Genomic DNA, 113567 nt, shown 5'->3' with positions numbered 1-113567 from the left:
TGGAATTGCTCTAGTGAGCGCCACCGCCTTCGATATGGCCGGGTTTCTTGAGTAAAAGGCTGGCGATGAGCGCGGCGACGAGCGCGATGCCGAGCAGGTAGAAGGTGTCGCTGTAGGCCATGATATTGGCCTGTTGCCGCAGGCGCAGCGCGACGGCGACGATGGCCTTGTGCTGGGCGGTGGCAACGTCGGAGACGCCATGGTTCATGAAATAGGCGGTCAGTCGTGCGATGCGGGCGCGGGTGGCTTCGTCGAAAACCGTGACCGAGTCCGTCAGGATGTTCGAATGGAACTGTTCACGCTTCTGGGCGAAGGTCTGCAGCATGGCAATGCCGACGGCGCCGCCGAGATTGCGCATCATGTTGAAGAGCGAAGAGGCGGAACCGGCATTTTCCTTTTCGATGCCCGAGGTGGCGATGGCCGACAGCGGCGTGAAGACGAGGGCCTGGCCGATGGCGCGGACGATGTTCGGCCAGAAAAGCTGGTCGCTGGCATAGTCCGCGGTCATGTAGATGTTCATGAAGTTCGAGGTGGCGAAGAGGGCGAAGCCGACGACGATCATGATGCGCAGGTCGATACGCTTCATCAGGCGCGGGACCAGCGGGATCAACAGGAGCTGCGGGATACCGGTCCAGGCGAGAACCATGCCGATCTGCTCGGAATTGTAGCCCTGGATGCGGGTCAGATAGATCGGCAGGATGAAGACCGAGCCATAAAGCGCGATGCCGAGCAGGAAGTTGGCGACGATGCCGAAGCCGAAGTTGCGGCGTACCAGCAGGCGCAGGTTGAGGAGCGGATGGGCGGCGCGCAGTTCGATGATCAGGAAAAGGGTCAGCGAAACTGCGGCGATGACCGACAGGCGGACGATGAAGGGCGAGCCGAACCAATCATCCTTGTTGCCTTCTTCCAACACGGTCTGCAGCGAGGCGAGGCCGATCGCCATGGTGACGATGCCGGGCCAGTCGCCCTTGGCGAGCAGGCCGAGGTTCATCGGTGCACGGTCGAGCGAAGCCCAGAGCATGCCGACCATGATCGCGCCGGGGACGAGGTTGACGTAAAAGATATACTCCCAGCCCCAGTTTTCGGTGAGATAGCCGCCGATGGTCGGGCCGATGGCCGGAGCGAAGGTGGCCGACAGCGCGAAGAGGGCAAGGCCGATCGGCTGCTTGGCCTTGGGCAAAAGGGTGATGATGATGGTGAAGGCCATCGGGATCAGCACGCCGCCGGAGAAGCCCTGAATGGCGCGCAGGATGATCATCTGCTGCAAATTGGCGGCGAAGGCGCAGGCAACTGAAAAGACAAGGAACAGGACGGCGTTGACCAGCAGATAGGTGCGCACCGAGAAGACGCGGGCGAGCCAGCCAGTCAGGGGGATGACGACGATCTCGGCAATCAGGTAGGACGTCGAAATCCAGCCTCCGTCGTCCGTGCCGGCGCCGATCGCTCCCTGGATGTCGGCGAGCGAAGCGTTGACGATCTGGATGTTCAGCACCGCCATGAAGGCGCCGAGCGTGGAGCCGATGACGGCGGTCCACATCTTCAGCGGGCTCATGGTGGCAGCACCGCCTGCTGTGGGGACGGGCTTTGCGGAGGAATTGCTGTTTGTGGCGATCTGAAGCGTAGCCATGACGTTTCTCCTCTGGCTCTTTGAGAGAGACAGTCTCACGGGGAGGTCCGAGTGATAATCGAGGAAGGAAGGGAAGGATCATCCAGTCTGGCTGGATAATCCCTCGCCTCAGTGTCGGCCCTGTACGGCCGCCTTGGTGTCGATGTCGGGTTCGACCGACATGCCGGAGCGCAGCAGGCCGGCAAGGCTTGCATCGTCGAGCGTGATCTTCACGGGAATGCGCTGGACGATCTTGGTGAAGTTGCCGGTCGCGTTGTCCGGAGGCAGCAGCGAGAATTCGAGGCCGCTTGCCGGCGATACGCTGTCTACATGGCCCTTAATGGCGGCATCCGGGAAGCTGTCGACCTTGATTTCGACCGGCTGGCCGGGGCGGACGTAGGTCAGTTGCGTTTCCTTGAAATTGGCGACCACATAGACCGCGTTGAGCGGCACGACCGCCATCAACTGCGTGCCCGCGGTGACGAACTGACCGACACGCAGCGTGCGGGCGCCGACGGTGCCGTCCACGGGAGCGACGATCTCGGTATAGGAAAGATTGAGCTCGGCCTGATGGGCGGCTGCGGCGCTTCGATCGCGCTGGGCGACGGCCTGGTCATGCTGGCTCTGAAGCACCGCAATCTTCTTCTGCTCGGCGACGAGGGCGGCCTGGTCGCGCTGAAGGTTGGCTGCGGCCTGGTCTCGGGCAGACTGGCTCTGCTCGGCGCGCTGGGTCGTACCCGCGCCGTTGCGGATCAGGTTTTGCGAGCGCTGGGCATCGGCTTCGGCGAAGGTCAATGAAGCCTGGGAGGCAACAATGGTAGCCTTGGCCTGGTCGATGACGGATTGCTGCAGGGCGATCTGCGCGTCGAGATTGGTGATGGCGGCCCCGGCGGCCTTGACGTCGGCCTGAGCCTGGGTCAGCGCTGCGCGATAGTCGCGGTTGTCGACGCGCGCCAGCACCTGGCCGGCCTTGACGTGATCGTTGTCGTTGACCAGCACCTCGGCGATATACCCGGAAATCTTCGGAGCGATGGTGGTGTAGTCGGCCTTCACATAGGCGTCGTCGGTCGATTCGATGAAGCGGCCCGTCGTCCAGTAATGATAGCCATAGTCGCCGGTGAAGGCGGCGCCGGCCAGCAATGCGGCGGCGATGATCGTGCGCTTGACGATCTTGCCGCCCGATTTGGACTTCGGAGTTTCAGCGGCGGGAGTTCCAGTAGCCGGCGCCTCGGCGACGGCGGGGGTTTTGACATCTGCTTCCAGGACGGTCTGGAACTGCTCCTTGCGCGGCAACTCAACCATTGTTTCTCTCCATGATCTCGACCTCTGTGCGAAGGCCGGTGTTTCGATGGCTGGAGAATGCGCCCTGACGCGTCGCGTGATAATGTGCTTAAATCGGGAAGGATCATCAACTCAGAGCGGATAATCGAGGGTCGATATGGACAGGCTGACGAGCCTCCAGGTGTTTGGTCGCGTGGTGGAATGCGGTGGGTTTTCGGCAGCCGCGCGGCGCCTTAACATGTCGGTCACCATGGTCGGCAACCATATACAATCATTGGAGGATCGGCTCGGCGTCCGGCTGCTGAACCGCACGACGCGCAAAGTCAGTCTCACCGAAACCGGCAAGCTCTATTACGAGCGGTCGAGCCAGATTCTCGCCGATCTGGAGGAGGCCGACAGTGCCGCGGGTGCCGCAACCTCGACGCCGCGCGGCACGCTGAAACTCTATACCAGCACGCATATTACCCGCTTCCTGTCCCCCGTCATCAGCGAGTATCTGAGCCTGTACCCTTCCGTGACGGTCGACCTGAGCATCGGCGAGCGGATGATCGACCTGATCGAGGAAGGTTACGATCTCGCCATCCGCACGACGATGCCGCCCGATTCGAGCCTGGTGGCGCGGCGATTGACGCCCTGGCGGCATGTGCTGGTCTGCTCGCCGGATTATCCCCGGACGCATCCCGCCCTGACGGAACCCGCCGATCTCGCGAGCCACAATTGCCTGCGTTACTCCTATTATCCCTATGGCGACGACTGGCGTTTTTTCACCGAGACCGAGAAACAGGTTGATGTGAAGGTCGGTGGCAATATCGTGACCACCAGTGCCGAGACCTTGCGCTATATGGCGCTGAACGGACAGGGGGTATTCCTGGCACCCAGCTTTCTCATCATGGACGATCTGGCTTCCGGCGCGCTGGTGCGGATGCTGCCGGACTACAAGCCGGCGGAGTTTTCTATCAACGCGATCTATCCCAACCGCACCTATCTGCCGACAAAAACGCGGATCTTCATCGATCTCGTCGCGGAGCGCTTTGCCGAACACCGGAAATGGATGAGCTGAGGGAGATAAAAATCCTTCAAATAACTGTCACGGACCTCGGATAATAGCCGGCTACTCCAGCGGCACGATGCTATTCTCGTTGCTGTCGGAGCTGACGCCGGAGGTGCGTGAGATCATGTCGACGCTCCAGCAAGTCGCTTTTCGTGCCGGTTGCTCGGTTGCGACCGCCAGCCGGGTGATGAATCGCAACGGCCCGGTCAGCGACGAAATGGTCCGGCGTGTGCGCAGGGCGGCGGCGGAGCTTGGCTATCGCGCCGGCAGCCGCAGCGGCAATGGCCGGCCGGCGATCGGCGTGCTCATTCCCAGCATCACCAATCCCGTCTTTGCGGCATCGCTTTCGAGCATCCAGAACAGGGCGCTGCATGCCGGGCATAGCGTGCTGATCGCGCAATCGAATTATGATCCGGCACAAGAAGCCGATGCCGTCGCCTCGCTTCTCCAGCAGCAGCCGACCGGTCTCATCCTCACGCTCTGCGATCCCGAACGCAGCCTCGTCCTGTCATCTGCCCTGCCGCCGACCGTGCTGCTCGGCAATCCGCCGACCGCCCGCTTTACCGCCGCCGTTGCGACCGATAATTTCGGTGCGGGCCGGGACCTGACCGAGCATCTCCTGCACAAGGGGCACCGCCGCATCCTGTTCATATCAGGCCATTTTTCGGCATCGGATCGGGCGAGGCTGCGCTATCTCGGCTATGTCAGGGCGATGGAGGCGGCGCGGCAGCAGCCCCTGGATGCCCTGGAGATTTCCTTCGTGAACAGCCTGGAACAGCTCGATCTTTCGGATGCGGTTTCGCGGTTTGGCCCGACGGCAATCATCGCGTCGAACGATCTTCTGGCGCTCGGTGTCATGGGTGCACTTCGACGCCAGGGCCTTTCCATCCCGCGCGATGTGTCGGTCGCTGGCTTCGACGGAATTTCCCTCGGCTTTCTAGGAGAGGTTTCCCTGACGACGGTCGAAATTCCGGACGGGACCATGGGAGCCGCAGCAGCCTCTTTGCTGCTCGACATGGCGGAGAATGCCGCGCCGCCGCGCCACCTGACCGTGGCTTATCGGTTACGACCCGGTGGAACGGTCCGCGATCTCAACGCCATTCCGTAGCATGCCGCAAATAAAAACGCCGCCTCTCCGAAGAGAAGCGGCGCGGCTTTTGCGATCAGATCGAATATCAGCTACGCGGCAGCATGCCTTCGACGTCGGAAGCGGCGTCATCAAGCGCTTCCTTCGGCGCAGCCGAGCCGTCGACGATGCGCGACAGGTTGTCGACGATCGTCTGGGTGACCTTGACGCCGTTGGCGCCCGGGAAGGCATACCAGGGGATCATGACCGACATCTGGCTGAGGCCTGCCTGGAACAGCGGGTTCTTCTTGTAGAAGTCGCCAAGGTAATCCGGCGACTTGGCGGCGAGTTCGTTGTTCGGAACATAGCCGGTGCCGGGAACGACGACCGAGGCGCCATAAGGCCCGGCCGCGAACTTGGCGAACTTCCAGGCAGCTTCTTCCTTGACCGGGTCATGGGTCAGGATGACGACGGCGTTGCCGCCGGTCGGCAGGCGGCCGTTGACCGGGTCGATCAGCGGGATCTTGGCGGTGCGCAGGTCGAACTTGGCGCCGACATTCTTGATGGTGTTGACGAGAGCACCGGTCGTCTGGAATTCGAAGCCGACCTTGCCGGCGGCGAAGGCCTGTTCGCCGGCAGGCTTGGTGAAGACCGGCATGCCGCCTTCCTTGACGAAGCGCGCGATCAGATCGACGGCCTTCTGGCCTTCGGGACCGTTGAAGGCGACCTTGGTTTCGTCGTCGCTCAGCATCTTGCCGCCGGCGCCGAAGAGGAGGGCGGAGAACATCCAGTCGTCGCCCTGCCAGCGGAAGTCCATGCCGTCGACGCCGTTGCCGAGCGCCTTGATCTTGCCGGCGAGCGCGATGACTTCATCCCAGGTCTTCGGCGGGTTGTCCGGGTTACCACCGGCAGCCTTCACCAGGTCGGCGTTGTAATACATGATCGGGTTCGACGTTGCGAAGGCGAGGCCGACCTGCTTGCCCTTGACCTGGGCGAGCTTCAGGATCGTGTCCGAGAAGCCCTGCTCGGCCATGTTGCCCTCTTTCTTGACGAGGGGGCCGAGATCTACGGCGACGTTGCGCTCGTCCATCATACGCAGGCGGTTGAGGCCGATGAAGGTGACATCGGGCATCTCGCTCGTGCCGGCCTGGCGCAGGATGGTCTGAATCCCTTCTTCATAGGTGGCCGAAGGAGCAGCGAACTGGATCTTGATGTCGGGGTTTTCCTCCATGAACTTCTTCGAGATCGTGTCCATCACGTTCTTGAAGAAGCCGGGCATGGGGTAATGAACCGTCAAGGTCGTCTCGGCATAGGCCGGGACCGTCACGACCATCGAAATGGCCGCGGCGGCGAGAATCTGGGTGATATGCTTCATCGCTCGTTCTCCTGTTCGAGCATGATGCCGAAAAGTGTAAGCGGTTTTCGGACGACATCATGCTCTACTTCTTTGATTCTAGAGCGGATTCAGATTCTAGATCGATGCGATCTAAAATCATCCGCTCTAGGGAACCGGTCAGCCTTTGAGACCGGTCATGGTGATGCCCTCGACGAAGCGCTTCTGTGCAAGAAGGAATGCGCCGACGAGGGGAAGGGTGATAATCAGGGTTGCCGCCAAGAGTGCGCCGTAGTCGTCGCCGGCTTCGGCGGCGCGGAAATACATGAGGCCGAGCGGCGGGGTGGCGTAGTCCTGCTTGCTGACGACGATCAGCGGCCAGTAGAGGTCGTTCCAGTGCGCGACGACCGAGAAGATCGCGAAGGCGGTGACGGCTGGCCAGGCGTTCGGCACGATGACGCGGGCGACGATGCCGAGTTCCGACATGCCGTCGAGGCGGGCGGCATGGATCAGGTCGTCGGGCATGGCCCGGAAGAACTGCAGGAACATGAAGATCGCGAAGACCGAGATCGAGAAGGGTGCGACGAGAGCGGTATAGCTGTTCAGCAGCGACAGGCTGTTGAAGCCGACATAGAGCGGCAGCGCCGTTGCATGGATCGGGATCAGCAGGCCAAGCATGACCAGTACCATCATCGTGCGTGCGGCCGGAAATTTCAGCTTCGCCATGGCGTAAGCGCAGGGAATGGCGATCAGCACCTGAAAGAAGAAGATCAGGCCACAGACGAGGACGCCGTTGAGCAGCAGCGTGCCCATCGGCACCTTGGCTAACGCATGCGTGATGTTCTCGACATAGAAGAAATGCGTCGGAATGAGCTTCAGGGCGGAGGTGAAGATATCGTCCTGCGCCTTGCCGGCAGTCGAGATCATGAAGATGTAGGGCGCGAGGAAGACGAGCGAGCCGACGATCAGCACGGCGAGGCGCAGGATGCGGCCGGGAGTGAAGCCTGTCGAGGTCATGTGTAATGCACCTGCCGGTCTTGGATGCGATATTGCAGGAAGGTCAGCACCACGAGGATGGCGAGAAAGACCGTGGTCATTGCCGAGGCATAGCCGACCCGGAGATAGACGAAGCCTTCCTGGTAGATGGTGAAGAGCAGCACTTCCGAGGCATGGTTCGGGCCGCCCTCGGTCAGGGTCTTGACGGTATCGAAGACCTTGACGGCGTTGATGATGCTGATCGTAGTGACGAACAGTGTCGTCGGTCCGAGCATCGGCCAGGTGACGAGCCAGAAGCGATCCCACGCCGATTTCGCGCCGTCGACTTCGGCGGCGGCGTAGAGCTCGCGCGGAATGGCGGTGAGGCCGGCGAGGAACAGCACCATGTTGAAACCGACCGACTGCCAGACGCCGATGATCGACAGGCTGTAGAGCGCCGTTGCCGACGAGCCGAGCCAGTTCGGGCCACGCACGCCGATTTCAGCGAGAAGCGCATTGATCGGGCCGATGGTCGGATGGAAGAGATATTGCCAGACGGTTGCCATGGCGACGATCAGCGAGGCGACGGGCAGGAAATAGGCCGTTCGGAAGAAGCTGCGGCCGATGCCTTCGCTTTCGATCAAAAGCGCCACGCCGAGGCCGAGAACGATCGAGAAGGGTGCGACGATCGCCGTATAGACCGCCGTGTTCCATAGGGATTTCTGGAATGTGCGATCCCTGAGAAGATGTGCGAAATTCTCGAAGGCGACGAAGCGGAAGCTTTTGTCGCCAAGCTGGAAATCGGTGAAGCCGAGGAAGACGACGGCGACGATCGGCAGGAGAATGAAAATTACGATCAGGATGATGGCCGGCAGCGCCAGCAGCAGGGCCGTGCGAGCTTCGCCGCGCTCGCGTGCCGCCACCGACTGCATCGGCAGGGACGTGGCGGCGATGCTAGCCATGGGCCTTCTCCCGGCTAGCGTCGACAGTCAACGGTCTCGCGCGCAGACGGCGGCCATCTTCGGCGAAGACCATCGCCTGTTCCGCCGACAGGCTCAGCGCCACCGGCATGCCGGCGGAAAGACCGGCAACTTCGGCCGGGGCAAGCTTGACGACCATGGTTTCGCCGATGGCGTCGAGCTTGGCATAGAGGATCACCTCGGAGCCGAGGAATTCCATGCGCTCAATGTGAGCGGCGAGCGCATCCTGACGGCCCTGGCTGAGGCGCACGAATTCCGGCCGAATGCCGAGCATGACATTGTTGCCGGCAATGCGGCCGTCTTCCAGCGCCAGTCGGATGCCGCCGAAGGCGACGGTGCCGTTTTCGACCCGCGCCGGCAGGAGATTGATACGCGGCTGGCCGACGAAGCGGGCGACCTCGATATGGGCCGGGTCGTCATAGATGGTCTGCGGAGAGGCGAGCTGCAGCAATTGACCGCCGATCATCACGGCGACGCGATCGGCCATGGATAGCGCCTCGGCCTGATCGTGGGTGACATAGACGGTTGGCACGCCGGCGCGGCGATGCAGGTCGACGATTTCGCCGCGGGCATGGACGCGCAGGTTGGCGTCGAGATTGGAGAGCGGCTCGTCCATGAGGAAGACGGCTGGGCGGCGCACCATCGCGCGGGCGAGCGCCACGCGCTGGCGCTGGCCGCCGGACATCTGGCCGGGCTTGCGGTCAAGCAGATGGTCGATCTTCAGCGACGTCGCCATCTCGCGGACATCGCGGATGATGCCGGAGCGGATATTCTTTTGACCGGGGATCAGCGCGCCGATGAAGGGCAGGCGCTGGACGCGCGACAGGCGGCGCATGGCGAGCGGCACGGCGATGTTTTCCGAGGCCGTCAGGTGCGGATAGAGCGCGTAGGACTGAAAGACCATGGCGATGTTGCGATCCGCCGCCGCAACGCCGGAAACGTCGCTGCCGCCAAGGATGATTTCGCCGCTGTCGGCGTGATCGAGCCCCGCAAGAATGCGCAGCAGCGTGCTCTTGCCGCAGCCGGACGGGCCGACGAGGGCGATGAACTCGCCCGGCTCGACCTCAAGGCTGACGCCCTTCAGGATGGCGTTGCCGCCGAAAGATTTGGTGATGCCGGCAAGCGAGAGGGCGCTCATTCGGTCGGCTCCTTCTGTGCCTTGGGTGCCGCCTGCGGATAGACTTCCATGACGACGTCATCGAGGAAGTAGGCGGTCATGCCGGGCACGGCGACGAGCTCGGTGGATACCGTCTCGCCAAGCTGATGGATCGCAGCGCCGATCAGCCGTTCGCCGGGCATTTCGCGTTCCATTTTGTCGAGGATGAAGGCGCCGGGCGGTGCCCAGACGAGATTCGTGTCGTTGAAGCGGCCTTCCCAGCTCCAATGCAGATGGCCGCTGCCGAAGAGGGCGACATCATGGGCCGCGATTAGATCATAAAGCCGGCGGCGCTGCGCCGGGCGCACGCTCCAATAGCCGGTATCACCCTCATCTGGCGCATCGACGAACAGCGGCTTGTGCGCGAAGAGGGCAACGCGGCGGTCGCCACGGCTTTCGAGCATGTCCTGCAACCAGTCGAACTGCTTCTGCTCTTCGGCATCCTCGAAGCCCATAAGCAGGCTGTTGAGGCCGATCAGCCGCCAATTATAGACGTCTTCCGCCCAATAATCCGGGCCGACGAGCCGACGCCAGCGCGCGAGCCGCTCCGGATTGACAGGCTGATAGGAGCCCGGCAGGTGACCGACATCGTGGTTGCCGGGCACGATAAGCATCGGCACGGAGACTTGCCGCATCATGTCCATGGAAAAGATAAGATCTTCATCCTTGTCAGCGCCGTCGACGCTGAGGTCGCCGGTATGGATGATGAGATCGGCGCCGCACGCCTCGATCCATTTCGCCAGCGGCTCCCAATTGCCGTTGAAATGCGGCTTGTTGGGGCTCAAATGCGTGTCGGTGATCTGGATGATCTTCAAGGCGCTTCTCCGAAAATCTTAGAAAGAGAGCGCTTGCCAAGGGAGTTCCTTCAGAACCGGCGCTTCCTGCCGTCCTGTTTAGAAGGCCCTGATGTCAGTTAGGTAACGGGTCTTTTCACCTGTTTTTCAGTTTTGTCACATCACCGTCAAAAGGCGCCTGAGCCTGTCCTATGCCGCATTGAGACTCTATACGCCTGTTATCCGAGTGCTATAGATCGCTGCCGAAGGGGAACAGAAATGTCAGACGAACAAAGCCGCATCACCGCGCTCGAAGAACAGGTGGCCCATCAGGCCAAGACAATCGAGGAACTGTCCGATCAGGTGGCGGAGCAGTGGAAAGTGATCGAGCAGACGCGGCAGAAGCTCGACCGGCTGACTGAGCGCTTCCTGACGCTGGAAGAACAGACGCTGGATGCGCCGGCCATCACCAAGCCGCCGCATTATTGAGCGGTTCCATCGGCAGGCCAATGTCATCCGTCATTTTCAGGCGCTGGAGAAGGCTTGTCGTAACTGATCCTGCATCCAGCGATGCGCCGGTGCACTGGCATGCCGGGAATGATAGAAGACCCGAAGCGTGTACATCGGAAGTTTGAATGGCGCAGGATACAGCGAAAGAGGAACTGCCTTTGCCAGTCCCTCCGCCGCTCGCCTTGGTATCGTGATTAGAAAATCCGACGTGGCTACGATGAATGGAGCAGCCATCACACTCGGAAGCTCGACCGCCACGTCCCGACGATAACCTGCTTTGGATAGCGACCCGCTGACGACGCTTCCCGCGTCGCTCCACGGAAGCACGGCGACATGCCGCTCGCGCAGATACTGGTCCAAGGTAAGAGCGTCGCTGATCCGAGGGTGGTTCTGCCGCGCAGCAACGATATACTCGTCGGAGAAGCAGTTGAACCCCTCGACGCCTTCATAGGTGGCGGCAGAGCCCTCCGTAAAACCGAGGGCGAAGTGCACTTTCCCGGCTGCCAAATCATCGAGCGATTGTTCGTGCCCGGAATGGATGACCTTGATCCGGAGGTGAGGAGCTTCCTTCTCCAAGCGAGAGATCAAGGATGGCAGCACTGCGAACGCGGTGAAATCTGTCGCGGCGAAGGTGAAGGCGAGGCGACTGGTCGCCGGCTGGAAGGGCTGCGCAGCGGCCAGTTGGTCTCCAAGGATTCGAAGCGCCTCTTCAACACCAGCCGAGATCTCCATCGCCTGCGCAGTTGGTTGCATGGCATTGCCGTAGCGAATGAACAACTCGTCGGAAAGAGCATCGCGAAGCCGCGCGATCGCATGGCTGCAGGCCGATGGGCTCATCCCCAGTTCGTTCGATGCGGCGAGGATGCTTCGGTGCCGGTATATGGCATCGAAGACAACAAGCAGGTTGAGATCAAGGCGGCGTAGGATCGAATGCATATTGTGCATTTTAAGCTGAAATCAATGCAGCACAATCATTTCCGGAATGCGCTATATCGGCTTGGAAATACGAACCCTGAAGAGATATCCATGATCATGCAGCCCACCTTCCGCCAACCCGTACCGGGCGATGCAGCTTATTGTTTCAACATCGAGACCTCCGCCTATGAGGGCGATGAAGCAGCGACGTTGGAAAAGATCGCAACGCGCATAGCGGAGTATCCGGAGGGCTTTCTGATCCTTGAGGCGGAGGGCCGGATTGCCGGTTTCATCAACAGCGGATGCGCATTTGACGTCGTGATGTCGGACGAGGAATTCAAGGAACTGATTGGTCACGATCCGGCTGCGGCAAACGTCGTCATTATGTCGGTCGTCGTCGATCCCGCCGAGCAAGGCAAAGGCTATTCCAAGCTCCTGATGACCGAGTTCATCCGCCGGATGACCGAGATGGGCAAGAAGACAATCCATCTTATGTGCAGGGACCACCACGTCGCGCTCTACGAGAAGATGGGATATCGCTACATAAAGCCATCCGCATCCGACCACGGCGGGAAGCCGTGGCACGAGATGATGATGGATCTCTGAGATCGTTCCCGGCTTCCAATTCGTTTGTCTGCCATTCCGGCCGTGACGCGCCATCACGTTTCGGTGTTTCACGCGCCCGTGTGTAACAAAATGCCCTATCCTCCCGTATCCCCTAGCGACGAGAGATTTTATAATCGCTGCCGAGAGGAGATCATCATGAACGGTGCATCGAAAGATATGATCCGCAGGCTTCTGCCGCGTGTTGCCCGTCCGGCCGCCTTTGCCGCCGGTGCGATCTTGCTTGCGGGCGTTGCGTTGCAATTCGTTACCAGCGCCTCGGCCGACGACGCTCGCGTCATTCCGGCGCCGGCCCTGGACGAAAAGCCGGGCTCCGCCGGCACGGAGACCACGGTTCTTGCGGGCGGTTGCTTCTGGGGCGTGCAGGGCGTGTTCCAGCATGTCAACGGCGTCATCAGCGCCACGTCGGGTTATACCGGCGGCAACAAGGACGCGGCTCACTATGAGATGGTGGGCACCGGCGATACCGGACATGCCGAATCCGTGCGCATCGTTTTCGATCCGCACAAGATCAGTTACGGGCATCTGCTGCAAATCTACTTCTCCGTCGCCCATGATCCGACGGAGCTCAACTATCAGGGGCCGGACAGCGGCACGCAATATCGTTCGGCTATTTTCCCGACCAATGCCGAACAGGCCAACGTCGCCAAGGCCTATATCGACCAGCTCAATCACGCCAAGGTTTTCGAAGGGGCCATTGTCACCAAGATCGAGCCGGCACGGCAATTCTATGCCGCCGAGGATTATCATCAGGACTTCCTGACGACCCATCCCAACTATCCCTATATCGTCATCAACGACCTGCCGAAGATTAAGAATCTGCAGCGCATTTTCCCGAAAGACTATCGCGCCGATCCGGTTTTGGTCGAAGCGAATGCGTCGGGGAATTAACCCGGTTCTAGTCCATGCCGGCGGAAAGCAGATGCCGGTGAGCGGGCAGGATGTGGTGTTCCGTGAGGGGTGCCAAAGGGATATCGCCGGGATTGGCTGGAGATATCCACCGTATTTCCTCGATCTCGGCGGCGGGCTGAATGCGATCATCGCCGATATCGAGGCGGAACATCTCGGCAATCACGCGATGATCCGGCTCGTTGGCGGCCTCGGCTTCGAAGCTGCCGAAAGGACTTAACCGTGTCGCGGTAAAGCGCAGGCCGATTTCCTCATTCAGTTCGCGGATAAGTGCGGCCGCGGCGGTTTCGCCGGCTTCGATTTTGCCGCCCGGCTGCATGAAGGCTGATGTTCCCCGCTTGCGGACCAGTAAGGTGTCGCCGTTGCCTCGCAGGATCAAGGCGGCTGCAATGCGGATGCTCTTCATCAAATCGTCCTCTGTCATTTTCGCGCACTGATATATTCAACAATGCCGGCTGCCGCAGCCGCTTGGAAAAAATATTTGTCCGCCCGTGGAATAAGATGGTCTCGGCTTCCGTATATTGGGGTATGGAACGCAAAGGACGCACATTCGATGTTTTGGCGCAGCTCGGTTCGCTGAGACGCTACGCCCGTTCGCTGGTCCGCAATGCGGATGAGGCGGAAGACCTAGTGCATGATGCGCTGGTCAAGGCCTATGAGCGAAAGTCGTCCTTCCGGCGCGGCGCGAACCTGCGCACCTGGCTGCTCTCGATCCTGCACAACGCCCATATCGACCGGCTGCGTCAGACGCGCTCGCTCAATCGCCGGCATGAAGAGGCGGCTGTTGAATTCGACCAGGCACTTCCGGCCTCGCAGGATCATGCCGTGCGCCTGAAACAGGTGCGCAACGCCTTCTTTAACCTGCCGGAAGAGCAGCGCGAAGCGCTGCATCTCGTGGCGATCGAAGATCTTTCCTATCAGGAGGCGGCATCTGCGCTCGGCATTCCCGTCGGCACGCTGATGTCGCGCATCGCCCGCGCCCGCGCCAGCCTGAGGAATTTCGAGAATACACCCGCGGTTTCGCATCTTCGACTTATCGGAGGCGGCAATGAAGACAATTGATCCCGTCATCGACGCTGATCTCGATGCTTATGTCGACGGTGAGCTGACCGTCGCGCGCCGTGTCGAGGTGGAATCCTATCTTTCGGAACATCCCGCGATCGCCGCCAAGGTCATGGCCGATATGAGCATTCGCGGCGAGCTGCGCATGGCGCTCGCGGGCGAAGGACTGGCAGCAAAGGCGGAAACGCGCGAAGCCGCACGGCGGCTGGAGCGCGGGCTGGCTTATGGCCGGGTTCTGAGCTCGTTCCAGCGAGTTGCCGCCGTCGTGATGCTGATGGCGGCCGGCTGGGTCGCGCATACATCCTTCGGCGCTTTCAGCGCGAGCGAAGTCAACGCTTCCGTTCCGGCGCCCGCTTTCGTCGATGGTGCGGTGCAAGCCTACCGGGCGACGGCCCTGCGCGAAGCGATGACGTCGCAGCCGCCGCATGCGGCCTATAATCCGGACGAAATCCGCGCATCGACAGCAATCGTCCTGCCGGAGCTGCCGCAGGGTTGGCGCGTCACCGATGCGCAAATCTATCCCTCCGATTTCGGTCCGAGCGTTGAAATGACAATCAATGCCGGCGAAGGCGGTCAATTGTCGCTGTTTGCCGTCCGTCCCGGCAATTTCGCCGTCCAGAAGGTGAGCCATGTGAAGCGTGACGACGTCCAGGCTGCCTATTGGCAGATCGGCGAGGTCGCTTACGCGCTGATCGGCGGCGGCAAGGCGGCGGAACTCGATGGCGAGGCCGAAAAGCTGGCCCGCAGTCTGTACTAGTTTGAATCAAAGGAGAACGACCATGAACCCGACCAATCCGCGATACGGCTATGGAGCCGCCGCCGGCTCGCAGGCGCTCTTCGACGAAGGTCTGCGCAAGCATATGCTGCGCGTCTACAACTACATGGGTATCGGCCTTGTGGTGACCGGCATCGTCGCGCTGATCGTCGGCACGACGCCGGCGCTCTATGTGCCGATCTTCCAGACGCCGCTGAAGTGGGTCGTCATGCTGGCGCCGCTCGCCTTCGTGCTGTTCTTCTCGTTCCGCATCCAATCGATGTCGGCTAGCACGGCGCAGACGATGTTCTGGGCCTTCTGCGCCGTCATGGGCCTGTCGCTCGCTTCGATCTTCCTGGTGTTCACCGGCACCAGCATTGCGCGGACCTTCTTCATCGCCGCGACCATGTTCGGCGCGACCAGCCTCTATGGCTATACGACCAAGCGTGATCTTTCCAACATCGGCTCGTTCCTGATGATGGGCCTGTTCGGTGTGATCATCGCCAGCGTCGTGAACATCTTCCTGGGTTCGAGCGCGCTGCAGTTCGCGATCTCGGTCATCGGTATCGTCGTCTTCGTCGGCCTGACCGCTTGGGATACGCAGAATATCAAGGAACAATATGCCGAGAACTACGATCAGGAATCGTCGCAGAAGCTCGCCGTCTTCGGTGCGCTGTCGCTCTACCTGAACTTCGTCAACATCTTCCAGCTCCTGCTGAACTTCACCGGCGAGCGGGAGTAATTTCGAACTTTTTGCTCAAGCATGATCTTGTCCGAAAACCGTTTCACACTTTTCAGGATCATGCTTCAGGATTGCGTCTCCCTGGGGGTTTCAAGGGACGCATGACGCGCCTGCGGTATCTGCGCCGATACCGCGGGCGCACTTTTTTTGGGGATCGGGAAGCGGCGCGCTCGTCCAGCTCGCATATTTTCGTTTCCATTGGACGCCCGGTAACCTGTTCGGTTGCCGGGCGTTTTCTCTGTCCGCTGCCCGGTCGAAGCGCAATAATTTAGATCGTTCCAAGTTTCTGTGAGGATGTTCTTGGAGACGAGGCCTCGGCGCGTGATTTATTTTTCTCCCGAAAACGTCCGCGAATTGTGCGTTTTCGCGCAGCCTTCTAAGCATTCTCGTCAAACCTTTCCATTTACCCATTGACAAAATTTGGAACGTTCCAAATAATTATCCCATAACAAAGAGCAAGGGATTTGGTGGAGCTTCATGAGCAAGGCACGTGTCACGGTCATCGATATTGCGCACGCCGCCGGCGTGTCGAAATCGACCGTGTCGCTCGTTCTGCAGGGCAGCCCGCTGGTCAACGAGGCGACGCGGGCCAAGGTGAATGCGGTGATCCGCGAGCTCGGATACGTCTACAATCGCGGTGCCGCCAATCTGCGGCAATCGAAGTCGAAGATCGTCGGCATTGTCGTCAACGACCTCACCAACAGCTTCTTTGCGGAGCTCGCCGTTGGCGTCGATATGGTCGTGCAGTCGGCCGGCTATGTGCAGTTCCTGTCCAATACCGGCGAGAGCATAGACCGGCAGCGGGAGGTCGTCGCTTCGATGCGCGAGCACGGCATTTCCGGCCTGATCGTTTCGCCTGCGCGCGGTACGGAAGCGGCCGACTTCAAATCGTTCACCAATGCCGGCATTCCGGTTGTGATCGTCGTGCGCAATATTCCCGGCGCAAAGGTCTCGTCGCTGGTGTCGGACAATTTTGCCGGCGCATCGGCTGCGGTCGAGCATCTGGCCGGTCTCGGCCACCGCCGCATCGCCTTCATGGGCGGCTTTGCCAACACCGCCGTCTTTGCCGAACGGCTCGACGGCTATCGTGATGCGCTCGCCAAGGCGGAGATCGCATTTGACGACGATCTCGTCGTTGCGACCGCGCCGTCGCGCGCCGGCGGGGTCGAAGCGGTCGGCCGCGCCATGCTGCTGGCTCATAAGCCGACGGCGGCAGTGTGTTTCAACGATGCGGTCGCCTTCGGCGTTTGCGATGGTCTGAGGGCACGGCGGCTGGAGCCAGGCGTCGATTTTGCGGTGGTCGGTTTCGACGATGTGATCGAAGCCGAAAGTGCAGTGCCAGCACTGACGACGGTTTCCGTCGATCCGCAGGGCATGGGCCGGCGCGCCGCACAGTTGCTCTTGAAGCAGATCAATTCCGGCAAGGTGGAGGCGGAGGCGATCGTCAGCGCCGTTCGGCTGGTGGTGCGTCAAAGCTGCGGAACCGGGCTGGACCCAGCGGCAAGGAGGGCCGTGTCATGACCAATGTAAAATGGGGCTTGATCGGTGCAAGCACAATCGCCCGCGAATGGATGATCGGCGCAATACGCGCAACCGGCGGCGACGTCGTCTCGGTGATGAGCAGGGACGCGGAGCGTGGCCGCGCCTATGCGGCTGAGAATGGTATTGCCAAATCGGTGACGGATGTCGCCGATCTCGTCACTGATCCCGATGTCGATGCCGTCTACATCTCGACGACCAACGAATTGCATCGCGACCAGACCCTGGCGGCAGTCAAGGCCGGCAAGCATGTGCTCTGTGAAAAGCCGCTGGCGCTGACGCTGGAAGACGCGCGCCTCATGGTGCAGACCGCGAAGGGCGCAGGCGTGATCATGGGCACCAACCATCATCTGCGCAATGCCGCCAGCCTTCGCGCGATGCGGGATGCAATTGCCGCCGGCAAGATCGGCAAGCCGCTGAGCGCCCGCGTTTTTCACGCCGTCTATCTGCCGCCGCATCTGCAGGGTTGGCGGGTGGACAAGCCGCAGGCGGGCGGCGGCGTCATTCTCGATATCACCGTACACGATGCCGATACGCTGCGCTTCGTGCTGAACGACGATCCGGTGGAAGCGATCGCCCTTGGCCAGAGCGGTGGCATGGGCAAGGCAGGGCTTGAGGATGCCGTCATGGGGGCTCTGCGGTTCAGGTCCGGCGTCATTGCGCAGTTCCACGACGGTTTTACCACAAAATATGCCGAGACCGGCTTCGAGGTGCACGGCACCGACGGCTCGCTGATCGGCCGCAATGTCATGACGCAGCAGCCTGTCGGTCATGTCTACCTGCGCGACCGCGATGGCCAAAACGAGCTGCCGCTCCATCACCACAATCTCTATGAGACGGCGCTTGCCGCCTTTCATGCCGCGATCGAGGGCAGGGGAAAGCCGTCGGCGACCGGCGAGGACGGTGTGTGGTCGCTGGCAACGGGTCTCGCCGTCGTCAAATCGGCTGCCACCCGCGAAGCCGCCAAGATTGATCCAGGACTTTGAGCGTCGCGATGAACAAGCACATCACCCCCGCCGAGGCGGCTGCCCTGATCCCCGATGGCGCCATCGTCTCCGTCTCTTCCTCAAGCGGTCTCGGCTGCCCGGACCTGATGCTGAAGGCGATCGGCGAGCGTTTCGACGCGACCGGCCATCCGCGTGACCTGACGACGCTGCATCCGATCGCCGCCGGTGATATGAGCGGCATCAAGGGCGTCGATCATATTGCCAGGAAAGGTCTGCTGAAGACGATCATCGGCGGCTCCTATCCGTCCGGCCCGTCGAGTTCCGAACCGCCGCTGATCTGGCAGATGATCGGCAACAACGATGTCGCGGCCTATAATATTCCGTCCGGCATCTCTTCGACATGCATCGCGAGGCCGCCGCCAAGCGTCCCGGCGTGTTGACCAAGGTCGGCCTCGATACGTTCGTCGACCCGAACCGCGAGGGCTGCGCCATGAATGCGGCAGCCGGAGCCGAGCCGGTGGTGAAGCGCATCCCGTTCGAGGGGGAAGACTGGCTTTATTTCAAGGCGATCGCGCCGCAGGTGGCAATCATCCGGGCGACGACTGCCGACGAGCGCGGCAATCTCACCTATGAGCATGAGGGCGCCTATCTCGGCGGTCTCGACCAGGCGCTCGCCGCCCGCAACAATGGGGGAATCGTCATTGCCCAGGTCAAGCGCCTTGCCAAGGAAGGCTCGCTGAAACCGCATGATGTGCGCATCCCCGGAGTTCTTGTCGACTATATCATTGTCGATCCGGATCAGAAACAGACTACGCAGACGCTTTACGATCCGGCGATCTCGGGCGAGATCTTTCGGCCGCTCGACAGCTTCCGTGTGCCGGAATTCAATATCCAGAAGGTCATTGCCCGGCGGGTGGCGCAGGAGCTGCAATCCGGCAGCGCCGTCAATCTCGGTTTCGGCATTTCGGCCAATGTGCCGCGTATCCTGATGGAAGAGGGGCTGCATGGCGCGGTCACCTGGGTGATCGAGCAAGGGGCGGTGGGGGGAGTGCCGCTACTCGATTTCGCTTTCGGCTGCGCGTCGAACGCCGACGCCTTCATGCCGTCGCCCTATCAGTTCACCTATTTCCAGGGCGCCGGTTTCGACGCTTCGCTTCTCTCCTTCCTGGAGATCGGCCGCGACGGTTCGGTCAATGTCTCCCGCCTCAGCTTCCGGCCGCATGTGACGGCCGGCGCCGGCGGCTTCGTCGATATCACCGCGCGGGCGAAGAAGATCGTCTTCTCCGGCATGTTCAATGCTGGCGCGAAGCTTGGTGTTGAGGATGGCCGGCTTGTCATTGAGAAGGAAGGCAAGCTGAAGAAGCTGGTGAACGCGGTCGAGCACGTTACCTTCTCTGGCCCCCGCGGCATCGCACAGGGGCAGGATATCACCTATGTCACTGAGCGCTGCGTGATGAAGCTGACGCCGGATGGTTTGTTGCTTACGGAGATCGCGCCCGGCGTCGATTTGGAGGCGCATATTCTCGATCAGTCGGAATTCCCGCTGCTCGTCTCCGACCGGCTGAAGATGATGGATGCGGCTTTGTTTCAAGACGCGCCTATCGGTCTGAGGCTGCCCGCCAAGGCCAAGCGTGTTCTGGAAGGAGCGCGCCATGGGTGAGGTCAAGGTTTCCGTAGAAGGTTCCGTCGCGACGATTACCGTCTCGCGGCCGGAAAAGCTCAACGCCTTCGACATTGACATGCTGAAGGCGCTGGCCGCTGCCTGCGACGATGTGGAGGCGGATAGTTCCGTCCGCGTCGCGATCCTTATCGGCGAAGGCAAGGCCTTTTCGGCCGGCGGCGATATCAAGGCCTGGGGCGGTATGGCGGCCAACGAGTTCGGCCATGCCTGGGTGCGCTTCGGCCATCGTGTTTTCGAGCGGCTGGCGACGCTCCGCATGCCGGTGATCGCCGCATTGAATGGTCATGCGCTCGGCGGCGGGCTGGAACTGGCGGCTGCGGCCGATATCCGCATTGCGGAAAGCCAGATCAGGATCGGCCTGCCGGAAACCAGCCTTGGTATGGTTCCGGGCTGGTCCGGTACGCAGCGGCTTACCAAGCGGTTTGGCGCGCAGATCGTGCGGCGCATGGTGCTGGGCGGAGAGATGTTTTCCGCCGAGGAAGCACGCGCCTACGGTCTTGTGGACGCGGTCGTCGAAACGGGAACGGTGCTTGCCGCCGCCAGGGATTACGCAGCGCGGATTGCCACGCGCGGACCGGCGGCGCTGGAGATTGCAAAGCTGATGATCGCTTCGGCCAATGGCGAGGATAATGGGTCCGCCGTCGAGGCGTTGGGATCGATCCTGGTCGCCAAAACCGGCGACCTCAAGGAGGGCGTTGCGGCCTTTGCCGGCAAACGCGCCGCCGAGTTCAAGGGGGAATGGTGATGACGGTTCTTGTGAAGCCACAGGCGCTTCCCGATGTAAAAGTGCGCGAATTCAAGATGCTGATCGACGGCAAATGGGTCGAAGGCATCGAGACCGGCACGATCGAGCGCGTGGCGCCGAGCCATGGCGTCACCGTCAGCCGCTATAAATCCGCGACTAAGGACGATGCGCATCTGGCTATCGCGGCCGCGCGCAAGGCATTCGACCACGGTCCCTGGCCGCGCATGACGGCGGCGGAACGCTCCAATATCCTGCTGAAGGCTGCCGACATGATCTCGGCGCGAGCCGAGGAGCTCGCCTATCTCGACGCCATCGAGGCCGGCAAGCCGATTACCCAGGTGCGCGGCGAGATTGCCGGTTCCGCCGATATCTGGCGCTATGCAGCCGCCCTTGCACGTGATCTGCACGGCGAGAGCTACAACACGCTTGGTGACGGCACAATGGGCGTCGTGCTGCGTGAAGCGATCGGGGTCGTCTCGATCATCACGCCCTGGAATTTCCCGTTCCTTATCGTAAGTCAAAAGTTACCTTTTGCACTGGCCGCCGGCTGCACGGCGGTGGTCAAACCCTCCGAGCTGACGTCTGGCTCGACTCTGGTGCTCGGCGAAATCCTGATGGAAGCCGGCGTGCCGGCCGGCGTCGTCAATATCCTCGTCGGAACGGGTGCCGATGTCGGTGCGCCGATGACCAGCCATCCGGATGTCGACATGATCTCCTTCACCGGTTCGACCGGCGTTGGGCGACTGACCATGGCGAGTGCGGCGCAGACGCTGAAGAAGGTTTCGCTCGAACTCGGCGGCAAGAACCCGCAGATCGTTTTTCCCGACGCCAATCTCGATGAGTTCGTCGATGCCGCGGTGTTCGGCGCCTATTTCAACGCCGGCGAATGCTGCAATGCCGGCTCGCGACTGATCATCCATCGCGATATTGCCAAGGATGTCACAGCGCGTATCGCCAGCCTGTCGGAAAAGGTGAGGGTCGGCGATCCGCTCGACCCTTCCACGCAAGTGGGCGCGATCATCACGCCGCAACATTTGCAGAAGATCCAGGGCTATGTTTCCGGCGCGGCAAAGAGCGGCGCGACCGTGGCGCATGGCGGCAGCCAGATCGATTTCGGCTTCGGCCAGTACATGGCGCCGACCATTCTCGCAGACGTTAAACCGGAGATGGCGGTGGCAAAGGAGGAGGTATTCGGACCTGTCCTTTCCGTGCTGACGTTCGAGACGACCGAAGATGCGATCCGCATCGCCAATTCCATCGATTACGGCCTTTCCGCCGGCGTCTGGAGCCGCGATTTCGATACCTGCCTGACGATCGGGCGACGGGTGCGGGCCGGCACGATCTGGATGAACACCTTCATGGATGGTGCGGCGGAACTGCCCTTCGGCGGCTATCGCCAATCGGGACTCGGGCGCGAGCTCGGCCGGCATGCGGTGGAAGATTATACCGAGACAAAAACGCTCAACATGCATATCGGCCGGCGCACCGGCTGGTGGATGCCGAGGTGAGATGAATGCCCATGGCTGGGAGGCCATGGTCGATTTGTTCCTCGCGAAGAGCGCGGAACAGGGAGGAAGCAGCGGGAGGAGGTCTTGCTGCGCAACTGTTTAAAACCGGGAGGAAAATATGCGTAAATTGATGACATCTGTGGCTGCGGCTGCCCTTCTTATGACGGGCACCGTGACCGTAGTGCATGCCACCGAAAGTGTGGAAGTCCTGCATTGGTGGACCTCGGGCGGCGAGGCGTCGGCGCTGGAAGTCCTGAAGAAGGATCTGGAATCGAAGGGCATAGGCTGGGTCGACATGCCGGTTGCCGGCGGTGGCGGCAGCGAGGCCATGACCGTTCTGCGCGCCCGCGTCACGGGTGGCAATCCGCCGACCGCCGTGCAGATGCTCGGCTTCGACATTCTCGACTGGGCCAAGGAAGGTTCGCTCGGCAATCTCGATGCGGTCGCCAATAAGGAAGGCTGGGACAAGGTGGTCCCCACCGCCCTGCAGAAATTCTCCAAATATGACGGCCATTGGATCGCCGCTCCCGTAAACGTCCACTCCACCAACTGGGTGTGGATCAACAAGGAAGCGCTGGACAAGGCCGGTGGCAAGGTACCGGCGAACTGGGACGAGCTGATCGCGCTGCTCGACAATTTCAAGAAGCAAGGCATCACGCCGATCGCCCATGGCGGCCAGCCGTGGCAGGATGCGACGATCTTCGACGCCGTCGTGCTCTCGTTTGGCAACGACTTCTACAAGAAGGCCTTCATCGATCTCGATCCCGATACGCTCGGCAGCCCGAAGATGAAGGAAGCCTTCGACCGCATGACGAAGCTGCGCTCCTATGTCGATGACAACTTCTCCGGCCGCGACTGGAATCTTGCCTCCGGCATGGTCATCGAAGGCAAGGCCGGCCTGCAGTTCATGGGCGACTGGGCCAAGGGCGAATTCCTGAAGGCGAAGAAGGTGCCGGGTAAGGATTTCGTCTGCATCCGCTTCCCGGGAACGCAGGGCTCGGTGACCTTCAACTCCGACCAATTCGCGATGTTCAAGGTCTCCGCCGACAAGATCCCGGCGCAGATGCAAATGGCGTCCTCGATCGAAAGCCCGACCTTCCAGTCGGCTTTTAATGTCGTCAAGGGCTCGGTTCCGGCCCGCACCGACGTTCCGGATACCGCCTTCGATGATTGCGGCAAGAAGGCGATCAAGGATCTGGCCGAAGCCAACAAGAACGGCACGCTGATGGGCTCCATGGCCCATGGCCACGCCAATCCGGCGGCGGTCAAGAACGCGATCTACGACGTCGTAACCCGCGAATTCAACGGCGATCTGTCGTCGGATGACGCGGTCAAGGAACTCGTCTCGGCGGTTGCGGCGGCGAAGTAAGGTAGTTCGGAGCAAGGAGTGCCGCCCCTCACCCAGCCTGTCGGCCACCCTCTCCCCGCTCGCGGGAGAGGGTTCGGGTGAGGGCACCACTTGCTCCGTACGCAGATAATCAAACTAGGTGTTCGACCATGAACAGTCGCAGTCGAATGCAGGTGCTATTGCCCAAGCTGGTGCTGGCCCCGAGCTTCGTCGTCATTCTGATCTTCGTATATGGCTTTATCGCCTATACCGGCTATCTGTCGCTGACCGACAGCAAGATGCTGCCATCCTATAATCTTATTGGCTTCACCAACTATGATAGGCTCTGGGCGTTGCCGCACTGGTGGCGCGCAATCACCAATCTCGGCATCTTCGCTTCCCTCTATATCGCCATCTGCTCGGCGCTCGGCCTCGCCCTCGCTATCCTGCTCGACCAGAAAATCCGTGCCGAAGGGCTGCTGAGGCCGATCTATCTCTATCCGATGGCGCTGTCCTTCATCGTCACGGGAACGGCGTGGAAATGGTTTCTCGATCCCGGCATCGGGCTTGAGAACACCATGCATCTCTGGGGCTGGGAGAGTTTTTCCTTCACTTGGATCAAGGATTCGAAGATGGCGATCTATTGCGTCGTCATCGCCGCCGTCTGGCAGTCTTCGGGCTTCGTCATGGCGATGTTCCTTGCCGGCCTTCGCGGCGTCGACAACGAAATCATCAAGGCGGCGCAGATCGACGGCGCGTCGGCGGTTACCACCTATCGCCGCATCATCATTCCCCTGATGCGGCCGGTGTTCCTCTCGGCCTTCGTCGTGCTCGCCCACCTTGCCATCAAGGCCTACGACCTGATCGTGGCGCTGACTGGCGGCGGGCCGGGGCAGGCGACCGAACTGCCGGCTACCTTCATGTATTCCTACACTTTCACCCGCAATCTGATGGGCATTGGCGCCTCGTCGGCGATCATCATGCTTGCGATGATCTTTGCCATCATCATCCCCTATCTCTATTCGGAAATCGGCGGAGGGAAACGCGCATGAGCAACCCCAATCCGCAAAACGCCATCTCGCACGGCAAGCTGACCCGTGGGCTGATCTATGCGGCGCTGATCCTGTTTGCCGTCTATTACCTGCTGCCGCTCTATGTGATGCTGGTCAATTCCTTCAAGCCGCTTGAAGAGATTCGCCAGGGCGGCATGCTGAACCTGCCGAAGACCTGGACGATCGAGCCCTGGATATCGGCCTGGTCGACGGCGCAGATCGGCGTGCAGCCGACGGGGCTCAGGCCCTTTTTTATCAACTCGATCCTGATGGTCGTGCCCGCCGTCGCCATCTCCACCATGGTCGGCGCGCTGAACGGCTATGTGCTGACGAAGTGGCGTTTCCGCGGCGCGGAAATCTTCTTCGGTATGCTGCTGCTCTCCTGCTTCATCCCGTTCCAGATCGTGCTGATCCCGATGGCGCGCATCCTCGGTTTCTTCGGCATCGCCGGGACCATATGGGGGCTGATCCTCGTCCACATCGTCTACGGCCTCGGCTTCACCACGCTTTATTTCCGCAACTATTACGAGGCCTTTCCGACCGAGCTGGTCCGCGCCGCGCAGATCGACGGGGCGAGCTTCTTCCAGATTTTCCGGCGCATCCTGCTGCCGTCTTCGGGGCCGATCATCGTCGTCTCGGTCATCTGGCAGTTCACCAATATCTGGAACGACTTCCTGTTCGGCGCGTCCTTTTCGGGCGTCAGTTCGACGCCGATGACGGTCGCGCTCAACAACCTCGTCAGCTCGTCGACGGGCGTCAAGGAATACAATGTCCACTTCGCCGGCGCGATCCTCGCTGCCCTGCCAACCCTCATCGTCTACATCGTCTCCGGCCGATTTTTCGTCCGCGGCCTGATGTCCGGCGCCGTCAAGGGATAAGACCATGTCCTTCCTGAAAATCACCAATCTGCGCAAGTCCTATGGATCGCTCGAAATCCTGAAGGACATCAATATCGAAATCGAAAAGGGCGGATTTCTCGTGCTCGTCGGCCCGTCCGGCTGCGGCAAGTCCACCCTGCTCAACACAATTGCCGGGCTGGAGCCGATCACCTCGGGCGACATCGCCATTGCCGGCCGCTCGGTCAACGGCCTGGCGCCGTCGCAACGCGATATCGCCATGGTGTTCCAGTCCTATGCGCTCTATCCGAACATGACGGTTGCCGGCAACATCGCCTTCGGCATGGAAATCCGCAAAGTTCCGAAGGAGGAACGCGACAAGGCGATCAAGCAAGTGGCCGACATGCTGCAGATCGGCCATCTGCTCGACCGCAAGCCGAGCCAGCTTTCCGGCGGCCAGCGCCAGCGCGTCGCCATGGGCCGGGCGCTGGTGCGCGATCCGCAGGTCTTCCTGTTCGATGAGCCGCTCTCCAACCTCGATGCCAAGCTGCGCGTCGACATGCGCACCGAGATCAAGCGCCTGCATCAGCGCATGAAGACGACGATCGTCTACGTCACCCATGATCAGATCGAAGCGATGACGCTGGCCACGAAGATCGCCGTCCTGAAGGACGGTGTTTTGCAGCAATTCGGAACGCCGGCGGAAATCTACAATCACCCTGCCAATACCTTCGTTGCGGACTTTATGGGTTCGCCCGCCATGAACCTGCTGACCGCGACGGTGGAGAGCGGGCCGTCCGGATTACAGGTCTCGCTCGACCGACCGAATGGCGCGGCCCCCCTGAAGCTGCCTGTCAACGGCAGCGGCGCGGGTCTCGGCGCCCATGCCGGCAAGGACGTGATCTTCGGCATTCGGCCGGAGGCGCTGACCGACCTTGATGGTGCGGACCGCAATGCCCATTCGCTGGCCGAAGGAGACTGCCTGATCGAGGTGGTCGAGCCGGCCGGTTCGGATACTTTCGCGATCGTCCGCCTCGGCGGTAAATCCGTCGTGGCGCGGCTGCGCGCAGATGCCCGCATTGCCCCCGGGCAGACGACACGGCTTGCCTTCAACCTCGACAAGGCGGTGTTCTTCGATCCGCAGAGCCAGGTTCGGATAGCGTGAGCGGCGGTATGGCAGAACCGGATATCGTCATCATCGGCTCGGGGATCGGCGGTTCGACCGTCGCTTCCGGCCTTGCAGACTCTGGCGCCAATATCCTGATTCTCGAGGCCGGCGAACGGCTGGAGGATCGGCCGGAAAACCGCGACCAGCGGGCGATCTTCCTGCACGGCCATTTCCGCCCGAAGGAGACCTGGTACGAGAAGGACGGCAAGGGGTTCAATCCCGGCAACTACTACAATGTCGGCGGCAATTCGAAGTTCTACGGTGCGGTGCTGATCCGCTACCGACGCGAGGATTTCGAGGAGATGCGGCATCTGGACGGCGTGTCGCCGGCCTGGCCCTTTCCTTATGAGGAGCTGGAGCCTTGGTATAGCGAGGCGGAGCAGCTCTATCAGGTGCGCGGCAGCCTCGGCGACGATCCCTGGGAACCGCCGCATTCGCAACCCTATCCATTTCCACCGGTACCCGACGAGCCGGCAATCGCCAGTGTCCGCAAGCGACTGAAGGACAGTGGCATGCATCCGCATTCGCTGCCGTTGGGCGTCGATATCGACAAGTGGCTTGTCAAGGGCCGTACGCCCTGGGATGCGCATCCGCATAGTGCCGACGGCAAGATGGATGCCGAGACGGTGGCGCTTGCCAAGGCTCTGCAATATCCGAACGTCAAGCTGAAAACCGGCGCGCGCGTCACGCGGCTCCAGGCCGCCGCTGATGGGCGGATGATCGCCGCGGTGCATTATTCCGCCTATGGAGAAGCTCATGTCGTGCGGCCGAAGCTGGTAATCCTTGCGGCCGGGGCGGTGCAGTCGGCGGTGCTGCTGCTGAGATCGGCTGACGAAGCCAATCCGCGCGGGCTTGCCAATCGCTCCGATCAGGTCGGCCGCAACTTCATGAACCATAATTCCTCTGCCGTGCTGGCGATTTCGCCCTGGTATCGGAATGATTCGGTCTATCAGAAGACTTTCGGCTTCAACGACTTCTATCTCTCGGATGGCGAAGGCGGGCCGCCGCTCGGCAATGTTCAGCTTTTGGGACGCGTTTCCGGCACGATCCTCAAGGCGAATATGCCGACTGTGCCGGAATGGCTGCTGAACAGGCTTTCCGCCCATGCCATCGATTTCTATGCCATGAGCGAGGATCTGCCGTCGCCGGAAAGCCGGATCACGGTCGACGGCGACCGCATCGTGCTGCAGTGGGTGCGCACCAATTGGCAGGCGCATCTCGATCTGGTGAAGAAGCTGAAGAGCGTGCTGCGCAGGGCCGGATTCCCGATTGTGCTGTCACGTCCCTTCGACAAGCGCACACCGTCGCATCAATGCGGCACGGTCAAGATCGGCAATGACGGCTCGAGCGCGCCGCTCGATGTCTTCTGCCGCGCCTTCGATCACCCCAATCTTTTCGTGGTCGACGCCAGCTTCCTGCCGACTTCGGCGGCGGTGAATCCGGCGCTGACCGTGGCCGCGCAAGCGTTGCGCGTGGCCGATTATATCATGGGGGAGGAGCTTCGGTCATGAAGGCTAGGCGCCCGATCGCTGTCGTCACCGGCGGCCGCAAGGGGATCGGTTTCGGTATTGCGCGGGCGCTGGCGAGAAGCGGTTTCGATCTGGCGATCACCGGTGTCGAGGTAGAGCCGCCGTTGGCGGAACTTGCGGAATTGAAGGGGAATGGCGGGCGGGCAATCTATCTGCAGTCTGATCTTGCCGCTCTCTCGGGACACATGGGAACCGTCGAGACGATCCGGGCGGCTTTGGGCGAGATCGATTGCCTGGTCAATAATGCCGGCATTGGCCCCGTCGTGCGCGGCGATTTCCTTGATTTGGCGCCAGAAAATTTCGACCGGATCATCGACGTCAATCTGCGCGGCACGGTGTTTTTTACCCAGGCGATCGTTCGTTCGATGCTCGCGGCGAAGATGTCGCCGTCGCGTTCGGTAATCAACATCACCTCGGTCTCGGCAGCGCTGAGTTCGCCTGAGAGGTTGGATTATTGCATCAGCAAGGCCGGTCTCTCGGCCTTCTCGCAGGGGTTGGCGCTGCGACTGGCCGAGACCGGCATTGCCGTCTTCGAGGTGCGGCCCGGCATCATCCGCACCGACATGACGGCGCAAGTTTCGGAGAAATACGACGCATTGATCGATGGCGGCCTGGTGCCGATGAAGCGCTGGGGCGAGACGGGCGATGTCGGCAGCATCGTCGCGGCGTTAGCCAAAGGTGGCTTCGGTTTTGCCACGGGATCGGTGATCCCCGCGGATGGTGGGCTGGGGATCGGGCGGCTGTGAAGGATTTACCCTTGCCCCATCGGGAGGAGGGAAATGCGTTCTCGTGCCGGGAACATGATAAATTTGAGGACTGGAATGAGCTACGACTACATCATCACCGGCGCCGGACCGGCGGGCTGCGTACTCGCCAACCGTCTGAGCGAAGACCCCATGGTGAAAGTCCTGTTGCTGGAGGCTGGCGGCGGTGATTGGAATCCGTTGTTCCATATGCCGGCCGGCTTCGCCAAGATGACCAAGGGGGTGGCGAGCTGGGGCTGGGAGACGGTGCCGCAGAGGCATATGAAGGGCCGCGTGCTGCGCTATACGCAGGCGAAGGTGATCGGCGGCGGCTCCTCGATCAATGCACAGCTTTACACGCGTGGCAACGCTGTCGACTACGATCTCTGGGCACGCGAGGATGGCTGCGAAGGCTGGGACTATCGCAGCGTGCTGCCTTACTTTAAACGCGCCGAGGACAATCAGCGCTTTGCCGATGACTATCATTCCTATGGCGGTCCGCTCGGCGTGTCCATGCCAGTATCGGCGTTGCCGATCTGCGATGCCTATATCCGTGCCGGCCAGGAGCTTGGCATCCCCTATAATCACGATTTCAACGGCAGACAGCAGGCGGGTGTCGGCTTCTATCAGTTGACGCAGCGCAACCGCCGCCGCTCGTCGGCTTCGCTGGCATACCTATCGCCGATCAAGGATCGGAAGAACCTGACCATCCGTACCGGTGCGCGGGTGGCGCGCATTGTTCTCGAAGGCCGCCGAGCTATCGGTGTAGAGGTGGCGACGGACAAAGGCGCCGAGATCATCCGAGCGGAGCGGGAAGTGCTGGTCTCCTCCGGCGCCATCGGTTCGCCGAAGCTGCTCTTGCAATCCGGCATCGGCCCGGCCGATCACCTAACCTCGGTCGGTGTGCCGGTCGCGCACGACCTGCCAGGTGTCGGCGGCAATCTGCAGGACCATCTCGATCTTTTCGTCATCTCGGAATGCACCGGCGACCACACCTACGACAATGTCGCCAAGCTGCATCGTACGCTCTGGGCCGGACTGCAATATCTGCTGTTCCGCTCCGGTCCCGTCGCTTCGTCGCTCTTCGAGACCGGCGGCTTCTGGTATGCCGATCCCGATGCCCGCTCGCCGGATATCCAGTTCCATCTCGGCCTCGGCTCCGGCATCGAAGCCGGCGTTGCGCGGCTGAAGAATGCCGGCGTAACTTTAAATTCCGCCTATCTGCACCCGCGCTCGCGCGGCACGGTGCGGCTCTCTTCATCCGACCCATCCGCCGCGCCGCTGATCGATCCGAACTATTGGAGCGATCCGCACGATATGAAGATGTCGCTCGAAGGCCTACGGATCGCCCGCGACATCATGAGCCAGGATGCGCTGAAGCCCTTTGTGCTGGCTGAGCGGCTGCCGGGTGGCAATCTGACAACGGAGGCGCAATTGTTCGACTATGGCTGCGCCAACGCCAAGACCGACCATCATCCCGTCGGCACCTGCAAGATGGGCACGGACGCCATGGCGGTCGTCGATCTCGAGCTGAAGGTGCGAGGGCTCGAGGGCCTGCGCGTCTGCGACAGCTCCATCATGCCGCGCGTGCCCTCCTGCAACACCAACGGCCCGACGATCATGATCGGCGAGAAAGGCGCGGATATCATCCGCGATCGGGATCCGCTACCGCCGGCGATTTTCTCCTGGGAGCGCAATGACACGCGGCCGCGAGCGCGGGCGGATGTTCGTTAAAGCAATTCCAGGAAAAGTGCGCAGCGGTTTTCCGTCCGGAATGCGTAAAAACAAAGGGATAGAGCGGGATAGCGATTCCGTGAAACGCTGAACCGCTCTGGAAAACAAAACGCCCCGAAGTTCGGGGCGTTTCGTTTATGGGAGGAGAACTCTTACCACTCGGCTACGCTGCCATCTTCATGCCGCCAAACCGGGTTGCGCCAGCGATGGCCTTCCTTGGCGCGCTCGATGACGTAGGCTTCGTCCACTTCGATGCCGAGGCCGGGGCCTTGCGGGATGCTGACGAAGCCGTCGGCATAGTGGAAGACTTCCTTGTTGGAGATGTAGTCGAGGATGTCGTTGCCCTTGTTGTAGTGGATGCCGAGGCTCTGTTCCTGGATGAAGGCATTGTAGCTGACGGCGTCGACCTGCAGGCAGGCGGCAAGCGCGATCGGGCCGAGCGGGCAATGCGGTGCCAGCGCCACGTCATAGGCTTCGGCCATCGCCGCGATCTTGCGGCATTCGGTGATGCCGCCGGCATGGGAAAGGTCAGGCTGCAGGATGTCGACATAGCCGTCCGACAGGACCGACTTGAAGTCCCAGCGCGAATAGAGCCGCTCGCCGAGCGCGATTGGCGTCGAGCAATGATTGGCGATTTCCTTCAGGGCTTCACGATTTTCGGAGAGCACGGGTTCTTCAATGAAGAGCAGTTTGTAGGGCTCGAGTTCCTTGGCGAGAACCTTGGCCATCGGGCGATGGACGCGGCCGTGGAAATCGACGCCGATGCCGATATAGGGGCCGATCGCCTCACGAATGGTGGCGATGGTCTCAACAGCCTTCTCCACCTTGTCGTAGGTGTCGACGATCTGCATTTCCTCGCAGCCGTTGAGCTTGATCGCCTTGAAACCGCGGGCGACGACGTCCTTTGCGTTGTTGGCGACGTCGGAAGGGCGGTCGCCGCCGATCCAGGAATAGACCTTGATCTTGTCGCGCACCTGGCCCCCCAGCAGCGAATGGATCGGCTGGCCAAGCGCCTTGCCCTTGATGTCCCAGAGCGCCTGGTCGATGCCGGCAAGCGCCGACATGTGGATGGCGCCGCCGCGATAGAAGCCGGCGCGGTACATGACGTTCCAGTGATCTTCGATCAGGAAGGGGTCCTTGCCGATCAGATAGTCTTCCAGTTCGTGCACGGCGGCCTGGACGGTCAAAGCCCGGCCTTCGACCACTGGCTCGCCCCAGCCCGTGATGCCCTCGTCTGTTTCGATCTTCAGGAACATCCAGCGCGGCGGCACGATATAGGTGGTCAATTTGGTGATTTTCATGGGAACGCTTCCGTTTCGGCTTTTGGATCATATCAGCGGCGCCAGGCCGCGGATTTCGGGATTTCAGGTCTTGTTTTTCTCCACCCGCCCGATCGCTTTTTCGGCGGCGGCAAGGTCGCGGGTGGCAAGATCGAGCATGCGATGGGCGCAGTCGCGCGCAGAGGTGCGGTTGCGCAGGCGCAGCGCCTCCACCAGATCGCCATGGACGGCGATCGCCTCATCACGGCTGTCCACCGCGACATTCGAAGCATGCAATGCATATTTCAGCCCGGCATGGATGGCGCTCGACAGGCGGCGGAACACCTGGTTGTGGCTGGCGCTCAAAAGCACCGTATGGAACATCACGTCGGCTTCGGTGAAGCGTTCGGGATCATCGCCGGAATCGCGCATCTGCTGCCAGGCTTTTTCGAGATCGGCTATCTCCTGGGCGGTGGCGCGCTCGGCGGCATATTCGGCGGCCACCGGCTCGATGGTACGCCGCGCCTCGAGAATGCAGCCGAGAATATCGAATTCGGCGATATAAGGACCCATCCACTCTAGCACGTCCTGATCAAGGATATTCCAGTCGTCCTTATCGCAGACGGTGGTGCCAATGCGCGGCTTGCCGCGCACGAGCCCTTTCGATTCGAGGATCTTCAGGGATTCACGGATGACGGTGCGGCTGACGCCGTAGAGATCGCAGAGATCGTTTTCGCGCGGCAGGGGCGAGCCGGAAGGATAGCGTTCGGAACAGATGTCCTCGGCGATCGCCGCCGTGACGTTCTTGCGCACGCGCGGACGGCGCTCCGCCGCTCCGTTCAGCCTTTGCTCTTGCTGTTCAAACGAATCCAATTGCCTTCTCCGCAGCCGTTCTCCCGCGCGGCCGAGCCTCTGCTTAGCGGAATTTATTCCGCATGGCGATAAGCGTCGGCGCGTTTGGCGGGCCATCCTTGCCAAAAGTCACACTATTATAATCATCATACATTGGCAATTGACTGGTATGATGATTTATCATAATTCAAGAAGCACTGCCAGGGAGGGCAGTGTGCTTCATTTCGAATTTTGGGAGAGAGTCATGCGCTTTTTCAAAGCAGCTATTCTGGCTGGTACGGTTGCGGTCATCGCAGCCACCTCCGCCTTGGCGGCAGACGTGAAAATCGGCTTCGTGGTCAAGCAACCGGAAGAACCCTGGTTTCAGGACGAATGGAAGTTCGCCGACATCGCCGCCAAGGAGAAGGGCTTCACGCTCGTCAAGATCGGCGCGCAGGATGGCGAAAAGGTTCAGGCTGCGATCGACAATCTCGGCGCCCAGGGTGCGGAGGGCTTCATCATCTGCACGCCCGATGTGAAGCTCGGCCCTGGCATCGTCGCCAAGGCGGCGGCCAACCAGCTCAAGCTGATGACGGTTGACGACCGTCTGGTCGGCGCCGACGGCAAGCCGCTGGAAGACGTGCCGCATATGGGCATTTCCGCCACCAAGATCGGCGAGAGCGTCGGCCAGGCGATTGTCGATGAAATCAAGAAGCGCGGCTGGGACATGAAGAATGTCGGCGCGATCCGCGTTTCCTACGACCAGCTTCCGACCGCTGTCGACCGCGTCGAAGGCGCTATTTCGGTGCTGAAGGGTGCCGGTTTCCCGGCCGCGAACATCTATGACGCGCCACAGGCCAAAACCGACACGGAAGCAGCGCTCAATGCTGCGACCACCGTGCTCAACAAGCATGCCGACGTGAAATACTGGGTGGCCTTCGGCCTCAACGACGAAGCCGTGCTCGGCGCTGTCCGCGCGACGGAATCGGTCGGCATTCCCGCCGCCAACGTCGTCGGTGTTGGCATCGGCGGCGCGGATTCGGCAATCAACGAATTCAAGAAGCCGCAGCCGACGGGCTTCTTCGGCACCGTCATCATATCGCCGAAGCGTCACGGCTACGAAACCGCGATCGATATGTACGACTGGATCGCCAACAGCAAGGAACCGCCGAAGCTGACGCTGACCTCCGGTTCGCTGGCGCTGCGCGGCGATTATCAGAAGGTCCGCAAGGATCTCGGTATCGAATGATCGTCATCTCCGGATGATCGCGGCCCGGTGGCAGTTTTGCCGCCGGGCTCTTTTACCAGTGAGAGAAACATGGCCTTTCTCGAATTCAACGGTATTTCGAAGAGCTATCCCGGCGTTCAGGCGCTGTCGAACATCACCTTTCCGGTCGTCAAAGGCGCCGTGCATGGGCTGATGGGCGAAAACGGCGCCGGAAAGTCGACGTTGATCCGCATCCTTTCCGGCGATCAGGCGGCGGATGCGGGTACGATATCCATCGACGGCCAGGAGCAGCACTATCATTCGGTGCGCGATGCCTTTCACGCCGGCGTCACCGTCATCCATCAGGAATTGCAACTGGTGCCGGAACTGACGGTCGCCGAAAACCTGTGGCTCGGCCGCTTTCCGGCCAAAGCCGGCATCATCAATAGCAAGACGCTCATCGACACCGTGCGTGCCAAGCTCCGGGAGATCGGCATCGATGTCGATCCGGCGGCGAAGGTGTCATCGCTGTCGATCGGCGCGCGGCAGATGGTGGAAATCGCCAAGGCGGTCATGGTCGATGCCCGTGTCATCGCGCTGGACGAGCCGACGTCGTCGCTGTCGTCGCGCGAGAGCGAGATTCTGTTTTCGCTGATCGAGCGACTGAAATCGAACGGCGCCGTGATCCTCTACGTATCGCATCGGCTGGACGAGATCTTCCGGCTCTGCGATGGCCTGACGGTGTTGCGCGACGGCAAGCTCGCAGCACACCATCCCGATATCAGGAAAGTAACGCGCGAGCAGATCATTGCCGAAATGGTCGGCCGCGAGATCAGCAATATCTGGGGCTGGCGCGAGCGGCCGCTCGAGCCTGTCCGGCTGGAGGTCAAAGGGCTCTCAGGGTTGAGACTTCCGACGCCGATCAATTTCTCCGTCCGTAGGGGCGAAATCCTTGGCTTCTTTGGCCTGATCGGCGCCGGCCGCAGCGAGATGGCACGGCTGTTGTTCGGCGCCGATCATCGTCATCAGGGCACGGTCACTATCGATGGCGTTACGGTCGCTCCGAACAATCCCAAGGCAGCGATCCATGCCGGCATGGTGCTCTGCCCGGAGGACCGCAAGCTCGATGGGATCATCCAGGGCCGCTCGATCCAGGAGAATATCGCCATTTCCTCGCGGCGGCACTTCTCGCCGTTGGGCCTATTGAGCCCGCGCAAGGAAGCGGCCCTTGCCGATCAGTTCATCGCTAGGCTGCGCGTGCGCACGCCGTCGCGCAAGCAGGACATCATCAATCTTTCCGGCGGCAATCAGCAGAAGGTTATTCTCGGTCGCTGGCTGTCCGAACAGGGCGTCAAGGTGCTGGTCATCGATGAGCCGACGCGCGGCATCGATGTCGGAGCAAAATCGGAAATCTATGAAATCCTTTATGAATTGGCAGCCGGCGGCATGGCGATCGTCGTCATCTCCAGCGAACTGCCGGAGGTCATGGGCATTTCAGACCGGATCATGGTGATGTGCGGCGGCAAGGTCGCTGCCGATGTGACGCGGGCGAATTTCAACGAGCACCAGATCCTCACCGCCGCATTGCCGGACAAAAACGCCGCAAGCACATTCTGACTAGGGAAATCGTGACGATGTCTTCCTTGAAAAAAATACTCCTCGGCGAACAGGGCCTCGTCGTCATCTTCGCGGTGGCCTTCGTCATCGTGTCGCTGACGGTTCCGAATTTCCTGACCGAGCGCAACATGATCGGCCTGCTGCAATCGGTTGTCACGATCGGCATCGTTGCCTGCACCATGATGTTTTGCCTGGCATCACGCGATTTTGATCTTTCCGTCGGCTCGACCGTCGCCTTCTGCGGCATGATCGCGGTCATGGCCTCGAACGTCACAGGCTCCATCATTCTCGGCCTGCTGGCGGCGCTCGTGTGCGGCGCGATCGTCGGCCTCGTCAACGGTGCGCTCATTGCCAAGCTGCGCATCAATGCGCTGATCGCGACGCTTGCCACCATGCAGATCGTCCGTGGTCTGGCGCTGATCGCCTCGGACGGCCGCGCGGTCGGCATCAACGATCCGAATTTCTATCAATTGGCACTCTCGACCTTTCTCGGCATTCCGACGCCGATCTGGATCATGGTGATCCTGTTCCTCCTGTTCGGCTTCGTGCTGAACCGCACCACCTTTGGCAAGAATACGCTGGCGATCGGCGGCAATCCGGAGGCTTCGCGGCTGGCGGGCGTGAACGTCGCCACGATGCGGATCTGGATCTTCACGCTGCAGGGCTTCATCTGCGCCATCGCCGGCATCCTCCTGTCCTCGCGCATCACCTCCGGGCAGCCGAATGCGGCGATTGGGCTGGAGCTGCTGGTCATCTCGGCCTGCGTGCTCGGCGGCGTATCGCTGGCAGGCGGCCGGGCTTCGATGAGCGGCGTCATCGTCGGCGTGCTGATCATGGGCATTGCCCAGAACGTCATGAATCTCCTCAATATTCCAGCCTTCTATCAATATCTCGTCCTTGGCTCGATCCTGCTGATCGCGGTGACGCTGGACAATATTCGCTCGGCCGCGGCGGGACGGGCGAGGGGATAGCCAAGGGTTGACCAGAGCCCCAGAGGTTAATTGTTACAGCGCTGTCGTCTTCGGCGGATAGAGCATTATATTGTCGATTGAGGCAGCCCAGAGCATCCCGCTTTCAAGCGACTATGCGTTCCAGCGAACGCAGGCCGCTCTGGTGCTGCCTCCTACGGCCATTGCGGGGAGGGCAAGGGCTCTTTCCCGGCGTTCAATCAACGACTAGGAGGACGGCATGCAGATCAATCGTACAGGTTCGGCCCAGTGGTCCGGCGGTCTGAAGGACGGCAAGGGTCAGATCTCGACCCAGAGCGGCGCGCTCAATCACTATCCCTACGGTTTTGCCAGCCGCTTCGAAGGCGTGCCCGGCACTAATCCGGAAGAGCTGATCGGTGCGGCCCATGCCGGCTGCTTCACCATGGCTCTGTCGCTGATCCTCAATGAAGCCGGTTTCACCGCCGAAAGCATGGAAACGACCGCCAAGGTCACGCTTGAAAGCGTCGAAGGCGGCTTTGCCATCACCGCTATCCATCTGACGCTGACCGGCAAAGTCCCCGGCGCCGACGAAGCCACATTCACCGAACTCGCCAACAAGGCCAAGGCCGGTTGCCCGGTTTCCAAGGCGCTTGCTTCCGTTCCGATCTCTCTGGAAGTGCACGCCGCCTGAGCATCCTTTCGATGGAGAGCGCCGTGCTGATGGTGCGGCGCTTTTTACATGCCAGGCGTTAGGGCACGGCATCGGACGGCATGAGCCGATGCGAACCGCAGCGCAACTCGTGCTACGTACTCGCCGTGAGCGCGAGCAGTTTCCAGGTCGCCGATCGACATTTCGCCCTGGGCTGCGTCGGCATCGCTTTGCGCCATCGGCGCGATGTACGATCCCATCCTGTTTGCATCGTCAGGTTTCGTTGCCGCGAGATATTCAGACTTGGCCGCTAACACTTGCCAGTGCCAGCAGCAACAGGAACACGAAAGGTGGCGGGAGCTCTCGATAGTTCCGGATACGGACAATGGCAGCGATCGCGGCGAGCATAATGCAAGCGCCCAACGCCGCCCCGATATATCGGGTGCCGGCTGTTATCAAGAGCACCGCCGTTGCAAGCTCGAAGGCGGCTGTGACCCAGCACCACCAGAAAGGAAATCCAAGTCGCACGAAACCCGCGCGGATTTTCGGATGTCCACTCGCATTGACGATAGCGCCGACGAGAAACGCCCCGGCGGCCAGCCAGACGAGGATTGTATCGAGCGATGTTGCGCCTGTGAAAATGTTCATTGGAACACCCGTTGATCTCTTCTGTGTAGCGACGTCATTTAATCTAGCACTGCTAGTTTGTCAATCAATGTTCCTTTTGATAGTTTTGCATCAGGAAAATCGCGCGCATGAAGATTGAGGCACGGGTGGGTATCAGCGAACGCAAGACTCGAGAACGGGCCGAACGTGAACGGAGGATCGTCGTCGCTGCGAGGACGATCGCGGAACGCGACGGCTGGGCTTCCGTCACGATCCGGCGCCTCGCCGAGGAGATAGAATACAGTCAGCCAGTTCTCTATTCGCATTTTGAAAATCGCGACCAGATCGTCGGAGCGGTTGCGCTCGAAGGCTTCGGCGAATTGGCTGCGATGCTCCGCGCCGCGATCCGGCCATCATCCACATCAAAGGAGCGAGTGGAAGACATCGCAGTCGCCTATCTCGATTTCGCTTTCGCTCGCCCTGCGATGTACGAGGCGATGTTCGTCCTGCCGACTGGCCTCCGCTTCGCCAGATCCGACACGCCAGCTCAACTTCGCGATGGTTTCCGAGCCATGGCGACGGTGATCGCGCCGTTCTCCCAGGATGTGGATACGGCTACCGAAACTTTTTGGGCGGCACTTCATGGTCTGGCGGAGCTTGAACGTCACGGCAGGATAAGACCCGCTTTCCGGGCTCAACGTATCACGCTCATCATGCAGATGGTGACAGGTCAACTCTGAGAGCGGGCCTTGGGATTAATCTGATCCCGCATAAGAGGCTTGGAAAATGCGGGATAGTGCGCTCATATTCCGCCGTAAATGTACAATCCCGCATCCAGGGCCCGGACTATCCTTTTCACGGAAAATGCATTGCGAAAAGGGGATTGCAGAATGTCCGGACTCACGTTGATTCACGTCATTATCAGCCTGATCGCCATCGCTGCCGGCATCGTCGTCGCAGAGGGATTGATTTCCGTGAAGCGCCATGAGCGCTCCACGTTTGTCTACATGGTCACCATTCTGCTCACGAGTTTGACCGGATTCCTCTTTCCTTTCAACGGCATTACGCCCGGCATCGTATTCGGCATCATCACCGTTCTGCTTTTCATTCCGACGGCAATCGCCCGCTACAGGCAGCGGATGGCCGGTATCTGGCGGCTTGTTTTCATCGTCGGCAGCCTGCTGATGCTCTATCTCAATTGTGTTGTGCTGATCGTTCAGTCCTTCCAGAAAATTCCATTGCTCAATACGCTGGCACCCATGGGGAACGAGCCGCCGATCCTCGCCGTACAGACCGTGTTGCTGCTCGCGTTCCTGATCGTCGGCTTCCTCAGCGTCCGCCGTTTCCAGCCGTCGCTTCTGCGTATCTAATTATCGCAATCTGACTCCATCGACAGCGTCTCAACCGCCTCGTTTCGCGGAGCGGCTTCTTGACATTTGAGCCTTGATGATTTACGAGTGACGAAAATTAAAAATCGTCACTCGTAAATCGGAAGCAACCCAATGCTCGATCCTTCTGCGGTTAGCGCCGATCTTGCACGTCAGGAGAACGTAACGCGGATTCTCGATTCCGCCGAAAAACTGTTTCGCCACTACGGCTATAGCAAGACGACGGTTGCCGATATCGCCCGTGATCTCGGTATGTCGACCGCGAATATCTATCGGTTCTTCGCGTCCAAGACGGAAATCCACCAGGCCCTGTGCGGCCGCATGCTCGCGCTGAGCTACAAGATGGCCTACGACATCCGTCACATGCCGATCAGCGCTTCCGAGCGGCTGCGCACTTATGTCCATGCCCAATACAAGTTGACGCTCGAGACGATGCTCGACGAACAGAAGGTGCATGAGATGGTCGTCGTCGCCATCGAGCGCGATTGGCATGTCATCGAAAAACACATCGATCGGATCCACGACCTCATGGCTGAGATCATCGCCGAAGGCATCGCCGCCGGTGAGTTTTTCGAACAGGATCCAGTCGCCGCCTCGAAATGCTTCGGCGCGGCGACAATCATTTTGTGCCACCCGCAAATGGTCGCGCAATGTCTTGCGAAGACGAACCGGGCGGAACCGGACGATCTTATCGAATTTGCTATCAGAGCGCTAAAGAAATAGTAGTACGCGCATTGGATGATCCACGCGCCTTTGCATTGCATTTGACTAAAGCCGTTTGATCAAGGAGAGCGACATGGTTTCGCTGACGACCAACATACGATCCGCTGCCGGCGCTGCCGTCTTTGCTGCCGTTGCGCTCACGCTTTCGGGCTGCAACGAGAAGAAAGAAGAGACTGCGGAGGTGATCCGGCCGGTGAAAGTGGTCGAGATCGCCCAGGCGGATACGACGCGCAAGCTCGACTATTCCGGTGCGGTCAAGGCGCGGACGGATATGAACCTCGGCTTCCGGGTCAACGGCAAGATCGTCGAGCGCAAGGTGGATATCGGCGAGAAGGTCAAGCCCGGCGACGTGCTCGCCCGCATCGACTCCACCGATTACGCTTTAGCCGTGCGCCGCTCCCAGGCCGATCTCGATGCGGCCGAGAAGCAGGTGCAGACCACGGAGCTTGCCCGCAATCGCGCGCAGCAGCTCTTCGACAAGAACGTGTCCCCGAAATCGCAGCTCGAACAGGCCGAGCTTTCCTATGACCAAGCCGTATCGACGCGCGATTCCGCCGTGTCGGCCTTGGCGGAAGCGAAGAACCAGGTCGCCTATACCGATCTGACCTCGGACATGAACGGCATCGTGACGACCATCAATGCCGATGTCGGCCAGGTGGTCGGCTCCGGCACGCCCGTGATCACCGTTGCCGTCGACGGCGAGAAGGAAGCGCAGATCGCTGTCCCGGAAATGGATATTGCGCAATTCAAGGTCGGTAAGGACGTCAAGGCGCGCTTCTGGTCCGACGATGCGCTGGTGCTGGACGGCAAGGTGCGTGAGGTATCCGGAAGCGCCGACGCGCAGTCGCGTACCTTTGCGGTCCGCGTCAGCCTGCCCAACGATCCGCGCGTGCTGCTCGGCATGACCGCGACCATCGAGGCGCTGGCCGACAATACCCGGCCTTTCGTCTCCATTCCGCTCAGCGCGCTTGCGGAGAAGGACGGTCAGCAGATCGTCTGGTTGGTCGACCGCAGTGCCGGTACCGTGCACTCCCGCAGCGTCAAGGTTGCCGACTTTGCCGATGACGGCGTGCGTGTCGCCGATGGCCTGAAGGCCGGCGATGTCGTCGTTGCCGCCGGCACGCAATTCATGAGCGAGAACATGAAGGTCAAGGTGCCGACCGGGCAGCAGGCTTCGGCTGAGACACATGGCAGCGCCGCGGCTGCCGATATCGTGCGCTGAAAGGATCGAGGGGCGGGACAATGATTATCAACAGCACCTCCGACGAAAAGAAGCGCTTCAACCTGTCGCGTTGGGCGATCGGCCATCCGAGCATCGCGCGCTTCCTGTTCGCGCTGATCATCATCGCCGGCGCGCTTGGGCTCACGCACATGGGCCAGAAGGAAGATCCGGATTTCACCTTCCGCGTCATGGTCGTGCAGACCATCTGGCCTGGCGCCTCGCTGCAGGACATGGAAGACCAGGTGGTCAATAAGATCGAGCGCAAGCTGCAGGAAACCCCGCATCTCGATTGGGTTAAATCCTATACCCGCGCCGGCTTTGCCATCACCACCGTCCAGATCAAGGGCAACACTAACACCGAACAGGTGAAGGACGCCTTCTATCAGGTGCGCAAGAAGGTCGGCGATATCGCCAACACGCTGCCCTCCGGCCTGCTCGGCCCCTATTTCAACGATGAGTTCGGCGATACCTTCATCACCCTGCATTCGATCAGCGGTGCCGGCTACAGCTATCCTGAGTTGAAGAAATTCGCGATCCAGGCCCGTGATATGCTGCTCGAGACGCCCGGCGTCGAGAAGGCTGTGATCATCGGCGATCAGCCCGAGCAGATCTATATCGATGTCTCCTCCAAGGTGCTGGCCGAGCGCGGCCTGACGCTGACCGCCCTGCAGAACGCGATCGTCGGCCAGAACAATGTCGATCCGGCCGGCACCGTCGATACCAGCACGCGCTCGGTTCGCATCTCGGTCGAGGGGGACGTCAACAAGATTGAGGATATCAAGAATCTCCGGCTGACCGCCGGCGGCCAGGTGACGCGTCTCGGCGATATAGCGACGGTCAGCGCCGGGCTACAGGATCCTTACACGGCCAAGTTCCTCTATAACGGTCACGAGAGCGTCCAGCTCGGCGTCGTCATGGCCAATGGCAACAAGGTGACCGACGTCGGCAAGGCGGTGGAGGAGACCTACAAGCGTTTCGAGGCATCGCTGCCGGTCGGCGTGCAGGTCGACCAGATCTCCAACCAGCCGGAAGTGGTGACGGACGCCATCAGCGAGTTCATGCATGCGCTCGGCGAAGCGCTGGTGATCGTGCTGATCGTCTCCTTCCTGTCGATCGGCTGGCGCTCCGGCCTGGTGATCGCCATCGCCATTCCGCTGGTGCTGGCGGCGACCTTCGCGCTCATGTACGAGCTCGGCATCGACCTGCAGCGTATCTCGCTCGGCGCCCTCATCATCGCGCTCGGCCTCCTCGTCGACGACGCGATGATCGTGGTCGAATTGATGGAACGCAAGCTGGAGGAGGGGCTGGTCAAGCTCGATGCGGCAAGCTTTGCCTATTCCTCGACCGCCTTTCCGATGCTGACGGGTACGCTGATCACCACGGCGGGCTTCATCCCAGTCGGCTTCGCCGCGTCGACGGCCGGTGAATACGTTCGCACGCTCTTCTATGTCGTCGGTATCGCGCTGGTGATTTCCTGGTTCGTGGCGGTCTACTTCACACCCTGGCTCGGTTATATGATCCTGAAGCAGCGGCATCATGCCGGCGAGCATCACGACGTCTTCGATACGCGCTTCTACCGCCGCCTGCGGTCGTCGGTGAGCTGGGCCGTGCGCCATCGCGTCATCGTGCTGCTTCTGACGCTCGCCGCCTTCGTCGGCAGCTTGTGGTCGTTCCAGTTCATTCCGCAGAACTTCTTCCCGCAGTCTTCGCGTCCGGAAATTCTGGTCGATCTCTGGCTGCCGGAAGGCACCAGCATTAAGGAAGTCGAACGCCAGGCGCAGAGGTTGCAGGCCCGCATGGCCGATGATCCCGACAAGCGGTTCATCGCCACCTATGTCGGCGAAGGTGCCCCGCGCTTCTTCCTGCCGCTCGATCAGCAGCTCACCAACCCGAACTATGCCCAGTTGCTGGTCATGGCCAAGGACGAGCCGGCGCGCGAGCGATTGATCGTCAAGCTGCGCAGCATGCTTGCCGCCGACTTCCCCTCGGTCCGCGCCAAGGTGGACCGCCTGTTCCTCGGTCCGCCGACCGGCTGGCCGGTGCAGTTGCGTGTCATGGGTCCGGACCGGCAGGAGGTTCGCCATATCGCCGACGAGGTGAAGGCGCGCTTCGCGCAGAACCCGCTGCTCGGCGCCATTCATGACGACTGGCTGGAGCCGGTGCCGGCCATGAAGCTGGTGATCGATCAGGACCGCGCCCGTGCACTCGGCGTCACCTCGCAGCGTATCCGCCAGATGCTGCAGGCCTCGATGTCCGGCGTCACCCTCGACAATTATCGTGAGGGCGAGGAGACCGTCGGCATCGTTGCACGGGAGCCGGAGGCCAGCCGCCACCTGCTGACCTCCGTCAATTCCATCTATATCCCGACCGACTCCGGCGGTTTCGTGCCGCTGTCGCAGGTCGCAAAGGTCGTGCCCGTCATGGAGCAGAGCATCGAGTGGCGCCGCGACCGCCTGCCGACGATCACGGTTAGGGCGACGCTTCCCGACAATGTTCAGTCGAACGACGTGACGGCCAAGCTCTACAACGACATGGCCGATCTCAGAAACAGCCTGCCGGCGGGCTACAAGATCGAGATCCAGGGCGGTGCCGAAGACAGCGCCGAAAGCCAGGCCTCGATCGCCGCCAAGGCACCGATCATGCTCGTCATCATCGTCGTGCTGCTGATGGCGCAGCTCCAGCACTTCGGCAAGGCGATGCTGGTGCTCTCCACCGGTCCGCTCGGCATCATCGGTGCAGCCGGTGCCCTGTTGGTCAGCGGCGCGCCCTTCGGCTTCGTGGCGATCCTCGGCGTCATCGCGCTGCTTGGCATCATCATCCGCAATTCGATCATCCTCGTCGACCAGATCGATCAGGACATCGCGGCGGGCATGGACCGGAAGGAAGCGATTATCGGCTCGGCCGTCCGCCGTTTCCGGCCGATCATGCTGACGGCGTTGACGGCGGTGCTGGCGCTGATCCCGATCTCGCGCGGCGTTTTCTGGGGTCCACTTGCCTACGCCATGATGGGCGGCATCCTGGTTGCCACAGTGCTGACCATCTTCGTGCTGCCGGCGGGCTATGCGCTCTTCTTCGGTCGTGAGCCGAAGAAGAAAGGACAGCAGCCGGTCGAAGAGCAGGAGGGCAACGACGCCGTGCATCATCTACCACCGGCTATGGCAGCGGAATAAAAAGCGCGGGCAAAGCGTGAAAGGGGCCCCGGCTTGTGCCGGGGCTTTTTTTTATTTCAGCGGCGTGGCTCGAAGGTCTGTGTGAGGATCGAGCATTCGCCCGCCGCGATCTTGAGCACCGTCAGGCTTCCGCCCATGGCGGCGGCCGTGTCGATGCCAATGCGATGGTTGCCAAAGTCGGGCTGCGCGGTCGGCGTATGGCCATGCACCACCAGCACCGGCAATTGCGGACCTTCGGAGAGGAAGGGGTCGCGGATCCAGATCAGGTCTTCGTCGGTCTGCTGTTCCAGCGGTATGGCAGGCCGGATGCCGGCATGGACGAAGAGGAGGGGGCCGATGATGATGGCGATCGGCAGCGAGCGCAGCAATTCGACATGCGCCGGCGGCATGGCCTGAAGAACGGTTTCGCAGAGTTCTTCGATGCTCCTGCCTTCTTCGAGCAGCAGATATTCCACGTCGACGCCATAGGAGGCGAGTGTCTGTACGGCGCCGAACTCGAGCCAATGGCTGTTGGCGCGCGGATCGTCCAGGAATTTCAGGAAGACATCGTCGTGATTGCCGCAAAGGATATAGCGGTCAAAGCCCACAGGTGGCGGCTCGCACAGATGCTGCAGCACGTCGTTCGATCGCGGACCACGATCGACATAATCGCCGAGGAACATTAGGAGTTTCCGGCCGGGGATCGTGACGGCATCCGCAACGATATGCCTTTCCGCTTCGATCAACGCGTCGTAGCAGCCATGAATGTCGCTCAGCGCATAGATGGCTGTGTAGCCTTCCGCTGTCAGATCAATGCGGGATCGCGGTTCAATGGACTTCGCCGCTCTCCTGCCGAAAAGTTGATCGATTAGTCCGGTCATGGACATCCGCCTACACCAAACACGACGGCATAATCTTTTGAAAATATTTCAAGAATCCCGCCATTTTAGGGCGGTAGCGCAACGCTAGTCCAACGGATGGCCAGGCGCAAGACGCGTCGGAGGGCAGGATTTACGTCAAGGTTAAGAAAAACAAGGCGATACGAGTAGTCATGCCCTGGCGCGACCAACGCGATTCTTGGCGTTGGAGCGTTTTGCGACGGATGAATGTTTGTTCGCCGATGGCGCCATAGGGGTGCCGAACTGCATCCAGTTGCAGGCCATCGAACGCCTGACGGCAGCCGATTTCTCCCGGGCGCAGCCATGGGCGGCGACCGGGAACTCCAAGTTGGAGACTTTGCCGACTAGCCCTCATAGGCCTTCTGCAGGCCGGCAATATCGAGCTTCACCATTTGCATCAGGGCCTGCATGACACGCGCGGCCTTGACGGGATCGGGATCGGACAGAAGCTTGCTGAGCACGCTCGGCACGATCTGCCAGGAGACGCCATAGCGGTCCTTCAGCCAGCCGCATTGCTCGATTTCGCCGCCGTCGGCAAGACCATCCCACAGCCGGTCGACCTCTGCCTGATCCTTGCAATCCACCGCCAGCGAGATCGCATGGGTATATTCGAAGCGTATGCCGCCGTTCAGCGCCATGAAGCGCTGACCCGCCAGCGTAAAGTCGACGACCAGCACGCTATCGGCCTTGCCGGCCGGCGTATCGACAAGGTTCTTCTGCACGTGATCGATGCGTGAATCCGGAAATAGCGAGACATAGAATGTCGCGGCTTCCTCGGCCTCGCGCTCGAACCACAGGCATGGAGCAATCTTGGACAACGGCGTTTCTCCTCTTTCGGGTTGGGTTGACCAGAGGACGGATGGAAAGGGGAAATGCCGACAAGGGAGGAAAGATTTTTATGAGGGACTTTAATTTCCAGCGAGAGACTAGCTGATTGTCATCCCCTCGCCCCGCTTGCGGGGATAGGGCTAGAGTGAGGGGCACAGGCACGACGTTGCGGCATCGGAGAGCGTGCCTGACAATCTCATCGATTGGCTGCCAGCCGTTCCGCAAACTCGATCGCCTCGATCAGGCTGCGCTCATTGGCGATCCCCTTGCCGGCGATGTCGAATGCCGTGCCGTGGTCGACAGAGGTGCGGACGATCGGCAGGCCGAGGGTGATGTTGACGCCGGAGAGGTCCATCCATTTTCCCGTCGCCGGGTCGATCTCGAAGCCCAGCAGCTTGACCGGGATATGCCCCTGATCGTGATACATGGCGACGACGGCGTCATATTGGCCGGCGCGCAGCTTGACGAAGACGGTATCGCCGGGGACCGGGCCGACGATATCCAGCCCATCTTCGACAGCCTTTGCGATCGTCGGCGCGGAAATGTCGATATCCTGCCGGCCGAAGAGGCCGCCTTCGCCGGCATGTGGATTGAGCGCCGCCACGGCAATTTTCGGCTTGGCGATGCCGAGGCGCTTGAGTGCCTTGTCGGTCAGGTCGATGACAAGGCGCAGCCGCTCGGGCGTCAGGCGCTTCGGCACATCCTCCAGCGCGACATGGGTGGTGACGTGGCTGACGCGCATATTGCCATGGGCCAGCATCATCACCGAGCCGCGGGCGCCGGTGAGTTCGGCGAGCAGCTCGGTATGGCCAGCATAATGGAAGCCGGCCTTGTTCAGCGCTTCCTTGTTGAGCGGTGCAGTGACGATGCCGCCGACCTTGCCGGTCATGGCGAGCTGAACGCCCTTCTCGATCGCCTTGAAAGCCATGCGGCCGCCATCGGCAGAAAGCCGGCCCGGCAGAATCGGTTCGCCCTCCATATCGGCCTGAATGAAGCAGAGGTTCGGCCAGTCGTCTTCCATCCGGGCTTCCGGAATTTCTATATCGAGGCCGAGCTGCCGTTCGGCGAGCCGCAGGGCTGGGCCGCTGCCGATTATTGTAAGTTTAAGCTTACTTTCATCGAGCCTGCCTTTCAGCCGGGCTGCGGCCTTGACGATAATTTCCGGGCCGATGCCGGCGGGGTCGCCCATGGTGATTGCCAGGTGCCGCGTCATGGTTCTTCTCCTCCGGCAATCAGCGCGTTTTCACTCAAGAGATCGCGCCATAGGGTGGGGCCTCCGAATGCGCCGGACTTCGAGATCACCGTGGTGCCTTGCCAGGGGCCGCCGACGATCGTGGAGCGGGGCAGGCCGGGTGCGGCCTGGCCGGTGAGGCTGAGGGCGGTGACGTCGAGTGCTGCGCAAAGGTTCCGCAAGGTTTCGCCGCCGGCAACAATCAATGTGGCCGGCGCCGGCAATGCGTTGGCTATGCCGCCGAAGGTCGCCTCGATCCGCATCGTCGCGTTCGAGCCCGGTCGGCAGATCGAGGCTGACCATGGCGACGCCGCTTTGCTGGATTTGTCTGTCGACCGCATCGGCGCTGGCGCCTTCCGCAAGCTTCAGCCAATTGGGGCCGCAGGCCTGGAGTTGCGCCAGCGTGATCGGCTGATCGGAGCCGAACAGGCCGAGCACCGGTCTTTGCAGCCTGCGCGAAACGGGGACAGTGGGCGCGGGCCGCTCTTCGCTCGCGTCCTTTTCGGGAGGAGGGCGGCGATGCGTTGCCAAATCGATATTGCGCGCCAGGGCGCGCGCCAGCCCACCGGTGCCGCTCCAAAGAACCGGTCCCTGTAGCTCAGATGATACCCATGCGATGACGGCGTCGAGGTCGTCATCCGAATGGGCGTCGAAAACATGGATGCCATCCGGAATGGGTTCTCCGGCATCGACCTGGTGGTGACTGAGCGCCGTGTTGAAGGCCGGCAGGCCCTCCGCTCTCAAATGAGCGACGAGATCGCCGCTGATATCGCGCCAGGCGTCCTTCCCGGCAAACAGCACCTGCCGCCCGCCGCGCGTGTGCCGCCCGTGATGCGGAAAGGCCGGCGCCAGAATGCAATGCCGCCAGTGGCCGAGCCGAAAGCAGGCCGCCAGTTCCGCCGCCCAAGGCCCGCGAAACAGGCTGTCCACCTTCTTGAAGGCAAGATCGGCCCCCTCCAGCAGCGGCGCGATGTGGCCGACGATGGCAGCCGCTTCGGTGGCCGTTTTCTCGCGGGTGCCGCTATCGATCGCAAGGCAATCCGGCAGGCTTGCCGGAAACGCATCTTCCCGCTGCACCTCGATCGGTCCATAGACGCCGACGAATTCGACAGCCGTGTCGAGCGCGCCGGTCAGATCGTCAGCGATGAGGCGGAGGGTGGGCATGAGCGATCATTGCCTCCGAAGGGCTCGGGATGCGGTGGAGATAAGCATGGAAATGACGTTCCAGTGTGCCGATTTGGGTGGGTGCAGTCTTTAAATTGTGGGGGAGTTGTCAAGTCGAAAGGGCCCGTAATCCGATTGGATGACCCGGGGGAACCTTGCTCGGAATGGTAGGCGGTCTTATTCTGAACTGTTCGCGAGCCTGCCCCAGCGTGCAGCCGAGGCGGAAGGCCCGGCGACACAGGGAGGTTGTCATGAAAATCGCGTCGATACTTGCAATCGGCTGGATCGGATTTTGCGGAATCGCTTCCTTTGCCTGGGCAGAGCAGGCACACACACTGGTGGTTCCCAATGAAGTCAAGTGGGGCCCAGCCCCCAAAGTGCTTCCTGCTGGAGCACAAGCGGCGGTCTTGTTCGGCGATCCCATGAAGAAAGGCTTATTTGCCCTGCGGCTCAAAGTGCCAGCCGGCTATGCGATCCCACCGCACACGCATCCTGGCGATGAGGTTGTCACGATAATATCGGGGACGATCAATTTTGGAATGGGCAAGACCGCCGATCGGAGCGCCACCAAGCCACTGCCTGCGGGCAGTTTCTTCGCGTTGCCGCCCGGCACGGCGCATTTCGTTTACTTCAACGAGGAGACTGTCCTCCAGATCACTACCAATGGCCCCTGGGGGATCAAATATATCAATCCGGCGGACGATCCTCAAAAGTCGCAATAGCTGGTTGGAAGCTTGAAGGTTGCTGCCCTATCGCGGAGTAGGGCGGATGTCACACCAACGAATCGGTCCGCGCGCCGGTAGCCATTAGGCAATGAACGGCGCAATCTTCGGCCTTCACCGAGGCTTGTCGACGTTCGCTCCATCGCTGTTTGCGGCGCCGCAGATCCGGGCTGCGGCATTCGTCACGTTTACTCTCACGCTGATATGCGGCTATGCTGGCGTCCCGGCGATAGGGCAAGGTGGTCCCTGTCGATCCAAGGAGAGCAGAGTGAGCTACGATTTCCATGTGGGCCAGAAGGTCGTCTGCATCAATGACACGTTCAAGCATGTCAGCATCGACCAGTTGATCCGCAAGGGAACGATCTACACGATCCGCTGGGTCGGCGAATACACGCACTATGTCGACGGCACCTTCATCGGCGTGAAGCTCGAGGAGATCCATCGCGGCAATGACGACGGCCCGGAAGGCTACGGCGCCGCCGACATGCCCTACCGCGCCACCCGCTTCCGCCCGCTGGTGAAGGACAAGATTGCGTCGTTGCGGAAGTTGTTGGCGCCGACGCCGGATGCGCCGGTGGAGAAGGGGAAGAAGGTTAGGAAGACGGAGAAGGTTTGATGGGGTGGCGAGCGACGTTGAAGCCGCTGCTGCCCTCGTTGTCCTTTGTCGCCCAACCTTCCGCTCTGCCCAGCCCGTTGATAGCGAAACTCGGCGCCACATCCTAAGGGAACGAGACTTCAGTAGGTTACATGCGACGGCAGCTATCGCAGAGAATAGCCCAGAAACGAACATAAGGGCAAAGCCTGGGAAGAACAAAGGCCAGCCCACTGCCATTCCCAATGCCACCCGTAGTATGCTCCATAAGCCCCTACAAACGTAGCGGCCATCTTAAGGACGATGGCAGGGGTGGTGCTGGACTTGGTAATCGCTGGTGCCTTGGCCACGTGACGACTCAGTTGAAATCTATCATGATCGAACTTCTCGCAATGATGGAAAACTTTGGACATGAGTTTTGATCTGATCTCCGAGGCCGACTACGAGCGTCTGCCTTCTGACCCTCACCTGAAATTCGTGGCGATAGAGCAGATATGTCGAAGAAACATGCTTGAAGCAATTTCTCACGAAACGCCTGATGATTTCGACTCCTTGGTGCGCACCTCGTACATGACGATAGTAACAGCCGCTGCCGAAGAGTTAGGAGTGGAGGGCGTCCAATATGTTGACCGTTTCGATAGCGTTCAGAAGGATGTTCAGGAATTCACTCGCGTGGTCAGCGGCATAGTCGCGAAGATCAGGCTAAGAAATTCGTCTGGTAAAGACGGGCGCTCGGTTAGGCTGGCAAACAGAACTAAGGGTATCATAGAGAGTGAGCTTTCAAAGCTCCGTGACGCGGTATCAAATAGTCAACTTGAGGACACCAAAAAGCGTAGGCTGTTGGCGAAGATCGAGGAGTTTCGTACTGAACTTCACAAGGAGCGACTGGGATACGGTGCTGCCTTTTCTGCACTTGTATTCCTGGCCGCTGGAGTGGGGGGAACTACTGCATTCCTTGCAGATGCCCCGAACGCTGTGACCACCATTATGCACCTAATTGGCCAAGATAAGGAAAGGGAGGAAGCGGAGGTTTTGCGTCTGGAGGCGGCTCCGAAGCCAAATTTGTTGACGGACCACACACGAGGCCCATCCAGTAAAATGTCGGGGCGTGTGGATGACGACATACCCTTCTAAGATTGATTAGGACTCCTGTTGCGCATCGCTGCAAAGGGGCGTTCGCGCAATATGTAAGCTTTACGTGGCAACGGTCGGTCCCCCTCGGAGTATGTGCGGGGGAGATGAAAATGGATCATCCTAAGGCTTAGGCGATTTTTCGGAGAAAAAACTGGTGCTGCTAGAGAGATTTGAACTCTCGGCCTCTCCCTTACCAAGGGAGTGCTCTACCCCTGAGCTATAGCAGCAAACCGTGGCGCGTCGTGTGCGCCGTATTGGGCGAGGCGGCTATTGCCATAGGTGAGAAGTAAGTGCAAGCCGCAAATTTCAAGTTCGGTGAAAGATCGCTGGAAAAATTATGTCGGTCTTTTGAAGCCGGGGGATTTCGGCTATGGGAAGGCCATGAGTGCGGATAAGACGAAAAGCGGTGATGAGCAGCTCTCGCAAGGCGGTTTGACGGCCGGCGTGGGGAAGGAAGGCGCGGGCGCGAAGCTTAACCTCGAGGCGGAGCGGCGGCGTGAGCGGGCGGCGCAGAAGCTGCGTGAAAATCTTGCCCGCCGCAAGCAGCAGGTCCGGGCGCGCCGTGCAGGCCAGGCGGATGAGACGGATGGGCTTCCCGCCGCAAATTCGTCCGATGCAAAGGATGCCGCCGCAAAAATGGACGAATCGTAATGATTTGATGTTGGTCATCATCAAACAGCATCAAACGAATTGAAGCCTTAAACTATTTCGTCTAAACAGCGCTCTCTCCCCAAACGCGTGGAATTTGGCGCACGGAACTTCAGGAAAGGCGGGCCTCGCCCGTAGTCATATATGGATCGTATCAGGATTGTCGGCGGCAACGAGCTCAACGGTATCATTCCGATCTCCGGCGCCAAGAATGCGGCTCTGCCTCTGATGATCGCCTCGCTGCTGACAAGCGATACGCTGACGCTCGAAAACGTGCCACATCTGGCCGATGTCGAGCTGCTGATGCGCATTCTCGGCAATCACGGCGTCGACGTCGCCGTCAACGGCCGACGCGAGCGCCAGGAAGACGGCTATTCCCGCACCATCCATTTCACCTGCCGCACCATCGCCGACACGACCGCGCCCTATGAGCTGGTCGCCAAGATGCGCGCCAGCTTCTGGGTCATCGGGCCGCTGCTCGCCCGCGAAGGCCAGGCGCGCGTGTCGCTGCCGGGCGGCTGCGCCATCGGCACGCGCCCGGTCGATCTCTTCATCGACGGCCTGACAGCGCTCGGCGCCACCATGGAAATCGACGGCGGTTACATCAACGCCACCGCGCCGAAGGGCGGCCTGATCGGCGCGCGCTATGTCTTCCCGAAGGTTTCGGTCGGCGCCACGCATGTGATGATGATGGCGGCGACGCTTGCCCGCGGCACGACGGTCATCGGCAATGCGGCCCGCGAGCCGGAAGTCGCCGATCTTGCCAATTGCCTCATCGCCATGGGCGCCAAGATTTCCGGTGCCGGCACCAGCACGATCACCATCGAAGGCGTCACCTCGCTCTCCGGCGCGCGCCATCGCGTCCTGCCGGATCGTATCGAGACCGGCACCTATGCCATGGCCGTCGCCATGGCCGGCGGCGATGTCCGCCTGGAAAACACCGACATGGCGCTGCTCGACACCGCGCTGGAAAGCCTGCGCCGCGCCGGCGCCGTTATCTCGGCGACCGAAAGCGGCATCCGCGTTCAGCGCAATGGCGGCGGCATCAAGCCGGTCGATATCGTTACCGATCCCTTCCCGGGTTTCCCGACCGACCTGCAGGCGCAGTTCATGGCGCTGATGACGCGCTCGACGGGCACCTCGCACATCACCGAGACGATCTTTGAAAACCGCTTCATGCATGTGCAGGAGCTCGCGCGCCTCGGCGCGAAGATCTCGCTCTCCGGCCAGACCGCCAAGATCGAAGGCGTCGAGCGTCTGAAGGGCGCGCCGGTCATGGCGACGGACCTGCGCGCCTCCGTCTCCCTCGTCATCGCCGGCCTTGCCGCCGAGGGCGAAACGCTGGTCTCGCGCATCTATCATCTCGATCGCGGCTTCGAGCGGCTGGAAGATAAGCTGACGCGCTGCGGCGCGATCGTCGAGCGCATCAGCGACTAATTCCGGCGGCCCATAGAAAGAGACAGGAGAAGCCTGTTTCTCCGGTTGCGTCTTGCCCGCCCGCATCCTATTTCCATCACTTGAGAAATGCCGGCATCGGCATTTCCATGGCGATCGGGGATATCAGGCGAATGACCAATCTCAAGCTAATGGCGCTCGACAACGAAGATTTGGGCGTGATCTCCGCGCATATGCAGGACAGCGTCTTCAAGGTTTCCGACATGTCCTATGCGCCGCGGCTCGGGCAGTTTTCCGTTGCCGCCAACCGTTTCGTCTGGGAAGTGTCGGATCAGAAGGGCAAGCCGTTCGAGCGTCATCGCTCGGCGCTGGTGTTCAAGCGGGTGCTGGCGGTGCGCTCCAACGGTGTCGACCGGCGCCAGCGCGACGAGGTGCTGTCGCTGCTCGCCATCCGCTTCGATCAAAAGGGCGAAGGGCCGGATGGCACGATCGAGCTGACGCTGGCGGGCAAGGCGACGATCGCGCTCGATGTCGAATGTATCGAAGTTCAGCTTGCAGATATCGGCGGCGCGTGGGAAACGGCTAATAAGCCCAGTCATCCGGACGAGGCCAAGTAAGCGTACGAGTTTTCGCCGCGTGCGGCGGCCCCGAAGGAAGAGGATTATCAGCGTTGGCTATCTGGCTGGATCAGGCATCGGAAGGATTCGAACAGCAGTTCGCCGCTTTTCTGACGACCAAGCGGGAAGTATCCGAGGATGTGAACGCCGTCGTACGCGCCATCATCGATGATGTACGGGCGCGCGGAGATGCGGCTCTCGCCGATTATTCCAGGAAATTCGAGGGCATCGATTTCGCCGTAACGCCGATGCGTGTCAGCGAAGCGGAGATCGATGCGGCGGTTGCCGCCGTCCCGGCCGAAGTGCTGGGCGCGCTCAAGGTCGCCGCCACCCGCATCGAATCGCATCATCGCCGGCAATTGCCCAAGGACGATATTTATGAAGACGCTCTCGGCGTCGGTCTCGGCTCGCGCTGGACGGCGATCGAAGCCGTCGGCCTCTATGTGCCCGGCGGCACGGCGAGCTATCCGAGCTCGGTGTTGATGAATGCCGTGCCGGCCAAGGTCGCCGGCGTCGATCGCGTCGTCATCGCCGTGCCGACCATGAAGGGCGCGGTCAATCCGGCTGTTCTCGCGGCGGCCCGCATGGCCGGCGTCGAGGAGATTTACCGCGTCGGCGGGGCGCAGGCGATTGCGGCACTTGCCTACGGCACGGAAACGATCGCCCCCGTCGCTAAGATCACCGGCCCCGGCAATGCCTATGTTGCCGCCGCCAAGCGGCAGGTTTTCGGCACCGTCGGCATCGACATGATCGCCGGCCCTTCGGAAGTGCTCGTCATCGCCGACAAGCACAATGATCCGGATTGGCTCGCCGCCGATCTCCTGGCGCAGGCCGAGCATGACGAGGGCGCGCAGTCGATCCTGATTACCGATGACGCCGAACTCGGCAAGGCGGTCGAAGACGCCGTTGCGCGGCAGCTCAAGCAGCTCGGCCGGTCGCAGACCGCGACCGCGAGCTGGCGGGATTTCGGCGCCATCATCCTGGTTTCCGATCTGAAGCAGGCCGTTCCGCTCGCCAACCGCATCGCCGCCGAACATGTCGAGCTTGCCGTCGACGATCCGGATACGCTGCTGGCCGGCATTCGCAATGCCGGCGCGGTCTTCGTCGGCCGTCATACGCCGGAAGTGATCGGCGATTATGTCGGCGGCTCCAACCACGTGCTGCCGACGGCCCGCTCCGCGCGCTTCTCGTCCGGGCTTTCGGTGCTTGATTTCGTCAAGCGCACCTCGATCCTGAGGCTCGGTCCCGAGCAGTTGCGCACGCTTGGGCCTGCGGCGATCGCGCTCGCCAATTCCGAAGGGCTCGATGCCCATGCGCGATCCGTTGCGATCCGCCTCAATCTCGAAGGATAAGGCATGGCTGAAGGCGTCTTCCGGCTGAGCGACGTGATCTTGGACGACACGATCGGCCGTTCGACGCCCGATGTCGAGCACGAGCGCGCCGTCGCCATTTTCGATCTGATCGAGGAAAACAGTTTCGAGCCCGTCGGCCATGGCGGCGGGCCTTATCGGCTGAGCCTGTCTCTGGTCGACCAGAAGCTCGTCTTCGATATCCGCACGGAAGAGGGGGGCGTCGTCGCCACTCACATTCTGTCGCTGACGCCGTTCCGCAGGATCGTGAAGGACTACTTCATGATCTGCGAAAGCTATTACGAGGCTATCCGTTCCGCCACCCCCAGCCGCATCGAGGCGATCGACATGGGCCGCCGCGGCATTCACAATGAAGGCTCGCGGACGCTGATGGACCGGCTGAAGGGTAAGATCATCGTGGATTTCGATACGGCCCGGCGGCTTTTCACACTCGTCTGCGTGCTCTACTGGCGCGGGTGACGGCAATGGAACAGCCGAAGGCTATCGAACATAATGGGAAGCCGCCCGGTGCCATTCTGTTCATGTGCGGGCTCAACACCATCCGCTCGCCGATGGCCGAGGCGATCGCGCGCGGAATGCTGCCGCAGGGCACCTATGTCGCCTCGGCGGGCGTGCGCGCAGGCGAACGCAATCCCTTCGTGGATGTCGTCCTTGGCGAAATCGGTCTCTCGCTCGGCCGTCGGCAGCCGCAGACGCTGGAGGAGCTGGAGGATGATTTCTTCGACGTCATCATCACGCTGTCTCCTGAAGCACATCATGCGGCTCTCGAACTGACGCGCGCCAATGCCATCGACGTCATCTATTGGCCAACTATCGATCCATCGGTCGCCGGCGGCACGCGCGAGCAGATTCTCAATGCGTATCGTGAGGTAAGAGACTATCTTCTCGGCCTGATCGAAAGCCGGCTGGTCGAGCATCGCGGCTCTCTTTAGAGTGTCTCGTTAAACAAATGCAGAAAGCCTTATCAACGAGGTTCACAAAACCGCGACGATTGTGTAGTTTCCGCGCAAAATTCCGGCGGCCTTACTTTTTGTCATGGAAGCCGGCATCAACCCCACAGGAAAAGAAGCTTTAATGCCGAAAGAAGAAGTCCTTGAATTTCCCGGTGTCGTCACCGAATTGCTGCCGAACGCGACCTTCCGTGTGAAGCTGGAAAATGAGCATGAGATCATCGCTCACACCGCCGGCCGCATGCGCAAGAACCGCATCCGGGTTCTCGCCGGCGACAAGGTGCTCGTGGAAATGACACCCTACGACCTGACCAAGGGCCGCATCACCTATCGTTTCAAGTAGTCCGCAGCTCGCATCCGAGCCGGCCCTCCGAATGCCGCCTGTCACGGTCGAGGTTTTATGGCGCTGAAACACAAGCTGATACTGGCCTCCGGATCGCCGCGCCGCGTCGACCTCCTGCATCAGGCGGGAATTGAAGCGGCGCGCCTGATGCCCATGGATATCGACGAGGCTCCGAAGAAGTCGGAGCACCCGCGCTCGCTGGCGCGCCGGCTTTCGACGGAAAAAAGCGAGGCGGCGTTTGCGGCGGTAAAGGGCGACGTCGCCTGGCAGGGAAGCTATATCCTCGCCGCCGATACGGTCGTCGCCGTCGGCCGGCGAATCCTGCCAAAAGCGGAATTCGTCGAAGAGGCGTCTTCTGCGCTGCATCTGCTCTCCGGTCGCAGCCATGTCGTCTATACCGGCATCTGCCTGATCACGCCGGACCGCAAGCTGCGCCAGAAGGTGGTCGAGACCAAAGTCCGCTTCAAGCGGCTGTCCGGCAAGGATATCGATATGTATCTCGCCTCCGGCCAATGGCGCGGCAAGGCGGGTGCCTATGGCATACAGGGGCTCGCCGGCTCCTTCGTGCAGAAGCTGATCGGCTCCTACACGAATGTCGTTGGATTGCCACTTTATGAAACCATGCTGCTTCTCGCGGGCGAAGGATTCGACGTCTACGCGGAATGGCAGGAAGGATGATCGTCATGGCGGACGACGACAAGATCAAGGTGGGGGCAAAGATCGAGCCGCTCCGCAAGACACGGGCTTGCGCGGAATGCGGGCGACCCTCGGTGCGCGAGCATTATCCCTTCTGCTCTGATCGCTGCCGCTCACTCGATCTGTCGCGGTGGTTGAACGGCGCCTATGCCATTCCCGTTGCCGAGGACGAAACCAAGGCGTCCGACGAGGAATAGGCGCTTCGCCATTTCCACGAAGCCTTTCATTTCATTCGGAAATCGCCCAAAATTCATTTCCTGTCAAAAAAGAGTCATTTGCGGCTGGACATGGGCGAACAAGATGCTATAACCCCGCTCGCTTCCGGGGCGAACCAACCGCCCAGGGTCTTCCAAGACCTTACGATCGGCGCGAAGCAAGGATGCCCAGGTAGCTCAGTTGGTAGAGCAGCGGATTGAAAATCCGCGTGTCACTGGTTCGATTCCGGTCCTGGGCACCATTCTTATCTTCACAATATCATCGGATCTGCGGCAGCCGTATCGGCTATCAGCAAAGCGGTGCGGCCAATATGCGGCACGGCAATCTCTGGTGTTATCCACGTCCGGTAAGCGGCCGGTGGGGCGGTTTAAATTCCCCGCACTTTTCCGACCCTGAATTTTCCGTTTGTTTCAAGCGGAATATCGCGGCTTCAGGCCATCAGAAAGGGCGAGCCTGGCTCGCGCTTTTGCAGGGGCTGTCAAGCGCGTCTAATGGTGGAGAATCGGACAAACTTCGCAACTTTAGAGGTATTCATTATTAATTCCGGTGAAAGAACCTTTCAAGATATTGATGGCTAATGCAATCAAGCGTACGAATTATTGAAGGGTCACCTATTGATTCGAAGCGACTATTACCGCACCTTAGATACTAGCGGGAAGTGATCCCGTTAAGTCCGGCGTTTATTGCAATAGCAAGCTATCGAGGCGCCATGTTAAACAACGATGTGCTATTCAACACGTTCGCCCGTTCTTTCGAAGCACGGCGCGAAGTCGAGATGTCATTCTCCGAATACCTGGAAGCGAGCCGGGATGATCCGCTCATGTACGCGAATGCGTCGGAGCGCCTGCTGGCCGCGATGGGTGAACCACTGCTGATCGATACGGCCAAGGATACCCGCCTCGGGCGTATCTTCATGAACCGAACCATCCGAACCTATCCGGCTTTCTCCGGCTTCTTCGGTATGGAAGAGACGATCGAACGTATCGTCGCCTTCTTCCGCCATGCGGCGCAGGGGTTGGAGGAGCGCAAGCAGATCCTCTATCTGCTCGGGCCTGTCGGCGGCGGTAAATCCTCGCTCGCCGAGCGGCTGAAGTCGCTGATGGAGGTCCACCCCATCTATGTGCTGAAAGCCGGCAACGAGCTCAGTCCAGTGTTCGAAAGCCCGCTCAGCGTCTTCGATCCCGTGACCATGGGGCCGATGGTCGAGGAGCGCTACGGCATTCCGCGCCGGCGCCTGACCGGGCTGATGAGCCCGTGGTGCCTGAAACGGCTGGAAGAGTTCGAGGGCGACATTTCGCGGTTCCGCGTGGTCAGGATACAGCCGTCGAGGCTGCGACAAATCGCCGTCGCCAAGACCGAACCGGGTGATGAAAACAACCAGGATATTTCCTCGCTGGTCGGCAAGGTCGATATCCGCAAGCTCGAGAGCCTGGCGCAGAACGATCCCGACGCCTACAGCTATTCCGGTGCGCTCAATCGCGCCAACCAGGGCATTCTCGAATTCGTTGAGATGTTCAAAGCGCCGATCAAGATGTTGCATCCGCTGCTGACGGCGACGCAGGAAGGCAATTACATCGGCACCGAGAATATCGGCGCCATTCCCTTCTCGGGCATAATTCTCGCCCACTCGAACGAGTCAGAATGGCAGACCTTCAAGGCCAACAAGAACAATGAGGCGTTTATCGACCGTATCTGCGTCGTGAAGGTGCCTTATTGCTTGCGGGTCACCGAAGAACAGAAGATCTACGAGAAGCTGATCGAGGAATCCGAGCTTAGCGACGCGCCCTGTGCGCCGTCGACGCTGGAAACGCTTGCCCGCTTCACGGTTCTGACGAGGCTTGCCAAGCACGAGAACTCGACGGCCTTCTCCAAGCTTCGGGTCTATGACGGTGAAAGCCTGAAGGAGACCGATCCGAGGGCGCGCAGCGTGCAGGAGTATCGCGATGCGGCCGGTGTCGACGAAGGTATGGACGGGGCTTCGACCCGCTTCGCCTTCAAGGTGCTGGCGGCGACCTTCAACTACGATACGACCGAGATCGGCGCCGATCCGGTGCATCTGATGTATATGTTGGAGCAAGCGATCCGCCGTGAGCAACTGCCGCTCGAAACGGAAAAGCTCTACATCGAATTCATCAAGAGCGAGCTCGGGCCGCGCTACGCGGAATTTATTGGACATGAGATTCAAAAGGCCTATCTGGAATCTTATGCGGATTACGGCCAGAATCTCTTTGACCGTTATGTCGATTACGCCGATGCCTGGATCGAGGATGTGGATTTCAAGGATCCGGATACCGGCCAGCTTTTGGACCGAGAGCTTCTCAACCAGGAACTGACCAAGATCGAAAAGCCGGCGGGTATCGCCAATCCGAAGGACTTCCGCAACGAGATCGTCAAGTTCTGCTTGCGGGCGCGGGCAAGCCACGGCGGAAAGAATCCGTCCTGGACGAGTTACGAGAAGATTCGCGAAGTCATCGAAAAGCGGATGTTCTCCCAGGTCGAGGACCTTCTGCCGGTGATCTCGTTCGGATCCAAGAAGGATGGCGAGACGGAAAAGAAACATGGCGAATTCGTCGAACGCATGATGGCGCGGGGCTATACCGAGCGTCAGGTTCGGCGGCTTGTGGAATGGTACATGCGTGTGAAACAGGCAGGATGAGCCACCAAGGAAGAAGGAATGCACATTGTTGACCGGCGCCTGAATCCAGGCGGCAAAAGTCTAGAAAATCGTCAACGGTTTTTGCGAAGAGCAAAAGCGCTGGTGCAGAGAGCGGTCTATGAATCCTCTCAAAATCGCGACATTCAGGATATTCTGAAGGGCGGTGAGATCAGCATTCCCCTTGATGGAACCGAGGAGCCCCGGTTCCATCGCGGCCCAGAGGGCCTGCATGAGCATATCCTTCCCGGCAACAAGGACTTCCTTGAAGGCGATATCCTTCCGCGGCCAGAGAGCGGTGGCGGAAGGGGCGGGCCGGCGGCGAGGGCAGTGGCGAAGACGCCTTCCGCTTCATCCTGACCCGCGAGGAATTTCTCGACCTTTTCCTCGACGATCTTGAACTTCCCGACCTTGCCAAAAAGCGGCTGACAACGACCGATCAGCCCAATCCGGTACGATCGGGCTATTCGGTAACGGGATCGCCGGCCAATCTTGCCATCAACCGCACCATGCGGCTGGCGATGATGCGGCGCGTGGCGCTGCACCGTCCGAAGCCCGAGACCGTCGCCGAACTCATCGCGGAGGCGGCCGAATGCAAGGATGAAGAACGCCGCGCCGCGCTCGAGGCTGAGATCAAGGTGCTGGAATCGAAAGTCCGGCGTATTCCCTATATCGACCCAATCGATATCCGCTACCGCCGTTTCGAGAACGAGCCGAAGCCGGTGGCACAGGCCGTCATGTTCTGCCTGATGGATGTTTCCGGCTCGATGTCGGAGCACATGAAGGATCTGGCCAAGCGCTTCTACATGCTGCTCTACATCTTCCTGACGCGGCAGTATCGCCGCGTCGAGATCGTCTTCATCCGCCATACGGATGTGGCCGAAGAGGTGGATGAGGAGACCTTCTTCCGCAGTCCGGCGACCGGCGGCACGCAGGTGTCGAGCGCTCTCGAAGCCATGCGGCGGATCGTTCACGATCGTTTCCCGCCATCGGACTGGAACATCTACGCGGCGCAGGCATCGGATGGCGACAACGCCTATTCGGACAATGCGACGGCGGCGGCGCTTCTCACCAGTGCCATCCTGCCGGTTAGCCAGTATTTCGCCTATCTGGAGGTGGGGGAGGCGCGCAGCGTCGCGATCTCTTCCGGCTCGGCGCTTTGGTCGCTCTATGAGCGCATTCAGGTGGGGTGGCCCGTGCTGTCGATGCGCCGCGTTAGCGATCGCAGCCAGATCTACCCCGTCTTCCATGATCTCTTTCAGCGCCGGGCGGCGGAAACCAGGAGCGGATAATGGCAAAGGCATCGATGGAGCGGCTTTTTGACGGTGCGGACTGGGACTTCGCCACCATCCAGCGGATCCACAATGCCTGCGAGCGCATCGCCCTCGACGAGCTCGGCCTCGATGTTTATCCCAACCAGATCGAGATCATCACCGCCGAACAGATGCTCGACGTCTATTCCTCGATCGGCATGCCGCTGTTCTACAAGCATTGGTCCTTCGGCAAGCATTTTGCTCATCACGAGGCTTTTTATCGCAAGGGTCTGCGCGGGCTTGCCTATGAGATCGTCATCAACAGTTCGCCTTGCATCTCCTATCTGATGGAGGAAAATACGGCGACGATGCAGGCGCTGGTGGTCGCCCACGCCGCCTTCGGGCACAATCATTTCTTCAAGAACAATTACCTGTTCAAGCTCTGGACGGATGCGGAGGGTATTCTCGATTACCTCAACTTCGCCAAGGGCTATATTGCCCGCTGCGAGGAGCGCTATGGCCATGCCGCCGTGGAGCGGACGCTGGATGCCGCGCATGCGTTGATGTCGCATGGTGTCCACCGTTATGCCGGCAAGAAGACGCTCGATCTTCGCGATGAGGAAAGGCGCGAGCGCGAGCGGCGCGAATATGACGAACGGATCTTCAACGATCTCTGGCGGACGGTTCCGGTCGTAAAGGGCAAGAAGGCGCCTGACCTCGATTTGGAGCACCGGCGTTCGCTCACCGGCCTGCCGCAGGAAAATATCCTCTATTTCCTGGAGAAGATGGCGCCGCGGATGAAGCCGTGGCAGCGGGAGATCCTGCGCATCGTCCGGCATGTGGCGCAATATTTCTATCCGCAAAGCCAGACCAAGGTCATGAATGAGGGCACGGCGACCTACGTGCATTACCGCATCATGACTCGGCTGCACGAACTCGGCGGCATCGGCGACGGCGATTTCCTCGAATTCCTGAAATCGCATACCAATGTCGTCTTCCAGCCTTCCTTCAACGATCCGCGCTTTTCCGGTTTCAATCCCTATGCGATTGGTTTTGCGATGATGCAGGACATCGAGCGGATCGTGACCAAGCCGAAGGACGAGGACCGGCAATGGTTCCCCGATATCGCCGGGTGCGGGGACACTATGGGAGTACTGCGCGACCTCTGGGCGAATTACCGGGACGAGAGCTTCGTATCGCAGTTCCTCAGCCCGCATCTGATGCGCAAGATGCGCATGTTCCACCTCACGGACGATCCGGAAGAGGAGGAGGGATTGCTGGTGGCGGCTATCCATGACGAACGCGGTTACAAGCGCATCCGGCGCGAACTGGCGCGGCAATATGATGTCGGCTGGATCGATCCGCATATCGAGATTGTCGATGTCGATCTTGCCGGCGACCGGCGGCTCATGCTCAAGCATACGGTGCTGAACGGCGGCCTGCTGGAGGATATTGATGCCAAACGCGTGCTGCAGCACCTTGCCGATCTTTGGAGCTATGATGTGCTGCTGCAGGAAGTCGACCGCTCCGGCTCGGTCCTGCGCGACCACCTCGTCCATCCGCGTCCGTCGGCCATTGCGGCCTGACGGCGCAGATTCACCGGCCATCAAGATTGGCGATATTTGACCACCATCGTTGCGCGGTGAGAACAGCGACCCTTCATCGCGAACGCCATGTAAAATTTTCGCGAGCGGTTTGATATGTGACGGGTGGCGGCGACCGCAGCGTCCATCGCGCCTTGTCGAAGACGATGGCGGTGCGGATCTGTTCCGGCGTTTTCCTCTGGAGGCTTAGCTGAAGATTGAAGCTTCTGTCGTTCCGGAATTCCCGGAAGAAGCTGAGCTTTGTGCCGAAAGCTTCCAGCGTCACGTCCTGCAGCTTGCCGATCGCTTCGAGCGCCGGCTGGAAATCGAGCCAGCGGGTTTCGGTCAGCAGCAGGACGACGGCGTCGATAAATGTCTCGCCGATCGCCCTGCCATCCGCATTGTCGGGCATGATCACCTTGATACGGATATTGTCGAGCTCTCCGGTCGACGCACCACGGACGATGATGAAGAACGACGCAGCATTGCGGTCACCGTTGCCGCCTTTCTGAATCTCGTAGCTGCATTCGAAGGTTCCAGCGTCAAGCGCGCTCTGCCTCCATTCGCCAACGGACAGGCCCGATTTCGAAAGGTCGGCGCAAAGCGTCTCGCCCTTTATTCGCCAGCTTCGCACGAAGGCGCCGCGCAGGGCATCGACGGGCGGGTCGAATAAGTGGGAGCGCCGGGCTGGTTTTGGCGTTGCCGCTTTTTTGACGCGCGTGGCCTGCTTCTGTGCTGGCGCGGTTGTCGTGACCCCGGGATTGGCTGTCGCACTCTTTGTGCCAGGGGTTTCGGCTGGTTTCGGATTGGCGGCGGCGGTTTGTGGGGCGGCGGCTGTTACGACCGGAGGTGAGGCTGGCTGGGCCGACCCGCTGAACAGATCGAGATGATAACGAGCATCGAGCGCCCTTAGATTGCGCATATCGTTAGCAAGCAACGCGGTCGCCAAAATGATCGAGCCGATGACGATCGTCGCAATCCAGAAGACAGCTCTGCTTTTCTTGCGAGGTGGCGCCACCGACATGGTTTAGATCTACAGCTACTCCAGAGGAAACCTGCTTAACTGCAATGGGTTGGCATTCCGCAGCCGATCCATAGCTACAGAATATGCGTTTATGAACGATTGATCACTCTACCGTTTTTTGTCAAATCGCAGCCTTCAGGCGAAATGTGCCTTGAGCGCCAGAACGGTCGCTGCATCGGTGCGGCGCACCGTCGGTGTGGAAAATCCGAAGGCGAGCAGGTGTTCATCCGTTTCCGGGGCAGCAACGGCGCAGGAAGCGTGGATTTCGGTGATCGCAAGGCGCGGCCAGAGCTTGTCGACAGTTCCAATATTGACGCCCGAACCGGGCATGATGGAGATGCGGCCGGCGGCAACGGCGATCGCCTGTTCCAAAGCGGGGAGCCCTTCCGCGGCCGTTTTCGCGCGGCCCGAGGTCAGAATGCGCTCGAAGCCGAGGGAAATGGCGAGCTCCACTGCCTCCTCGATATCGGGAACGAGATCGAAGGCGCGATGCAATGTCTTGCCGAGGCTTCCCACATGATCGGCGAGCGCGCGGAGTGTATCGCTGTCGAGGCGGCCGTCCGGCAGGGAGGCGCCGAGCACGACACCCGGCAGACCGGCGTGGCGGGCGGCGTCTATGTCGCTCTTCATGATGTCTTGTTCATCGGCCGAGTAGACGAAGCTGCCGGCGCGCGGGCGGATCATGGCATAGGCAGGGATCGGCGCACGCGCCGCCGCGGCCATCAGCCCAGCGCTCGGCGTGAGGCCGCCGACGGCAAGGGCGCTGCAAAGCTCGATGCGATCGCCGCCACCGGCGATGGCGGCATTGAGCCCGGCAATATCCTCGACGCAGACCTCAAGCAGCATGGCTGCGCTCTTCGGCAAATTTCAATCCAAGCAAGGCCGCGCCGATCAGGCCGGGCTCGACCTTGCATTCGCTCGGCACGACGAGCGGGCGGTCGAACTTGCGGAGAATGCGGGCGCGCACCGCCGTGTCCAGCCGCGCCAACAGGGGTTCGACATTGGAAAGGCCGCCGCCGACCGGAACGATGGTTGCGCCGGTGATGTTGACGGTCAGCGCCAGGGGCGGGGCGACGAGATCGACCAAGACATCGATCGTCCGCTCGGCCTTGGCATCGCCCTCAAGCCATTGGCCGATGATCTCTTCGCTGGAAAATTCCAACCCATGCAGGGTCTTGTGCAGGCGCTCGACGCCACGAGCGCCGCCTATGGTGTCGACACATCCCTTCTGGCCGCAGCCACAGGGATAGGCGGGGATGACCGCCGGCGGACTGCCGGCAAAGGAAGCGATGATCGGACCGTGCCCCCACTCGCCAGCAAATCCGCCGGCGGCATTGACGAGGCGGCCATCCGCCACCAGGCCGCCGCCGACGCCGGTGCCGAGAATGGCGCCGAAGACGATGCGATGGCCGCGTCCCGCGCCGGACATGGCCTCCGCCATGGCGAAGCAATCGGCATCGTTGGCGATCAGCACGGGATAGCCGAGTTCCGCTTCCAGTTCGGCGGCAAGGCGCCGGCCGTTGATGCAGGGAATGTTGGCACAGGTGAGCGCCTGCGTATCGGGGTCCACAACGCCGGCAATGGAAAAGGAAATGCAATCCGGCGTCTCGCCGGCCTCGGCGATGACAGCGCGCAAAGCTTGGACGAATTCGCCGAAGTCGTACTTCGGCGTCGGGCGGCGGGCGAGCGGCGTGATGTCCATCATGGAATGGGCGACGCCGCCTTTGATGGCGGAGCCCCCGATATCGAAAGAAACGATCATGAATATTGGCCTGCAGGGAACGTCTTGCGCTTGCTCGCACCCTTTGCCGGTCTTTGCAAGACCATTCCGCGCGGTGCTCCGGTCTCGGCGCGATCAGGCTTCGGGCGGGATGATCCTGGCCTCGAAACCGTCCACCTTATCGGTAGCGGGGGAGAAAAGATCGAGGCGGCCGCCGATCTGCTCGACGATGCGCTCGGCGATGGCAAGGCCGAGGCCGGAGCCGGAAGCTTTCGTATTGCCGCGCCAGAAGCGCTTTTTCAGATCGGCCAGTTCCTCCTGCGACAGCACATTGCCGCCATTCAGGATATGGATTGTTCCTGCCTTGCCGATCCTGACGGTCACCTCGTCATCGGTCGGGCCATGAATCAAGGCGTTTTCGATGAGGTTACGGATGGCGATGGCGAAGGCATCGATATCGACGTTGCGGATCAGCTTTCCGGCGGCCTCGTTCTCTAGGAGAATGCGGCCTGCCGTACCTGTATCCCGGTCGTAGTCGCCGATGACGGTTTCGATGATGGCGATCAGATCGGCGGGCTTGTCGCCGGTGCCAATGCCGGCCTGGGCGCGGGAGAGCTGCAGCAGCTTTTCCGCCAGGCGGCCGAGATTGGAGAGCGAGGTCTCGATTCGTCCGGCGCGTTCGGCGAGAGGCCCTTTCGGCAGCTCGGCGATCAGCCGCTGCGTCTGTGCGAGCGCGCCGGCGATCGGCGTGCGCAGTTCATGAGCGCTGTTGGCGGTGAATTCACGTTCGGCCTCGAGAGCCGAGCGCAGGCGGCCGAGGAGCAGATTGACGGAACGGCCTATCGGCTGGAGCTCGCGGGGCAACGGTTCGCTCTCCAACGGGGCCATGTTGCCGCCATCCTTGGTGGCGATTTCCGATCGCAACCGGTCGATCGGCCGAAGCGAGCGGCCGACGATGAACCATATGGCGACGATGCTGCCGGGGATGAGGGCAAGCAGCGGCCAGAGCAGGGCGACGCCGCTCTCCCGCGAGGCTTCCCGGCGATTCTTGAAGGCGTCGGCGACATGCAGGAAGAGCGTGCCGTTCAAAGAGGATTCGGTGTAGATCCGGTATTTCGGCGTGTTGTGGAAACCGATCTTCAACGGCACGTCGTAGGGTATCTTCGGTGCATCATGGGAATGCAGGATAAGCTTGCCCGTCGCGTCGAGCACCTGGTAGGTCAGGTATTCCCGGTTCAGTCCCCTCTCCATATTTTCGAGGGTTTGCGGATCGGCGGAGGGATCGCGATCGGCAAGATCGTCGACCACCAAGGGCATCAGGCGTTGGGCGGTTTCCTGCAATGCGCCATCGAAGGTCTCGGCGAGCTCCTTGTTGACCACATAGACGCCGATGCCGACGGCGATCAGCCAAAAGAGGACGACCGTGCCGGTCAGCGCCGCGATCAGGCGGCGGGTGATGCTGGTGCGGTTGAGACTTTTGCGCTGCGTCATCTTTCACCCAGGCAATAGCCGACGCCGCGGGCCGTGCGGATGCGGTCCTTGCCGATCTTCTTGCGCAGGCGGCTGACATAAACTTCCACCGTGTTGCTTTCGATTTCCGAACCGAAAGCATAAAGCGCTTCTTCTATCTGGTCCTTCGAGACGATGGCGCCCGGTCGCGCAACCAGCAGATCGAGCACAGCCCATTCCCGGCCGGTCAGCACGACATCCTTGCCGGAGAGCGTAATGCGCCGTTGCGGCAGGTCGATTTCGAGATCGGCTAAACGAACGGTGGGCTGCGGACTGCCGCTGTAACGGCGGGCCACTGCCATGATGCGGGCTGTAAGCTCGCCGAGATTGAAAGGCTTGACGAGATAATCGTCGGCACCGCTGTTCAGGCCCTCGATACGGTCGGAAATCTGGTCGCGCGCAGTCAGAATGATGACCGGCGTCTCGTCCGGTTTGCGGCGCAGTTTCTTGAGGAAGTCGATGCCGATGCCGTCGGGAAGCTGCAAATCAAGCAGGATGAGGCCATAGTGCACGGCGCTGGTAACCTCTTGCGCATCGGCGAGGTTTTTCACCCAGTCTATGGCATGCGGGGACGCGGCAATATGGTCGCGAACCGCGCCGCCGATCATATCGTCGTCCTCGACCAGAAGAATTCTCACCTGTCCCTCGCAACAATGCCCGTGCTTCAGTTAATGCCGCCGAACCTATCTGGTCAATAAAGGCCGAAATAAGCCACAATGAGAAGCGCAGTTCTCATCCCTCACGTTCTGCTGATAACGTTCGTGGCGGCTATGGACAGAGATCGGCGCCGCGATTACTTCTTTGCTCCCGATGAAGAGCGCGGCTTCGGAACTGCCGCTGATCGAAGAGCTGAGGAGAGCCGTTCATGCTGAAGGGAATTTCGCCGCTGTTGAATGCGGATGTGCTGCATGCGTTGAAATCGATGGGGCATGGCGACATGCTCGCGATCGTCGACACGAATTTTCCGGCCGATGCGATCGCGCGTCAGACCAGACTGGGGCAGCTTCTGCGAATCGACAATGTATCGGCCGCCGAAGCCGTCGCGGCGGTGCTATCGCTGATGCCGCTCGATACGTTCATCACCGACGCGGCGACGCGCATGGAAGTGGTCGGCGCGGCCGGTGAAGTACCGCAGGTTCAGAAGGAAGTGCAGGCGGCGATCGATCGCGCCGAAGGCAAGCACTGGCCTCTGACGCCGGTCGAGCGTTTCGCCTTCTATGAGCGGACAAAAACTGCTTACTGCGTGATCCAGACCGGCGAGCGCCGGTTCTATGGTTGTTTCACCTTGACCAAGGGCGTCATTCCGCCGGAAACTGAGTAACGTACCGCGCTGCTGCCATATCGGGTAAAGGGTGCTGCTTTCGCAGAGGAATGTGATGGTCAGGAAGTTGGATTCCCAGGGGCGGCTTGACGATGCGGCGCGAGCCGGCTGGCTGTATTACGTTGCCGGGCGGACGCAGGACGAGATCGCCATCGCCATGGGAATCTCCCGGCAATCGGCACAGCGGCTGGTGTCGCTCGCGGTCGCCGAAAGGCTGATCAAGGTGCGGCTGGACCATCCGATTGCCGCCTGCCTCGAATATGCGGTGGCGCTGCGGGAAAAATTCAAGCTCAGGCATGTCGAAGTGGTGCCGAGCGATCCCGACGGGACATCCTCCACGGTCGGTATCGCCGAAGCGGGTGCTGCCGAGATCGAGCGCTGGCTGAAGCGCAGCGATCCGATCGTGCTGGCGATCGGCACCGGCCGCACGCTGAAGGCCGCGGTCGACCAGCTGCCGGTCATGGAATGCCCGCAGCACCGGGTCGTATCGCTGACCGGCAATATCGGTCCGGATGGCTCGGCCGCCTATTACAACGTTATCTTCAGCATGGCCGATGCGATCAAGGCGCGGCACTATCCCATGCCGCTGCCCGTGCTGGTCTCCTCGGCCGAGGAGCGCGAGCTTCTGCATGCGCAGGCGCTGGTGCGCTCGACGCTCGATATCAGCGCGCAGGCCGATGTGACTTTCGTCGGCGTCGGCGAGATGGGCATCGAGGCGCCGCTCTGTCTCGACGGCTTTCTCGAGAAGGACGAGATGCTGGCGCTGATGAAGCGCGGAGCGGCCGGCGAAATCTGCGGCTGGGTATTCGATGGCGACGGCAAGTTGATGTCAGATGCCATCAACGACCGGGTGGCCAGCGCACCGCTTCCGCCGCGCGAAGCCTCTTCCGTCATCGGAATAGCCAAGGGCAAACGGAAGTTTGAAGCCATCAAAGCGGCCGTTACCGGCCATCAGATCAATGGTTTGATCACAGACGAAGCGGTTGCTGAGTTTCTGCTCAAGGCTTGAGCAAAAAATAACAACATAAAATCAAATGGATGAGCTGCTTGTTCGGCAATGCAGCAATGAATTCGCATTGACATTTTGTCGCAACGGGTGAGTAATTGCTCACGAGCAAAGCGAATGCTCAAATTTGATCTTCTGGGAGGAAGATATGAAATTGAAAACTTTCCTGCTGAGCGCATGCTCCGCACTGATGTTTGCTGGAATGGCGTCCGCCGAAACCCTCACGATCGCCACCGTGAACAATGGCGATATGGTTCGTATGCAGAAGCTTACGGACGATTTCAAAGCCAAAAACCCCGACATTGACCTGCAGTGGGTCACGCTCGAAGAAAACGTATTGCGCCAGAAGGTTACGACGGACATCGCTACCAAGGGCGGCCAATACGACGTGCTGACGATCGGCACCTACGAAGTGCCGATCTGGAGCAAGCTCGGCTGGCTCGCGCCGCTCGATAAGCTTGCTGCCGACAAGAACTACGACGTGGATGACCTTCTCCCGGCTATCCGCAGCGGCCTGACGGTAGACGGGAAGCTCTATGCTGCGCCGTTCTACGGTGAAAGCTCGATGGTGATGTACCGCAAGGACCTGTTCGACAAGGCCGGCTTGAAGATGCCGGATGCGCCGACCTGGGATTTCATCGCCGACGCAGCCCGCAAGATTACCGACAAGGACCATGAAGTCTACGGCATCTGCCTTCGCGGCAAGGCCGGCTGGGGCGAAAACATGGCATTCCTGACGGCGATGTCGAACTCGTTCGGCGCTCGCTGGTTCGACGAGAAATGGAAGGCACAGTTCGATCAGCCGGAATGGAAGGACACGCTGGACTTCTACGTCAAGCTGATGAAGGACGCTGGCCCTCCGGGCGCTTCGTCCAACGGCTTTAACGAAAACCTCTCGCTGTTCCAGACCGGCAAGTGCGGTATGTGGATCGATGCGACCGTCGCAGCTTCGTTCGTTGCCGACCCGAAGCAATCGAAGGTTGCCGACAAGGTTGGCTTCGCTCTGGCGCCGGACAAGGGCCTCGGCAAGCGCGGCAACTGGCTCTGGGCATGGAGCTTGGCGGTCCCTGCCTCTTCGAAGAAGACCGAAGCTGCCGAGAAGTTCATCTCCTGGGCAACCAGCAAGGATTACACCAACCTCGTTGCCCAGAAGGAAGGCTGGCTGAATGCACCTCCCGGTACCCGTGCTTCGCTCTATGCGAATGCGGACTATCAGAAGGCAGCACCTTTCGCGAAGATGACGCTGGACTCGATCAATGCGGCTGATCCGGCCCACCCGACCGTCAAGCCGGTCCCGTATGTCGGCGTCCAGTTTGTCGCTATTCCTGAGTTCCAGGGTATCGGCACCGCCGTCGGCCAGCAGTTCTCTGCTGCCCTTGCAGGTCAGATCCCCGTCGATCAGGCGCTCAAGGCCGCACAGCAACTGACCAGCCGTGAAATGACCAAGGCTGGTTATCCGAAATAAGAAACCTCCCAAGGGTATGGAGGGGAGCGGCTCGTAGCGCTCTCCTCCCTTAGGTCGCCGAGTGCCCGAATTGCTCTTCGGCGGCCTCTTTTATTTTAGCCGGTCCGCGGCCACTCTCCCTGCTAAAAGATAGGTCGGTACTTGCCATGGCAACGCTACACACCCGTTCTACCGCACGCGTCATGATGGCGCCCTCGGTTTTGCTTCTCTTCGCGTGGATGATCGTCCCCCTGGTCATGACGATCTATTTCTCGACGCTGAACTACAATCTCATGTCTCCCGGTGCGCATGACTTCATCGGGTTCTTGAATTACGAATATTTCGTCACCGATCCGGCCTTCTGGAATTCGCTGCTGGTAACGATCCTGCTCGTGGTCGGCGCGTTGATCATCACGGTGGTCGGCGGCATCGCTCTCGCGCTCCTTCTCGATCAGCCGATCTTCGGCCAAGGCATCGTACGCATGCTGGTGCTTGCGCCGTTCTTCGTCATGCCGACGGTCGCCGCCCTTATTTGGAAACATATGTTCATGAACCCGGTGAACGGGCTTCTGGCGTATCTTTTCAAGCTCGTCGGGCTCGATCCGTTGACCTGGCTGGAGACGATTCCGCTGTTTTCGATCATCATCATCGTTGCCTGGCAGTGGCTGCCCTTCGCAACGCTCATCCTGCTGACTGCTTTGCAGTCGCTCGACGAAGAGCAGAAGGAAGCCGCCGAAATGGATGGTGCCGGCGCGGTGTCGAAGTTCATCTACATCATCCTGCCGCATCTGGCGCGTGCGATCACGGTCGTCATTCTCATCGAGACGATCTTCCTGCTTTCGGCCTTCGCCGAAATCCTGGTCACCACCAATGGCGGCCCGGGCACGGCAACGACCAACCTCACTTACCTGGTCTATTCGCAGCTCGTTCTGCAGCAAGACGTCGGCGGCGCGTCGGCGGGCGGCATCATTGCCGTCATCCTCGCCAATATCGTCGCGATCTTCCTGATGCGCGCAGTCGGCAAGAATCTGGAGGCTTAAGATGGCTCGTACTGTCTCAACCAAACATAAGGTGGTCGTATCCGTCGCCGCCTGGGTGGTCGCGATCCTGATCTTCTTCCCGATCCTCTGGACGTTCCTGACGAGCTTCAAGACGGAGGGCGACGCCATCGCCTCGCCTCCGCAATTCCTCTTCTTCCATTGGACGCTGGAGAATTATTTCGAGGTGCAATCGCGCTCGAACTATTTCCTCCACTTCGGCAACTCGGTGCTCATCGCCTTCGGTTCGACGATCCTTGGTCTGATCGTCGCCGTTCCGGCGGCCTGGGCCATGGCTTTTTCGCCGACCAAGCGCACCAAGGACGTGCTGATGTGGATGCTGTCCACCAAGATGATGCCGCCGGTCGGCGCCTTCATCCCGATCTACCTGCTGTTCCAGGCATTCGGCCTGCTCAACAATCAGTTCGCCAGCCGCCTCGGCATGGTCGTCGTGCTGATGCTGATCAACCTGCCGATCATCGTGTGGATGCTCTATACCTACTTCAAGGAAATCCCCGGCGAGATCCTTGAAGCGGCCCGCATGGACGGCGCGTCGCTGGCCAAGGAGATCATCTATGTGCTGACGCCGATGGCGATCCCGGGCCTTGCCTCGACGATGCTTCTCAACATCATCCTCGCATGGAACGAGGCCTTCTGGACGCTGAATCTCTCCGCCGTGGACGCGGCGCCGCTCAGCACCTTCATCGCCTCCTATTCCAGCCCGGAAGGCTTGTTCTACGCCAAGCTTTCGGCGGCATCGACCATGGCGATCGCCCCGATCCTGATCCTCGGCTGGTTTTCGCAAAAACAACTCGTTCGCGGCCTCACCTTTGGCGCGGTTAAGTAAGGAAGAGAAACATGGGTAGCATTGTCCTTAAGAAGGTTTCTAAGGTCTTCGGCGAAGCCAAGGTCATCCCTTCCATCGACCTCGAAATCAATAACGGCGAGTTCGTCGTGTTCGTCGGCCCCTCCGGTTGCGGCAAGTCCACTCTGCTGCGTCTGATCGCCGGCCTCGAGGATGTCTCAAGCGGCCAGATTATGATCGACGGCAAGGACGGCACCAATCTGGCGCCGGCCCAGCGCGGCCTCGCCATGGTGTTCCAATCCTACGCGCTCTATCCGCACATGAGCGTTCGCAAGAACATCGCCTTTCCGCTCAAGATGGCGAACCTGCCGCAGGCGGAGATCGACAAAAAAGTGGCGGATGCGGCACGTGTTCTGAACCTGACGGACTATCTGGAACGCAAGCCGCGCCAGCTCTCCGGCGGTCAGCGCCAGCGCGTCGCCATCGGCCGTGCCATCGTACGTCAGCCCGCAGCCTTTCTGTTCGACGAGCCCTTGTCGAACCTCGATGCCGCATTGCGCGTCAACATGCGCCTCGAAATCAGCGAACTGCACAATCAGCTCAAGACGACAATGATCTACGTGACCCACGACCAGGTAGAGGCCATGACCATGGCCGACAAGATCGTCGTCCTGAACCGCGGCAATGTCGAACAGGTCGGTTCGCCGCTCGAGCTCTATCGTAACCCGCAGAACATCTTCGTTGCCGGCTTCATCGGCTCGCCGAAGATGAACTTCGTCACGGGCGCCTATGCCCAGAACCTTGGCGCCCACACGATCGGCGTCCGTCCGGAACACGTGCTGCTGTCGACCACCGAGGGTGACTGGCAGGGCAGGGTGAACGTCGCCGAACATCTCGGCTCCGACACCTTCCTGCATATCGATGCCGATGGCATCGGCACCATCACGGCTCGCGGAACCGGCGATTTCCCGGCACGCGCCGGCGATACCGTCTACGTGACTCCCGACAAATCCCGCATCCACCGGTTCAACGATAGGGGGCAGTCGATCTAAATCGCGCGCCCTCGCCATGTCCGGCCTCACGCGGCATGGCGAATACTATTAGACCTGGGCCACATCAGATGGGCTCAGGCCATCCTAGCCGGATAAGGCATTCCCAATCCATCCGGAGCAGAAGACCTTTCAGAAGGACTTGAGACATGACGTGCAAATTATCGCTCGCAACCCTTCAGGAGGCGGCTGCAACGGCTGCCATCCCGGCCTATGATCCAAAGTCGCTGTCGGCGGGCATCGTTCATTTCGGCGTGGGCAATTTCCATCGCGCCCATCAGGCGGTCTACCTCGACGACCTTTTCAATGTCGGCCAGAACCACGATTGGGCGATCATCGGCGCCGGCGTCCTGCCTTCGGACGCCGCCATGCGCGAGAAGCTCGCGGCTCAGAATTTCCTGACGACGGTGGTCGAACAGGACAATAATCGCACCGCTGCGCGTGTAACCGCGCCGATGATCGACATCCTGCCGGTCGGCGACGCCGCAGTCATCATCGCCAAGCTTGCCGATCCTTCGATCCGCATCGTCTCGATGACGATCACCGAAGGCGGCTATTTCATCGATGCTTCCGGCAAGTTCAATCCCGCCCATCCGGCCATCGTTGCCGACGGTCAGAATGCGGATGCGCCGAAGACGGTGTTCGGCCTGATCGTCGCCGGCCTCAAGGCCCGCCGCGCCGCCGGTCTGCAACCCTTTACCGTCATGTCCTGCGACAACATTCCCCACAATGGCGGTGTCACCAAAGCCGCCGTCGTCGGCACGGCGAAGCTTTCGGATCCCGCTTTTGCCGACTGGATCGCCGCCAACGTCGCCTTCCCGAACGGCATGGTCGACCGCATTACGCCCGCAACCGGCGCACGCGAGATCGATCTGCTCAAGGAATTCTTCGATATCGAGGACAACTGGCCGGTCTATTGCGAAGAGTTCAAGCAGTGGGTGCTGGAGGACAATTTTCCGGCAGGCCGTCCGGCGCTGGAAAAGGTCGGCGTTACTTTCGTGCCGGATGTTACGCCCTACGAGCATATGAAAATCCGCATCCTGAACGGCGGCCATGCGGCAATCGCCTATCCGGCGGCGCTGATGGACGTACATTTCGTGCACGAGGCCATGGAAGAGCCCTTGATCCGCGCTTACCTCGCCAAGCTCGAGAACGAAGAGATCATTCCCGTCATCCCGCCGGTGCCGAACACGGTGCTTGCCGATTATTTCAAGCTGATCGAGCGGCGCTTCTCCAATCCGAAGATTGCCGACACCATTCCGCGCTTGGCACAGGACGGTTCGAACCGGCAGCCGAAGTTCATCCTGCCGTCGACGGCCGATCGTTTGCGCCGCAAAGAGGATGTCGTGGGCCTGGCGCTGGTTTCGGCGCTGTGGTGCCGCTATTTCGCCGGCACCACCGACAGCGGCAAGGACATCGTTTTCAACGATGCCAGCGCCGACCGGCTACATGCCGCCGCGCTGAAGGCCAAGGACGACCCGGGCGCCTTCCTCGTCTTCGATGATATTTTCGGCGACGTCGCCAAATCGGATCTTTTCCGCAAGCGCTTTGCCCATGCATTAAAAACGCTGTGGGAAAAGGGGACCCGCGTTACCCTGCAGCTATACCTCGATAACAAACTCGCGGAATAACTGTCTATCGGCCGGGGCGTCCAAGTCCCGGCCGAATTTTTATGGCCAGGCCTGCGTTTGAAGAGGCGCGGCTCAACAGGGTTCGGGTTGGATCTGCGATGACTGGTGCGGAGAAGGGACTCGTAATCTTCGACTGCGATGGTGTGCTCGTCGACAGTGAACCGCTGTCCGTCAGCGTGCTCCTCCAGGCTATGCGTGATGTCGGCGTCGATATGAGCGAGGAGGACATCTACAGCCGCTTTCTCGGCAAGAGCCTCGCCACGCTCGTCGATACGCTGGAGACGGAGTTCGACGTCTTCATCGATCAGGATTTTCTCGATCGTATCCGCAATGACCTTTATGAACGCTTCCGGAACGAACTGAAGCCCATCGGCGGCATTGCCGAGACGCTGGACGCGCTGACCGTTCCGCGTTGCGTCGCCTCTTCCAGCCAGATAGAGCGCATCCGGTTGTCGCTCGGCGTTACCGGCCTGCTGGAGCGGCTGGAGCCGAATATTTTCAGCGCCAGCATGGTCAAGCGCGGCAAGCCGGCACCCGATCTCTTCCTCTATGCCGCCAAGCAGATGCAGGTCGCGCCGCAGGACTGTATCGTCATCGAAGACAGTCCGGCCGGGATCACGGCAGCGAGGGCGGCCGGCATGACGGTGTTCGCTTTCATCGGCGGCTCGCATGCTCATTCGCCGAGTTACCGGGCAGAACTGGAGCGGCTTTCCCCAGAAGTCGTGTTTGACGCAATGTCGGATTTGATACACCTTGTCCGCAATAAGCCATAAATGGACGGGGCCCATACTGAATGCGTGATCATGTGGTTGCGGTCGATATCGGCACTGGCAGCGCGCGCGCCGGCGTGTTCACATCCCGCGGTGCTCTGCTGGGTAAGGGCGAACATCCGATCATCATGAACCGCCCGCGTGAAAATCACGCCGAGCACGATTCTGAAAACATCTGGGCCGCTGTCTGCACAGCGGTGCGCGCCGCCGTTGCGGCCTCCGGCGTCGATATCTCCGTCATCGGCGCCATCGGCTTCGATGCCACCTGTTCGGTGGTGGTGCGCGACGCGGATGGCCAGCCGCTCACGATCTCGACCGGGGGCGAGGACCGGTTCGACACCATCGTCTGGCTCGATCACCGGGCGCTTGCCGAAGCGGATTTCTGCACGGCGACCAAGCATCAGGTTCTCGAACATACCGGTCACTTCATGTCGCCGGAAATGGAGATGCCGAAGCTGATGTGGCTGAAGCAAAATCTGCCGCAGAGCTGGGCAAAGGCCGGGTATTTCTTCGACCTCGCCGATTTCATGACCTGGAAGGCCACTGGTTCGCTTGCGCGCTCGCGCTGCACGCTGACGGCGAAATGGAATTATCTCGCGCACCGCGAACCCGGCTGGCAGACGGATTTCCTCAATGTGATCGGTCTTGGCGATCTGCGCGAACGCGGCAACCTGCCGGAAGAGACAACTCCGGTTGGGGAAAGCGTCGGCACGCTGACAGCGCAAGCGGCGGAGGCTTTGGGGCTCGACCGAGAATGTCATGTCGGCGCCGGCATGATCGATGCCTATGCGGGCGCGCTCGGCACGCTCGGCGGCCATGCCGGCGACCTCAACGCGCTGGAACACCAATTGGCGCTGATTGCCGGAACGTCGAGTTGCATCGTCTCTTTCTCGCGCGAACGCAAGCGCAGCACCGGCATGTGGGGCCCCTATTACGAAGCCGTGTTTCCGGACACCTGGCTGGTCGAAGCCGGGCAATCGGCGACCGGTGCGCTGCTCGATCATATCGTCGGCATGCATGCGGCCGGCGGCGAACCGACGGCGGCGCTGCACGACCGTATCGTGAGGCGCATCGCGGAGCTTCGCGCCGTCGAGGGCGATGCCTTTGGCGAGCGCATCCATGTGCTTCCGGATTTTCACGGCAACCGCTCGCCGCTTGCCGATCCGCATGCGGTCGGCGTCGTCAGCGGCCTGACGCTGGATGCATCCTTCGACGGCCTCTGCCGCCTCTACTGGCGCACCTGCGTCGGCGTCGCGCTCGGTCTCCGCCATATCCTCGAGAAGATGCATGACTACGGGTACGTGCCGGATACGCTGCATGTCGCCGGCGGCCACGTGAAGAATGCGGTTCTGATGGAACTTTATTCCGACATCACCGGCTGCAAGGTGGTCGTGCCGAAGATGAACGAGGCGGTGCTCTTGGGAACGGCGATCGCCGCTTCCGTCTCCTGCGGTCTTTACGACAGCCTCGCAACGGCCGGCGCGGCCATGTATCCCGGCGGTCACGAGCGCATGCCGGACAAGGGCAAGAAGACGCTTTATGATCGCGATTATCGGCGCTTTCTCGCGATGTATCGCCATCGCGCCGAGCTGGAGTCCATGGAATAAAAAACGCCGGAAGGACTTTCTGGCGTCCAAGCCATCGCTTGTCGACCATTATCGAAGGGGCGCGTGGGCAAACATGCCTTCCAGCTCTTCGATCCTGTGGATGCGGCTCTCCGCCTCTTCGCCGGCCGCATGAATGACGGCAACGGCCAGGAATTCCAACAGCGCCATCATTGCCGACAGGTTTTCGTGGTTGCCGGCGCGCAGCGGCGGCAGTGACAGCGTCATATTGGCGAATTCATGCGCCCATTCGGTATATTGGCTGGTGATCAGCAGCACCTTGTAGCCAGAGCGGCGGGCGGAGCGCGCAAGCAACCGCGAGGCGACGAAGCGAGGCGAATCGACGATCACCACCAATGCGTCGTTCGACTGATGGCCGAGCAGCTCGATATAGCTGCCATTGGAGCCGTCGAGGAACTGCACATGATCGCGTGCGAATGCGAGACGGTCGCAGAGATGGCGCCCGAGACTTGCGAGACTAAGATGCGCGGTGACGAAAACCTCGCTGGACGACAGGATCGTCGCGACCGCATCCAGCCAGTGCGGCTGGCTGGTGAGATTGTAGATATGCTGCAGCATCTCGACCTGCTCGGCGATCTGGCCGGCAATCGGGCGTCCCTCGTTGGCGTCCTTCTGCAACTGTTCCAGAACGTTCGGCAGTTGCAGCGTCACCGGGGTCACATTTTCCCGCAGGTGCACCTTGATGCCATCCAGGCCCTGATAGCCGAGCGACCGCAGAAAACGCCCGACAGTCATCGGGCTCAATTCCAGCCTGTCGGCGACGGAAGAGGCGGTTTCAAAGGGCAACTCGTTCAAGTGTTCGGAGAAATACTTGGCGATTCGACGCTCGGCGGGAGTGCCTGTTTTGATATATTGTCTAAGCTTCTGGCCAAGGTCTTCCAAATGTTGCGCCTCGCTGACGGTCTATCCTAAGCGTGATCGCGCCGAATGCGGAAACAATCGGAGTGCTTGCAGATTTTGGATGACCGCTAATCATGTTAGGTTGTTGTTTTTCATATGAAACCCACAATATATTAGTGCGTACTTGATTACAACAATTCAAATGGGTGAGGGTTATTACGCGGCCGGCGGGAATATATTGATATATCTGCAATTACTACTTACATATCCGGCCGCGACTAACGGGATATCGGACGAATGATCATCCATGCCGCGCGTCTTTCCGTCGCCAATCTCTTTGCAGCCGAGACGCGCAAGGTTTTTTGGAAAGTCCTCGGGCTCACATTGCTGGCGCTTATCGCTCTCTGGTTTGCGCTGCGCAGCAGCTTCATCGCCTTCGTATTGCCGTGGTTACAAAGCGTCATGCCGCCCGTACCGGATTGGACGAGCTGGCTCACCTTTCTTCTCGCCGTTCTGGCGGGCCTTGTTTTGGCGCTAGGCTTGGCGTTGCTGATCTCACCGGTTACGGCACTGATCGCAGGGCTCTTTCTCGACGATGTCGCTGAGGTGGTGGAGAAGAGGGATTATCCGGCCGATGCGCCGGGAAAAGCGCTGCCATTTGTGCCGGCGATGAAGAGTTCGCTGAAATTCCTCGGCATCGTTGTCGTGGGCAACATCATCGCGCTGCTTCTGCTTTTCATTCCCGGCGTCAATCTCGTCGCCTTCTTCCTGGTCAACGGCTATTTGCTTGGCCGGGAGTTCTTCGAATTTGCCGCCATGCGCTTCCGGCCGCCGGAAGAGGCACGACGGTTTCGCAGCAAATATGCCTTCACCGTTTTCCTTGCCGGTCTGGTGATCGCCGCCTTCCTCGCCATTCCCCTGGTCAACCTTTTGACGCCGCTGTTTGCCGCGGGGATGATGGTGCACTTGCACAAGCTTCTTTCTCAGAAGGAAGCGGCTCGTCGCGGCTGAAAATTGCAGATATAGGACGATTGCAGCTCTAATCGGCGGCGCCGACCAATTGCGGCGGTAGCTCGACCAATGGCGCGGGGATATCCCAGGTCTTTTCCGGCGAGCGACAGAGATCGGCGATAACGCAGCGTTCGCATTCCGGCTTGCGCGCCTTGCAGACATAGCGCCCGTGCAGGATCAGCCAGTGATGCGCGTGGTAGAGGTATTTGTCAGGGATTACCTTCATCAGCCGCTGTTCGACCTCGTCCGGCGTCTTGCCAGGCGCAAGCCGCAGGCGATTGGCGATGCGGAAAATATGGGTGTCGACGGCGAGCGTTGCCTGGCCGAAGGCCATGGAGAGCACGACATTGGCGGTCTTGCGGCCGACGCCGGGCAGCGTGATCAGCTCTTCGCGCGTCTGCGGCACCTCGCCGTCGAAATCCCGGATCAATTTCTCCGACAATGCCACGACGTTCTTCGCCTTGTTGCGGTAGAGGCCGATCGTCTTGATGTAGTCGCGGATGCGATCTTCGCCGAGATCGAGCATCTTCTGTGGCGTATCGGCGACGGCAAAGAGAGCGCGGGTTGCCTTGTTGACGCCGACATCGGTTGCCTGCGCCGACAAGGCCACGGCAACCACCAGCGTGAAGGGATTGACATGCTCTAGCTCCCCCTTCGGCTCAGGCCGCTGGATGGAAAAACGACGAAAGATCTCGTCCAGATCCGCCTTGGAATAGGGGCTTTTAAAAGCCGACTTGCGGCTTGCGGCCGTATTTGACTTTTTCACGTTTTGCGCGCTGGATTTGGTCTTGGGGTTTGCCATGAACGACCTATACTCAAGTCCTATGACCGAACGCAACGCCGATACTGACATCGATAGCAACAAGCCGGTCTTCGCCGCCGAACTGTTTCCTCATCGCTCCCTGGGGCGACGGGGATTCAAGGTGATGCTGACGCTGGCGGGAGCGTTCTGCCTGATCTATGGCATCTTGTTCGTCATCCGTGGTGCATGGCCGATCGGCGTCTTCTTCGGGGCGGATTTCACCCTGCTCTATGGCGCCTTCTGGCTGAATTACCGCTCTGGCAGGGTGCGGGAGGAGGTGACGGTGTCGCGCACCGACGTTTCGATCCGCAAATTCTCGCCCTCGGGCCGCATGGTCGAACACCGTTTCAATCCGTTCTGGACACGTTTCCTTGTCCGCCGGCACAGTGAAATCGGTGTTGTCTCGATGCATGTCCGCGATCGAAGCCATCACACCGATGTCGGCTCTTTTCTCAATCCGGAGGACCGGGAGAGCTTTGCGAAGGCTTTCAAACGCGCCCTCGCAACGGTGACGCAGCGGATATAAGCGTCCAGGCAAGAAACGGGTGGTTTTACCCTTCTCTTCGTGGTGTTCTCCTTTTTAAGGAGAAAGATTATGAATGCTATCGCACAGTTGAAGACAGACATCACCCCGGAAGGACCGGACTACGACACCGTCCGCCGGGTGATCGAGTTCATCACCGAGGACTATCGCGATCAGCCGTCATTGGAAACGATCGCCGAACGACTCGGACAATCGCCCACTCAATTGCAGAAGACCTTCACCCGTTGGGCCGGATTGTCGCCCAAGGCCTTCCTGCAGGCCGTAACGCTCGACCATGCCAAGCGGCTGCTGCGCGAGGAAGACCTGCCTTTGCTGGAAACCTCGTTCGAAGTGGGTCTTTCCGGACCAAGCCGGCTGCACGATCTCTTCGTCACGCATGAGGCGATGTCGCCCGGCGAATGGAAGGCGAAGGGCGGCGGGCTTATCATCCGCTATGGGTTCCATATCTCGCCCTTCGGCCTAGCGCTGATCATGGTCACAGACCGCGGTCTTGCCGGCCTTGCCTTTAGCGATTCCGGCGACGAGAAGGCTTGCCTGGAGGATATGACCTGCCGTTGGCCGAATGCGCAATATGCCGAGGACCTGCAGGCGACCATGCCCTATGCGGCGCGGATTTTCGAGCCATCGAAATGGTCGAGCGAACAGCCGCTGCGCGTCGTGCTGATCGGCACGGATTTCCAGGTGCGGGTCTGGGAAAGCCTGTTGAAGATCCCGATGGGCCGGGCAGTTACCTATTCCGATATCGCCAAAGACATCGGCCAGCCGACGGCGATGCGCGCGGTCGGCGCCGCCGTCGGCCGCAACCCCGTTTCTTTCGTCGTTCCCTGTCACCGCGCGCTCGGCAAGAACGGCGATCTGACCGGCTATCATTGGGGCCTGACGCGCAAGCGGGCTATGTTGGGCTGGGAGGCGGGGAAGGCTTGAGGGGGCTCTGCCTTCTCCTCGCCGGGGGTGAAGGCAGGAGTCAAGCTGCCTTTGCCATCGCCATCTGCAACAGTTCCCTTGCGGCGCTTTCGTCCGTGATCAGCGTGTTGCAACCGATGCGCTTGATGGTGGCGCGGATCGCAAGGGCGCGGTGCGCGCCGCCGGAGGACAGAACGATGTGCTTGGCCTTCTTTAGGGTGTCGAGATCGACCGACATGACGCGCTTGTTGATCGGATGATCGACGGAATTGCCCTCGGCATCGAGGAAATTGAACATGGTATCGCAGACGCAGCCCGCCTCGATCAACTGATCCAGCACCTGCTTCGAGATGAAGCCTTCCGACAGCGAGGTGGAACGGGGGCCGATATCGCCGCAACTGACGATGGCGAGATCGAGGCTTTCGGCCAGGCGGTAGATCGCCTCCAGACCGCATTTTTCAATCAGATTGCGCTTGGTCTCAATGGAATCGACCAAAAGCGGTGCCAGGAACATGTAGCATTCCGCGCCGAGTTGGCTCGCCAAACGCCAGGTATAGTCGATGGGATTGGTCTGCTGGACAGCGACGATGCCACCGAGCAGCGAAACCACTTTGCAATTGTCGCGGCGTGGCGGGCGAAAGCTTGCGAGCGAAGCCGTCATCGTCCGGCCCCAGCCGACGCCGATCGTATAATTGTCGGGGATCGCCTCGGTCAGGAACTGGCCGAGCGCCAGGCCAACGCTTTTTGCCTGCGCGTCGACGTCTCCGCCTGCGGGCGAAGGAACGACGATCGCCTCGTCCAGCCCATAGGCACGTTCCAGCTTGATCGCGAGTTCGACGCAATCGTCGATGCCTTCATTGATCCAGATCTGCACTTCGCTGCGACGCATCGCCTCGTCCAGCAGACGGATCACAGTGGTGCGGCTGATGCCGAGCTGCTCGGCAACATCCTTCTGCGTCAGACCCTGATTGTAATAGAGCCAGGCAGCGCGCAGCCTCAGAGACGCCGTCTCGGAATAGGCGGTGTGTGTCCCACGTCTGAGTTTGGCCACAGGTCCTCCGGCAAGATTTCTGCACGCCCTTTTTGTTTTAATGATCGCAAACGACAAAGGTTGCGGCGATCGTGCATGACGGGGCGAGCAAGATCAGCTTCTATTGCCGATATTCTATGGCTTGAAACTTATGTCAATTGAAATGCACAAATGTCCTTGACTTTTCGCTGCGAGATTGATGATAGTCGCCGTGAGGAAGTCGGTCTTTGTCCAGTCGAGGAGGGCAATGTGCGAGTGCTGCGCCGTGGATGCGTCTGGCCAAGCAGGGAGCCATATAGGGCGCTCGGTTTCGGCGGAAAGCCTGTCTTCGGCAATTGCTTCTTCGCGGCTTTGACCGTTCACCGGAAAATGGAACTTTCGCGCTTTTTCTCCCGTTACCGAGGCATAGGAGAAGGAACGGCGCAATCCGCTTGCAGTCTTCGTGTCGTCCATCGAACCGGACGGAATTCGCCGGTCAATATCTCTCAATTCAATGGGCCAATTCAACAAGGATACGTATCATGACATCCAAGCTTGACCAACTTCGCGCTATGACGACGGTCGTGGCCGATACCGGCGATATCGAGGCGGTTGCCCGCCTGAAGCCGGTCGACTGCACGACCAATCCGACCATCGTCCTGAAGGCGCTCGGCACGCCGATGTTTGCCGACGCGATCAAGGAAGCCGTCGCCTGGGGCAAGAAGCAGGGTGGTACGCCGGACGCCGTTGCCGCTGCCGTCGCCGACCGCCTGGCAATCTCCGTTGGCGCCGCTCTCTCCGGCCTCGTTCCCGGCCGCGTCTCGACGGAAGTCGACGCCGATCTCTCCTTCAACACCGAAGGTTCGATCGCCAAGGCCCGCTCCATCATCGCTGCCTACAAGGAACGCGGCATCGGCCATGACCGCATCCTGATCAAACTCGCATCCACCTGGGAAGGCATTCGCGCCGCCGAAGTCCTGCAGAAGGAAGGCATCGACTGCAACCTGACGCTGCTCTTCAGCAAGGCCCAGGCCGTTGCCTGCGCCGACGCCAAGGTTTTCCTGATCTCGCCCTTCGTCGGCCGCATCCTCGACTGGTACAAGAAGTCGACCGGCAAGGAGTTCACGCCAGAAGAAGATCCGGGCGTTATTTCTGTTCGCGAGATCTACAATTACTACAAGGCCAATGACATCAAGACGATCGTCATGGGCGCCTCCTTCCGCAGCGCCGGCGAAATCGAAGCGCTGGCCGGCTGCGATCGCCTGACGATCAGCCCCAACCTGCTTGACGAACTCGCCAAGGATGAAGGCAAGCTGGAGCGCAAGCTCTCGCCGGAAAACAAGACTTCCGTCTCCAAGATCGCCGTCGATGAACGGACCTTCCGCTGGATGATGAACGAAGATGCGATGGCAACCGAAAAGCTCGCCGAAGGCATTCGCGCCTTCGCCAAGGATCTGGTCGCCCTTCGCACCATGGTCGGCAAGGAACTGCAGCTCGCCGCTGCCTAATGCGAGGTTGCTTCTCTTTTTGAAGAGGGCCGTTGTTTAAGAGGGTGCCGCAGAGATGCGGCGCCCTTTTTTTGTTTCGGATGATAGGGCGGAAAAGCCTACCCAATAAATTCCGCCCCGATCTTCTCCGATTGACCACCGATCGTCGGCGCCGCAAAGCTGTTCTTGCTCCTGACACCGTCGACGCGGATCGGGTTTGCCGTTGTGCGAACGGAGGTGCCGTCGTCGCGGGTTACCGTCTGCAGCATGTCGAGCTGGCGGAAGGCAGCGCTTTGCAGCAGTTTCGGCCAGTCCAGCACCTCCGCGGCCCAGATATCGGCGGGCTCCAGGATGGCGAGCCATTCCCTCACCGTCTTCTCGTGCAGGCGGGCAGCGATCAGGCTCTTGATCTCGTCGCGGCGGGAGAAGGCCTCGTCCGGCGTATAATCGGCAAGCGCCGGAAGCTCGAAGAGCGGCGCCAGATTCGCCAATGGCATCATGGCCAGCGCCAGCCAGCCATCGGCGCAATGATAGACGCCGTAAGGAGCCGAGAGATAGGCGTGGGCATTGCGCACGGAGGATTTCTTCGGCAGGCGGCCGCCGTCGTTCAGATGGGTGGTCAGTACCTCGAACTGGAAATCGATCATCGCTTCCAGCAGGCTGGTTTCGACATGGACGCCCTGACCGGTGACGCCGCGCCGCACGAGGCCGGCGAGAATGCCCTGGACGATGAGATTGCCGGCCAGCATGTCGGCGACCGCGAGGCCGAAGGGCACGGGGCCGTCGTCGGCTTCACCGTTCAGCCACATGGCGCCGGAGCGGGCCTGGGCAAGCAGGTCTTGACCGGGGAAATGCCGCCATTCGTTATCGGGCCCGTAGCCGGTGATGCTGCCATAGACGATGCGGGGATTGATCTTCGCGACCGTGACGTAGTCGAGACCCAGGCGGTCGATGACCCCGGGGCGGAAATTCTGGATGATGACGTCGGCCTTTGCGATCAGCACGCGCAGGTCCTGCAGGTCACCTTCGTCCTTCATATTGATGGCAACGCTTTCCTTGCCGCGATTGATCGCGTGGAAGAGCGTCGAGTCGCCGCCAATCTCGGTGTCGCTGAGATAAAGCCGGCGGCAGAGATCGCCTCCATCGGGACGCTCGATCTTGATCACACGCGCGCCGAGATCGCCAAGCCGCAGCGCGGCCATCGGTCCGGCCAGAAATTGGCTCATATCGAGCACCGTGATGCCGTCGAGCAGGCCGCCATTATTGCCTTCGATCATCTCAGCCCTTCAACTCCGGAGCGTCCGCGGGCCGGCCGTCCTTGTAGCGCACCGTCTGGATATGCTCGCAATAGAGCACCAGCTCGCCTTCGCCCTTGAAGACTTCGTAGGAAGAGCGGATCAGGCCGAGATCCTTATATTTCGGCTGCTTATCGAGATTGGTGCGGATGGTGTAGATCGTGTCGCCGATGAAAGTTGGCTTGATGAAGCGCAGCTTGTCGTAGCCATAGGAAAAGGCGTTGATGCAATTGGTAGCGACGAGGCCGAGGCCGGCGGAGAAGACGAAGGCGCCGGCGACGAGGCGCTTGCCGAACAGACCTTCCGTCTCCGCAAAGATCTGGTCGCTGACATAGGGATGCATATCGAGCACGAGGGCGTTAAACTGCTGGGATTCGCCTTCGGAGATCGTCCGCCGCAGCGAGCGGATCTTGTGGCCGATCTCGAAGTCTTCATAGAACCAGTTTTCCGAGTTCCAGACGGGAATATCGGCATGATCCGCCGGCATGGTCTTGGGGTGGGTGCTGGAAATGCCGACGGTGGCGATCATGGCGTTGGCTTTCGGTGGAAACGCGCCGGTCTCAGAGAGACCAGAGGCGCTTGGCGTTAAGATGATAGAGCCGATTGCGTTCGTCGGCGCTTACGCCTTGCATCGAGGCATGGGTGGCGGCGACCCAGGTGGAGAGATTGCCAGCGAGCGTGCAGACCGGCCAATCGCTGCCCCAGATGACGCGATCCCAGCCGAAGCTTGTGATGCAGTGTTCGACGAAGGGACGCAGTGTTTCCGGCGACCAGTTATCGGGATCGGCATAGGCAACGACACCGGAGATCTTCACGGTGACATTCGGCCGTTTGGCAACCTCACTGATCCCAGACGACCAGCTTTCGCTCAATCCATCCTTTACTGCCGGCACGCCGCAATGATCGAGCACGAAGCGGATGTTGGGATTGAGGTCGATTAGCGCGATCGCCTGGGAAATCTGATGCGGGAGCACGCATAGATCGAAGGTGAGCCGTGTATTGTTGAGCCGCCTCAAATTTTCGCGGAAAAGTGCGCCTTCGGAAACGTCGTCAGGTACGACATGCAGCACCCGGCGGAAGCCTTTTACGAAGGGGTCGGCGAGCACGCGTTCGAGATAGGTGGGAAAGCCGGCATCTTCCGGACGGCAGGCGGCGATCGCGCCGCGCAGCAGGCTGCCGGGCTCACGGCTCAGACCTTTGACATAGTCGGTCTCGCGTTCGATATCCTCTTCGGCGACATCAACTTCCATGTGAAGCGTGTCGGTGATGCCGAGGCGCTTGGCTTCGCGCGCATAGTCCTCATAGAGGCTGTCGCGATTGAGCGCACCGGCGCCAGCCAGCCAGGGATAGGCGAGCTTTTTTCGGTCGACGATATGCAAGTGGCTGTCGAAAAGCATGGTGTTCCTCCCATACCTGCTTGCTCAACATATACTCACATAAGAATAGTTTATTCAAATAAAAATTACAATTCGGCCTTGTCGACCGTTCCGGCGACGGTTTCGGAGATATCCTTGGCCGCTTCCCGCACATATGCGACGACCTGTTCGCGTGTCGGTGCCTTCTGGTTCACGGGCTCGATATAGGGGCAGGTCAGCGCTGCCAGCGCATTGCCGTCCATCGCCAGGATTGGTGCGGAAATATTGTGAACACCGCTCGTCTGCAGACTGTTCATGGTTTCGAAGCCCTTCTCGCGGATTGCCGAGAGCTTTTCCTCAAGATCGGCCGGCGGCTCCTCGGCGTCCTGTTCCTGGCGCCTCTGCTCATTGATCATCATCTGGCGCTGTTTTTCATCCTTGAATGCCAGAAGAATGTGGCCGGAGCCGGTATTATACAAATTGATCTGGGCACCGACCCGGATCGAGATGCCCCAATAGGTCGGCGAATCCTGCTGGGCGATGACCACGACCGAGCCGCGGTCGAAAATCGCCAGATGGCAGGCTTGCTCGGCGCGGTTGGAGAATTCGCGCATCAGCGGCGTGGCAAAGGAAACAAGCCGGCGCACCGGCGCGTGGTAGTGCGCCAGGCCGAAGAGCTTGAGGGTCAGATAAAAGCGATCGCCGTCCTGACGCTGTACATAGCCACGCCGGACCAGGCGATCGAGCATACGGTAGAATTCGTTCGGGCTTTTGCCGAGCGCCTTGGCGATTTCGGCCTGCGTCAGGCCGCCGTCGATCCGCGCCAGCAGCTCCAGAATATCGAGGCCTTTGTCCAGCGCCGGCGCGCGGTATCGATCGCTATCGTCTTCTACACTCATAGGGGCCTCACCAGAGAAATATGATTCATCATTCATATATGAATGAAAGCGATTTGCAAGCGCCTGTGATCCCGCTTGACGGTCAGTGAATAAGGTGTTTACATATAAATCATTGATCCATATTTGGATCGTGAGGTGATCGGGCGGAGTGTCCGGTCCTTTAGGGAGGAAATTCAATGAGGAATTTGAAGGCCGGTCTTGCCGCCGGCGTATTGGCATTGCTCGCGAGTTCCGCGGCCTTTGCCGCCGACCTGCCCGGCAAGTTCCCGGGCGTGACGATCGACGCCAAGCTGATCGGCGGCCAGCAATACGAGCCGCTTTATGGGCGCATTTCCGAGTGGGAGAAGGAGACCGGCGCCAAGGTCAACATCCTCTCCAAGAAGAACCACTTCGAGCTCGACAAGGAAATCAAGTCGGACATGGCGTCGGGCGATATTTCCTGGTGCGTCGGCTCGAACCATTCGTCCTTCGCCCCCCAGTATCCCGACCTCTATACTGACCTCGGCAAGCTGCTGCCGAAGGAAGAGATCGCCAAGTTCGTCGATTCGACCATCGAGGCATCGACCATCGACGGCCGGCTAGTCATGCTGCCGCGCGCTCAGTTCGACGTTTCGGCACTCTACTATCAGAAGAGCCTCTACAATGATGAGGCCAAGAAGACGGCGTTCAAGACCAAGTACGGCTACGACCTGGCGCCGCCGAAGACCTGGAAGGAAGTGTCAGACCAGGCAACCTTCTTCGCCAATCCGCCGAACTTCTTCGGCACGCAGTTCCCCGGCAAGGAAGAGGCGATCAACGGCCGCTTCTATGAAATGCTTGTCGCCGAAGGCGGCGAATATCTCGATAAGGACGGCAAGCCGGCCTTCAATTCCGAAGCCGGCGTGCGCGCGCTCGACTGGTTCGTGAACATGTACAAGGCGAAGGCCGTTCCGGCCGGCACGACGAACTACCTGTGGGACGATCTCGGCGCCGGTTTTGCGTCGGGCACCGTTGCGCTCGATCTCGATTGGCCGGGCTGGGCGACCTACTTCAACGATCCGAAGTCCTCGAAGATCGCCGGCAATGTCGGCGTCGTCGTGCAGCCTGTCGGTTCGGCCGGCAAGCACACCGGCTGGTCCGGCCATCACGGCTTCTCCGTGACGGAAGCGTGCAAGAACAAGGATGCCGCCGCCTCGCTCGTCTGGTTCCTGACCAACGACGATTCGCAGAAGCTCGAAGCCGCCAATGGCACGCTCCCGACCCGCAAGGCCGTCTGGGAATGGGACATCCAACAGGCTGCATCCGATCCTTACAAGAAGGAAGTGCTCAGCACTTTCCAGGAATCGATGAAGTATGCCTTCCCGGTTCCGCGCACGCCGCAATGGATCGAGATTTCCAACGTCGTCTATCCTGAGCTTCAGGCCGCCATCCTCGGCGACAAGACCTCCAAGGAAGCGCTCGACACGGCCGCACAAAAGGCAACCGACGTCCTGAAGGACGCCGGCGCGCTCTGATCGCCGCAATCAAACTCCCGCATCCGGCAGAGGGTGCGGGAGTTGTTTGAAAAATAGTATGACCTGCGCCTTTAGGGGCCGGTCTGTCCGGCCGGCTGTGACGCCGGCCTCTCGGCCCCATGCAATCGCATTCCACGCAGTCCGGGCCATGCTGCTGAGGAATGCCGACAGGTGCAAACCATGTATAAGAAAATATCTCCACCGGTCCTGCTGCTTCTTCCGGCGATCATCGTGCTTGTGGCGGTGGTGCTGTTTCCGTTGCTTCTGTCCTTCTATTCCAGCTTCACGCCGTTCCGCCTGACGCGCCCGGCGACGCTCTTCACCTTCATCGGCTTGCGGAATTATACCCGCATTCTCACCGATCCGGTTTTCCTGGCCGCCTTCGTGCGCACCGTGGTGCTGCTGACCATCGCGCTCAATCTGGAAATGCTGCTCGGCCTCTGCCTGGCGCTTCTGGTCAACAAGGCGACTTACGGCAAGCGTGTGCTGCGCACGCTGATGATGTTTCCGATGATGTTTTCGCCAGTGCTCGTCGGCTTCCAGTTCAAATTCATGTTCAACGACAATGTCGGCATCATCAACAATGCCCTGCAATCCCTGGGCATAACCAATAGTGCCATCCCCTGGCTGATCGATGGCAATCTGGCGCTGTTGTCGATCGTCATCGCCGAAATCTGGTCGTCGACATCGGTTTTCGCCATCCTCATCCTCGCTGGTCTGCTCGCCATGCCGCAGGAGCCGGTGGAGGCAGCGAAAGTCGACGGCTGCACGAGCTGGCAGACTTTTCGTTATGTCACCTGGCCGTTCCTGATGCCATTCGCCTTTATCGCCATGACGATCCGCTCGCTCGACGTTGCCCGCGCCTACGACATCGTCAAGATCATGACGGATGGCGGCCCGGCGCGCCGCACCGAGCTGATCTGGACGCTCGTCGGGCGCACGGCCTATGCCGATGCGCAGATGGGACTCGCCAACGCCATGGCCTATGTCTCGATCATCCTGTCGATCGCCTTCACAGTCTATTTCTTCCGTAAGCTGGCGCTTGCCCGCACCCAGATCGGAGCGGAGTGGTAATCATGGATCGCAACGCTGAACAACGCATGCGCCGCCGCATCGGAAAAGTCGCTTATCTCATCGGCCTTTTCATCGCGATGCTCATCATCTGCCTGCCGGGCTTCTGGATCATCCTCAGCTCGCTGCGGCCCACGGTCGAGATCATGGCGAAGCCGCCGGTCTGGATCCCGCAGGAGCTGTCGCTCGACGCCTATCGCGCCATGTTTGGTGGCGCGGGGCAAGGCGGTATTCCCGTCTGGGATTATTTCCGCAATTCGCTGGTGATCTCCGTCACGTCCACTGTCATTGCGTTGATCATCGGCATGTCCGGGGGCTATGCCTTCGCGCGCTTCCGCTTCACCGGCAAATCCGCGGTTTTCCTCGGCCTGATGCTGACGCGCTCCGTGCCCGGCGTGGCGTTGTCGCTGCCGCTGTTCATGGTCTATGCGCGGCTCGGCATCATCGACACGCATTTCGGCCTGATCCTCACCTATGTCGCGCTGAATGTGCCCTTCACCATCTGGCTGATCGACGGCTTCTTCCGGCAGGTGCCGAAGGATCTCGCCGAAGCCGCGCAGATCGACGGCTGCACGCGCTGGCAAGCCTTCTGGCAGGTGGAGTTTCCGCTTGCCGGCCCCGGCATCGCATCCGCCGGCATCTTCGCCTTCCTCACCTGCTGGAACGAATATGCATTGGCCTCGCAGCTCACGCGCTCCGTCGATTCCAAGACACTCCCGGTCGGGCTGCTCGACTATACGGCGGAATTCACCATCGACTGGCGCGGCATGTGCGCTCTCGCGGTGGTGATGATCGTTCCGGCGCTCGCTCTCACCTTCATTATTCAGAAGCATCTGGTGTCGGGTCTGACATTCGGTGCGGTCAAAGGTTGAACTCCATGGCTCAGGTTACGCTCAAAAAACTCGTCAAGCGCTATGGCGCCCTGGAAATCGTCCATGGGATCGATCTCGATATCAGGGACAAGGAATTCATCGCCCTTGTCGGGCCTTCCGGCTGCGGCAAGTCGACGACGCTGCGCATGATCGCCGGCCTTGAGGATATCTCCGATGGCGCCATCATGATCGGAGATATCGTCGTCAACGATCTACCGCCGCGTGATCGCAACATTTCCATGGTGTTCCAGTCCTACGCGCTCTATCCGCATATGACCGTGCGCGAGAACATGGGCTTCTCGCTGAAGATCGCCAAGCAGCCGCAGGCGGAAATCGACCAGCGCGTCAACGAAGCGGCCGCGATCCTAAGCCTGGAAGCGTTGATGGACCGTCGCCCGGCACAGCTTTCCGGCGGCCAGCGCCAGCGCGTTGCCATGGGCCGCGCCATCGTCCGCCAGCCGGAAGTCTTCCTCTTCGACGAGCCGCTGTCGAACCTCGACGCCAAGCTGCGTACGCAGATGCGCACCGAGATCAAGAAGCTGCATGCCAAGGTGCAGTCGACGGTGATCTACGTCACCCATGACCAGGTGGAAGCGATGACGCTTGCCGACCGCATCGTCATCATGCGCGATGGCTACATCGAGCAAGTCGGCACGCCGGATGAAGTGTTCAAGCGGCCGGCCACGCGCTTCGTCGCCGGCTTCATCGGCTCGCCGCCGATGAATATCGAGGAGGCAACGGTTTCGGCCGGCGCGCTGGTGTTCAAGAATGGCGACAAGCTGCCGCTGCCGGGGCAATTTGCGGATCGGGTCAGAGATGGCGAAAAGGTTGCCTTCGGCCTACGCCCGGACGATATTTTCCCGAGCGGCCATGGCCTTCATTCCGGCGCCGAGGCCGCGGTGCATGAGGTGACGTTGCCCGTCGCCATCACCGAGCCTCTCGGCAATGAAACCCTGGTCTTCGTCGAATTCGCCGGCCGCGAATGGGTGTCGCGTATGCTCAATCCGCGCGGATTGAAGAGCGGCGAACAATTGAAAATGAGCTTCGACCTCAGCCAGGCGCATCTCTTCTCCGCCGAGACCGGCAAGAGCCTGGCGATCTGAGCGGGGGAGGCAAGCACATGGCCCGCATCGAGAAAATTGAGCTGCGCATGGTCGACCTGCCGCCGAAGGTCAAGCGGACGGATGCGATCCAGAGCTTTGTCAGCCAGGAGACGCCGATCGTCACTATCACCGATTCCGACGGCGCCGTCGGTACCGGCTACAGTTACACGATCGGCACCGGCGGTTCCTCCGTCATGCGGCTGCTGTCGGACCATCTCGTGCCGCTGCTGATCGGCGAGGATGCCGATTGCATCGAGGCGATCTGGCACAAAATGGAATTCGCGACCCATGCGACGACCATCGGCGCCATTACCGCGCTGGCGCTCGCCGCCATCGACACGGCGCTTTGGGATCTGCGCGCCAAGAAGCAGAAGCTGCCGCTCTGGAAGCTTGCCGGCGGCGCCAAGGATCGGTGCCCGCTCTACACGACCGAGGGAGGCTGGCTGCACATCGAGAAGGAGGCTTTGGTCGAGGATGCCTTGCAGGCGAAAGCCAAGGGTTTTTCTGGCTCGAAGGTGAAAATAGGCAAGCCGCATGGGTCCGAGGATTACGACCGGCTTTCCGCCATGCGTCTGGCGCTTGGGATGGGTTTCGAGATCATGACCGACTGTAACCAGGGCTTTACGGTCGATGAGGTCATCCGCCGTGCTGCAAGGTTGAGGGAGCTCGATCTCGCCTGGATCGAGGAGCCGCTGCCATCAGACGATCTCGATGGCCATATTCGCCTGACGCGCTCGACGCCGACGCCAATCGCCGTCGGCGAATCCATGTATTCGATCCGGCATTTCCGCGAATATATGCAGAAGGGCGCCTGCTCGATCGTCCAAGTCGACGTTGCCCGTATCGGCGGCATCACGCCTTGGCTGAAGGTGGCACATGCGGCGGAAGCCTTCGATATTCCGGTCTGCCCGCATTTCCTGATGGAGCTGCATGTCAGCCTCGTCTGCGCCGTGCCGAACGGGAAATATGTCGAATATATCCCGCAGCTCGACGACCTCACCACCAAGGGCATGGAGATCATCGACGGCAAGGCAATCGCACCCTCCGAGCCCGGTATCGGCATCGCCTGGGATTGGGAAGCGGTGAAGGCACGCTCGATCGGCGAATTCACACGGGAAATCCACGGCTGAAGGAGGAATATGCCATGCAGCGGATGGGGATGGTGATCGGCCTGGAGCCGTCGAAGATCGAGGAATACAAGCGCCTGCATGCGGCCGTCTGGCCCGAGATCCTGGCGCTGATCTCCGAGTGCAACATCACCAACTATTCGATCTTCCTGAAGGAGCCGGAGAATCTGCTCTTCGGCTATTGGGAATATGTCGGGACGGACTTCGCAGCCGATATGGCCAAGATGGCCGCAAGCCCGAAAAACCAGGAATGGTGGTCCGTTTGCATCCCCTGCCAGAAGCCGCTCGAGACCCGCAAGGAGGGCGAGTGGTGGGCCATGATGGAGGAGGTGTTTCATCATGACTGAGATGAGGCTTCTCACCTTCTCCCCAGCGGGGAGAAGGACGCGCGGAGCGCGGGTTGAGGGGACGTTATCGGGTGAATTTCGCCTTTTGCTTTCAGCTCAATGCAGCTCCGAATATGCCGTGGCACCCCCTCATCCGACCCTTCGGGCCACCTTCTGCCCGAGGGGAGAAGGCAAGGTTGCCGCCAACGCCGGAGATATCCAATGACCTTCGATCCCAAATCTCTCCGCCAATGGTGGCCGAAGCCGTCGAATCCCCGCCCGATCGTCATTTTTGGTGCCGGCAGCATCGTCGGCGACGCGCATCTGCCGGCCTACAACAAGGCGGGCTTCCCGGTCGCCGGTCTCTATGATCCGAATGCCGATAAGGCAGCGGAGTTGGCGGCCCAATGGGGCATTTGCGCCTTTGCATCCGAGGCCGAGGCGTTTGCCGTCGAAGGTGCGATCTTCGATCTGGCAACTCCGCCGGCTGCCCATACCGCTATCCTTGCCAAGCTGCCGCGCGGCTCTTTTGCCCTGATCCAGAAGCCGATGGGCACCGATCTGACTGCGGCGACGGAAATTCTCCGGGTATGCCGCGAGCGCGACATCAAGGCGGCTGTCAATTTCCAGCTTCGGTTCGCACCGATGATGCTGGCGCTCTATGATGCTGTCGATAAAGGCTATCTCGGCGAGGTCGTCGATTTCGACGCCTGGCTGGCGCTTGCAACGCCGTGGGGGCTCTGGCCTTTCCTGAAAGGCCTACCGCGGATCGAGATTGCCATGCACTCGATCCACTATCTCGATTTCATTCGCGGCCTGCTCGGCAATCCCAAGGGGGTGCATGCCAAGACGATCGGCCATCCGAACCATGAGGTGGCGCAGACGCGCACGGCGGCGATCCTCGACTATGGCGACAAGGTGCGCTGTGTGCTCTCGGTCAACCACGACCATGAATTCGGCCGCAAGTTCCAGGCCTGCGAGTTCCGCATCTCCGGTACCAAGGGTGCGGCCTATATCAAGCTCGGGGTCAATCTCGACTATCCGCGCGGCGAGCCGGACGAACTGTGGATTCGCCCGACCGGCGGCAGCGAGTGGGTCGAGGTGAAGCTTGAAGGCGCCTGGTTCCCGGATGCCTTCGTCAACCGTATGGCCAATCTGCAGCGTTTTGCTTCGGGCGAGGATCAGACATTGGTCGGCTCCGTCGAGGATGGCTGGCAGACCATGGCGCTGGTTGAGGCCGCCTATCAATCGAGCGCTGAGCCGGCAACGCCGATCGCCGGACTTCCAAAGGTGTAAGCGATGGCCGAACAGACGATCTACTTCGAAGACTATGAGCCCGGCCACGTCCGCATAACGACCGGACGGACGATTACCGAAACTGATTTCGTTGTCCATGCCGGCCACACCGGCGATTTCTTTCCGCATCATATGGACGCGGAATTCGCCAAGACCTTGCCTGGCGGTCAGCGCATTGCCCACGGCACGATGATCTTCTCGATCGGCGTCGGGCTGACGGCCTCACTCATCAATCCCGTCGCCTTTTCCTATGGCTACGACCGGCTGCGGTTCATTCGCCCTGTGCATATCGGCGACACGATCCGTACGCGGGTGACGATATCGGCGAAAGAGGACGATCCGAAGCGCCCGGCGTCCGGCCGCGTTGTCGAGCGTTGCGAGGTGCTGAACCAGCGCGACGAGGTCGTCCTCGCCGCCGACCATATTCTGATCGTCGATCGCAAAGCGGCAAACTGAGAGAGAATGATGGTGACACTCAAGGGAATGACTTGGTCGCATCCGCGCGGCTACGATCCGATGGTGGCATGCTCGGCCATCTGGAAGGAAAAGACCGGCGTCGAGGTCGTCTGGGAGAAGCGCTCGCTGCAGGATTTCGAGACCTTTCCGGTGGAGGAGCTTGCGGCCTCCTATGATCTGATCGTCATCGACCATCCGCATGTCGGCCAGATCACGCGGGAGAATTGTCTGCTGCCGCTCGACGATGCCGACCATGCCGGTGAACTTGCCACAATCGCCGCCGGCACTGTCGGACGCTCCTATCCGAGCTACAACTGGCAGGGTCGGCAGTGGGGATTCCCGATCGATGCGGCAACGCAGGTTCAGGCTTACCGGCCGGATCGGTTGAGTGGGCCGATCACCGATCTTGCCGAGATCGTATCGCTCGCGGCCAAGGGCAGAGCGATCCTGCCGATGCGGCCGCCGCATTCGCTGATGACCTTTTTCACGCTTGCGGCGCATCTCGGCATACCTTGCAGCGTCGAAGGACCCGAGTGCATCGCCAGGGCGGATGGAGAAGCCGTGTTCGACTGGATGGCACGGCTCGTCGCTGGCATGGATGCCAAATGTGACGACATGGACCCGATAGCTGTCTTCGATCTGATGGGTGAGCTGGATTGCCCCTATGACGTCGTTCCCTTCGCCTATGGCTATGTCAGCTATTCCTTTGCCGGATTCCGACCGGCGCGCTTAGCCTTTGCCGACATGCCCGTGATCGATGGCCGCGCGCCCAAAGGCTCAGCGCTCGGCGGCACGGGTATCGCCGTTTCGGCCCGGACGCAGGTGCCGGAGGAGGCCAAGGCCTTTGCACGCTGGATTGCCAGCGGGCCGGTGCAGGCGGGCGCCTACGCCAGCGGCAATGGCCAGCCCGGCCATGCCGACGCCTGGGGCAGCGATAGCGTTAACGGGCCGGCGCTCGATTTTTACCGCAATACGCGCGCGACGTTGGAGGGCGCCTATGTCCGGCCGCGTCATGACGGCTACATGGCTTTCCAGAGCGAGGCTTCCAACATTATTACCAATGGACTGCGCACCGCCGCGCGGCATACAGTCCTCATCGACAAGCTCAACCAGCTCTTCGCGCAATCGTTCGAAAGCTAGGGCAGGCGGCTCTAGCTGTTTGTTTTCGCATGATCTTATCCGCAAGCAACCACGCATTTTCGCTTCGTGGCTTTCGGTCCCGGGATCATGCCCTGGAGGAAAGGATCAGGATTATGGGTCACGGATTGGAAGGCAAGAAGGTCGTCATCACGGCGGCGGGACAGGGGATTGGCCGCGCGACGGCTGAGCGCTTCATCTCGCTCGGGGCGCATGTATATGCCACCGACATCAACGAGCAGACGCTTTCGACGCTGGAAGGCGCCAGCAAGCATGTGCTGAACGTGCTCGACAGCGCCGCGGTCAAGGCATATGCCGACGAACTCGGTCCGATTGACGTGCTCTTCAATTGCGCCGGCTTCGTGCATGCCGGCACCATCCTAGACTGCGAGGAGAAGGATTGGGATTTCTCCTTCAATCTCAATGCCAAGGCGATGTACACGACTTGCCGCACCTTCCTGCCGGGCATGCTCGAAAAGGGCAAAGGCTCGATCGTCAACATGTCCTCGGTCGCCTCCAGTGTGAAGGGCGTACCGAATCGCTTCGCCTACTGCGCCTCCAAGGCAGCGGTGATCGGCCTCACCAAGTCGATCGCCGCCGATTTCGTCGCCAAGGGTATCCGCGTCAATGCCATTTGCCCCGGCACGGTCGACAGCCCCTCGCTGCATGAGCGCCTGCGCGCCACCGGCGATTATGAGAAGGCGATGAAGGACTTCATCGCCCGCCAGCCGATGGGCCGCATCGCGACTGCCGAGGAGATCGCTGCCCTGGTGACCTATCTCGCCGGCGACGAGGCGGGTTTCACCACCGGTCAGATCCATGTCATCGACGGTGGCTGGACGGCTTGAACTAGCGTCTTCTCCAAGCGCGGAGGCCTCGCATTGCGGGGCCTCTTTTTGTTTGCCACCTACGTCAGAGAATCTATATCTGATGGATATTTAGTGAATGGAGAGCGGCATGCGCATGGACGGACAGCAGCATCGTTCCAGGACCGCCATGCTGTTGCACAAGCATCAGGTGATTCTGGTCAGCGTCGCGGCCGGCATCGTATGTTTCCTACTTCTGACCTCGCGCGCATTCAATCCGAGCAACTTGCTCGCTGCCTGGGATGCCACCGCCATCGTCTATATCGTATTCAGCCTGTACCGGATGCTAACATCCGATGTGCATCGCATCCGCAAGCGTTCGGCCGATCTCGATTTTTCGGATGCCGTTCTGCTGTTCCTGTCCATCGCGGCCGCAGTCGCCAGTGTTGGCGGCATCGCTCTGGAACTGCTCGGCGTCAAGGAGGCGCCGCCGCAGGTAGCGCTTTTCCGTGCATTGATGGCGATCGTAACGATCCTGATTTCCTGGGTGTTCCTGCACATGCTTTTTACGGTCCACTATGCGCACCGCTTCTATCGCGGTTCGGGCAAGGGGCAGGGGTTGAAGTTCGCGGAGCCGGTAGAGGAGCCCATCTATTGGGACTTCCTCTATTTCTCCTTCACCATCGGCGTCGCCGCCCAGACAGCCGATATCGGCGTCTCCTCAGTCAGCATGCGCAAGCTGGTACTGCTGCACGCCATCCTGTCTTTCCTGTTCAACACGACGATCCTGGCGCTTGCGATCAATGTCGGGGCGAGCTTGGTGTAGCCCGCCCGCCGAAGCATCGTTGATATCTCGTCGGTTTAGAGCACCGCGTTACCGGCCATCACTGCCATGATCAGGAACACCAGGAAGACGATCAGGAAGAGCGCGAAAAGCACGCGGGCGATCGTCGCCGTTGCGGCCGAGACGCCGGAAAAGCCGAAAAAGCCGGCTATCAACGAAATCACGAAGAATATCAGAGCCCATTTCAGCATTAGAAAATCTCCTCTGCGTTGCGCCTAATGAAGACGCAGAAAAGGGGAAATTGTTCCGATGCCGTTTCGATTGCGGGAGCGGTGGTAGGGCGGCATTCTTGAAACCAATGCCTTTCAGCAGACGTTTCGCAAGTGCTGCACCACCGGCCCTTCGCGTGGCTCAGGGCGTTCGGCGCTGCAATCGACCCGCTGGGTCGATTGCTTCGGTTACACCGAACCGCGCCTCACCCATGATTGATCATGACGTGCCGGACGGCTGTGTAGTCTTCCAGCGCGTAGACAGACATGTCCTTGCCATAGCCGGATTGCTTCAGGCCGCCATGCGGCATTTCGTTGACCAGCATGAAGTGGGTGTTGATCCAGGTGCAGCCATATTGCAGGCGGGCGGCGGTTTGCATGCCGCGGCTGATGTCCTTGGTCCAGACGGAGGAGGCAAGGCCGTAGTCGCTGTCATTAGCCCAGGCGACGGCATCGTCGGTGCTGGTGAAGCGGGTGACGGAGACGACGGGGCCAAACACTTCGCGACGGACGATTTCGTCGTCCTGCGTGGCGCCGGCAACCACGGTGGGGGCATAGAAAAAGCCGCGATCGCCTGAGGTCTTGCCGCCGGTGGTGATTTCCATGTGCCTGTGTTCGGCGGCGCGGGTGACGAAGCTTTCGACGCGGTCGCGCTGGCGCTTGGAGATCAGCGGGCCGATTTCGTTCTCCGTGTCGTCGGCAAGGTTGAACTTGATGCTGGACACGGCAGAGGTCAGGTCGGCGACGAAATTGTCGTAGACCTTGGCATCGGCATAGATGCGGCAAGCGGCGGTGCAGTCCTGGCCGGCATTGTAATAGCCGAAGGTCCGGATACCGGCGACGACGGCGTCGATATCGGCGTCATCGAAGACGATGACCGGGGCTTTGCCGCCGAGTTCGAGATGGGTGCGTTTCACCGTCTTGGCGGCGGCCTGCAGCACTTTCTTGCCGGTGGCGACATCGCCGGTGATCGAGACCATGCCGATTTTCGGATGGTTGATCAGCGCATTGCCGACGCTTTCGCCACGGCCGAGGATGACGTTGACGACGCCTTCGGGCAGGATGTCCGCGAGCAGCTTCGCCATCTTCAGCGCCGTCAGCGGCGTCTGTTCCGAGGGCTTGAAGACGACAGTGTTACCGCCGGCAATGGCGGGCGCCAGCTTCCAGGCCATCATCATCAGCGGATAGTTCCACGGTGCGATGGAGCCGACAATGCCGATCGGATCGCGGCGGATCATTGAGGTGTGGCCGGGCAGATATTCGCCTGCGACCGGGCCGTGCAGATTGCGCACCGCGCCGGCGAAGAAGCGGTAGCAATCGACGATGGCGGGGATTTCGTCGTTGAGGACGGCGTTGATCGGCTTGCCGCAGTTTAGCGCCTCGAGCGTCGCGAAGCCCTCGGCATCCTTCTCGATGGCGTCGGCAATCCTCAGGAGATAGGTGGAGCGCTGGGCGGGCGTCGTCTGCGACCAGCTTGCGAAAGCCTTTTCGGCGGCATTGACGGCGGCATCGATCTGGCCGAGCGAGGCTTCCGGCAGATTGAGCACGGTCTCACCCCGTCTTCGGGTTGAGAATATGCTCTTCCGTCTCCGAACCGGCCTCAAAGCGGGAGCCGATCAGCATTTGGGTGTCCATAATTATCTCCCTTTCATTTGCCGCCGCCGGCGATTTGGTCGCCGTCGCGGGTAAGATAGTAGGCTGCCAGGATCGGCAGGAAGGTGACGAGCACCACGACCATGGCGACGACATTGGTGACGGGACGTTGGCGCGGGCGGATCAGCTCTTCCAGCATCCAGATCGGCAAGGTCATCTGCTGACCGCCGGTAAAGGTAGTGACGATGACTTCATCGAAGGACAGCGCGAAGGCGAGCATGCCGCCGGCAAGCAGCGCCGTGCCGATATTCGGCAGGATCACATGGCGAAAGGTCTGGAAGCCGTCGGCGCCGAGATCCATCGAGGCTTCGATCAGCGAGCCGGAAGTGCGGCGGAAGCGGGCGACGGCGTTGTTATAGACCACGACGACGCAGAAGGTGGCGTGGCCGAGAACGATCGTCCAGACCGAGAAGGGAATATCGAACAGGCTGAAGGCCGAGCGCAGCGCGATACCGGTGATGATGCCGGGGAGCGCGATCGGCAGGATCACCAGCAGCGAGATCGCCTCGCGACCGAAGAATTTCGTCTGGCTGACGGCCGCTGCGCAGAACGTGCCGAGCACGAGAGCGATGGCAGTCGCGACGGTCGCCACCTGCACCGACAGTGCCAAGGACGACCAGACGTCCGGCCTGTTCCAGGCTATGCCGAACCATTGCAGCGTGAGGCCCGGCGGTGGCCACTGATAGCTCTTTTCCTCCGTCGTGAAGGCATAGACGAAGATCAGCAGGATCGGCAGATGCAGGAAGAGCAGGCCGCCGGCGGCGGCGATCTTCAGGGGCAGGGACGCGCGTTGGCCGCGATCAGAGCGCATCGAAGGCCCCCTGTTTCTTGGCGATCCAGAGATAGATGGCCATGATGACAATCGGTACCACCGAGAAGGCGGCGGCGAGCGGCACGTTGCCGGCCGTGCCCTGCTGCGCATAGACGGCCTGACCGATGAAGAGGCGCGACGAGCCGATGATCTGCGGGATGATGTAGTCGCCAAGCGTCAGCGAAAAGGTGAAGATCGAGCCGGCGACCACGCCGGGCAAGGCCAGCGGCAGCAGCACGGTGCGGAAGGTCTGGTTCGGCGTCGCGCCGAGATCGGCGGAGGCTTCGAGGAGGTTGGCCGGCACGCGCTCAAGGGCAGCCTGCGTCGGCAGGATCATATAGGGCAGCCAGATATAGACGAAGACCAGGAAGGTGCCGATATAGCTCACCGACAGCGAATTTCCGCCGACGATCGGGAGACTGAGCACGCCGTCGAGCAGCCAGCCGAGGTAGAGCTTGTCGAAAAGCCAGGTCAAAATGCCTTCCTTGGCGAGGATCAGCTTCCAGGCGTAGACCTTGACCAGATAGCTCGACCAGAGCGGCAGCATGACGCCGAGATAGAACAGCGCCTTCCATTTTCCCTTGGCGTAACGCGCCGCATAATAGGCGATCGGAAAAGCGACGAACGAGGAGGCGATGGTCACTAGCGCCGCCATAACGACCGTGCGGATGATGATGTCGAAATTGGCGGAATTCAAAAGCTGCGCATAGGTCGCGAGCGTGAATTCGTAATTCACCATTCCGGAGAAGTCGTCGATCGAGAAGAAGCTTTGCAGCAGCAGCGCGATCAGCGAGCCGATATAGATGATGCCGAGCCAGAGCAGCGGCGGCGTCAGCATGAGGAAAAGCAGGAGTTTCGGGCGGCGCCAGAAGAGATCCGAGAGGCGGCCGAAGAAACCGCCGCGACGTGGCAGGATCGAGGTGGCTGCCGGTGCAGCCGTTGAGATGGCGGCTGATATCATGCGGCGTCGTCCATGTAATGGATGTCGGCGGGCAGCCAAGCGATGCGCACCGAGGCGCCGGTGTCGGGGATAGGTTGGCCGGCCGGCACGGTGACTTGCATGCGCGTGCCCTGCGCTTCGACCGAAAGCCGGGTGGCGGCGCCGAGGAAGCTGGTCGCCTGCACCGTCGCCGGAACACCGGCCTCCTGCGTCAGCCGTATCGCTTCCGGCCGCAGGCTCGCCCAGCGCCGTTCACCGCCGAGCGATGACATGGTCTCAGGGGCGATCACATTGGAAGAACCGACGAAATCCGCGACGAACCGGGTCTTCGGCCGCTGATAGATGTCATGCGGCGTGCCCTCCTGCACGATCCTGCCATTGTTGAAGACGGCGACGCGGTCGGCCATGGAGAGTGCTTCGCCCTGATCGTGGGTGACAAAGACGAAGGTGATGCCGAGCGCGCGCTGCAGGCTCTTCAGCTCTTCCTGCATCTGCTCGCGCAGCTTGAGGTCAAGCGCACCGAGCGGTTCGTCGAGCAGCAGTACCTTCGGCTTGTTCACGAGAGCGCGGGCCAGCGCCACGCGCTGGCGCTGGCCGCCCGAGAGTTGGCCGGGGCGGCGGTCACCATAACCCGGCAGCTTCACCAATTCGAGCGCCTGTTCGGCGGCCCTCAGCCTTTCGGTCTTGCCGATACCCTTGACCATCAGCCCATAGGCGACATTGTCGAGGATGTTGAGATGCGGGAAGAGGGCATAGTCCTGGAAGACCGTGTTGACGTTGCGCCGGTAGGGCGGCACGCCCTCGGCGGTTTCGCCGAAGATCTCGATATGGCCGCCGGTCGGCTGCTCGAAACCGGCGACGAGCCTGAGGCAAGTGGTCTTGCCAGAGCCGGAAGGGCCGAGCATGGCGAAGAATTCACCGGACTCAATCTCTAGATCGACGCGGTCTACGGCGCGGACCTGGCCGAAATGGCGCGATACCTGCTGGAAACGAACGGCGGTCATGGGATGCTCCCGGAGATGCAGAGATGAAGGGCATGTTGTTCCGTTGCGCCTCTTCGCTTGGAAGAGGGCTCGGTGAGGCGATGAGGGGCTTCAGATATTAGGCCCCTCATCGCCCCGGTGCGATCGCGCTCTTTAGAATGGAGAGGCGGTCGCCATAATCGGCGTGAACTATCTGCCCCCAATCACGCCGATATAGTCTGAAACCCAGCGATGGTACGGCACGCATTCGCTCTCGGTCTTGCACTTGGCGACCGGTGTTTTCCAGAACTTGATCTTGTCGAAATGATCATAGCCGTTGGTCGCGCAGCCGCTGTCGGTCAGGAGCTCGTTGCCCTTGCAAGCAGCCGGAACCGAAGGCACGGCGCCGAACCAGGCCGCAGCGTCGCCCTGGACCTTTGGCTGTAGCGAATGCTCAATCCACATATAGGCGCAGTTCGGATGCTGGCTGTCGACATGCAGCATGGTCGTATCGGCCCATCCGGTCGTGCCTTCGTCCGGGAAGGTCGAGCCGATTTTCTGCTTGTCCGCCTGCAGCAGGTTGACCTGGAACGGCCAGGAGCCCGAGGCGACGACGCCTTCGTTCTTGAAGTCGTCCGTCTGGATCATCGCGTCGTGCCAATAGCGGCTGACGAGCTTACGCTGGCCGCGCAGCAGGTCGAGGGCGGCCTTGTATTGGTCTTCACTGAGTTCGTATGGGTCCTTGATGCCGAGTTCCGGCTTGTGGGCCATCAGGTAGAGCGCGGCATCGGCGATGTAGATCGGCCCGTCATAGGCCTGCACGCGGCCCTTGTTGGACTTGCCGTCCGGCAGGGTCATTTCCTCGAAGACGACATCCCAGCTCTTGGGTGCCTGATCCTTAAAGGCGTCGGTGTTGTACATCAGGACGTTCGGCCCCCAGAGATAGGGCACGCCATAGTGGACGCCGTTGACCGTATGCCACGGCGCATTTTTCAGTCGTTCATCGAGATTTTTCCAGCTCGGGATCAGATCGACGTTGATCGGCTGAACCCGCTTGCCGGCAACAAGGCGGAGCGACGCGTCGCCCGAGGCTGTGACGAGATCGAAGCCGCCTTCGTTCATCAGCGCCACCATTTCATCGGAGGTGGCGGCGGTCTTGACGCTGACCTTGCAGCCCGTGTCCTTCTCGAATTGGGTGACCCAGTCGTAATTCTTGTCGCTCTCACCGCGCTCGATATAGCCGGACCAAGCAACGATGCTGACGGCGCCTTCGCCTTTGCCGAGCGTCTTCAGCGGCGCAGCGGCGACGACCTGCGTGGCGAAACTTAAGCATGCGAGCGCTGCCGTGCATGATTTCAGCAGATGCTTCATCAAACTCTCCCGGTTCTTGAGCCAGTTGGTATCGGAGCCAGTTTCTGGCGTTATGTTCCCAGAGAAAAGGTGACGCTATTTTGCCGTATTCGCAAATTCATTTATCAGAAAGGCGGTATCGGAATTTCCGATATCTCACTTGGCATATATGTGTCGCAAGTAAGCTCGGCACCTACCCGATATGCGTAGGGAAGAATCCGCGAGAAGCGGACAAAGACAAAGCAGCTTCAAATGAAACGATCGATTAGCAATCGGACTCGTTTCTCAAGAACGGGAACAGAAGGATCGTCCCCAATCTGACCGTCTAACGACAGCATGAACACATCAGTGGCCGTCCTATCCGCCACAATTGCCGATATACACTCGAACGCGACTTTGCGATGTAGCGCATCAATTTCCGGGTCTAGCCGTTCACACACTTCATAGAACTCGCCGGCCATAGGTGCCCCAATCATGTCCGCCCAAGGCTCGATCAGCATAATACGGCAGACCTCAAAGAGGCGCTCCTGCTTCGTGCCAGCGCCAGTAACGGCTGCCTTGGCAAGCGGGTGTCGGGATATCAGCCAGTGCCGAAACACGGCAGTAAAGATATCCTCTTTGTTGCTGAACATTTTGTACAGCAGCGTGCGCGAAATGCAGGCGCGTTTAGCGATATCGTCCAGCGACGTTTTGGCGAAGCCAAAATTGAGGAAGCACCATTTTGCGGCATTCAAAATGGTGTTGCGGCGTGAAGCAACTTCTTCTGGGGTTATCCTGGGCGCCATAGCCGCTTGTGACAAATTGAGTGTTTTTTGTCAAGTTATTGCATTTCTCCTCTTGATCTTTGGCTATCGTCAATTCATTTTGACAGAAAGAGTAAATTTTGTCACAATGTACCGCTTTGCGCAAACAAAGTTACAGCGCGCCAGCTTCCACAGACAGAAAGCAATGAAAATGAGCAATGCTTGGACCCCTGCAGAAATCCCCCCGCAAACGGGTAGACGTATAATCGTTACAGGTGGCAACAGCGGAATAGGATGGCATACCGCGCTCGAATTGGCTCGCGCCGGCGCACAGGTTACGATCGGCGCGCGCAGCAAGTCCAAAGGCGAGGACGCGGTAAAGCGCATCCGCGACATTATTCCGACCGCCACTGTACGCTCGGGTGTCTTGGACCTTTCCAATCCTGTGTCCGTTCAAGCATTCGCCGACAGCCAGCTCGAAGACGGCCATCCTATCGATATGCTGATCAATAATGCTGGCGTAATGGGCCTTCCTCGGCGCGAAGTTAGCGTCGACGGCCACGAGCTGCAGTTCGCGACCAATGTCTTCGGGCCTTACCGTTTGACTGGTTTGCTTTTGCCTGCATTGCTGCGCGCGAACCGCCCACGTGTCGTAACAGTCGCGTCCGGCACACATAAGATGTTCAAGCCGGGACGGATAACGGATTTTGAGGCCAAGGACAGCTACGTGCCGATGCGCGTCTACGCCAAGACGAAGCTTGCCAACGTCCTCTTCGCTCGTGAGTTACAGCGTCGCGCGGGCGACCGACTACTATCCACCATCAGCCATCCTGGCGGCGCGCGAACCAATCTCTTTGCCGCAACAACCTTGAGCACCAAGATCGCCGGCATCTTAACGTACCCTTTGCTGCAAAGTTCGGAGAAAGGCGCGTGGCCGAGCCTTATGGCTGCAACTTTGGAGAACGCCCGACCTGGCGGTTATTACGGACCTGGCGGCTTTATGGAGCTACGCGGCAATCCCGTCGAGGCGAAAACGGCTCCCTATGCGGATGATCCCTCCGCTTGGCGCGCTCTGTTCAGTGATCTGGAACGGATTACCGGCGTCACATACGCCATTTGAAATCGGAAGATTACATGAAAAGCTTTTCAGCTCTCTACTATCGCTGACGGCCCGAGCGCATGGCTTCCGCAATGCCGACGAAATCGCGGGCGGCTTGCGGCAGGCTGGACCCCTTGCGCCAGACCATGCCAACCTGGACGACCGGCAGCGAGCCGGAGACGTCGCGGCTTTCGATGCGGTCGCCTTCCAGCGACCAGGGGCGGTAGACGAGATCCGGCAGCAGCGCCACGCCGGCACCCGTGGCAACCAGGCTTCGAACTGCCTCGACGGAGCGGGTGCGGAAGGCGACATGCGGGCGGGCGCCGAGCGCTGTCAGCAGCTTGCCGGTATTCTCCTCGATCTCGTCGATGGTCAGCATGATCAGCGGTTCGCGGGTGATGTCGGCGACGCTGATGATATCGGCGGAGACCAGGGGATGCCCCATGGGCAACCAGAGACGATAGGGGGATGTCTCGAGAATTTCGGCCTGTAGCGCCATGCGGTCACGCAGGTTGGAAATGACCATGACGGCGACGTCGAGTTCGCCACCAACCAGAAGATGCTCGAGATAGCCGCCATTGTCCTCGATGGCGCTGACCTCGACGCCGGGGCAAGCGCGACGGTAGCGCGCCAGGAGGTCGGACAGCACATAGCCGGCGACAAGCGAGGTGACGCCAATATTCAACGTGCCGCCGGCCGCATTCTGCTGGCTGGAAAAACTGGTGCGCGCGTCGGAAACGGTCGCGAGGATCTTTGTGGCGTGGCGCAGGAATTGGTGGCCGTTATGGGTGATGGAGAGACCGCGCGGATGGCGGTCGAAAAGCTCGACGCCAAGATCGCTCTCCAGCTCCTTCAGGGCTTCGGTGACCGAAGATTGCGAGATCGACAGGTTCTGAGCCGCGCGGGTGATGGAGCCCTGTTCCGCCACGGCGACGAAATATTGAAGCTGTCTCAAAGTGAAGGCCATGCCCCGGTTAGAGCATGGGTTTGCCGTGCAAGGCAAGAACCAGCATCAGTCTGAAAGGCTTGGACCTTTTTTGGTAGCGGAAATGCGAGCGGTACAAGATTCATCTCTTCTTTAAGTATTCCGAAACGCGATATCCCCTAACGTGAGAGTTGATCATCTTGTCGCGTTGGAGTGCTCTATGGTGGAGCAGTTGGCGTGAGCGCCTTACTGCACATTTTCCGGCCATCCCGGAAGCTTGTCTTCATCATCGGCGGAGTGGCCTTGTTGATAGGCTGCTCCGGCGTCTTCGCGCTTTATCTCGGCAAAGACAGGCTTTTGGGTCTTGCCTCCGCCTCCCCGAACGGTTTGAAATGCAGCGACGTCAATCTGGTTACGATCCGCAAGGAGAATCGGCTCTGGGTGCGCAAATATATCCGCACGGACCCGACCGATGGGCTGACGCGCGTCAAAACGGCGCTTCGCGTCGCCAAAGCCGTGTATGACGAGCAAAAGCCTGATCTCGTTCAGGTCGTCGTCCTTGATAAGAACGGCCCGACGCTACGGTCCGATATTCGCGGCCGGGCGCTGGGGGCCGATGTCGTTTATGTTCCGCATCCGGACAAGGTTGCCGATGGTGCAGCCGAGGAGCCGGTGACGGCGCGCTACTACAATGGTGGCGCGAGCGCCCAAGGTCTGTTTTATGGCGAACAGATCAATATGCTGCCCAAGGATATCGATGACGCGCTTGCAGCGCTTCAGGATCACAGCGACTGCGACAATCCCCTGTCTGCCGACAGCGAGGCAGGCGGCAGCGCCAAGAAAGACAAGCAGAAGGCCGCCGAAGCCGCCGAACAGAAAGCCGTCGCCCGCGAGGAAAAGGAGGATGCGCCCGCGACTCCTCCGGAACAGAATCCTCCCGCGTCGAGGAGCAGTCTCCCGCCGGAGGGCAACAATACCGGCAGCTTCATTGGCGCCGACGCCACCGAACCAAATGCGGCACCATCGCCGGGTCTGGATCCGACGATGACAGGCGCCAGCAACCGGCGATCGCCGGTCACCAATTGACGGTAGACGTCACCTGGCCGGGGCCAGGATAATCTCTCAATCCGCCAGATGTTTCTCGCCGATGGCCTGATAAAGCGCAAACAAGGCTTCGTGGACGTCGCCGGCAAGGCGGTAGAATTCCGGATTGGCCAGGATGGCGGGGTGCTGCAGGAGATGGTCGTCGGTCATGTCGAGCATGAGCGAGGTCGTGTGCATCGCCTCATGGCAGCCGAATGTGCCCGGCGCGAATTGCGTCAGATCGATATCGCCCAGTTCGGCGAGATCGTCGAGGCGCTGCTGCTCGTGATCGGCGTCGGCGGTCGGATTTTCTTTTTCAGTCATTGTTCGTGCCTCTTGTTTCCGGAGGGCGAGGATTCGCCGCGCGCGTTGGCGGGAACTTATACGCAATTCGCAGGCAATGGCCCAATAAAAAAGGCCGCCATGGCTTAACCTGGCGGCCTGTCGTCTGTGCGAAACCGTGTTAGAGCGGTTCAGCGTTTCAGGGGATCGCTTTCCCGCTCTATCCCTTTGTTCTTACGCATTCCGGGCGGAAAACCGCTGCGCACTTTTCCTGGAATTGCCTTAGTCCGCCTTGCTGCGCCGCGCCGGGAACAGGATGATGTCGCGGATCGACGGGGAATTGGTGAGCAGCATGATCAGGCGGTCGACACCGATGCCGAGGCCGCCGGCGGGCGGCATCCCCTGATCGATGGCGTCGAGGAATTCCTCGTCCAGTTCCTTCTGCTTCTCGCCGCGCGCATGGGCTTGTTCGAGCTGTTCGACCATGCGGGCGCGCTGCTCTTCCGGATCGTTGAGTTCCGAGAAGGCGTTGCCGAGTTCCCAGGTGTTGCAATAGGTCTCGAAGCGTTCCACGAGGCGCGGTTCGCCCGGCACTTCCTTGGCGAAGGGCGAGATGTCCTTCGGGAAATGCGTGACGTGAGCCGGCTGGATCAGCGTGCCCTCGACCTTCTCTTCGAAAATGAAGGCGAGGCATTCGCCCCATGTGGCGTCCTTCTCGACGGCAAAGCCGGCGGCCTTGGCGGCGGCGCGCGCTTCCTCATCGGTCTTGATCGCTAGGAAGTCGATGCCGGTCGCTTCCTTGACGGCGTCGGGCATCGGCACGCGGCGGAACGGGCCCTTGAAGGATATCTGCTTGTCGCCGAAGGCGAATTCGGTGCTGCCATGGATCGACATCGCCAGCGTCGAGAACAGGCGTTCCACGAGGTCCATCATGTCCTCGTAGTCGGCATAGGCCCAGTAACACTCCATCATCGTGAATTCTGGATTGTGCCGGGTGGAGACGCCTTCGTTGCGGAAGTTGCGGTTGATCTCGAAGACCTTGTCTGCGAGGGCCGAAACCAGCGTGCGCTTCAGGAACAGTTCCGGCGCGATGCGCAGATACATGTCGAGCTTCAGCGTGTTGTGATGCGTCTTGAACGGTTCGGCCGTGGCGCCGCCATAGACCGAATGCAGCATCGGCGTCTCGACTTCCATGAAGCCGTCAGTCTCCATGAAGCGGCGGATGCCGGAGACGATGCGGCTGCGCTGCTGGAAGCGAAGCTTCGATTCCTCGTTGGTCATGATGTCGAGATGGCGCTTGCGGTAGCGCAGCTCGATATCTGACAGGCCATGCCACTTTTCCGGCATCGGCAACAACGACTTGGTCAGCATGGTGATTTGCTGAGCGTTGATCGTCAGCTCGCCGCGCTTGGTGCGGCGCACGACGCCGGTCACGCCGATGATGTCGCCGATGTCGATCATCGGCAGCAGGGCGCGGGCCTCTTCGGACGTTACATCCTTGTGGCTGAAGATCTGGATCTTGCCGGAGGCGTCATGGATATCCATGAACATGCCGGAATTGCGCGAGGAATAGACGCGGCCAGCGACGGTGACGACGTCGCCCGTTTCGGTGTCCGGCTCAAGGCCCTCGTATTTTGCAGCCAGCTCGGCATTGGTCAGCGTCCGGTGGAAATGCGCCGGATAGACGTCTCCGATCTGTTCGCGCAGCAGCTTCAGCTTCTGCCGGCGGACTTCCGTCGCGTCAGAGGAAAGGCCTGATGTTTCGGTCTTGTCGTTCATGATTTTTACGTCCGGTTCAGTTCTTCGGGCCGACGAGGGTCGCAACGGTCTGGGCGGCAAGTTTCAGCCGCTGACGCACGACGGAGCGGCCGAGGATCGCCATGCTGTCGAAAAGCGGCAGCGAGCGCGACGAGCCCGATACGGCGACGAAGAGGGGAGCGACCACCACCTTTAGCTTCTTGCCCATGCGGTCGGCAATGGCGCGCAGTTCGGCTTCGATCGTCTCGACATTCCATTCGAGGATCTTTTCGAGGTCTGGCTGTACCGTATTCAGGATTTCCAGCAGCTCTTCCGGCGTCGACTTGATCTTGGCGAAAGCCGAGGGATCGAGATTGAGGTCGGACTTGAACAGGAAGCCAGTGAGGTCGGGCAGTTCGCCGAGCTTGGAGATGCGCGACTGCGACAGCTTAAGGCCTTCCCTCAGGCGGCTGTTTTCCATCGCCCAGGTGAGCACCCGATGCTGGAACTCTTCTTCCGACAGCTTCTCGCGGATCCAGCGGCCGTTCAGCCAGTCGAGCTTCTGGATATCGAAGATCGCGCCGGCCTTGGAGAGGTTTTCCGGATCGAACTTTTCGGCAAGCTCGTCCATGGTCAGCAGTTCTTCGCCTTCGGCGATCTGAATGAAAAACAGGCCGAGGAAGTTCATCAGCGCCTCGGGAATATAGCCGAGTGCGGTGTAATAGGAGATCGACGTCGGGTTCTTGCGCTTCGACAGCTTCGACTTGTCGGCATTGCGCATCAGCGACAGGTGCATGAACTGCGGCGGTTCGAGGCCGAGATACTGATAGATCAGAATATGCTTCGGCACCGAGGCGAGCCATTCCTCGCCGCGCGCCACATGGGTGATCTTCATCAGATGGTCATCGACGACGTTGGCCATGTGGTAGGTCGGCATACCGTCGGCCTTGAGAAGGACCTGCATGTCGACTGCGTCCCAAGGGATTTCGACATCGCCATAGACGCCGTCATGGAACTTACACGAGCCTTCGGTCGGGATCTTCATGCGCACGACATGCGGCTCGCCGCCGGCAACGCGCGTGGAGACTTCCTCGGCCGTGAGGTTCAAACAGTGCCCGTCATACTTCGGCGGCAGGCCGGCGGCGCGCTGGGCTTCGCGCATCTTTTCGAGGCGCTCGGGCGTGCAGAAGCAGCGGAAGCCGTGGCCGGCATCGACGATCTTCTCGACGAAGGGCTTGTAAATGTCCTTGCGGTCGCTCTGGCGATAAGGGCCGTAGGGACCGCCGATATCGGGGCCTTCGGACCACTTCAGGCCGCACCATTTCAGCGCATCGAGCACCTTGGTCTCGAATTCCGGGGTCGAGCGCGTCGCGTCGGTGTCTTCGATGCGCAGGATGAACTCGCCGCCATGCTTTTTGGCGAAGAGATAATTGAACAGCGCAATGTAGGCTGTGCCGACATGCGGCTCGCCGGTCGGGGAGGGTGCGATGCGGACGCGAACGCCTGATGTTGTCATCTTGTTTGCCCGTCAGAAAAAGCCAGGCCGCTGCTTGGGATAAGCGCTGCCCGGCTGGGGATGTTTATCTGGATCAGGAAACCGGCCGGAAAAGGGCGCCTTGCCGCTTCAATCCCGCGTTTTCCGTTTGGCAGGCTTAGGCCATATTCAACGGATAACGTCAAGGGAAACTGCTCAGCTCACCGGCCAGACATAAAGCAGGGCTGGCACGCTCACGATGATAATGATGAACGATAATGGCAGCCCGAGACGTGGATAATCGCTGAATTTGTAGCCGCCGGGTCCCATCACGAGGGTGTTGCACTGATGACCGATAGGCGTCAGGAAATCGCAGCCGGCGCCGACCGCCACCGCCATCAGAAACGCCTCGGGGCGGTAACCCAACGTCTGCGCAAAGCTGATGGTGATTGGCGCCATGACGAGCACCGTGGCGGCGTTGTTGAGGAAAGGTGTTACCGCCATGGCAGTGACCAGGATCAGTGCAAGCGCGCCATAGGGTGGCAACTGAGTGGCGAAGTGCCCGAGCCAGTGGGCAATCAGCTCGCTGCCACCGGTTGTGCGAAGCGTATCCGAGACCGGGATCAATGCTGCAAGCATCACGAGGATTGGCCCGTCGACGGCTTTGTAGACGTCGGCCAATGGAATGACCCGAAAAAGCAGCATGGCGAGAGCCGCGGCAAAGAAGCCAACCGATACAGGCGCCAGGCCGGTGGCGGTCGTCCCCATGGCTGCGACGAGGATCAGAAGCGGTATGTAGGCACGCCGCCTCGTCCCGAGCATGATCTCCCGTTTGGCCAGCGGCAGGCAGCCATTTTCCTGCAGGAAGGCCGGCATGGCGTTGCGGCTGCCCTGCAAGACCACGACATCGCCTGCCTGCAACGAAATGCCAGCGAGCCTTTCGCCGAGGCGCTCGCCCTTGCGGCTGACCGCCAGCAGGTTGATACCGCGGGTGTGAAACAGCGAAAGATCGCGAGCCGATACGCCGACCAGGCTGGAATCCTGCGCGATGACAGCCTCGACCGCGATGATGTCGCCGTCCTCCTTATGCACCTCGGCCATCGGCTTGCCGGAAAGCTTCAGGCTGGCGCCGGAAACGACTAGGTCCAGAGCCTTTGGGCCGCCCTCCAGCAGGATAGTGTCCCCAGCCTGCAGCATGACGTCGGGAACCGGTGAAAGCCGTAGATCGCCACGCAGGATCGCGGTTGCCACAACTTCTCCATCACCGTTGCGGAGAACTTCGTGCAGAGGTTTGCCAACGGCACCCGATCCTTCGGGGACCGTCGCCTCAGAAAAATAGGCTTCAATGTCCAGTGCGTCTTCCAACGAGGGTTTCTGGCGGCTGCGTTCAGGTACGAGGCGATGGAAGAAAATCAGGAAGAGAACGCCGACCAAGGTCAGGAGTGCGCCGACTGGCGTGAAGTCGAACATGGAGAAGGGCGTTCCGCTGATCTCCTGCCGCAGCCGCGATACCACGATGTTCGGTGAAGTGCCGATTTGCGTCATCAGGCCGCCCAGCAGAGCGGCGAAGCTCATAGGCATCAGATAGCGCGAGGGTGAAACGCCCGTCTTTTTCGAAAACTGAAAGGCAACCGGCATCATGATCGCCAAAGCGCCGATGTTCTTGATGAAAGCCGACAGCACCGCAACCACGATCGTCAGCAGTGCGAGCTGCGTATGGGGGGATTCAAGCTTCGGAAAGAAGCGTCGTATGGCAGAATCGATTATGCCTGATCGGGCGACACCGGCGCTCACCACTAGCGCGCTGCCGACGATGATGACGATATCATCACTGAAGCCGGAAAAAGCATTCTCGGCAGGGACGAGGCCCAGCGCTACAGCGAGAACGAGTACCGAGCACGCTACAATATCGTAGCGGATCCTACCCCAGATGAAGGCGGCCATCATCAGGGCAATAACACCAAATGCAAGTGCTTGCTGAGTGGACATGCCGCTCCGATGATATTGTTGCCAAGGATCCAAGGCCGGATCGTGACGCCAGCTTTTGCCGATACATATCGCCGAGATGAATCAATGCAGGTTTCGCTGCAAAGTTCCGCCGGCGCAAAGCCCGCCGGCGACAGGCGGGCCTACATATAGTCATGGCCGATGGTTTCAGTGCCCGCCGGCAGCTCTTTTCCGCCGGTTCCGGGCCAGCATGTTCAGCACCTCGACTGCGGCGGAGAAGGCCATTGCGGTGTAGACGTAGCCCTTGGGAACATG

Annotated in this window: 109 protein-coding genes, 2 tRNA genes and 4 pseudogenes (1 of these 115 cut by a window edge); 71 read left to right on the top strand and 44 right to left on the bottom strand. The window is 60.5% G+C overall.

Going from position 1 to position 113567, the window contains the following annotated elements; genetic code table 11:
* Nucleotides 1-10: 10 nt before the first annotated feature.
* Together QA648_RS14105 and QA648_RS14100 are read right to left on the bottom strand one after the other, a co-directional pair.
* Complete coding sequence (locus QA648_RS14105) at nucleotides 11-1627, bottom strand: MDR family MFS transporter (RefSeq protein WP_104824433.1); 1617 nt, start codon at nucleotides 1625-1627, stop codon at nucleotides 11-13.
* Between the two features lie 108 nt (nucleotides 1628-1735).
* On the bottom strand, nucleotides 1736-2908 hold the full coding sequence (locus QA648_RS14100) for an HlyD family secretion protein (RefSeq protein WP_283047578.1): 1173 nt from the start codon (nucleotides 2906-2908) through the stop codon (nucleotides 1736-1738).
* Between the two features lie 136 nt (nucleotides 2909-3044).
* Here QA648_RS14100 and QA648_RS14095 point away from each other — a divergent pair, with 136 nt between their 5' ends.
* Both QA648_RS14095 and QA648_RS14090 read left to right on the top strand, forming a co-directional pair.
* Entirely contained in the window at nucleotides 3045-3947 is a 903-nt protein-coding gene (locus tag QA648_RS14095; protein ID WP_283047576.1) for a LysR family transcriptional regulator, read from the top strand.
* Between the two features lie 115 nt (nucleotides 3948-4062).
* On the top strand, nucleotides 4063-5046 hold the full coding sequence (locus QA648_RS14090; protein ID WP_283051344.1) for a substrate-binding domain-containing protein: 984 nt from the start codon (nucleotides 4063-4065) through the stop codon (nucleotides 5044-5046).
* A gap of 67 nt (nucleotides 5047-5113) precedes the next feature.
* On the opposite strand, the gene QA648_RS14085 is transcribed toward QA648_RS14090, so the two are convergent.
* From QA648_RS14085 to QA648_RS14065, 5 genes are all read right to left on the bottom strand, one after another.
* A complete protein-coding gene (locus tag QA648_RS14085) occupies nucleotides 5114-6379 on the bottom strand; it encodes an ABC transporter substrate-binding protein (protein WP_283047575.1) in 1266 nt (421 codons plus the stop codon).
* A 138-nt stretch (nucleotides 6380-6517) separates the two neighbouring features.
* Nucleotides 6518-7354, bottom strand: a complete 837-nt coding sequence (locus tag QA648_RS14080; RefSeq protein WP_283047573.1) for a carbohydrate ABC transporter permease — start codon at nucleotides 7352-7354, stop codon at nucleotides 6518-6520.
* On the bottom strand, nucleotides 7351-8244 hold the full coding sequence (locus QA648_RS14075) for a sugar ABC transporter permease (RefSeq protein WP_283051343.1): 894 nt from the start codon (nucleotides 8242-8244) through the stop codon (nucleotides 7351-7353). The genes QA648_RS14080 and QA648_RS14075 overlap by 4 nt, the downstream gene beginning before the upstream one ends.
* 22 nt (nucleotides 8245-8266) lie before the next feature.
* Nucleotides 8267-9430 carry an ABC transporter ATP-binding protein gene (locus tag QA648_RS14070; RefSeq protein WP_283047572.1) on the bottom strand — a complete coding sequence of 388 codons (1164 nt, stop codon included), beginning with the start codon at nucleotides 9428-9430 and terminating at the stop codon, nucleotides 8267-8269.
* The gene (locus QA648_RS14065) at nucleotides 9427-10263 is read right to left on the bottom strand and encodes a metallophosphoesterase (RefSeq protein ID WP_104824427.1); all 837 of its coding nucleotides are present in this window, start codon (nucleotides 10261-10263) and stop codon (nucleotides 9427-9429) included. Before QA648_RS14065 ends, QA648_RS14070 begins: the two co-directional genes overlap by 4 nt.
* Nucleotides 10264-10500: 237 nt before the next feature.
* Between QA648_RS14065 and QA648_RS14060 the strand changes: the two genes are divergently transcribed.
* Entirely contained in the window at nucleotides 10501-10710 is a 210-nt protein-coding gene (locus QA648_RS14060; RefSeq protein WP_104824426.1) for a SlyX family protein, read from the top strand.
* Nucleotides 10711-10746: 36 nt separating this feature from the next.
* On the opposite strand, the gene QA648_RS14055 is transcribed toward QA648_RS14060, so the two are convergent.
* A complete protein-coding gene (locus QA648_RS14055) occupies nucleotides 10747-11667 on the bottom strand; it encodes a LysR family transcriptional regulator (RefSeq protein ID WP_283047570.1) in 921 nt (306 codons plus the stop codon).
* Nucleotides 11668-11757: 90 nt separating this feature from the next.
* On the opposite strand from QA648_RS14055, the gene QA648_RS14050 reads away from it, so the two are divergent.
* On the top strand, nucleotides 11758-12252 hold the full coding sequence (locus QA648_RS14050) for a GNAT family N-acetyltransferase (RefSeq protein ID WP_283047568.1): 495 nt from the start codon (nucleotides 11758-11760) through the stop codon (nucleotides 12250-12252).
* Nucleotides 12253-12408: 156 nt separating this feature from the next.
* Nucleotides 12409-13161 carry a peptide-methionine (S)-S-oxide reductase MsrA gene (gene msrA, locus QA648_RS14045; protein WP_283047566.1) on the top strand — a complete coding sequence of 251 codons (753 nt, stop codon included), beginning with the start codon at nucleotides 12409-12411 and terminating at the stop codon, nucleotides 13159-13161.
* Between the two features lie 7 nt (nucleotides 13162-13168).
* Here the strand turns inward: msrA and QA648_RS14040 are convergent, their stop codons facing one another.
* Entirely contained in the window at nucleotides 13169-13585 is a 417-nt protein-coding gene (locus QA648_RS14040) for an NUDIX domain-containing protein (RefSeq protein ID WP_349254292.1), read from the bottom strand.
* A 122-nt stretch (nucleotides 13586-13707) separates the two neighbouring features.
* On the opposite strand from QA648_RS14040, the gene QA648_RS14035 reads away from it, so the two are divergent.
* The 15 genes and pseudogenes from QA648_RS14035 to QA648_RS13965 all read left to right on the top strand — a co-directional run bounded on the left by QA648_RS14035 (nucleotide 13708) and on the right by QA648_RS13965 (nucleotide 30546).
* Nucleotides 13708-14241 (top strand): sigma-70 family RNA polymerase sigma factor, encoded by a 534-nt coding sequence (locus tag QA648_RS14035; RefSeq protein ID WP_283047561.1) that lies wholly within the window; start codon nucleotides 13708-13710, stop codon nucleotides 14239-14241.
* The gene (locus QA648_RS14030; RefSeq protein ID WP_104824423.1) at nucleotides 14228-14998 is read left to right on the top strand and encodes an anti-sigma factor; all 771 of its coding nucleotides are present in this window, start codon (nucleotides 14228-14230) and stop codon (nucleotides 14996-14998) included. Before QA648_RS14035 ends, QA648_RS14030 begins: the two co-directional genes overlap by 14 nt.
* A 22-nt stretch (nucleotides 14999-15020) precedes the next feature.
* Nucleotides 15021-15737, top strand: a complete 717-nt coding sequence (locus QA648_RS14025) for a Bax inhibitor-1/YccA family protein (protein ID WP_104824422.1) — start codon at nucleotides 15021-15023, stop codon at nucleotides 15735-15737.
* A 477-nt stretch (nucleotides 15738-16214) separates the two neighbouring features.
* On the top strand, nucleotides 16215-17258 hold the full coding sequence (locus QA648_RS14020; RefSeq protein ID WP_104824421.1) for a LacI family DNA-binding transcriptional regulator: 1044 nt from the start codon (nucleotides 16215-16217) through the stop codon (nucleotides 17256-17258).
* Nucleotides 17255-18262: a Gfo/Idh/MocA family oxidoreductase gene (locus QA648_RS14015; protein ID WP_283047558.1), complete on the top strand. Its 1008-nt coding sequence runs from the start codon at nucleotides 17255-17257 to the stop codon at nucleotides 18260-18262. Before QA648_RS14020 ends, QA648_RS14015 begins: the two co-directional genes overlap by 4 nt.
* Before the next feature lie 8 nt (nucleotides 18263-18270).
* Nucleotides 18271-19883: pseudogene (locus tag QA648_RS14010) on the top strand (acyl CoA:acetate/3-ketoacid CoA transferase).
* The gene (locus QA648_RS14005; RefSeq protein ID WP_104824418.1) at nucleotides 19876-20649 is read left to right on the top strand and encodes an enoyl-CoA hydratase/isomerase family protein; all 774 of its coding nucleotides are present in this window, start codon (nucleotides 19876-19878) and stop codon (nucleotides 20647-20649) included. Before QA648_RS14010 ends, QA648_RS14005 begins: the two are co-directional and overlap by 8 nt.
* On the top strand, nucleotides 20649-22157 hold the full coding sequence (locus QA648_RS14000; RefSeq protein WP_283047556.1) for an aldehyde dehydrogenase family protein: 1509 nt from the start codon (nucleotides 20649-20651) through the stop codon (nucleotides 22155-22157). Before QA648_RS14005 ends, QA648_RS14000 begins: the two co-directional genes overlap by 1 nt.
* A gap of 118 nt (nucleotides 22158-22275) precedes the next feature.
* A complete protein-coding gene (locus tag QA648_RS13995) occupies nucleotides 22276-23526 on the top strand; it encodes an ABC transporter substrate-binding protein (protein ID WP_260303157.1) in 1251 nt (416 codons plus the stop codon).
* 128 nt (nucleotides 23527-23654) lie between these two features.
* Nucleotides 23655-24536 carry a sugar ABC transporter permease gene (locus tag QA648_RS13990; protein ID WP_104824415.1) on the top strand — a complete coding sequence of 294 codons (882 nt, stop codon included), beginning with the start codon at nucleotides 23655-23657 and terminating at the stop codon, nucleotides 24534-24536.
* A complete protein-coding gene (locus QA648_RS13985; RefSeq protein ID WP_104824414.1) occupies nucleotides 24533-25414 on the top strand; it encodes a carbohydrate ABC transporter permease in 882 nt (293 codons plus the stop codon). Before QA648_RS13990 ends, QA648_RS13985 begins: the two co-directional genes overlap by 4 nt.
* Before the next feature lie 4 nt (nucleotides 25415-25418).
* A complete protein-coding gene (ugpC, locus tag QA648_RS13980; protein ID WP_283047552.1) occupies nucleotides 25419-26537 on the top strand; it encodes a sn-glycerol-3-phosphate ABC transporter ATP-binding protein UgpC in 1119 nt (372 codons plus the stop codon).
* The gene (locus tag QA648_RS13975; RefSeq protein ID WP_283047551.1) at nucleotides 26534-28051 is read left to right on the top strand and encodes a GMC family oxidoreductase; all 1518 of its coding nucleotides are present in this window, start codon (nucleotides 26534-26536) and stop codon (nucleotides 28049-28051) included. Before ugpC (QA648_RS13980) ends, QA648_RS13975 begins: the two co-directional genes overlap by 4 nt.
* Complete coding sequence (locus tag QA648_RS13970; protein WP_283047549.1) at nucleotides 28048-28815, top strand: 3-ketoacyl-ACP reductase; 768 nt, start codon at nucleotides 28048-28050, stop codon at nucleotides 28813-28815. The genes QA648_RS13975 and QA648_RS13970 overlap by 4 nt, the downstream gene beginning before the upstream one ends.
* Nucleotides 28816-28890: 75 nt before the next feature.
* A complete protein-coding gene (locus QA648_RS13965; protein WP_283047547.1) occupies nucleotides 28891-30546 on the top strand; it encodes a GMC family oxidoreductase N-terminal domain-containing protein in 1656 nt (551 codons plus the stop codon).
* Nucleotides 30547-30698: 152 nt separating this feature from the next.
* Here QA648_RS13965 and dgoD read toward each other — a convergent pair whose 3' ends face one another.
* Together dgoD and QA648_RS13955 are read right to left on the bottom strand one after the other, a co-directional pair.
* Complete coding sequence (dgoD, locus tag QA648_RS13960; protein WP_104824409.1) at nucleotides 30699-31847, bottom strand: galactonate dehydratase; 1149 nt, start codon at nucleotides 31845-31847, stop codon at nucleotides 30699-30701.
* Nucleotides 31848-31910: 63 nt separating this feature from the next.
* Entirely contained in the window at nucleotides 31911-32678 is a 768-nt protein-coding gene (locus QA648_RS13955; protein WP_283047545.1) for a FadR/GntR family transcriptional regulator, read from the bottom strand.
* A gap of 223 nt (nucleotides 32679-32901) precedes the next feature.
* Here QA648_RS13955 and QA648_RS13950 point away from each other — a divergent pair, with 223 nt between their 5' ends.
* The 4 genes from QA648_RS13950 (at nucleotide 32902) to QA648_RS13935 (ending at nucleotide 37080) form a co-directional block, all read left to right on the top strand.
* Nucleotides 32902-33885 carry an arabinose ABC transporter substrate-binding protein gene (locus QA648_RS13950; protein WP_104824407.1) on the top strand — a complete coding sequence of 328 codons (984 nt, stop codon included), beginning with the start codon at nucleotides 32902-32904 and terminating at the stop codon, nucleotides 33883-33885.
* Nucleotides 33886-33954: 69 nt separating this feature from the next.
* Nucleotides 33955-35460, top strand: a complete 1506-nt coding sequence (gene araG / locus QA648_RS13945) for an L-arabinose ABC transporter ATP-binding protein AraG (RefSeq protein ID WP_283047543.1) — start codon at nucleotides 33955-33957, stop codon at nucleotides 35458-35460.
* A gap of 17 nt (nucleotides 35461-35477) precedes the next feature.
* On the top strand, nucleotides 35478-36431 hold the full coding sequence (gene araH, locus QA648_RS13940; protein ID WP_104824405.1) for an L-arabinose ABC transporter permease AraH: 954 nt from the start codon (nucleotides 35478-35480) through the stop codon (nucleotides 36429-36431).
* A gap of 217 nt (nucleotides 36432-36648) precedes the next feature.
* The gene (locus QA648_RS13935) at nucleotides 36649-37080 is read left to right on the top strand and encodes an OsmC family protein (protein ID WP_104824404.1); all 432 of its coding nucleotides are present in this window, start codon (nucleotides 36649-36651) and stop codon (nucleotides 37078-37080) included.
* 255 nt (nucleotides 37081-37335) lie between these two features.
* On the opposite strand, the gene QA648_RS13930 is transcribed toward QA648_RS13935, so the two are convergent.
* The gene (locus QA648_RS13930) at nucleotides 37336-37686 is read right to left on the bottom strand and encodes a DoxX family protein (protein ID WP_104824403.1); all 351 of its coding nucleotides are present in this window, start codon (nucleotides 37684-37686) and stop codon (nucleotides 37336-37338) included.
* 125 nt (nucleotides 37687-37811) lie between these two features.
* Here QA648_RS13930 and QA648_RS13925 point away from each other — a divergent pair, with 125 nt between their 5' ends.
* The 5 genes from QA648_RS13925 (at nucleotide 37812) to QA648_RS13905 (ending at nucleotide 44147) form a co-directional block, all read left to right on the top strand.
* Nucleotides 37812-38384: a TetR/AcrR family transcriptional regulator gene (locus QA648_RS13925; RefSeq protein ID WP_283051342.1), complete on the top strand. Its 573-nt coding sequence runs from the start codon at nucleotides 37812-37814 to the stop codon at nucleotides 38382-38384.
* 150 nt (nucleotides 38385-38534) lie between these two features.
* Nucleotides 38535-39014: a hypothetical protein gene (locus QA648_RS13920; protein WP_260303156.1), complete on the top strand. Its 480-nt coding sequence runs from the start codon at nucleotides 38535-38537 to the stop codon at nucleotides 39012-39014.
* A gap of 132 nt (nucleotides 39015-39146) precedes the next feature.
* Complete coding sequence (locus QA648_RS13915; protein ID WP_104824401.1) at nucleotides 39147-39755, top strand: TetR family transcriptional regulator; 609 nt, start codon at nucleotides 39147-39149, stop codon at nucleotides 39753-39755.
* Between the two features lie 73 nt (nucleotides 39756-39828).
* Entirely contained in the window at nucleotides 39829-40977 is a 1149-nt protein-coding gene (locus QA648_RS13910) for an efflux RND transporter periplasmic adaptor subunit (protein ID WP_104824400.1), read from the top strand.
* Between the two features lie 20 nt (nucleotides 40978-40997).
* Nucleotides 40998-44147: an efflux RND transporter permease subunit gene (locus tag QA648_RS13905; protein WP_283047537.1), complete on the top strand. Its 3150-nt coding sequence runs from the start codon at nucleotides 40998-41000 to the stop codon at nucleotides 44145-44147.
* A gap of 56 nt (nucleotides 44148-44203) precedes the next feature.
* Here QA648_RS13905 and QA648_RS13900 read toward each other — a convergent pair whose 3' ends face one another.
* From QA648_RS13900 to QA648_RS37020, 5 genes and pseudogenes are all read right to left on the bottom strand, one after another.
* A complete protein-coding gene (locus QA648_RS13900) occupies nucleotides 44204-45007 on the bottom strand; it encodes a metallophosphoesterase family protein (RefSeq protein ID WP_283047535.1) in 804 nt (267 codons plus the stop codon).
* A gap of 362 nt (nucleotides 45008-45369) precedes the next feature.
* Nucleotides 45370-45843, bottom strand: a complete 474-nt coding sequence (locus QA648_RS13895) for a VOC family protein (protein WP_283047532.1) — start codon at nucleotides 45841-45843, stop codon at nucleotides 45370-45372.
* A gap of 206 nt (nucleotides 45844-46049) precedes the next feature.
* Nucleotides 46050-47066 (bottom strand): 4-hydroxythreonine-4-phosphate dehydrogenase PdxA, encoded by a 1017-nt coding sequence (gene pdxA, locus QA648_RS13890; RefSeq protein ID WP_283047530.1) that lies wholly within the window; start codon nucleotides 47064-47066, stop codon nucleotides 46050-46052.
* Nucleotides 47063-47347, bottom strand: coding sequence for a nucleotide-binding domain containing protein (locus QA648_RS37025; protein WP_349254291.1), 285 nt, complete (start codon nucleotides 47345-47347; stop codon nucleotides 47063-47065). Before QA648_RS37025 ends, pdxA begins: the two co-directional genes overlap by 4 nt.
* Nucleotides 47348-47939: 592 nt before the next feature.
* Nucleotides 47940-48248: pseudogene (locus QA648_RS37020) on the bottom strand (four-carbon acid sugar kinase family protein); the annotation flags it as partial.
* Nucleotides 48249-48499: 251 nt separating this feature from the next.
* On the opposite strand from QA648_RS37020, the gene QA648_RS13880 reads away from it, so the two are divergent.
* From QA648_RS13880 to QA648_RS13870, 3 genes are all read left to right on the top strand, one after another.
* A complete protein-coding gene (locus QA648_RS13880) occupies nucleotides 48500-48970 on the top strand; it encodes a cupin domain-containing protein (protein ID WP_104824395.1) in 471 nt (156 codons plus the stop codon).
* A 268-nt stretch (nucleotides 48971-49238) separates the two neighbouring features.
* On the top strand, nucleotides 49239-49586 hold the full coding sequence (locus tag QA648_RS13875) for a CAP-Gly domain protein (protein WP_283047527.1): 348 nt from the start codon (nucleotides 49239-49241) through the stop codon (nucleotides 49584-49586).
* Between the two features lie 387 nt (nucleotides 49587-49973).
* Nucleotides 49974-50696: a hypothetical protein gene (locus tag QA648_RS13870; RefSeq protein ID WP_283047525.1), complete on the top strand. Its 723-nt coding sequence runs from the start codon at nucleotides 49974-49976 to the stop codon at nucleotides 50694-50696.
* 152 nt (nucleotides 50697-50848) lie between these two features.
* Here the strand turns inward: QA648_RS13870 and QA648_RS13865 are convergent.
* Nucleotides 50849-50923: transfer RNA gene (locus QA648_RS13865), tRNA-Thr, on the bottom strand.
* Between the two features lie 154 nt (nucleotides 50924-51077).
* Between QA648_RS13865 and QA648_RS13860 the strand changes: the two genes are divergently transcribed.
* From QA648_RS13860 to QA648_RS13800, 13 genes and pseudogenes are all read left to right on the top strand, one after another.
* Nucleotides 51078-51347 carry a hypothetical protein gene (locus tag QA648_RS13860; RefSeq protein WP_283047523.1) on the top strand — a complete coding sequence of 90 codons (270 nt, stop codon included), beginning with the start codon at nucleotides 51078-51080 and terminating at the stop codon, nucleotides 51345-51347.
* 141 nt (nucleotides 51348-51488) lie between these two features.
* Nucleotides 51489-52781, top strand: coding sequence for a UDP-N-acetylglucosamine 1-carboxyvinyltransferase (gene murA / locus QA648_RS13855; RefSeq protein WP_104824392.1), 1293 nt, complete (start codon nucleotides 51489-51491; stop codon nucleotides 52779-52781).
* 131 nt (nucleotides 52782-52912) lie between these two features.
* Complete coding sequence (locus tag QA648_RS13850; RefSeq protein WP_104824391.1) at nucleotides 52913-53356, top strand: DUF2948 family protein; 444 nt, start codon at nucleotides 52913-52915, stop codon at nucleotides 53354-53356.
* Between the two features lie 53 nt (nucleotides 53357-53409).
* Nucleotides 53410-54708 carry a histidinol dehydrogenase gene (gene hisD / locus QA648_RS13845; protein ID WP_283047521.1) on the top strand — a complete coding sequence of 433 codons (1299 nt, stop codon included), beginning with the start codon at nucleotides 53410-53412 and terminating at the stop codon, nucleotides 54706-54708.
* Between the two features lie 3 nt (nucleotides 54709-54711).
* Nucleotides 54712-55185: a UPF0262 family protein gene (locus tag QA648_RS13840; protein WP_104824389.1), complete on the top strand. Its 474-nt coding sequence runs from the start codon at nucleotides 54712-54714 to the stop codon at nucleotides 55183-55185.
* Between the two features lie 5 nt (nucleotides 55186-55190).
* Nucleotides 55191-55658: a low molecular weight phosphatase family protein gene (locus QA648_RS13835; protein WP_104824388.1), complete on the top strand. Its 468-nt coding sequence runs from the start codon at nucleotides 55191-55193 to the stop codon at nucleotides 55656-55658.
* Between the two features lie 142 nt (nucleotides 55659-55800).
* Nucleotides 55801-56019 (top strand): translation initiation factor IF-1, encoded by a 219-nt coding sequence (gene infA, locus QA648_RS13830; protein ID WP_004117876.1) that lies wholly within the window; start codon nucleotides 55801-55803, stop codon nucleotides 56017-56019.
* A gap of 57 nt (nucleotides 56020-56076) precedes the next feature.
* The gene (locus QA648_RS13825) at nucleotides 56077-56697 is read left to right on the top strand and encodes a Maf-like protein (RefSeq protein ID WP_104824387.1); all 621 of its coding nucleotides are present in this window, start codon (nucleotides 56077-56079) and stop codon (nucleotides 56695-56697) included.
* Between the two features lie 5 nt (nucleotides 56698-56702).
* Nucleotides 56703-56912: a DNA gyrase inhibitor YacG gene (yacG, locus tag QA648_RS13820; RefSeq protein ID WP_104825218.1), complete on the top strand. Its 210-nt coding sequence runs from the start codon at nucleotides 56703-56705 to the stop codon at nucleotides 56910-56912.
* 184 nt (nucleotides 56913-57096) lie between these two features.
* Nucleotides 57097-57172: transfer RNA gene (locus tag QA648_RS13815), tRNA-Phe, on the top strand.
* Between the two features lie 468 nt (nucleotides 57173-57640).
* Nucleotides 57641-59587, top strand: a complete 1947-nt coding sequence (locus QA648_RS13810; RefSeq protein WP_104824385.1) for a PrkA family serine protein kinase — start codon at nucleotides 57641-57643, stop codon at nucleotides 59585-59587.
* Nucleotides 59588-59605: 18 nt separating this feature from the next.
* Nucleotides 59606-60876, top strand: a pseudogene (locus QA648_RS13805) (YeaH/YhbH family protein).
* Nucleotides 60876-62423, top strand: a complete 1548-nt coding sequence (locus QA648_RS13800) for a SpoVR family protein (RefSeq protein WP_104824383.1) — start codon at nucleotides 60876-60878, stop codon at nucleotides 62421-62423. The pseudogene QA648_RS13805 and the gene QA648_RS13800 overlap by 1 nt, the downstream one beginning before the upstream one ends.
* A gap of 73 nt (nucleotides 62424-62496) precedes the next feature.
* Here QA648_RS13800 and QA648_RS13795 read toward each other — a convergent pair whose 3' ends face one another.
* The 5 genes from QA648_RS13795 to QA648_RS13775 all read right to left on the bottom strand — a co-directional run bounded on the left by QA648_RS13795 (nucleotide 62497) and on the right by QA648_RS13775 (nucleotide 67311).
* The gene (locus tag QA648_RS13795; RefSeq protein WP_104824382.1) at nucleotides 62497-63444 is read right to left on the bottom strand and encodes a DUF6030 family protein; all 948 of its coding nucleotides are present in this window, start codon (nucleotides 63442-63444) and stop codon (nucleotides 62497-62499) included.
* A 135-nt stretch (nucleotides 63445-63579) separates the two neighbouring features.
* A complete protein-coding gene (locus tag QA648_RS13790) occupies nucleotides 63580-64290 on the bottom strand; it encodes a copper homeostasis protein CutC (RefSeq protein WP_283047517.1) in 711 nt (236 codons plus the stop codon).
* Nucleotides 64280-65206 carry an ROK family protein gene (locus QA648_RS13785; protein WP_283047515.1) on the bottom strand — a complete coding sequence of 309 codons (927 nt, stop codon included), beginning with the start codon at nucleotides 65204-65206 and terminating at the stop codon, nucleotides 64280-64282. Before QA648_RS13785 ends, QA648_RS13790 begins: the two co-directional genes overlap by 11 nt.
* A 93-nt stretch (nucleotides 65207-65299) precedes the next feature.
* Nucleotides 65300-66655 carry an ATP-binding protein gene (locus tag QA648_RS13780; RefSeq protein WP_283047513.1) on the bottom strand — a complete coding sequence of 452 codons (1356 nt, stop codon included), beginning with the start codon at nucleotides 66653-66655 and terminating at the stop codon, nucleotides 65300-65302.
* Entirely contained in the window at nucleotides 66652-67311 is a 660-nt protein-coding gene (locus tag QA648_RS13775) for a response regulator transcription factor (RefSeq protein ID WP_104824378.1), read from the bottom strand. The genes QA648_RS13780 and QA648_RS13775 overlap by 4 nt, the downstream gene beginning before the upstream one ends.
* A gap of 227 nt (nucleotides 67312-67538) precedes the next feature.
* Here QA648_RS13775 and QA648_RS13770 point away from each other — a divergent pair, with 227 nt between their 5' ends.
* The 9 genes from QA648_RS13770 to QA648_RS13730 all read left to right on the top strand — a co-directional run bounded on the left by QA648_RS13770 (nucleotide 67539) and on the right by QA648_RS13730 (nucleotide 77343).
* Nucleotides 67539-67994: an RbsD/FucU family protein gene (locus QA648_RS13770; protein WP_283047510.1), complete on the top strand. Its 456-nt coding sequence runs from the start codon at nucleotides 67539-67541 to the stop codon at nucleotides 67992-67994.
* A 55-nt stretch (nucleotides 67995-68049) separates the two neighbouring features.
* Nucleotides 68050-69003, top strand: a complete 954-nt coding sequence (locus QA648_RS13765) for a sugar-binding transcriptional regulator (RefSeq protein WP_104824376.1) — start codon at nucleotides 68050-68052, stop codon at nucleotides 69001-69003.
* A 145-nt stretch (nucleotides 69004-69148) separates the two neighbouring features.
* Nucleotides 69149-70465, top strand: coding sequence for a sugar ABC transporter substrate-binding protein (locus QA648_RS13760; RefSeq protein ID WP_104824375.1), 1317 nt, complete (start codon nucleotides 69149-69151; stop codon nucleotides 70463-70465).
* 146 nt (nucleotides 70466-70611) lie between these two features.
* Nucleotides 70612-71484: a sugar ABC transporter permease gene (locus QA648_RS13755; protein ID WP_104824374.1), complete on the top strand. Its 873-nt coding sequence runs from the start codon at nucleotides 70612-70614 to the stop codon at nucleotides 71482-71484.
* A 1-nt stretch (nucleotide 71485) separates the two neighbouring features.
* Nucleotides 71486-72328, top strand: a complete 843-nt coding sequence (locus tag QA648_RS13750) for a carbohydrate ABC transporter permease (RefSeq protein ID WP_104824373.1) — start codon at nucleotides 71486-71488, stop codon at nucleotides 72326-72328.
* Between the two features lie 11 nt (nucleotides 72329-72339).
* Nucleotides 72340-73338 carry an ABC transporter ATP-binding protein gene (locus tag QA648_RS13745; RefSeq protein ID WP_283047506.1) on the top strand — a complete coding sequence of 333 codons (999 nt, stop codon included), beginning with the start codon at nucleotides 72340-72342 and terminating at the stop codon, nucleotides 73336-73338.
* Nucleotides 73339-73484: 146 nt separating this feature from the next.
* On the top strand, nucleotides 73485-74966 hold the full coding sequence (locus QA648_RS13740) for a mannitol dehydrogenase family protein (protein ID WP_104824371.1): 1482 nt from the start codon (nucleotides 73485-73487) through the stop codon (nucleotides 74964-74966).
* A 98-nt stretch (nucleotides 74967-75064) separates the two neighbouring features.
* On the top strand, nucleotides 75065-75739 hold the full coding sequence (locus QA648_RS13735; RefSeq protein WP_104824370.1) for an HAD family hydrolase: 675 nt from the start codon (nucleotides 75065-75067) through the stop codon (nucleotides 75737-75739).
* Nucleotides 75740-75759: 20 nt separating this feature from the next.
* Nucleotides 75760-77343: an FGGY-family carbohydrate kinase gene (locus QA648_RS13730; RefSeq protein ID WP_283047503.1), complete on the top strand. Its 1584-nt coding sequence runs from the start codon at nucleotides 75760-75762 to the stop codon at nucleotides 77341-77343.
* 48 nt (nucleotides 77344-77391) lie between these two features.
* Here the strand turns inward: QA648_RS13730 and QA648_RS13725 are convergent, their stop codons facing one another.
* A complete protein-coding gene (locus QA648_RS13725; protein ID WP_104824368.1) occupies nucleotides 77392-78243 on the bottom strand; it encodes a MurR/RpiR family transcriptional regulator in 852 nt (283 codons plus the stop codon).
* Between the two features lie 255 nt (nucleotides 78244-78498).
* Between QA648_RS13725 and QA648_RS13720 the strand changes: the two genes are divergently transcribed.
* Nucleotides 78499-79212 carry a sulfate transporter family protein gene (locus QA648_RS13720; protein ID WP_104824367.1) on the top strand — a complete coding sequence of 238 codons (714 nt, stop codon included), beginning with the start codon at nucleotides 78499-78501 and terminating at the stop codon, nucleotides 79210-79212.
* A gap of 28 nt (nucleotides 79213-79240) precedes the next feature.
* Here QA648_RS13720 and nth read toward each other — a convergent pair whose 3' ends face one another.
* Nucleotides 79241-80038, bottom strand: a complete 798-nt coding sequence (nth, locus tag QA648_RS13715) for an endonuclease III (protein WP_283051341.1) — start codon at nucleotides 80036-80038, stop codon at nucleotides 79241-79243.
* Here nth and QA648_RS13710 point away from each other — a divergent pair.
* Nucleotides 80037-80540: a DUF2244 domain-containing protein gene (locus QA648_RS13710; RefSeq protein WP_283047499.1), complete on the top strand. Its 504-nt coding sequence runs from the start codon at nucleotides 80037-80039 to the stop codon at nucleotides 80538-80540. The genes nth and QA648_RS13710 overlap by 2 nt on opposite strands.
* A gap of 69 nt (nucleotides 80541-80609) precedes the next feature.
* A complete protein-coding gene (locus QA648_RS13705) occupies nucleotides 80610-81482 on the top strand; it encodes a bifunctional helix-turn-helix domain-containing protein/methylated-DNA--[protein]-cysteine S-methyltransferase (protein WP_283047497.1) in 873 nt (290 codons plus the stop codon).
* Between the two features lie 40 nt (nucleotides 81483-81522).
* Here QA648_RS13705 and QA648_RS13700 read toward each other — a convergent pair whose 3' ends face one another.
* Together QA648_RS13700 and QA648_RS13695 are read right to left on the bottom strand one after the other, a co-directional pair.
* Entirely contained in the window at nucleotides 81523-82512 is a 990-nt protein-coding gene (locus tag QA648_RS13700; RefSeq protein ID WP_283047495.1) for a sugar-binding transcriptional regulator, read from the bottom strand.
* Nucleotides 82513-82626: 114 nt separating this feature from the next.
* Nucleotides 82627-83001 (bottom strand): hypothetical protein, encoded by a 375-nt coding sequence (locus QA648_RS13695; RefSeq protein ID WP_283047493.1) that lies wholly within the window; start codon nucleotides 82999-83001, stop codon nucleotides 82627-82629.
* A gap of 11 nt (nucleotides 83002-83012) precedes the next feature.
* Here QA648_RS13695 and tal point away from each other — a divergent pair, with 11 nt between their 5' ends.
* Nucleotides 83013-83978: a transaldolase gene (gene tal, locus QA648_RS13690; RefSeq protein WP_104824362.1), complete on the top strand. Its 966-nt coding sequence runs from the start codon at nucleotides 83013-83015 to the stop codon at nucleotides 83976-83978.
* 98 nt (nucleotides 83979-84076) lie between these two features.
* Here tal and QA648_RS13685 read toward each other — a convergent pair whose 3' ends face one another.
* The 4 genes from QA648_RS13685 to QA648_RS13670 form a co-directional block, all read right to left on the bottom strand.
* On the bottom strand, nucleotides 84077-85234 hold the full coding sequence (locus QA648_RS13685; RefSeq protein WP_283047491.1) for a CaiB/BaiF CoA-transferase family protein: 1158 nt from the start codon (nucleotides 85232-85234) through the stop codon (nucleotides 84077-84079).
* Nucleotide 85235: 1 nt separating this feature from the next.
* On the bottom strand, nucleotides 85236-85781 hold the full coding sequence (locus QA648_RS13680) for a MaoC family dehydratase (protein ID WP_283047489.1): 546 nt from the start codon (nucleotides 85779-85781) through the stop codon (nucleotides 85236-85238).
* A gap of 31 nt (nucleotides 85782-85812) precedes the next feature.
* Nucleotides 85813-86649, bottom strand: a complete 837-nt coding sequence (locus tag QA648_RS13675; protein WP_283047487.1) for an amidohydrolase — start codon at nucleotides 86647-86649, stop codon at nucleotides 85813-85815.
* 65 nt (nucleotides 86650-86714) lie between these two features.
* Complete coding sequence (locus tag QA648_RS13670) at nucleotides 86715-87506, bottom strand: IclR family transcriptional regulator (RefSeq protein WP_283047485.1); 792 nt, start codon at nucleotides 87504-87506, stop codon at nucleotides 86715-86717.
* Between the two features lie 176 nt (nucleotides 87507-87682).
* Here QA648_RS13670 and QA648_RS13665 point away from each other — a divergent pair, with 176 nt between their 5' ends.
* From QA648_RS13665 to QA648_RS13615, 11 genes are all read left to right on the top strand, one after another.
* On the top strand, nucleotides 87683-88999 hold the full coding sequence (locus QA648_RS13665) for a sugar ABC transporter substrate-binding protein (RefSeq protein WP_104824357.1): 1317 nt from the start codon (nucleotides 87683-87685) through the stop codon (nucleotides 88997-88999).
* A gap of 180 nt (nucleotides 89000-89179) precedes the next feature.
* Complete coding sequence (locus QA648_RS13660; RefSeq protein ID WP_104824356.1) at nucleotides 89180-90073, top strand: sugar ABC transporter permease; 894 nt, start codon at nucleotides 89180-89182, stop codon at nucleotides 90071-90073.
* A 2-nt stretch (nucleotides 90074-90075) separates the two neighbouring features.
* Nucleotides 90076-90942, top strand: a complete 867-nt coding sequence (locus QA648_RS13655) for a carbohydrate ABC transporter permease (protein WP_104824355.1) — start codon at nucleotides 90076-90078, stop codon at nucleotides 90940-90942.
* A gap of 5 nt (nucleotides 90943-90947) precedes the next feature.
* Nucleotides 90948-92045, top strand: coding sequence for a sn-glycerol-3-phosphate ABC transporter ATP-binding protein UgpC (gene ugpC / locus QA648_RS13650; RefSeq protein WP_283047482.1), 1098 nt, complete (start codon nucleotides 90948-90950; stop codon nucleotides 92043-92045).
* Between the two features lie 17 nt (nucleotides 92046-92062).
* Entirely contained in the window at nucleotides 92063-93175 is a 1113-nt protein-coding gene (locus QA648_RS13645) for a mandelate racemase/muconate lactonizing enzyme family protein (protein ID WP_283047481.1), read from the top strand.
* A 14-nt stretch (nucleotides 93176-93189) separates the two neighbouring features.
* Entirely contained in the window at nucleotides 93190-93519 is a 330-nt protein-coding gene (locus QA648_RS13640; protein ID WP_283047479.1) for an L-rhamnose mutarotase, read from the top strand.
* A gap of 201 nt (nucleotides 93520-93720) precedes the next feature.
* Nucleotides 93721-94794: a Gfo/Idh/MocA family oxidoreductase gene (locus tag QA648_RS13635; RefSeq protein WP_283047478.1), complete on the top strand. Its 1074-nt coding sequence runs from the start codon at nucleotides 93721-93723 to the stop codon at nucleotides 94792-94794.
* 3 nt (nucleotides 94795-94797) lie between these two features.
* Nucleotides 94798-95250, top strand: coding sequence for a MaoC/PaaZ C-terminal domain-containing protein (locus QA648_RS13630; protein WP_283047477.1), 453 nt, complete (start codon nucleotides 94798-94800; stop codon nucleotides 95248-95250).
* 6 nt (nucleotides 95251-95256) lie between these two features.
* Nucleotides 95257-96390, top strand: coding sequence for an extracellular solute-binding protein (locus QA648_RS13625; RefSeq protein WP_283047476.1), 1134 nt, complete (start codon nucleotides 95257-95259; stop codon nucleotides 96388-96390).
* A gap of 113 nt (nucleotides 96391-96503) precedes the next feature.
* Nucleotides 96504-97235, top strand: a complete 732-nt coding sequence (locus tag QA648_RS13620; protein WP_104824348.1) for an SDR family oxidoreductase — start codon at nucleotides 96504-96506, stop codon at nucleotides 97233-97235.
* A 109-nt stretch (nucleotides 97236-97344) separates the two neighbouring features.
* Nucleotides 97345-98019, top strand: coding sequence for a DUF1345 domain-containing protein (locus QA648_RS13615; protein WP_283047475.1), 675 nt, complete (start codon nucleotides 97345-97347; stop codon nucleotides 98017-98019).
* A gap of 35 nt (nucleotides 98020-98054) precedes the next feature.
* Here the strand turns inward: QA648_RS13615 and QA648_RS13610 are convergent, their stop codons facing one another.
* The 7 genes and pseudogenes from QA648_RS13610 to QA648_RS13580 form a co-directional block, all read right to left on the bottom strand.
* On the bottom strand, nucleotides 98055-98228 hold the full coding sequence (locus tag QA648_RS13610) for a DUF1328 domain-containing protein (RefSeq protein WP_104824347.1): 174 nt from the start codon (nucleotides 98226-98228) through the stop codon (nucleotides 98055-98057).
* 224 nt (nucleotides 98229-98452) lie between these two features.
* A pseudogene (locus QA648_RS13605) lies at nucleotides 98453-99881 on the bottom strand (gamma-aminobutyraldehyde dehydrogenase).
* A gap of 13 nt (nucleotides 99882-99894) precedes the next feature.
* Nucleotides 99895-100710, bottom strand: a complete 816-nt coding sequence (locus tag QA648_RS13600; protein WP_283047474.1) for an ABC transporter permease — start codon at nucleotides 100708-100710, stop codon at nucleotides 99895-99897.
* Nucleotides 100700-101671: an ABC transporter permease gene (locus tag QA648_RS13595; protein WP_104824344.1), complete on the bottom strand. Its 972-nt coding sequence runs from the start codon at nucleotides 101669-101671 to the stop codon at nucleotides 100700-100702. The genes QA648_RS13600 and QA648_RS13595 overlap by 11 nt, the downstream gene beginning before the upstream one ends.
* Nucleotides 101668-102654 carry an ABC transporter ATP-binding protein gene (locus QA648_RS13590; RefSeq protein WP_283047472.1) on the bottom strand — a complete coding sequence of 329 codons (987 nt, stop codon included), beginning with the start codon at nucleotides 102652-102654 and terminating at the stop codon, nucleotides 101668-101670. The genes QA648_RS13595 and QA648_RS13590 overlap by 4 nt, the downstream gene beginning before the upstream one ends.
* A gap of 168 nt (nucleotides 102655-102822) precedes the next feature.
* The gene (locus QA648_RS13585) at nucleotides 102823-103983 is read right to left on the bottom strand and encodes an ABC transporter substrate-binding protein (RefSeq protein ID WP_104824342.1); all 1161 of its coding nucleotides are present in this window, start codon (nucleotides 103981-103983) and stop codon (nucleotides 102823-102825) included.
* 227 nt (nucleotides 103984-104210) lie between these two features.
* Nucleotides 104211-104696, bottom strand: coding sequence for a TetR/AcrR family transcriptional regulator (locus tag QA648_RS13580; RefSeq protein ID WP_260303147.1), 486 nt, complete (start codon nucleotides 104694-104696; stop codon nucleotides 104211-104213).
* On the opposite strand from QA648_RS13580, the gene QA648_RS13575 reads away from it, so the two are divergent.
* Nucleotides 104584-105825 (top strand): SDR family NAD(P)-dependent oxidoreductase, encoded by a 1242-nt coding sequence (locus tag QA648_RS13575; protein WP_283047470.1) that lies wholly within the window; start codon nucleotides 104584-104586, stop codon nucleotides 105823-105825. The genes QA648_RS13580 and QA648_RS13575 overlap by 113 nt on opposite strands.
* A gap of 37 nt (nucleotides 105826-105862) precedes the next feature.
* Here QA648_RS13575 and QA648_RS13570 read toward each other — a convergent pair whose 3' ends face one another.
* Nucleotides 105863-106771 carry a LysR family transcriptional regulator gene (locus QA648_RS13570; RefSeq protein WP_104824340.1) on the bottom strand — a complete coding sequence of 303 codons (909 nt, stop codon included), beginning with the start codon at nucleotides 106769-106771 and terminating at the stop codon, nucleotides 105863-105865.
* 195 nt (nucleotides 106772-106966) lie between these two features.
* Between QA648_RS13570 and QA648_RS13565 the strand changes: the two genes are divergently transcribed.
* Complete coding sequence (locus QA648_RS13565) at nucleotides 106967-107815, top strand: hypothetical protein (protein ID WP_104824339.1); 849 nt, start codon at nucleotides 106967-106969, stop codon at nucleotides 107813-107815.
* Between the two features lie 36 nt (nucleotides 107816-107851).
* On the opposite strand, the gene QA648_RS13560 is transcribed toward QA648_RS13565, so the two are convergent.
* From QA648_RS13560 to QA648_RS13540, 5 genes are all read right to left on the bottom strand, one after another.
* Nucleotides 107852-108136, bottom strand: a complete 285-nt coding sequence (locus QA648_RS13560; RefSeq protein ID WP_104824338.1) for a hypothetical protein — start codon at nucleotides 108134-108136, stop codon at nucleotides 107852-107854.
* Between the two features lie 240 nt (nucleotides 108137-108376).
* Nucleotides 108377-109873: a lysine--tRNA ligase gene (gene lysS / locus QA648_RS13555; protein WP_283047468.1), complete on the bottom strand. Its 1497-nt coding sequence runs from the start codon at nucleotides 109871-109873 to the stop codon at nucleotides 108377-108379.
* A gap of 16 nt (nucleotides 109874-109889) precedes the next feature.
* Entirely contained in the window at nucleotides 109890-111347 is a 1458-nt protein-coding gene (gltX, locus tag QA648_RS13550) for a glutamate--tRNA ligase (protein ID WP_283047466.1), read from the bottom strand.
* 174 nt (nucleotides 111348-111521) lie between these two features.
* The gene (locus QA648_RS13545) at nucleotides 111522-113294 is read right to left on the bottom strand and encodes an SLC13 family permease (RefSeq protein ID WP_283047464.1); all 1773 of its coding nucleotides are present in this window, start codon (nucleotides 113292-113294) and stop codon (nucleotides 111522-111524) included.
* 165 nt (nucleotides 113295-113459) lie between these two features.
* Nucleotides 113460-113567 carry the 3' portion of a TerC family protein gene (locus QA648_RS13540; protein WP_283047462.1) on the bottom strand. It continues 636 nt past the right edge of the window, so 108 of the gene's 744 nt are visible here — the last part of the coding sequence; the start codon falls outside the window, past its right edge — the gene reads right to left on this strand; its stop codon occupies nucleotides 113460-113462.

Origin of the sequence: Rhizobium sp. CB3171 (genome assembly GCF_029714265.1) — a bacterium.
Classification (GTDB): Bacteria; Pseudomonadota; Alphaproteobacteria; order Rhizobiales; family Rhizobiaceae; genus Rhizobium.
Note: the sequence above shows the minus strand (reverse complement) of the source record. Positions and strands in the feature narration are given on the sequence as shown.

Excerpts from the sequence above, each read along its gene's own strand:
- QA648_RS13755 (WP_104824374.1), top strand. The coding sequence starts at position 70,612 with ATGGCAACGCTACACACCCGTTCTACCGCACGCGTCATGATGGCGCCC.
- QA648_RS13585 (WP_104824342.1), bottom strand. The coding sequence starts at position 103,983 with ATGAAGCATCTGCTGAAATCATGCACGGCAGCGCTCGCATGCTTAAGT.
- QA648_RS13850 (WP_104824391.1), top strand. The coding sequence starts at position 52,913 with ATGACCAATCTCAAGCTAATGGCGCTCGACAACGAAGATTTGGGCGTG.
- QA648_RS13860 (WP_283047523.1), top strand. The coding sequence starts at position 51,078 with ATGAGTGCGGATAAGACGAAAAGCGGTGATGAGCAGCTCTCGCAAGGC.
- QA648_RS13985 (WP_104824414.1), top strand. The coding sequence starts at position 24,533 with ATGAGCAACCCCAATCCGCAAAACGCCATCTCGCACGGCAAGCTGACC.
- QA648_RS13735 (WP_104824370.1), top strand. The coding sequence starts at position 75,065 with ATGACTGGTGCGGAGAAGGGACTCGTAATCTTCGACTGCGATGGTGTG.
- QA648_RS14035 (WP_283047561.1), top strand. The coding sequence starts at position 13,708 with ATGGAACGCAAAGGACGCACATTCGATGTTTTGGCGCAGCTCGGTTCG.
- QA648_RS13545 (WP_283047464.1), bottom strand. The coding sequence starts at position 113,294 with ATGTCCACTCAGCAAGCACTTGCATTTGGTGTTATTGCCCTGATGATG.
- QA648_RS13745 (WP_283047506.1), top strand. The coding sequence starts at position 72,340 with ATGGGTAGCATTGTCCTTAAGAAGGTTTCTAAGGTCTTCGGCGAAGCC.
- QA648_RS13640 (WP_283047479.1), top strand. The coding sequence starts at position 93,190 with ATGCAGCGGATGGGGATGGTGATCGGCCTGGAGCCGTCGAAGATCGAG.
- QA648_RS14105 (WP_104824433.1), bottom strand. The coding sequence starts at position 1,627 with ATGGCTACGCTTCAGATCGCCACAAACAGCAATTCCTCCGCAAAGCCC.
- QA648_RS13880 (WP_104824395.1), top strand. The coding sequence starts at position 48,500 with ATGAAAATCGCGTCGATACTTGCAATCGGCTGGATCGGATTTTGCGGA.
- QA648_RS13660 (WP_104824356.1), top strand. The coding sequence starts at position 89,180 with ATGTATAAGAAAATATCTCCACCGGTCCTGCTGCTTCTTCCGGCGATC.
- QA648_RS13635 (WP_283047478.1), top strand. The coding sequence starts at position 93,721 with ATGACCTTCGATCCCAAATCTCTCCGCCAATGGTGGCCGAAGCCGTCG.
- QA648_RS13670 (WP_283047485.1), bottom strand. The coding sequence starts at position 87,506 with ATGAGTGTAGAAGACGATAGCGATCGATACCGCGCGCCGGCGCTGGAC.
- murA (WP_104824392.1), top strand. The coding sequence starts at position 51,489 with ATGGATCGTATCAGGATTGTCGGCGGCAACGAGCTCAACGGTATCATT.
- QA648_RS13570 (WP_104824340.1), bottom strand. The coding sequence starts at position 106,771 with ATGGCCTTCACTTTGAGACAGCTTCAATATTTCGTCGCCGTGGCGGAA.
- QA648_RS13910 (WP_104824400.1), top strand. The coding sequence starts at position 39,829 with ATGGTTTCGCTGACGACCAACATACGATCCGCTGCCGGCGCTGCCGTC.
- QA648_RS13950 (WP_104824407.1), top strand. The coding sequence starts at position 32,902 with ATGCGCTTTTTCAAAGCAGCTATTCTGGCTGGTACGGTTGCGGTCATC.
- QA648_RS14015 (WP_283047558.1), top strand. The coding sequence starts at position 17,255 with ATGACCAATGTAAAATGGGGCTTGATCGGTGCAAGCACAATCGCCCGC.
- QA648_RS13665 (WP_104824357.1), top strand. The coding sequence starts at position 87,683 with ATGAGGAATTTGAAGGCCGGTCTTGCCGCCGGCGTATTGGCATTGCTC.
- QA648_RS13780 (WP_283047513.1), bottom strand. The coding sequence starts at position 66,655 with ATGACGCAGCGCAAAAGTCTCAACCGCACCAGCATCACCCGCCGCCTG.
- QA648_RS13750 (WP_104824373.1), top strand. The coding sequence starts at position 71,486 with ATGGCTCGTACTGTCTCAACCAAACATAAGGTGGTCGTATCCGTCGCC.
- QA648_RS14000 (WP_283047556.1), top strand. The coding sequence starts at position 20,649 with ATGACGGTTCTTGTGAAGCCACAGGCGCTTCCCGATGTAAAAGTGCGC.
- QA648_RS13785 (WP_283047515.1), bottom strand. The coding sequence starts at position 65,206 with ATGATCGTTTCTTTCGATATCGGGGGCTCCGCCATCAAAGGCGGCGTC.
- QA648_RS13595 (WP_104824344.1), bottom strand. The coding sequence starts at position 101,671 with ATGATATCAGCCGCCATCTCAACGGCTGCACCGGCAGCCACCTCGATC.
- QA648_RS13655 (WP_104824355.1), top strand. The coding sequence starts at position 90,076 with ATGGATCGCAACGCTGAACAACGCATGCGCCGCCGCATCGGAAAAGTC.
- QA648_RS13790 (WP_283047517.1), bottom strand. The coding sequence starts at position 64,290 with ATGCTGCTTGAGGTCTGCGTCGAGGATATTGCCGGGCTCAATGCCGCC.
- QA648_RS14055 (WP_283047570.1), bottom strand. The coding sequence starts at position 11,667 with ATGCATTCGATCCTACGCCGCCTTGATCTCAACCTGCTTGTTGTCTTC.
- dgoD (WP_104824409.1), bottom strand. The coding sequence starts at position 31,847 with ATGAAAATCACCAAATTGACCACCTATATCGTGCCGCCGCGCTGGATG.
- QA648_RS14020 (WP_104824421.1), top strand. The coding sequence starts at position 16,215 with ATGAGCAAGGCACGTGTCACGGTCATCGATATTGCGCACGCCGCCGGC.
- QA648_RS13800 (WP_104824383.1), top strand. The coding sequence starts at position 60,876 with ATGGCAAAGGCATCGATGGAGCGGCTTTTTGACGGTGCGGACTGGGAC.
- QA648_RS13645 (WP_283047481.1), top strand. The coding sequence starts at position 92,063 with ATGGCCCGCATCGAGAAAATTGAGCTGCGCATGGTCGACCTGCCGCCG.
- QA648_RS13810 (WP_104824385.1), top strand. The coding sequence starts at position 57,641 with ATGTTAAACAACGATGTGCTATTCAACACGTTCGCCCGTTCTTTCGAA.
- QA648_RS13930 (WP_104824403.1), bottom strand. The coding sequence starts at position 37,686 with ATGAACATTTTCACAGGCGCAACATCGCTCGATACAATCCTCGTCTGG.
- QA648_RS13920 (WP_260303156.1), top strand. The coding sequence starts at position 38,535 with ATGTCCGGACTCACGTTGATTCACGTCATTATCAGCCTGATCGCCATC.
- QA648_RS14085 (WP_283047575.1), bottom strand. The coding sequence starts at position 6,379 with ATGAAGCATATCACCCAGATTCTCGCCGCCGCGGCCATTTCGATGGTC.
- QA648_RS14075 (WP_283051343.1), bottom strand. The coding sequence starts at position 8,244 with ATGCAGTCGGTGGCGGCACGCGAGCGCGGCGAAGCTCGCACGGCCCTG.
- QA648_RS13615 (WP_283047475.1), top strand. The coding sequence starts at position 97,345 with ATGCGCATGGACGGACAGCAGCATCGTTCCAGGACCGCCATGCTGTTG.
- QA648_RS13995 (WP_260303157.1), top strand. The coding sequence starts at position 22,276 with ATGCGTAAATTGATGACATCTGTGGCTGCGGCTGCCCTTCTTATGACG.
- tal (WP_104824362.1), top strand. The coding sequence starts at position 83,013 with ATGACATCCAAGCTTGACCAACTTCGCGCTATGACGACGGTCGTGGCC.
- QA648_RS13625 (WP_283047476.1), top strand. The coding sequence starts at position 95,257 with ATGATGGTGACACTCAAGGGAATGACTTGGTCGCATCCGCGCGGCTAC.
- QA648_RS13770 (WP_283047510.1), top strand. The coding sequence starts at position 67,539 with ATGCTGAAGGGAATTTCGCCGCTGTTGAATGCGGATGTGCTGCATGCG.
- QA648_RS13560 (WP_104824338.1), bottom strand. The coding sequence starts at position 108,136 with ATGACTGAAAAAGAAAATCCGACCGCCGACGCCGATCACGAGCAGCAG.
- QA648_RS14090 (WP_283051344.1), top strand. The coding sequence starts at position 4,063 with ATGTCGACGCTCCAGCAAGTCGCTTTTCGTGCCGGTTGCTCGGTTGCG.
- QA648_RS13590 (WP_283047472.1), bottom strand. The coding sequence starts at position 102,654 with ATGACCGCCGTTCGTTTCCAGCAGGTATCGCGCCATTTCGGCCAGGTC.
- QA648_RS14080 (WP_283047573.1), bottom strand. The coding sequence starts at position 7,354 with ATGACCTCGACAGGCTTCACTCCCGGCCGCATCCTGCGCCTCGCCGTG.
- msrA (WP_283047566.1), top strand. The coding sequence starts at position 12,409 with ATGAACGGTGCATCGAAAGATATGATCCGCAGGCTTCTGCCGCGTGTT.
- QA648_RS13900 (WP_283047535.1), bottom strand. The coding sequence starts at position 45,007 with ATGACCGGACTAATCGATCAACTTTTCGGCAGGAGAGCGGCGAAGTCC.
- QA648_RS13835 (WP_104824388.1), top strand. The coding sequence starts at position 55,191 with ATGGAACAGCCGAAGGCTATCGAACATAATGGGAAGCCGCCCGGTGCC.
- QA648_RS14005 (WP_104824418.1), top strand. The coding sequence starts at position 19,876 with ATGGGTGAGGTCAAGGTTTCCGTAGAAGGTTCCGTCGCGACGATTACC.
- QA648_RS13680 (WP_283047489.1), bottom strand. The coding sequence starts at position 85,781 with ATGATCGCCACCGTCGGCATTTCCAGCACCCACCCCAAGACCATGCCG.
- QA648_RS14100 (WP_283047578.1), bottom strand. The coding sequence starts at position 2,908 with ATGGTTGAGTTGCCGCGCAAGGAGCAGTTCCAGACCGTCCTGGAAGCA.
- QA648_RS13915 (WP_104824401.1), top strand. The coding sequence starts at position 39,147 with ATGCTCGATCCTTCTGCGGTTAGCGCCGATCTTGCACGTCAGGAGAAC.
- QA648_RS13760 (WP_104824375.1), top strand. The coding sequence starts at position 69,149 with ATGAAATTGAAAACTTTCCTGCTGAGCGCATGCTCCGCACTGATGTTT.
- yacG (WP_104825218.1), top strand. The coding sequence starts at position 56,703 with ATGGCGGACGACGACAAGATCAAGGTGGGGGCAAAGATCGAGCCGCTC.
- QA648_RS13765 (WP_104824376.1), top strand. The coding sequence starts at position 68,050 with ATGGTCAGGAAGTTGGATTCCCAGGGGCGGCTTGACGATGCGGCGCGA.
- QA648_RS13905 (WP_283047537.1), top strand. The coding sequence starts at position 40,998 with ATGATTATCAACAGCACCTCCGACGAAAAGAAGCGCTTCAACCTGTCG.
- araG (WP_283047543.1), top strand. The coding sequence starts at position 33,955 with ATGGCCTTTCTCGAATTCAACGGTATTTCGAAGAGCTATCCCGGCGTT.
- QA648_RS14050 (WP_283047568.1), top strand. The coding sequence starts at position 11,758 with ATGATCATGCAGCCCACCTTCCGCCAACCCGTACCGGGCGATGCAGCT.
- QA648_RS13840 (WP_104824389.1), top strand. The coding sequence starts at position 54,712 with ATGGCTGAAGGCGTCTTCCGGCTGAGCGACGTGATCTTGGACGACACG.
- lysS (WP_283047468.1), bottom strand. The coding sequence starts at position 109,873 with ATGAACGACAAGACCGAAACATCAGGCCTTTCCTCTGACGCGACGGAA.
- araH (WP_104824405.1), top strand. The coding sequence starts at position 35,478 with ATGTCTTCCTTGAAAAAAATACTCCTCGGCGAACAGGGCCTCGTCGTC.
- QA648_RS13630 (WP_283047477.1), top strand. The coding sequence starts at position 94,798 with ATGGCCGAACAGACGATCTACTTCGAAGACTATGAGCCCGGCCACGTC.
- QA648_RS13870 (WP_283047525.1), top strand. The coding sequence starts at position 49,974 with ATGAGTTTTGATCTGATCTCCGAGGCCGACTACGAGCGTCTGCCTTCT.
- QA648_RS13720 (WP_104824367.1), top strand. The coding sequence starts at position 78,499 with ATGATCATCCATGCCGCGCGTCTTTCCGTCGCCAATCTCTTTGCAGCC.
- QA648_RS13685 (WP_283047491.1), bottom strand. The coding sequence starts at position 85,234 with ATGATCGAAGGCAATAATGGCGGCCTGCTCGACGGCATCACGGTGCTC.
- QA648_RS13710 (WP_283047499.1), top strand. The coding sequence starts at position 80,037 with ATGACCGAACGCAACGCCGATACTGACATCGATAGCAACAAGCCGGTC.
- QA648_RS14025 (WP_104824422.1), top strand. The coding sequence starts at position 15,021 with ATGAACCCGACCAATCCGCGATACGGCTATGGAGCCGCCGCCGGCTCG.
- pdxA (WP_283047530.1), bottom strand. The coding sequence starts at position 47,066 with ATGACGCGGCACCTGGCAATCACCATGGGCGACCCCGCCGGCATCGGC.
- QA648_RS13970 (WP_283047549.1), top strand. The coding sequence starts at position 28,048 with ATGAAGGCTAGGCGCCCGATCGCTGTCGTCACCGGCGGCCGCAAGGGG.
- QA648_RS14070 (WP_283047572.1), bottom strand. The coding sequence starts at position 9,430 with ATGAGCGCCCTCTCGCTTGCCGGCATCACCAAATCTTTCGGCGGCAAC.
- QA648_RS13740 (WP_104824371.1), top strand. The coding sequence starts at position 73,485 with ATGACGTGCAAATTATCGCTCGCAACCCTTCAGGAGGCGGCTGCAACG.
- QA648_RS13600 (WP_283047474.1), bottom strand. The coding sequence starts at position 100,710 with ATGCGCTCTGATCGCGGCCAACGCGCGTCCCTGCCCCTGAAGATCGCC.
- QA648_RS13705 (WP_283047497.1), top strand. The coding sequence starts at position 80,610 with ATGAATGCTATCGCACAGTTGAAGACAGACATCACCCCGGAAGGACCG.
- QA648_RS13965 (WP_283047547.1), top strand. The coding sequence starts at position 28,891 with ATGAGCTACGACTACATCATCACCGGCGCCGGACCGGCGGGCTGCGTA.
- infA (WP_004117876.1), top strand. The coding sequence starts at position 55,801 with ATGCCGAAAGAAGAAGTCCTTGAATTTCCCGGTGTCGTCACCGAATTG.
- ugpC (WP_283047552.1), top strand. The coding sequence starts at position 25,419 with ATGTCCTTCCTGAAAATCACCAATCTGCGCAAGTCCTATGGATCGCTC.
- QA648_RS37025 (WP_349254291.1), bottom strand. The coding sequence starts at position 47,347 with ATGCGGATCGAGGCGACCTTCGGCGGCATAGCCAACGCATTGCCGGCG.
- QA648_RS14095 (WP_283047576.1), top strand. The coding sequence starts at position 3,045 with ATGGACAGGCTGACGAGCCTCCAGGTGTTTGGTCGCGTGGTGGAATGC.
- QA648_RS14060 (WP_104824426.1), top strand. The coding sequence starts at position 10,501 with ATGTCAGACGAACAAAGCCGCATCACCGCGCTCGAAGAACAGGTGGCC.
- QA648_RS13620 (WP_104824348.1), top strand. The coding sequence starts at position 96,504 with ATGGGTCACGGATTGGAAGGCAAGAAGGTCGTCATCACGGCGGCGGGA.
- QA648_RS14030 (WP_104824423.1), top strand. The coding sequence starts at position 14,228 with ATGAAGACAATTGATCCCGTCATCGACGCTGATCTCGATGCTTATGTC.
- QA648_RS13610 (WP_104824347.1), bottom strand. The coding sequence starts at position 98,228 with ATGCTGAAATGGGCTCTGATATTCTTCGTGATTTCGTTGATAGCCGGC.
- ugpC (WP_283047482.1), top strand. The coding sequence starts at position 90,948 with ATGGCTCAGGTTACGCTCAAAAAACTCGTCAAGCGCTATGGCGCCCTG.
- QA648_RS13730 (WP_283047503.1), top strand. The coding sequence starts at position 75,760 with ATGCGTGATCATGTGGTTGCGGTCGATATCGGCACTGGCAGCGCGCGC.
- QA648_RS14040 (WP_349254292.1), bottom strand. The coding sequence starts at position 13,585 with ATGAAGAGCATCCGCATTGCAGCCGCCTTGATCCTGCGAGGCAACGGC.
- QA648_RS13825 (WP_104824387.1), top strand. The coding sequence starts at position 56,077 with ATGGCGCTGAAACACAAGCTGATACTGGCCTCCGGATCGCCGCGCCGC.
- QA648_RS13675 (WP_283047487.1), bottom strand. The coding sequence starts at position 86,649 with ATGCTTTTCGACAGCCACTTGCATATCGTCGACCGAAAAAAGCTCGCC.
- QA648_RS13935 (WP_104824404.1), top strand. The coding sequence starts at position 36,649 with ATGCAGATCAATCGTACAGGTTCGGCCCAGTGGTCCGGCGGTCTGAAG.
- QA648_RS13990 (WP_104824415.1), top strand. The coding sequence starts at position 23,655 with ATGAACAGTCGCAGTCGAATGCAGGTGCTATTGCCCAAGCTGGTGCTG.
- QA648_RS13795 (WP_104824382.1), bottom strand. The coding sequence starts at position 63,444 with ATGTCGGTGGCGCCACCTCGCAAGAAAAGCAGAGCTGTCTTCTGGATT.
- gltX (WP_283047466.1), bottom strand. The coding sequence starts at position 111,347 with ATGACAACATCAGGCGTTCGCGTCCGCATCGCACCCTCCCCGACCGGC.